Genomic DNA, 115,343 nt, shown 5'->3' with positions numbered 1-115,343 from the left:
TCCTTTGCGAGGAACAATCACTGAATGGGTTGGTAAATCCTTATCAATATTGAGTGAACAAACAGCTAAACGATGGCCATCAGTAGCAACAGTGCGTAATTCTTGACCTTCAGTTTCAAATAGCATGCCATTAAGATAATAGCGCACATCTTGATGTGCCATTGAAAATTGGGTAGCTTCAATTAGGCGTTTTAAGGTAGCTTGAGGCAGTTCAAATTCGACTTCACTTTGCCAATCGTCTAGGTTGGGAAAATCAGCGGCAGGAAGAGTAGAAAGCGAAAAACGGCTGCGGCCAGAACGTACAAGCAGACGGTCTCCTTCAAGTGTGACCTTGATTTCTGCGCCATCGGGTAACCCACGCCAAATATCGAAAAATTTACGGGCGGGTACAGTGATTGAACCACTTTCACCTGGTTGTGTTAGTGTTACCTTTGCGACCATTTCTACTTCTAGATCGGTACCAGTTAATGAAAGTATATTTTCACTCACTTGCAGTAATAAATTACCTAAGATAGGTAATGTAGGCCGCCCACCAAGTGGACCACTGACTTGTTGCAGTGGTTTGAGTAATTGTTCACGTTCAATAGTAAATTTCATAGCATTAGGATGATAATGTTCTGATTAAGTTAGAAAAATCCTCTTTAATGTCGTGACTTTCCTCCCGTAGTTGCTCAATTTTTCTACAAGCATGGAGTACGGTTGTATGATCGCGTCCACCAAAGGCATCCCCAATTTCGGGCAAACTATGGTTTGTCAGCTCTTTTGCTAATGCCATTGCCATTTGCCTCGGACGCGCCACAGAACGGGAACGGCGCTTGGATAACAAGTCAGCAACTTTAATTTTGTAATATTCTGCAACGGTTTTTTGAATATTATCAATAGTGACAAGTTTTTCTTGTAATGCGAGTAGGTCGCGTAATGCTTCGCGAACAAAATCAATGGTAATTGCACGACCGGTAAAATTAGCATTGGCGATAACTCGATTCAGTGCCCCTTCCAGCTCTCGAACGTTTGAACGCAAGCGTTTAGCAATAAAAAAAGCGACTTCATCAGGCAATTGGATCTGATTTTCGTCGGCTTTTTTCATCAAAATAGCAACCCGTGTTTCCAATTCTGGTGGTTCAATCGCAACCGTTAATCCCCAGCCAAAACGAGATTTTAGTCGATCTTCAACCCCATTAATTTCTTTAGGGTAGCGATCTGAAGTCAGAATGATTTGCTGATTACCTTCGAGTAAAGCATTAAAGGTATGGAAAAATTCTTCTTGAGAACGCTCTTTATTAGCAAAAAACTGAATGTCATCAATTAATAATGCATCTACCGAGCGATAATAACGTTTAAAATCTTCAATCGCATTATTTTGTAACGCCTTTACCATATCTTGGACAAAACGCTCAGAATGCATATAAACCACTTTGGCATTCGCTTTGCGCGCCATGATGTTATTACCTACTGCATGAAGCAGGTGAGTTTTACCTAATCCTGTGCCCCCATAAAGAAAAAGTGGATTATAAGCTCCGCCAGGATTATCTGCTACTTGGCTGGCAGCGGCACGAGCAAGTTGGTTTGATTTACCTTCGACAAAGTTATTGAATGTGTGCTTAGGGTTCACATTTGAACGATAGGCGATTTCAGGTTGAACCTGTGTATTGTCCCAACTAGGCCGTATTATTGAATTTATTGGTGTCGAAATGGTTTTATTTGCAGCGGTATGCGTTGAAGCACCGCTTGGTGTTATTTGCGGTTTATTACCCACTTCGAATTTCAGTGCAGGCACATCAGAACCACAAAAATCACTCAATAATTCATTAATATTATTGATGTATTTATCTCTTACCCAATCTAGTACGAAACGGTTAGGAGCATAGAGTGCTAATGTGTTATCACTCAATTCTGCCTGGAGAGGGCGTATCCACATACTGAATTCTGTGGCAGGTAACTCATCCTGCAATCGGGCAAGACATTGCTGCCAAAGTGAAAATGACACGACGGACTCCCCTAAAACAAGACCAATGGAAAATTATTAAATTTAATAGGTAATAAAAACTGTTAATACCTCAGAAAAGATTTACCGAAAATTCGCGCGATAAACGATATCAACTTATACAAGCTATGATCTTAGTACACTATAATAGATCATAACGCAAAATTTGAATAAGATCCTCACTCTTTTACACAGTTTTAGCACTTTTTATCCACAGGATTAAATTTAGGATTAAGATGTATAAAATGAAGTAAGGAAGCAAAAAGAATACTAGCACATATATTAGATATACATAACACCTAGTAACAGATAACTTTAGATCAAACTTGGCAATTAGTCTCTATCTTGAGCCAAATAATTTTTGATCTTTTAATGATCCTTGAGATTTCCATGAGAATCCGTATAATTTTGCACCTTGTGTGTGATATCATCATTTTTCCAGTTTTCTGGCAGTACTTGGTAAGAAAGAAAAGTAGGGTATTAGTTTAAGTTTTATAGTAGCTAATGATGGAGAAAAGCGTCGAATTTGTCTCCTGCATTGCGTAATGCTAGATATTTTATTACAATCCTGCCTCTTTACTATATTGGTGTTGTTACGATTGGATATATCAGTATTGTTTGTTCCACTGGTCACCCACGAATTTACTGAATCAATAATAACTATTTTGTTAAGTTAGGTAGAAACCGCTATGAAACGCACTTTTCAACCGTCCGTACTAAAACGTAATCGTTCTCACGGTTTCCGTGCTCGTATGGCAACTAAAAATGGTCGTCAGGTTTTGGCTCGCCGTCGTGCTAAAGGCCGCGCTCGTCTGACCGTTTCTTCAAAGTAATAACCCTATCGAAGTGGTTATGCTTGCTTTTCCTAGGGAGTTAAGATTATTAACTCCCAGGCACTTTGATTATGTCTTTCAACAGCCACAACGGGCGAGTTCTCCAGAAATAACCATTCTTGGACGCCTCAATGAGCTGGGGTACCCGCGTATTGGTCTTACTATCGCAAAAAAAAATGTTAAACGCGCTCATGAACGCAATCGCATTAAGCGACTAACGAGAGAATATTTTCGTTTACATCAGCATGAGTTGCCTTCGATGGATTTTGTGATATTAGTAAGAAAGGGGGTTGCTGATTTGAATAATCAAGAAATCACCGAAACATTAGGCAAATTATGGCGTCGTCACTGTCGTTTGGCTCGCGGCTCTTAATCTCGATAATAAGAGGTTATCAATTGATAATAAGTCCTTTATTAGGGCCTCGCTGCCGTTTCAACCCTACCTGCTCACAATATGGGATCGAAGTATTATATCGATTTGGATTGATAAAAGGTGGTTGGTTAATGATGAAACGCGTATTAAAATGCCATCCTTTACATAGAGGTGGTGACGATCCCGTTCCACCTAGACAGAATGACCATAATAGAGAACATTAACGATGGATTCGCAACGCAATCTTTTATTCATCGCTTGGCTATTTGTTTCGTTTTTGATTTGGCAGACATGGGAAAGTGATAAAACACAACCTATAAAAACTGACCAAATCGTAAAACAAATGGATATGCCAAGTCATGATGACCAAGCTAATCTGGGTCATGAGCAAGCTAAATTTATCACCGTAAAAACTGATGTGCTTGAATTACGCATCAATACCCGCGGAGGTGATATTGATGGGGCTGATCTATTGCTTTACCCTAAGGAATTACACTCATCTGATCCGTTTCGTTTATTGGAAACCAGTAAAGATTTTATTTATCAAGCACAGAGCGGCTTGATTGGTCAGGATGGTCCCGATAACCCAGGCTACAATAACGGATTGCGTCCTTTATACCTCTCAACTGCAACCAGTTATGCGTTACAAGATGGCCAAGATGAACTGCGTGTTCCTCTTACCTTCACAGGTAAAGATGGTGTGGTTTATCAGAAAGTCTATGTATTAAAACGTGGAAAATATAATATTTCTGTTGAATATAATATTGACAATAAAAGTGCTAAACCATTGTCGTTGGCTTTTTTTGGTCAATTGAAACAGACTGTGGAACTACCAAAAGAGCGTGATACAGGAAGTAATAATTTTGCTTTACATACCTATCGCGGCGCAGCGTATTCTTCCGATGAAACGAACTATAAAAAATATAGCTTCAGCGATATTACTGATAATAACTTAAACGTTAATAGCAAAGGTGGCTGGATCGCAATGTTGCAGCAATATTTTGCGACAGCATGGATCCCTGGCTATCAGAACCAAAACACCTTTTATACAATCGATTTAGATAAAGCCATTGCTATTATTGGCTATAAGAGTTCGCCGATAACAGTAGCGGCTAATAGTAAAGAAAATTACACTTCAACTTTGTGGGTAGGTCCAGAATTACAAGCGGAAATGGCAGCCGTTGCACCACATTTAGATTTAACCGTAGATTATGGTTGGCTATGGTTTATTTCTCAACCGTTATTTAAATTATTGAAATTTATTCATGGATTTATCGGTAATTGGGGCTTTTCCATCATCGTTATTACTTTTATTGTGCGCGGGATTATGTACCCATTAACCAAAGCACAATATACATCAATGGCAAAAATGCGTCTATTGCAGCCTAAACTTGCAGCAATGAAAGAACGGATTGGTGATGATAAGCAACGAATGAGCCAAGAAATGATGGCGCTCTATAAAGCAGAAAAAGTCAACCCGTTGGGTGGTTGTCTGCCTTTATTGATTCAGATGCCTATTTTCCTTGCTTTATATTATATGTTGATGGGTTCTGTCGAGCTACGCCATGCTCCCTTCATTGGTTGGATCCAAGATCTGTCAGCCCAGGATCCATACTATATTTTACCGTTGTTAATGGGCTTAACCATGTATATTATTCAGAAAATGTCGCCAACGACAGTAACTGATCCTATGCAACAGAAGATTATGACCTATATGCCGGTTATTTTTACGGTATTTTTCTTGTGGTTTCCTTCTGGTTTGGTTTTATACTATATCGTTAGTAACCTGGTAACGATTATCCAGCAACAAATTATTTATCGTGGATTAGAAAAGCGTGGCCTACATAGTCGCGATAAAAAATAAGTTTGGCATTTTGTTATTTTCGTCCATAACAAAATAGAAAATGTATTAAGGCGGTCTAATGACCGCCTTAATCATATTTATTGTAATAATTGAGAGTAAGATGAGTACATATACCAATGATACAATTATTGCGCAGGCAACGCCCCCTGGACGTGGTGGTGTTGGTATTTTGCGAATATCAGGGCCAAAAGTTATTGAGATTGCCCGCATTGTTTTAGGTAAATTACCTCAACCACGCTATGCGGATTATCTTCCTTTCTATGATAGCAATGGCAAAGTGTTAGATCAGGGGATTGCACTCTATTTTCCCGCACCCAACTCATTTACTGGTGAAGATGTCCTTGAATTGCAAGGACATGGTGGGCCGGTAATTATTGATTTATTACTTAAGCGGATTTTAGTGATTGATGAAATCCGTATTGCCAATCCAGGCGAATTTTCTGAACGCGCTTTTCTTAATGACAAAATGGATTTAGCTCAGGCGGAAGCGATTGCTGATTTAATTGATGCGAGTACTGAACAGGCTGCTCGTTCAGCAGTAAATTCTTTACAAGGTGTTTTTTCCCAACAGATCTATGAAATGGTGGAAGCGCTTACTAACTTGCGTATTTACGTTGAAGCGGCAATTGATTTTCCCGATGAAGAGATTGATTTTTTATCTGATGGCAAGATAGAAACAAAATTGAATGAAGTAATAGCCCATTTAGATAGTGTGCGCTCACAAGCTTACCAGGGCAGCTTATTACGGGAAGGGATGAAAGTTGTTATTGCTGGACGGCCGAATGCAGGTAAATCTAGCTTATTAAATGCGCTATCTGGCCGTGAAGCGGCAATAGTAACGGATATTGCCGGTACAACTCGCGATGTATTACGTGAACATATTCATATTGATGGTATGCCACTGCATATTATTGATACGGCGGGTTTGCGTGAAGCGACAGATGAAGTTGAGAAGATAGGTGTTGAACGAGCCTGGCAAGAAATAGAGCAAGCTGATCATATCTTATTTATGGTGGATAGCACAACGACACAGGCAACTGAACCGAAGCAGATTTGGCCTGAATTTATGGCGCGATTGCCTAAGTCGTTACCGATTACGGTCATTAGAAATAAAGTAGATATAACTGATGAACCAATAGCGATAACAAAGGTTGGTAATTACTCACTTATTCGTCTTTCAGCTTATCGAAAAGAAGGTATTGATTTATTACGTCAACATTTGAAAGAAAGCATTGGGTTTAATCATCATATTGAAGGAGGATTCTTAGCTAGACGTCGTCATATTCAAGCGCTTAATATCGCAGCGGAGCATCTACAGCAAGGATATCAACAGTTAGTGGTTGCTCACTCAGGCGAGTTATTAGCAGAAGAACTCCGTTTGACTCAACAAGCATTAAGTGAAATTACTGGCGAATTTAGCTCTGATGATTTATTAGGCAGTATTTTTTCCAGTTTCTGTATTGGTAAGTAGTTGCGGTTTTGTTTAGATTTACTGAAATTCATCGTTCAGTATAACTAATTATTATATAGAATTTTTATACCTATTTAGATATAAGAAAATTTATATAACTCCATTATTGTGCTTTTTTCTATTGCTATGGGTCATGCTTATTTTCATATTGAAATTTGCTTATCATCATATTTTAGATGATAAGCAGCATGGCATAATACTGGAATTAAATCTTTTGTTTGATTTGTAACATTACTGGTAGTTAAAGGAGTATTTAGTAATGGCGTTGATGGTATTAATTGTTTTTATTGTCGCTATTATTTTTATATGGAATGTTTATGTAACAAAAAAGAGAAAGCAGTATTTACTAAATAAGTATGGTAATGCGGAAATTGTGGAAAAAATAATGAATCGTTATTTTTGGGTTGGCCAAACCGCTGAGCAATTAAGAGATTCTTTAGGTAAACCGGCAGATATTTCTACTAAAATAATGAAAACAAGATATAGAGAAACATGGAAATATAATCAGACCGGTAAAAATCGATATGGTTTACGGATCACTCTGGATGACCATGTGGTGCAACGCTGGGAGCAGAAATAATCATTGAGTGGCACATAATTGTGCCCATAATATAATCAATTAACTAACTCTCTTCTGGAGTTTTGTAGTCAGTGATTAATAAATTTATTAAATGGGAATAGTGTTTGAATTTTGATAAATAATGTTATCTTTGTTTACATTTTTCTATTTTTCGTTTCACATAAAAAAGATTACAGTAACATAGTTATCAGTTCTATCAATCATTAATCAATCTAACCATAATTTTAACAAATAGGATTAATAGACTATGCTCCCTTCTCTGTCATATTATACTGCTACAAATAGCGCTTATTGTAATACAAATTTACCTTCTTCATCGGCTACTCGAAGGATGACACCAGAAGACTATCTTATTGAAAGTTTGGGTGGGATTGATAGTCCAGAGAACAGAAAGTGGGCGCAAGAATTATTGTCTAAATATGATTTTCCGGCAAATAGTTGCCATAATTCATTAGAATTTGCTATTCATTATGTACAATGTGAACAAATTCCCGATTGGGCAGAGCAATACAAAGTAGCCGCTATTGAAACGAAAGTTATAGATAAAGCGGAAAATGTCCATACCTTATCTTATTTTGCTAACCACCGGATCCATTCAGGCGTTGATGGTGAAGTTTTTCAAGATAAGGATGAAAATTATGTTTTAAAAAAATACCATGAAACCTACAACTACTTAGATGTCAGTGAGCTTGGCGCGATTGAAAAATCTACTGCCTTTTTTTGTCATTACTATGGCGCAGACAGTGCAAAAATTTATTATGATGAAGAAAATTTATTTGTCAGAATGAAGAAAATTGCCGGTATACCTTTAAGTAAGGTAGATTCGTTCCCGACAGATGCAATTGAAAAATTTGAATCTATGTTGGCGACTATCGCAGAAAAAAATATTTTTCATTCAGATTTACAACCAGATAATATTCTATGGAATTGTTATGAAAAAAAATTCAATCCTATTGATTTTGGTGATGATCCTAGAAATTTTTCCAACATATTAGAGCCAGAAGAACTTTTACAAGAATTGAAATATAATGCAGAAAATTGTGTAAAACTTATCGAACAGAAAATAATTACTCCCGATAAGCAGACTAATTTATTTCAGCAGATGATATTCAAAAATTTGGTATAGTCGTCTACTGTTGGCATTTCGCCTCGTCCTAAAAGTCGAGGATTATTACTGTATTTGGAGTAAGTATTTTTTCTTGAGCTGTGGTTGTTATTATTAAAATTAATAACTTTATTCTTTCAATTGTTATTAAGTTATCTAAAATATTATTATCTTATCATAAAATTTTAAAATCATAACTTTATGATTTTTATTATAATATCCATAAAATATTATTGAATATTAAGTGAGTGTTTTTAAAGTTTTTTATTTTTTCATTAATCGTGTTTTATAAAAATAAATAAAGTTTTTAAATTAATTTAATTATTACTACTCAAATAGCCTTTAATTTGCTCTAAGAATGTTATTGCATTTAGTAAATTGCCACTGCATATTTATTTAGCTGTGGCGTAAAGAAAATAATTATTTCATATCGTTATTCAGTACGGAATAAAATGATTTTAAGTAGCCGATTAGCTTTTGGTGCTTTTACTCATTCTATCAATATAAGCCATACCAAAGGCAGATAAAACAAAAGCTAGGTGGATAATGACACTCCACATTATTTTATTATCTGGTACTTTTTCAGCTTCCATAAACAGTCGTAAAAGATGAACTGAAGAAATCGCAACAATTGATGAGGCAACTTTATTTTTAATGGAATTAACGTCCATTTTTCCCATCCAGCTCAATTTTTGATGTTTATCATCAACGGTCATTTTTAAAATAAAGTTTTCATAACCTGAAAACATCACCATAACTAAAAGGCCACCAACCAGTGCAATATCAACAAGTGATAAAACGGTTAATATTAATCCTGATTCAGTGATAGTAAAAAGTTCAGGGATGATATGAATTATCTGCTGAAAAAATTTTAAAGTGAGTAAAATAAATCCAAATGATAGTCCTATATAAACAGGAAATAGTAGCCATCTTGATGCATAAATGATTTTTTCAATCGACTTTTCCATGTTATTTATCCTTCTTTTATTTGAATTTCTAAAATTTAATTGCCAACGGTATGACTTTTGCTTTAAAAAGAAACAAAGCTATGATGCTATTTTAAGCAGTAATTTTGATAATTATCATTAGAACCAGATTGAGATATAATTTTCTTCATTATCCAACCTAAAAGTTTTATCATAAATTCCATTCATAAAACAGATTTAGCAAATAAAGCTAGTTTATCATTAAGTGTAATTGGGAATCTTCTTTTTCTTTCTCCTCTAGATGGAAAAATAATTTATTTTTAATATTTTTTTAACAATATGGAAGCAATTAGAGAAGAAAATTGGTTTCTTCATCATCACATTTTTTTATCAATGAGTGATAATAAAACTAAATTGAATATGGTTAATGATAAATGGTTTTTATTGCAAAAAAATTTCAAAATAGTATAATAACTGATTGGTTTTTATGTTATTCATTATGTTAATCCATTAGATTTTATATTGAGTATCACTAAAAAAGATAGAATACATTAATTTATTTAACAATAAAATCATTCAATTGAAAATATAAGCAAAGATATAAAAGAAAATTTTAAATTTATATAAATATTAGAGACTAGCTTGATTAGATATTTATTTACCTTTTATATTAATATTATAAAAAATTTTCATTAAAATTAAATTAATCCTATTTATTTTCTACTAAATAAGCGAAAAATAATATTTAAAAGCAGTTAAAATGACCATTAGCAGATATTGTATCTTATGATAAGTAGTTTAAATAAAAAGCATATTTATTAAGTTAAGCATAATCTTATCAACTAGTTGAAAGGTAATGTTAATCAATTAATATAAATTTTTTAAATTAATAAATTAAAACAAATAACGAAACCCATTAATATTAAAAAATATACTTTGGTGTAATAATAGCTTACTTACTGACAACTATATTTTCAGCCAATATAACAGCATGCAGCTTAATGAAAAAATAGACTAAACGCCCAATGCAGATACAAGTCACACAACCTATTCTACCGATAACCCGGACTGGTATACTTTACAAAATGGTTTTTTGTGTGGATGGTAAATACAACTATTATATTCATAACAATGGCAAGCAATATACCACGGCAAATACCGTTGGTTATCGACTTGTGAAGCTAGATCTCGGTGTAATGACGCACAAGAAGGATTTGAGGGGGCAAGCTAACCACTATACTAGTCTCTACCTTTCTCTATGAAAATGAACAAACAGGCGTCTATTTTTATCAATAGACTCAAGTTATAAGGAAACAGAGGGTTAATATTGGCCGCTATGATATTGACAGATAATGCTATTGAGTTGTTCATCTAACTAGACTCTGTTTAAGTATGTCATTTATAACAAAGACGAGTAAAAACGGTGCATCCAATACTGGTTCAAATCAGGGATATTGCTTACATGTTAACGATTAATTCGTTAACATGTAGATATATTAGTTAATTGTCCATTTTATTTTGCCTAATTTTCCTGATTCTTCTCGGCTTTTCTCAATAATAACCATCGCCTTATTGCTCTTATCGGTGCAAATGATGATATATCGGTGGACGAAAGATCTGTTTCTTGTATGGGCGCGGACGATGCTTTATTAAGTGTTAAATTGGCCAGAATAGCAATCACTGTACCTATGGTGATGCCGCTATGGAGGAACATTTGCATCATGCTAGGAAAGCCTTCAAATAGATATGGTACCATGATAGGCATTAGGCCTAAACCTAATGTTAATGCTACCACCATTTCATTATTATTATGGCGATAGCTAATACTACTGAGTGTGCGAATTCCCGATACGGCAACCATACCAAACATAATGACGCCCGCGCCGCCTAATATCGGTTTAGGAATTGCCACCACCAGTGCCGCCATTTTGGCAAACATTCCCATTAAAATGAGGAGCAAACCCGATACAGAGACCACGAAGCGGCTACGTACACCAGTAAGGCCAATCAACCCAACATTTTGTGCAAACGCAGCGTAAGGAAAAAGATTAAACAGTCCTCCTACCATAGTTGCAATACCGCAAGCATTGAGACCATTACGTAAAGTGGTAGCGTCGGCCTTTTTGTCAACCATATCACCAATCATCATCATTGATGACATGGTTTCTATCATCACTACCACCATAACCATAGATAACAATGTGACAGGAATAATGTGAAATTCTGGCTTTGCCAGCCACATGATTTGGGGAAAATTAATCCAAGGCGTTGAATTAACGAAATGAAAATCAAGTGGCAGAAAGAAACTCCAGATAACCGTACCGCCTATTAAACCAAGAAGTACGGCAATATTTTTAATCATTCCGGTCATAAAGTGATAGATATGAAGAATAATAATGAGCGTGAGTGCCGCCATAACAAGCGGTAAGATGCCCCCATTATTGCCACTAATAATCCAATTGCCTGCTACAGGCATCAGTGAAAGTCCGATCAGTGTCACAATCGAACCCATAACAACTTTAGGAAAAAAGCGTACAAGATGGCATATCCAGGGGGCACATATCAGCGTGAATAATCCAGCGATGATTACAGCGCCAGAAATACCGCTAATACCATACTGTTTACCAATTAGTATCATTGGAACCAGTGCGGCAAATGTGCATCCTTGCACTAATGGCAAGCGACAACCAATCCATGATCCAAAGCCAAAGGATTGGGCAATGGTTGCTATTCCACAGATAAACAGATCAGTACTAATTAATAGAATAATTTGCTCAACAGGTAAGCCAACAGTATTACCGATAACTAATGGAACGGCGACTGCGCCTGCATACATCACTAAAACATGTTGCAGCCCGTAAAGTATCATTTGCCCAATGGGAAGGACTTCGTTAACTGGGGCTGATTGGTGCTTGGAGATAACAGATCCTTTCATAAAGTTACATCACTCCTGTTGGTGAGTACTTCGTTAACCGGGCTGATCGGTGTTTGGAAAGAACAGTTAATGTGCATGTTAGAACAGTATTTGACATTCAAACTGGTCTAAATTGATCCAATCAGCATTTCAGCAAATATCAATAACTATGCGTAACCCATGCCAATATAAATAAATAGGTAAAAGAGTTGGTGTCATTCGTGAATCAAGTCACGTTTTTTGTCGGCTAGATTGATAAATGGGAAAGTATTGTTAAAAACGCACCGAATAATCATATTTTATACTTGAGGTTAATTCTCATCTTGAGAATATAAAAAAGGGGCTGGTTATGACTATTTGTTTTCAACTCAGTGTTAAAGCCATGATCGATATTACCTGCAACAGCGCTAAAGTTTACTTTTTCCGGCTTTTATTAGTTGAAAAAAGATATTTTCTTGTTTCACTGTGATACGTCATTCTCAAAGTGAGAATACTTTAAGACAAAAAAATGAATAGGGCTAAATATGATAAAGACAACTTTTTGAACTAAATCGCAAAATTTTAAGTTAAGCATAAATTATTAAAAAAATTTGCCCAATTATTGCATCCTTATTGGAACAATATACCTGAGCTTACCAGCTAGGAGAGCGAATGAATAAAATGATTATTGCTGATCCAAGTGAATGCATCGGTTGTCATGTTTGTGAAATTGCCTGTGTGGTTGCTCATAATCATCAATGTTGGCCACAGAGCACAGGTGAGTTTGTCCCGCGTATCAGAGTATTGAACGATGAGAAAAATAGTATTGCGGTAACCTGCCGTCATTGCAATAACGCGCCTTGTATTACCAGTTGCCCGGTGGATGCATTGCGTTTTGTTAGTGCAACCGTTCAGCTTGATCAAAATCGCTGTATCGGTTGTAAAAGTTGCATTATAGCCTGCCCGTTCGGCGCTATTGATATGGTACCGGCAGTGGATTCAAATATCGTACTGGCACAAAAATGTGATATGTGTCAGACAACCAGTGTAGTCCAGCCAGCTTGTGTGACACATTGTCCTACGCAAGCATTACGAATTTTTGATGAGCAAACGTTGTTAACTTTGCGCCAAGAGAGACAACAGAGAACGATAGATAGTGGAGATCATCGTCAGTTCGAAAAACAGCTGCCGCGTAAACAGATATTGAATAAGCCGCTGCGAAAAGGGGCGCAAAAAATTTCTGCTCAACAACGTATTCAGCACTTTGCCGAGATTTATATTGGGCTTGATCAGCAGCAAGCCCATTATGAAAGCACACGTTGCCTCTATTGCGCCCAAAAAGCGCATTGCAACTTAATATGTCCTTTGCATAATCACATACCAGATTTCATTCAGTTAGTCAGTGAAGGAAACATTATGGACGCGGCTGAATTATGTCATCAGTCTAGTTCATTACCAGAAATATGTGGTCGTGTCTGTCCACAAGATCGGTTATGTGAAGGGGCATGTACCCTGAAACATCATGGTGGCTCGGTCTCTATTGGAAATTTAGAGCGCTATATTACTGACACTGCACTGGCACAAGGTTGGCGACCAAATTTATCGCAAGTAAGTCCGCGTTCGGAACGAGTAGCCATAATCGGTGCAGGACCTGCTGGTCTTGGTTGTGCTGATATCCTCGCACGAGCAGGGGTTCAGGCTGATGTGTATGAGCGTCATCCCGAGATCGGTGGATTACTTACTTTTGGCATACCACCGTTTAAACTTGATAAGCAGTTGTTGAGCTCTAGACGCAAGATCTTCAGTGCGATGGGTATTCAGTTTCATCTCAATTGCGAAATTGGTCAGAATATCTCTTTCACTAGATTGACTAATGATTATGATGCTATTTTCCTCGGTACGGGAACGTATGGTTTGATGAAGATTGGGTTGGAAAATGAGCATGCCTCTGGCGTGGTACAAGCACTAGATTTTTTGACTGCCAACACGCGACGGGTGATGGGATTAGAAGATGATCCTCGATATCCTTGGATTGAGATAACCGATAAAAAAGTAGTAGTGGTAGGTGGTGGTGATACTGCAATGGATTGTCTGCGCACGGCAGTACGACGCAATGCTGCTAGTGTAACGTGTGCTTATCGCCGTGATGAAGCTAGCATGCCTGGTTCTAAAAAAGAGGTGACTAATGCACGAGAAGAAGGTGTTGAGTTTTTATTTAACGTTTCACTTCAGTGTATTGTGCTAGATGATACTGGAAAAGTATCAGCGGTGAAACTGACACGTGTTCAATTAGGGGAGCCTGGTAAAGATGGACGACGGAGACCGCAACTAATTGCGGGTTCAGAATTTGAACTGGCGCTCGATGTATTAATCATTGCTTTTGGTTTTCAGCCACATGAGATGCCCTGGTTGCAGGGACACAATATTAATCTTGATGATTGGGGTTTGATCCAAACGGGCGGTCAAGGGCGCTTGTTGACATAAACTAGCAACGACAAAATATTTGCCGGTGGAGATGCTGTGCATGGTGCAGATTTAGTAGTAACCGCAATGGCGGCAGGTCGACAGGCGGCGAGGGATATACTTAATTTTCTCGATCGAAAATCATCTACCAACCAATAAGTTATTAAGGTGACATTGATGAATAATATAGCAGATAAAAGCACGTAATTGCTTGAATGGTTGACTAATTATAAAGGGTTTAACGAATTAAGATATTTTGCCACTTATGAATATTTTAAAATGTTAACTCATTAATTACATTAATAAAGATGATGAATTTAATATTTTTAAATTAGTTTTTTATTATCAGGTTAATAGAAAAGCGAAAAATCAGGCCAAGAATTAGCATAATCTAACCGTAAAATCATAATATTAAATTAACAGTATTCTATTAATAAAATGAGTAAATTAAGATAATTTTGTCCATATACGTAAAGGTGTAAATTGTTTAATTAACTGTTGAGTCATAAAACGTAATCAGCTAAAGTAATATTGTTATTGGAACACGCCAATAACCGAGGTTTTGCAGCCTTGTTCACTAACACACTGGTAAGAAGTTTTACCAGTGCTACTTGTAGCGCCCTTTATGGCGGTTCAGGTAGGGGAGCCGAAAGGCTCGCCGGAGTTAGTGCCGGTCTGCAAACCTTATCTGGATCGCCTCCATAAAGAAAAGGGATAGTAAAAATGCTTGATTTTAGCTATAACTGGCACGGCGCTAATATTGTTGCTGCATTCCAACAAAACATAACTCTATCATCGATTTCCCATAAATTTGGATTAAACTCAAAAATACTAAATAATAGACTTATTCGCATTTTTTCAAGTGATGAAAAGTGTATTATTGCTAGTATAAATCTCCATCAATCTGCAACCTTGCCAAGTTATTATTGCGATAGCACAAAAGCTTTCCAATAGAAGCATTGATATTGAATGTATAACTTAATAAAAAAATTATATTGCTGTGAACGACTATTTCGATTTAATAATCTTAATGTGATTTTTTAATGTGAGAAAGTTTAAATTTAGAATTAAAAAATTAAATATTTTTTGAGAAAAAACTATTTTCTAATTCATTTTATCACCTTATGAAATTACATATGATATTATTTACCTAAGTTATAAAGAGGTTTTGATGAGCAATAATATCAATGATAAATCCATTAATATTATCGATTCAATTATTACGATGGTAGAAAACCTAGATGAACCTTGGGGAATTAAAAGTATAAAATCAGAACATATTTATATGAATAATTCTGCCCGTCTTTTCACAAATACACCAAAAAATTTTTCTATCGAAGGTAAAATGGATGAAGCATTTCCTACTACTTGGAGTGAATTATTTCAGGAGTTTAAAGAACATGATGAATTAACGAAAATTGAGTCTTCTACGACGAGAGTGATTGAAATAGATTACTGGAATGGAAGTCCTACCTTAATACCTTATATCAGTGAAAAAATACCTATTTTAAATAAAGATAAACAATGTATTGGAATTTTATGGAATGCAAAAAAATACTCAATATAAACCCATTGATCTACCATGAAAAAAAAGCTGTCAATATATTAAAAACTTATCAAGAAAGCTGTTTTTTTTCCAAACGAGAACTTGAAATAATATTTTTACTTCAACAAAGACTCGGGAGTAAAGAAATAGCGAAATATTTAAATCTCTCACCTATAACGGTAAATTATAAATTACAGGTTATTTATCAAAAAATGGGTGTTAACTCAGCCAGACAACTTATTGAATACTGTAAAACATATTCTCTTGATAACTTTATACCTGAACGTTTTTTAACTCCAGGTGTTCTTTTTATAACAAAGTGAATTAATTATATGAATTTAATAGATAACTATCCAACAAGTCGTGTTCCGACCAATATACGTTTATCATTTCTGAGTGTTACATTAGTTCATGCTGGTATGCTAACTGCCTTAGATCAATTTATGCTAGGTGCAGTATTAGGTAATTCTATGACTTTAGCTGACGCTTTTTTAGCCATCTTCATTAGTAGTATTATTTTTGGCATTATTACTTTTGCTCTTGGCTTGGCAGGAATGAAAGAAGGATTATCCAGCAGTCTTTTAGCAAGATGGTGTGGATTTGGACGTATTGGTTCAGTTTTGGTCAGCCTTACAATAGCCATTAGCTTGGTAGGTTGGTTTGGGGTACAAAATGCAGTCTTTGCTAAAGGACTTAATTATGCATTAGGCAATAAATTAGGTTTTGAATGGTAAGCAACGTTATCTGGTTTATTTTTGACGATCTTAGTGGCTTTTGGTTTTAAAGCGCTACGATTTACTGCATGGATTGCGGTTCCTTTTTTTGTCATCGTGGTTTTATTTATTTCTGCAGGAATTCTTAAGCATCATAATACAATAGATTTGATTCAGTCTGTTCCTAATGGTGAAACGATAACCTTGTCTTCTGCAATCACATTAATTATGGGAGGATGTATCGTTGCCACTCTTATTACGCCAGATATGAGTCGATATTCAAAAAATAGCCGTCAGGTATTTTGGATGGTTATGGTATCAATTATTCTCGGTGAATTTGTCATTAATGGACTGGCTATATTATTAGCCAGAGCACTAAATACGTCCGATGTCGTAACCATTATGACGCAAACGGCTGGAGGTATTGGTTTATTGGTGGTTATCTTCTCTACTTTGCGGGTAAATGATATTAATCTTTATTCATCCTCATTAAGTATTGCTAATTCAATTTCAGTATTGACGGGCAAAAAAGTTAATTACACTATTATCACTTTATCTATTGGTATCATTGGTACAACTTTTTCTGTTTTGGGTATTTTAGATAAATTTGTTGGTTTTTTGACTATTCTTGGTGTTGTCTTTCCGCCGATAGTTGGTGTTATGCTAACGGATTATTTTATTATCAAGACTCATAGAAATATTCTTAAGGAAACACAACAAGGAGAGAAAATTCCGGCCAATAAAGATACACCTTTAATTGGTTGGAATGCTGTTTTCGCCTGTGTAATAGCCAGTATTCTTGGTATAACAGTGGAAACAGGTATACCAACGATTAATTCTCTACTCGCTGCGAGTATTATTTATGTTTTATTAAGTATCATTAAAAAATAAATAACGATGTAACAACGGAAAAAACTGCATAAATGGCGACCACTCTAATGAGCTGGTCGATCCAAATGATAATAGTAGATTAGTCGTTACTGCTAATCAATTTAGCAAACATCTGTGTTTTTCAGCGGCTTTGATAAATAATAGCGGGTGTAACAGTGAGCAAATTTGTCTAAGTGTCCATATTCCTTATAGCCTAATTTTTTATAAAAATTAACAGCTTGAAAGTCAAAAGTGTCAACATAAGCCATATGACACTTTCTTTTTATTGCTTCATCTTCTGCTTTTTTCATTAAATCTTTTCCAAAGCCCTTTTTTCTGTAGTTTTCCGCTATCCATAGATATTGGATATCTAAGCCACCCCACCAGGTTCTGGCAATCAAGCCACCAACAATATTATCATTATCCATTAAAGTCACTTTTAGCGGATGCATATCTACAGTGGTAAAATTGGAATTATGTTTCCACAGACTATCAATGATGGTATTTTCTTCTGCAATATTTTCTTTATCGTTAAGTATAAGTTTCATCTTAGTATCATCCTTTTTGTTTGTTGCTGAAAATTTTTTTAATTTTTGTGTATATCAATTAGTTATTCATGTTATAAATCTTTTTTATCATATTTTTTTGTTTTTTATAAATAAAGTTGTAGTTTTAATTTTTTATATATTTGAAAGTGTTGTGTTAATTTTTGGTTAATTTTTATCTTTCTATTATCGTGTTATTTTGCTGACATTAAAGTAAAGGTTTTATTCTATTAACAGAAAATTATCTGATAATCAAGGTTAAATATTAACCTTTTTTCTAACTTAGAATTTGTTTAATGTAGTTAACAAAAGAAGATATAACTGATTTGTTTTTGTTATAAAGTTTAGTAATTTTTTATTTAAAAATTTTATAGTTAGTTTAAAGGCTTTTGCCAACACTAGGGTATATTTGTATTTTAAATTTAATAAACAATGGAGTAAGTAAAGATACGGATATTAATTCTAACAATGTAAATTTAAGCTATCAAAAATAAAACCAATAATAATCGTTTTTGACGTTGAATAAATATTAATAATAAAGCTAAGGGATGTATAAATAACATAAAAGGGATTAATTTATCGATTTATATCGATACAAGTAATGAAATACTAATGGGCAAAAGTGGTAAAAGTAATCATTATTAAATGATCGTACAAAGTATGTGATATTTATTAACTAGAATAAATAGTTAAAATACAATAAGTTTAGTCTTGATTTCAATAAGTTAATCGACATCAAAAACGCACTTCTTTCCTTGTTGTGCGTTTTATTTTTTATCAATTAAGGGTAGCTGTGTTGGCTCAGTTAACAACGGCACAGTCGGCCAAGGTTAAAACAGATCCTAGTTGAATACTTATAAGTACTCACTCTTCATTTTGTTCAAAAAGAGATTAAAATGTAGGTTGCTTATTAATTAGTATTATATTTAATTTCTATCTATGTTGAACTTTATTTCGGTACTCATGGTTGAACTTATATGGATAGGCTTAGGTCCGATAGAACGACTCTTTGCAATGGCCGTTAATGCAGCCTTATCAAGGGTATTGAAACCAGAAGAGCGAATGATTTTAGCGTCATATAAGCTACCGTCAGTATTAATATTAAATTGTAATAATACTCGCCCTCGATGGCGCTGTTTTCTGGCTTTACGGGGATATATTTTATTGCGCTCAATTTCTTGTTTGACTAGCGAATAATAGCGTTCACCTTCTTTTCGTTCGCCTACCTTTATTGGAGAAGGTTCATTATTTAGAGCCCCTCCTTGCATGGTGGTATTATTGTTGCCGTCAAAATTCACTGCGGAATTAACCGATGGATTATTGTTCTTATTCTTATTGATTTTCTTCTTGGTTTCTAAGACGGTTTTATTATTAGTTTTTTTGACCGCTGTTATTTTCTTTTTATCATTGATTTTTTCTTGTTTCTTTTTAACGGTTAGTACTGGATTTATTGGTGAATCAGGTAGAATCATTGGTTGCGCTTCACTAGAAGATCTATTTATTTCGGATATTGTTTCTATACTGGCAGATACCAAGGTAATTGTTGTATTAGGAGAAATATTATGGTCGCTTGCTAATGTCGGCGTAGAATTAGCAGAGGTCGATAAGCACAGCCATATTAAAGCAGTATGTAAAATAATAGATAATACAATATAAGCTAACAGTCTTATCATAATTTTTTATCTCAACATTTTAGTTGGTTTAATATGGTTGTGTTATTGTTTATTTAATTAAAACTTACTATTAAAACTGAGTTTAAATGTTCTTCCCGGGGCAGGCATCATAGAACGAGTTAACGGGTCGAGATAATATTCATCAGTTAAATTGGTTCCGGTTAATTCTACTGACATATTGTCATTAATTTTATAATTCACATAGGCATCAATTGTAAAAATTGGATCCCAACGCATTGGATTATTATTCGTACCTAAATAAGAAAGAGGTTTAATAATCATTAAATGTTTTTCATCACGATTTTCTGCTTTACTATGGTAGGTAAATCGACTGCCAATTTTGATTTTTTTATCCCATAAACGAGCACCTAAATTCATATTCAGGGAGTACTTAGGTTGAATTGCAGTACGTAAAAAACCACCCGGAAAACCACCATCAATACATTCTGGAATATTGTGTTGATTATAAGGATCTAAATAATGACTGGTATTAAGATCACAAACTTTATTTTTTATATTATAAACGTAACTAATATCACTAAAAATAAAATCATTATCATAACGCCCCTGTATTTCAATACCGGATAATAACTGTCTATCCATTTGGGTAAAATTATATGCCATATCACGATCGAATACGTTTTCTATCGTGGTGTCAAAATAGATTAATTTAATATCAGCGTGTTTTTCTGTTTTTAATAGATTTGCCAGATTATAGTGAATACCAAATTCTTGTGTTTTAGCGCGTTCCGGTTTGGTTTTTTCACCCATAACAATTCGGCGTTCGTCGGAAAAGCCAACCCCGTCTTCATATAAGCTGGGCATTCGGACTGATTCGGCATAACGAAGATAAACACTTAAATCATCCGTGATCGATATGCCCGCTGAGAGGACCGGGGCAATACCGTGATCTTTGCGTTTTTTCTCTTTTTGCCATAGCGTGTCTTCTGGCCGAGCAACAAGAATTTTATCCCCATCTGTAATCTGTTTAGAATAATAGCGTTTTACCGTTTTTCCTGTTTTAGCATCAATCGTTTCTTCATCTATATTTATTTTACCGGTAAAGAAAGGATTATCCTTTTTATGCAATTTTCCATCGTTAGGGTTGTAAAGTAAGGTAATCGATTTTGGTCGATAATTGGTTCCATTTTTATCGGGTATTTGCACTTGCTTGTTAGTACCTATCTTAATCAGGTATTCATCTTGTTCTGTATACTCTTTTCTTGTTGCCAGCGTTAGCTCGATACGCTGTTTTTTTAATTTATCGATATTGTTTGCTAGCGCTATTTTCTCCTGCTCATTAAGTTGATTTTTATTATCGGCTAAGGCCTCTGTTAATCGAGCTATTTCTGTCATATAAATATGGTGTTTGCTGGCAGCTAGTTTTTTTATTCGTTTCTTCCAGTCATCGGCATAAGCATCATTGTCATAATCTTGTTGATTAACTGATTGAAAAAACGGAACATTATAGCCGGCAAGATAGCCGCTCTTTTGGTAGCCGCTTATTTTTTCAGTTCTTTTTCTATTGACCAGATCATCAATTGACCAATAAGTCACATAATTGGCGCCGGCGGAGAAAGTTAAGAATTCCACCGGTTGCCAGTCGAATTTAAACCCCAGTTGATACTCTTGCCGACGGCCTTCTTTGCCTGGATATTGGAAATAACTAACCTTAACACCAGTATATTCCGTATGGTTAATTAATTTTTCATTCTGAAAGCGGCCGTTCAGGGTAAGATTTAAATTAGGTGTCAGGGTAAATATATTGCTAATGTCCAAACCCCAGCGATTATTTTCATTACTATTATTAGCGCTATTGATTAAGCTACCATCAATAGTGGGATTTTTAATCGCGGTGCCAAACTTATAGAAGGTGAAATTATCCCAATCAGCATCTCTGTCTTTTGGGGCTCTTGGGTAGCCGCCCGTACTATTGGTATTTGCATCAGTATGATTAAACCAAGCACTCAGATAAAAATCGAACCATCGACTATCAAGCGATTGATATTTAAGGTTGGCACTACCGGCTTTTTGGTGCACCTGAGCTAAAGGCCATTGCGGAACCAAATTACGTTCGATATCAACAAAACCCAGTCGAGAGGGCATAATATCGCCAAATTCCAGTCGGGAATCGCGATAAGTAAAATTAACCGTTAAATCATCAGTCAGATGCCAATTATTTTTTAGTAACAGCGATTTCATCATATTGGAAGTGTTAGGCACTTCTTTGCCTGGATGATAAATATTGGCAACAAAAGGCATATAAGGATCGATTATTATTCTAGTGTTGGTAAATTCTTTTTTTTTCTCATTAGTAACCGAATCACAGTAACGATTAGCTCCCCTGGTACCGGCAAAATAGTTGCCTTTATTGCGATAACTTGATGGTTAGGAAATTGAATCGCTTTTAAAGTGAGTAGCAAAAGCCATCCCTTATTGCAAAAAGGAGATGGGGATCGATTTATTGTGTTTAGTGCCAGTTAACATTTCCTCAGAGAGTGTAATTTCTAACCTGATTTCCTTATTTTAGACACATTGATCCTGCGTTTAGCTGCGTAACCATCGCTTTTTCTCCAGGTTATGCAGTCTTTCTGACAACAATTCCGTTGCTTTTTTTACCCATTTGCGCCCCGGTGAAAGCAGCCTGTCGCCACACAGAATACATTTGTACGGATCGGTACGCAGAAATCCTTTCATCAGCACAGAAAAACCTGGGTTCTCCGGTTTTTACGTGCCGTCATCTCAAGTGCCTTATACACTTTCGGCAATAGTTTTCCCCGTTTACGATTCGACAAAACCAGAGTAACGCACCATTTTAAAATGCCTGGCCGGAATATGGCTTATATAGCGTCTAATCATCTCTTCCTGCGGCAGAGTCTGCTGCCGATGCTGGCCAGTTCGGTGGTCATGGTAGTGATGAACAACGGCACCCCCTCGGTAATGCCGCAGTTTTGACGCAGATACCGGTGGGCGTTTAAGGTAGCGACCGAGGTACTTAACACTATGCCATGCCTTTCGTTTTTTAGCAAAGTGCACTTTCCAATAACGTCCGTACTGCGCCCTCAAGTAACGCCGCCAATGTTTTTTTGTCACGGATATGGCCAAGACCGGGAAGAAGGCCAGGGTTAATTAAATCATAACTGTGACGCAGTAGTCGGATAACAGCCCCTCGCCAGATTTCTTCGACATCCTTTTTTTGAAAACAGCTTTCGCCATACACTATGTTTACTATCCAAACCCCCCTCGAGTGACGGAAACATGAACATGCGGATGTTGATTGAGTTGCCGGCCATAAGTATGCAGGCACAGAAAATACCAATTTCGATACCCTGTTTGCGAGCCAACTGCAGCATAGCTCAGTGGCTGCCGAAACAGAGCATTAAGTAGCGGCCAGTTATTGTTAAAAAAGGCCAAAGGAGATGTGGCATGGTGAAAGTAATGTGTTGCCAGTCGCAGTCGGGTAAAATATGAACCTGCTGTGCTAACCACTGCTCGGTGGCTTTAAAACCACATGAACTGCAGGCTTTTGACTTACAGCTTTGGCAGAAAAAAACGGCTGTGAGAACAATCAGACGAAGCGCAACAATAGCGCCGGACACCTATGGCACAAGTGCCGCAGGCAAGCATGCGCTCCACAGATAAACTCGTCCACGAACTAACGCTATCGCCGTATTTTTCGAGGAATTTATTCCAACCGTCATCAATGGTGAAAAGTAGTTTAGCAGGACGAGGGATATACATCTGACTCAATTACCTTATGGGCATCTTGCCAAAGAAACAGAAATTGTCAGATTCGTCAGCCCAGTTATCGGTGTGTTTATCCCAGGGTTCAAAGGAAACAGGGATTATTCCTAGCTCCGTATAGGTGATGGTGTCAACGATCACCGAAAACTGATCCACTTTTTATCTAAATCCGATCAATCAAAATTGATCCACTGTTTTACTCAGTTATTGCTCCTGAGCGCCGCTTATCTTTCAATCGGTAGCTTTCACCGCTTAATTGCAGTACATGCGAATGATGAAGTAAACGATCAAGCATAGCGGCAGTTAATGTTGCGTCATCAGCAAAAGCACTTGGCCATTGCCCAAATGATAGGTTACTCGTCAATATGACACTGCCATGCTCATAACGCTTGGCAATCACATTGAAAACAGGTTTGCTTCTTCTCGCCCAAACGGCAGGTATCCAATCTCATCGATAATCAACAACTTCGGGGCCATCACCGAACGTGATAGATATTGTTTGAGCTTATTTTGTCGTTTGGCGGTTGAGTTACAACATCAGTTCAGCTGCCGTGGTAAAGCGGGTTTTCTTCTTGGCCTGTACTGCTTTTAATCCTAACCCAATAGCTAAATGCGTTTTGCCTACACCGCTTGGGCCAAGCAACACGACATTTTCATTACGTTCAATAAACGTTAATGCGCTTAATTCCTGTATGTGTTGTTTGGGGATCCCCGTTGCAAACTTAAAATCAGACGTATTAAGTTCTTTATGTGCTGGGAATCCTGCCATCCGACTCAAAGATTACGAGTTCGTTCATCTCGTTGTTGTTGCTCACATTTTAACAGGGACAGTAAAACTCTCCGTAGCTTTGTCTTGGGCAATGCATTTTTCGGCAAGTGATGACCAATGAGTCGGAATAGAATTTAATTTCAATGACTCACACAGGTGTTCAATTTGTTCATGCAATAACATGTTCACCTCCCAGTAATGCTTCGTATACGCTGATTGGTGTTGCAAACTGACAGATTCAAGGGGCGGTACGATAGGGATATTAAGCGTATTAGTCTGTGGGATAGATTGGCAAACCCTTGCTGGTAAGGGTAGAAGAGACTTAACTTCCTTAGCTAATCTATCTGCTGGCTTCTCTAACGTTGTTCCATGAATTCGCTGATGGGCAACGCGTTGTAACCATGGACCCACTTTTGCATTAGCTATTTCAATATCCAGTTCAAGATTATGAGCACGAAGGTCGGTGTTTAATGGCACGATAAAGCTGTTTTTTAAATAGTGGTTAAAGCGCTCTACTTTCCCTTTCGTTTTGCCCTGTAGGGCTTGCAAGCCTTCAATTTAAACCCGTAATCTTTCGACATTTGAAGCATTTCGACATGTAATTTATGATCACCTTCTGCATAAGCATCCCGTTCGATGATGAGGATTTTGCGTTATCACACAATACTTCCTGTGGTACACCACCAAAGTAGTCAAGCTTCTCTTAAACCTTGCTGCCACGATTCTGCTCGTTCATTATCAAAGAACTTTACATAACTCGCACGCGAATAGCCTAGCGTTGCAACAAACGCTTTCAGCGATTTTTTACCTCGCCGGATGCTGGTGAAGTCGATTTGCATTTGTTGACCTGGCTGTGTTTCAAAACGGACGACTACTTCGGGAACAATGCTTGGTTTAAATTGACAAACAAATCGGCGTAATTGAGCAATACCACCTTGATAGCCGTTTTCAACTACCTCATCAAATAAGACTGTTGCAGGGATCCAATCAGGTTTAGCCAGTTCAATTCGCTGAAGCAAATAAGGTTTAAAGGGGATAATTTAGTCAGTTGTTGACTTCTTTTAGAATAAGTTGGCATTGTCTGTTGTTGTAAATGATGTTTTACGGTGTTACAGGATATACCCAACTCACTGGCAATTTTTCGAAGGCTTTGTCCTTGTGCAAAGCGAACATGAATATCCACAAATATCTCCTTGGTTAACATAAATTATCCGTACAAAAATGTGCGAATAATACCAAGTGGATCAGTTTTAGATGATCGTTAGTGGATCAGTTTTGCATGATCGGTGACAATGAATTCATCGGCAGGCAGACTTTCAGTTATTCCCCCCTCAGTGTAGTCGTATCCAGCGTCATCGGCTTGGTCTTGGCGTTGTTCAAAACCCCTGATAATCGTGACTAGCGGCGGGTAATACTGCGTGTCGAGAAAAAATTGGGGGCCGAGTCGGACGCAGTGGCGTATGGCTTCTTTTAGGGTGTCATAAAAAAATTCAGGCGGTCTGTCATCATCATTTTCGGGTGGGAGAGAGATCATAAAACGTTTCGGATAAACAGGCGCTGTGGCACGTGAAGTGACGGGCAGCCTGCCTGATTTAACCGGTTTACGCTTTCTGGGAGATTTATTGCGAGCCATCGAGATGAATCCCTGAAAAAAATTAACCTACTGCAGAGTATAAAACAGTACTCAACTCATTAACATCCCCGAAGCAGCACCGCTGCGCCGCTCACGCGTAGCGTGCTACGTTCAGGCGAGCAATAAATCAAATTTTTCTTGGCGTAAGCCAACGGCAACCCGATAAGCATAATCGTCCAAACCGCCTAATTTTCTATCATGGTAATGATGGGGATGGATGTTGATTAAAGGATCATCAAATAAAAAGGCATAAGCTTTCATTCCTTCAGGAAGATTACGATAGTCCTCGCCTAATGGTAAATTTTTGAGTCGCGGTTTGATTGCGTTATTGCTACCCTCTAATTTAACCGCGAAACCAAAGTTTTCATTTGCTGGCAGAATATCATTAATATTAATTGTTTTGATGGTGATACCACCGCCGACCGAACTTTTAATATGACGTGATAGCGAAGGCCCTTTTTCAATTTCAATTGAACTGATTAAATTAGGATCAAGATAGTTTCGGTTATTGGCACCATTGTAGCCGCGGGTTACTGTAATTGATTGCTCAGTACCATCGACGGTTAAGGGGATCCGCCCTTGTCCTTGAATGCCACGAATATTGGGATCGATTGCAGCGCCATTGCGTGCTTCACCGCTATATACACCCGGCGTAGATTGAAACAGATCCGCAGGGGATGAGCCCTTGAAACGTTCTATCATCTCTTTGCCAATATAAATATTGGAAATATTTTTATCATAGATATTGTCATAACCCTGTTCATCTTGTTGTGACATATCAGAAACCTGAATTTTACCTAAATGTTTTTTTTCCGTGTTTGCTTGCTTGTTCGAAGATTGCTGTTCAGCATAGCTAATAGCGGGGATAACCAAAGTAGAAAGTGATATAGCAAATGCTATCGGTTTTTGGTGGCAGTTTAAAAAATACATGATTTCCTTACCTAAAATAATTTTTAAATTAACAATCAAAAATAACGTTCAAAATTGAGTTGTAGATCGTTTTTTTGATAGCGATAAAGCCAGCCGACATTGCTATTATTCTTGCGATGAAAAAAGGTAATAGAGGGTGTGAAGCCAATAATTTTTATGGTTAGTTTTAATTTAATTGCATAGATCCATTCTGTATCACGCCGCATAGCGCCTAATCGGTTATCAAAGTGTTTAAATTGATGTTGATTCCAAAGTGATGAAAAACTGGTTTCTAGATAAGGTAATGACTTAAATTTAACGCCACCGCCAATATCATAGCGGTGATAATCGTTTATTTGCCATTGATGGAAATGTTGAGAAGAACCCAAAGAGAGATACCAATCAATATTGTTAAGAGGATAATTAATGGAAAAAGAAATTTCATGCTTCAGGCCATTATTATGTTGTCCTTGGTAATAGTCTTTCCATTTAAATTGGTGATTTAGGACAAAATCTAATTTAGCGGCTATATCAGGACGATAACGCCACTCAATTTTTCCCCCTATTTCATAAGCATTTGGATCTTCTTCCCCTTGTTCATAACCCAATAAGGGGCCGGCTAATAAATAATGGTATGAGGATTGAAAATGGTAGCCAGCATAAATATTGGCTTTATATCCATTATAGGTATTGTTTTGCCGATAGATTTGACCATTTGCCATTAGGCGAATAAAAACCGCATGAGGCTCTTGCAACATAAATGCCTGTTGGGTCATACCGAATAAAGAAAAGCCTGATGAAGTAATTTTTTTTGGCATTTTACGAGTTAATCGGCAATCGCCAGCACTATTTTTTTGTAAGCACTCTGCTGGGCTACCAGGCGATTTATTCAGATTATCGGTTAGGTGGTAACCTAGTGAAAGTGTGGCAAAGAAAGGATTTTTATTATTAACCACAGTGAGAAGATATTTTATTTTTTTCTTAACCAGGTCAGGTAAATCTTGCTGTGCTATTAATTCATTTAATAATAACTTTGCTTTATGATAAATTCGGTTTTCAATATAAATATAACTTAAATCGAGCTTGGCACGCGTAAAATGAGGATTTATTATTATCGCCTGGGATAAATAGTGCATAGCAGATTGAGGCTCTCGATTTTTATATGATAAACAACCCTGAATAAAATAGATTAAACTCTTATCGTGATAATTACTTATTATTAATTGATTTAAATAATCTTCAACTTGATGCCAATCTTTTTTATTAATAGCAATAAAAATATTATTAATATAATTTTTATTATTTATTTTATTCATTTGTGTATTATTTATTATCAATGAATTAGCGATAGTTAATTTTATATGAAAAAAATAAGAAATAAATAGGATTATAATTAATCGTTTCCTGTTAGTCATTTTTATTTCCATAACAAAAAAGAGCATAGGTTTTCCATGCTCTTTTTAGATTTAAAAAATCAATTATTGTTTAGTGCCGGCAAAAGCAGTATCTAATTGATGATTATCTTTAAATTGAGTAATACCCGCTAAATAGTTGGCATTATTACCAAAGAAGTGGCCTGTGGTGGTTCCTTCAATTGAATCAGCAGAAGCTTTGCCGCTGAAAGAGCCATTCTCATTAATATCTGCATCAATATTCATGGTTAATGCACTATGACTAAATGAACCTTTCAAGCTGTTCTGCGCAAAATCTGCGGTTAATTCACCGGTCATAAAACCATTGTTGGAATAATCGTTGATCGCTTTGATAGCATAGATAGCGGTACCGGCATTTGGCATTTCTGGCGTAATGTCTTTACCTGCATAGTAAGCGGTGTGAGAGGCAGAAGACATATTATTATCTTGCGCCCATTCTCCGAAGAAAACATCAACATCATCGAGTTTGGCAAATGCAAATGAACCCATATTGGGGTGGTGGGAAGAGTTGGTACCACCAAGCTTATAAACGTTATTATCATCTTTGTCAGAGTAGGTCGTTAAACCGGAAAAGCCGATTTTCTTACCTCCATGTAACTCAGAAACACCGATAGCTGGATCACCTTTTTCCGCTTTATGAAAGAGATAAGAGGCTTCTTCCATTTCACCAATAATCAGATAATTACCATGAGAAGTATTCGATTTATTATAACCGGTTGCTGCATAGCTAAAGCCAATATATCCAATTGATAATGTAAGCAAGGTAATAATATTTAATTTCTTCATTTTTAATTCCTTGAAAAAATATTACTTTTTATTTGACAAAAAAATGGCATAGACAAATAAAGCTTTGCCTTAAATAAACCTTAAATTAAAAAACAACTCAAGTAAATGATAATAATTATCATTTACTTGCAAAAAAATAAATATATAACTAAGGAATTTAATAGCGGTATGATTTAATTTTATTTTTTAATATTAGTGGTTATTAAGTATTAAAATTTTAAATTTAAAAATGTGATCTCAATTGAAAAAATAAACCAATAAATAGAAACCAATTATTTTATAAAAGATTTTTTCTATTTATTTAATGATATTTATTGAATATAAATAATATTTTTAAATTTAATTATCCCGTTAAGCGTTCGGGATAACTAAAAATAGTGGCTTTACCCGATCGACAAAAGCCAACTAATGTTAATTGATATTTTTGTGCCATTTCTACCGCAAGTGAAGTGACAGCTGAGATAGCAAATAGAATTTCTACCCCGCAGGTTGCTACCTTTTGTACCATTTCATAACTTGCTCTGCTTGAGATTAATACCGCACCGTTTTGCCATTTTTCACGGCTTTTCATACCGAGAAGTTTATCCAGGGCGACATGACGGCCAATATCTTCGCAGCCTCCAGCTAGCTCACCGGTTGGGGTTATCCAGGCTGCAGCATGCGTGCAACCGGTTAATTGGCCAATTTTTTGGATCGTATTTAATTGCGATAAAGCCTGATCCAGATAATTGAGTGAAAATGATTGGGTGAAAGGCAGAGGATTAATTGGGCGAAACAGTTGGCTAAGTTGTTCTGTACCACAGATACCACAGCCAGTACGGCCAGTTAGATTGCGTCTGTGTGTTTTCAATGCCATAAACTGGCGAGGTGATAGTTCAATATTTAATTCTATGCCGTTTGAACCATAGTTATTTATATTGATATCACGAATTTCGTCAGCAGCTTGGATAATGCCTTCAGACAGTGAAAAACCTAAGGCAAATAACGTTAAGTCTTTTGGGCTTGCCATCATAACAGCATGAGAGATGCCGTTATAGACCATGGCGATAGGGACTTCTTGTGCAACATTATCCAGATTAAAAAGATTAAGATTTCCCTTTTTGCAAATTTTTATTTCAGATGTTCCGATTTTTTTAATATCACCCATCATTTTTGTTGCATAAAAATTACTCATTAGCCGAATTCCTAATAATATAATACATTAAAAGAGATTACATTAATTATTATGAATTGAATTTGATCCGGCGAAAAAAGATCGGTTTTAAAAAAATGATGACCTGTTTTACTGTTTTATTTTATGAAAATCAATGTCAGTAATGTGAATGAGGAGATTTTTAATGCAAGTCAGCAGAAGACAGTTCTTTAAGATCTGTGCTGGCGGTATGGCAGGTACAACGATTGCTGCTTTGGGTTTTGCTCCGGCAACAGCCTTAGCGTCTGCGCGTCAATATAAACTATTACGTGCCAGAGAAACCCGAAATACCTGTACATACTGCTCAGTAGGTTGTGGATTATTAATGTATAGTCTTGGTGATGGTGCTAAAAATGCCAAAGAAAGCATATTTCACATAGAAGGTGATCCAGATCATCCGGTAAGTCGAGGTGCTTTATGCCCGAAAGGCGCCGGTCTAATCGATTTTATTCATAGTGAAAGTCGTTTGCAATTTCCCGAATATAGAGCGCCAGGCTCCGATAAGTGGCAACGGATTAGCTGGCAAGAAGCATTTGATCGAATTGCCAAGTTAATGAAAGCCGATCGGGATGCTAATTTTATTAAAACGGATCCTGCTGGGACAACGGTTAATCGTTGGTTAACAACAGGTATGCTGTGTGCCTCGGCCAGTAGTAATGAAACCGGTTTTATTACCCAGAAATTTTGTCGGGCTCTGGGAATGTTAGCGGTTGATAATCAAGCTCGTGTCTGACATGCGCCAACGGTAGCAAGTCTTGCTCCAACATTTGGTCGCGGTGCCATGACAAACCATTGGGTGGATATCAAAAATGCCGACCTGATTATTGTCATGGGTGGTAATGCGGCGGAAGCTCATCCAGTCGGATTCCGTTGGGCCATCGAAGCAAAAATTCACAATAAAGCCAAATTGGTTGTCATAGATCCGCGTTTTACCCGTACTGCATCAGTGGCGGATTTTTATACTCCTATTCGTTCAGGTACCGATATTACCTTTTTATCGGGAATTATTAACTATCTGATAACTAATAATAAAATAAATAGTGAATACGTACGATCTTATACCAATGCCAATTTAATTGTGCGGGATGATTATCATTTTGAGGAGGGGTTATTTAGTGGTTATGACGCTAAAAATCGCCAGTATGATAAAACTTCCTGGAACTATGAATTAGATAGCAATGGTTTTGCTAAACGAGATGAAACTCTACAAAACCCACATTGCGTTTGGCAGCTGTTGAAGACGCATGTCAGTCGATATACGGCAGAAGTGGTTGCCAATATTTGTGGAACTCCGCAAGAAGATTTTATTAAAGTTTGTGAATATATCGCTGAAACTAGCGAAAAAGATAAAACCGCTTCTTTTCTTTATGCGCTAGGTTGGACACAACATTCTATCGGTGCGCAAAATATTCGTACCATGGCGATGATCCAACTATTGTTAGGTAATATGGGAATGGCAGGTGGTGGGGTTAATGCTTTACGGGGGCATTCAAATATCCAGGGTTTGACCGATCTTGGCTTGCTGTCGCAGAGTTTAACCGGTTATATGACTTTACCATCGGAAAAACATAGCACCTTAGCCAGCTATTTAGCTGCAAATACCCCAAAACAAACTCTTCCTGATCAGGTTAATTATTGGAGTAACTACCCTAAATTTTTTGTTAGTTTAATGAAAACCTTTTATGGCGATAAGGCGCGAAGAGAGAATGATTGGGGCTTTGACTGGTTACCTAAGTGGGATAAAAGTTACGATGTTTTACAATATTTTGACATGATGAATAAGGGGGAAGTTAATGGTTATATTTGTCAGGGATTCAATCCACTGGCCTCTTTCCCCAATAAAAATAAAATCATTAGTGCATTGTCCAAATTAAAATTTTTAGTCACTATTGATCCATTAAATACCGAAACCGCTTGTTTCTGGCAAAATCATGGCGAATTTAACGATGTGCAGTCAGCAGAAATCATGACCGAGGTTTTTCGTTTACCCTGCTGCTGTTTTGCCGAGGAAAATGGCTCGATTGTGAATTCAGCTCGTTGGCTACAGTGGCACTGGAAAGGTGCTGATGCACCAGGAGAAGCCCTTGGCGATGGTGAAATTTTAGCCGGAATTTTTCATCGTTTACGTCAGCTATATCAAGAACAAGGTGGCGCAGTACCTGAGCAGCTATTGAATATGTGCTGGAATTACTATGATCCCTATCGCCCAACCGCGGAAGAAATTGCGCAAGAAAGTAATGGCTATGCGTTGGCAGATTTGACTGATGCTAATGGTAATCTTCTGGTGAAAAAAGGTGAGTTACTTTCAGCTTTTGCGCAATTACGCGATGATGGTACCACCAGTAGTGGTTGTTGGATTTTTGCCGGCAGTTGGACGCCGGCAGGTAATCAAATGGCGCGTCGTGATAATGCTGATCCTTCTGGTTTAGGTAATACGTTGGGTTGGGCATGGGCTTGGCCGGCTAATCGCCGGATCCTTTATAATCGAGCATCGGCAGATCAGGCTGGTAAACCTTGGGATCCTAAACGTCAATTAATCGAATGGGATGGTAGCAAGTGGGCAGGCATTGATATTGCTGATTATAGCAATGCCGCGCCAGAAAGCGGTGTTGGGCCGTTTATTATGCAACCGGAAGGGTTAGGTCGTTTATTTGCCATAGATAAGATGATAGAAGGCCCATTTCCTGAACATTATGAACCTTTTGAAACGCCATTAGGAACCAATCCTTTACATCCGAACGTTATCTCTAATCCTGCAGCACGTATATTTGATGATGATCTTAAGGCATTAGGGAATGCCGAAAAATTCCCTTATGTTGGCACGACTTATCGTTTAACTGAACATTTTCATTTTTGGACTAAACATGCGCATTTGAATGCGGTTATTCAACCCGAGCAATTTGTTGAAATTGGTGAACGATTGGCAGAGAAAAAAGGTATTAAAGCGGGTGATATGGTTAAGGTGAGTTCTAACCGTGGTTATATCAAAGCGAAGGCTGTGGTGACTAAGCGTATCCGTACTTTAAAGGTAGATGGTCGCGAAATTGATACGATTGGTATTCCAATTCATTGGGCTTTTCAAGGATTGACGCGAAAAGGCTTTATTGCCAATACTCTGACGCCATTTGTTGGTGATGCCAATACTCAGACACCTGAGTTTAAAGCGTTCTTGGTTAATGTGGAAAAGGTGTAAGGAGGTAGATGATGGCTTCTCAAGATATTATTCGCCGCTCTGCGACTAATTCGCTGACACCTGCTCCTCAAGTACGCAGTGATAAAGAGGCAGTGGCAAAACTGATTGATGTAACCACCTGTATTGGTTGTAAAGCGTGTCAGGTAGCCTGTTCCGAATGGAATGATATTCGTGATGAAATTGGCCATAACGTTGGTGTTTATGATAATCCGTTAGATCTAACGGCGAAATCATGGACTGTGATGCGTTTTGCTGAAGTTGAAGAGAAAGGGAAATTAGAATGGCTGATCCGTAAAGATGGCTGCATGCATTGCGCAGATCCGGGTTGTTTAAAAGCTTGCCCTTCTGCGGGTGCGATTATTCAGTATGCTAATGGGATTGTTGATTTCGACTCAGAACATTGTATTGGTTGTGGTTATTGCATTGCCGGTTGTCCTTTCAATATCCCCAGATTAAATAAAGAGGATAATCGAGTTTATAAATGCACTCTTTGTGTCGATCGGGTTGAAGTCGGCCAAGAACCCGCTTGTGTAAAAACTTGCCCAACTGGTGCGATTCATTTTGGTAGTAAGTCATCGATGAAACAACTGGCTACTGAACGGGTTGAAGAATTGAAAACCCGTGGTTATCAAAATGCGGCGCTTTATGATCCGCAAGGTGTTGGAGGTACCCATGTCATGTATGTATTACATCATGGTGATAAGCCCGAACTATATCATGGTCTGCCCGCTAATCCGACTATCAGTTCCACCGTCACTTTTTGGAAAAGTATCTGGAAACCGCTAGCTGCCGTCGGGTTTGCCGTTACTTTTGCCTCAGCATTTTTCCATTATCTGACTGTAGGGCCAAATCGAGTTTCTGATGAAGATGAGGCGGACAAACAGCCAAATAGAGATGATGTAACGTCAGCAAAAAGCAAGAAATTGGTGAGTAAAAAAAAAGAGAGGGATAACCGATGATAAAAAAACCGAATGAAAAAATTATCCGCTACTCTGCCAGTGTAAGAATTAATCACTGGCTAATGGTTATCTTTTTTTTATTTACAGCAATTAGCGGCTTAGGTTTTTTCTTTCCCTCGCTAAACTGGTTGATGAATATTTTGGGTACGCCACAACTTGCAAGAGTGCTACATCCATTGTTGGGTGCTGTGATGTTTGTGCTGTTTGTTGGCATGTTTGTTAGATATTTCAAACATAATTTTATTGAAAAACAAGATATTGTCTGGGCTAAAAATATTGGCAAGATTTTGAAAAATGAAGAAGCAGGTGATGTTGGTCAATATAATTTAGGCCAAAAAGGAGTATTTTGGCTGGCAGCTGTTTGCCTGTTTTTACTTTTGGTTAGCGGTATTATTATTTGGCGGCCTTATTTTGCCGATTATTTTCCCATCCCGATTATTCGTTTGGCCTTGCTTCTTCATTCTGTTGCGGCGATTGGTCTAATAATGACAATTATTATTCATGTGTATGCTGCTATATGGGTAAAAGGCTCTATTCGAGCAATGGTTGAAGGATGGGTAACCCGAGCATGGGCAAAAAAACATCATCCCCGTTGGTATCGTGAGATTGTTGAAAGAGAAAAGCCTCGGCAAGAAAAGAGTGGCTAACCGCGTTTCTTTGAGTAGTAATAACAGGGGCAGAATAATTATATTCTGCTTTTTTTATGTTATTTATCCGTTTATAGATCCCTGTTAGCTTTTGGTCTATTCTGAGATTTATTGGGCAATAATGGTAAAATAAATCATTAAGAGAGCGCATTTATGAGCATTAGGATTTTACCTAAAGAAGAGATAGGTAAAAATGAGCTAAGCAAAAATGGCATCAGTCATATCCCGCCGGTATTATTTCCAGATTTAAACAATCTATATCAATCCCGGGCTGAACGTTTTCAATCATTAGCGACGCCAGAAAATCCATTTAGTGAATATCTGCTATTTGCTGCTCATGTTACTCGCGCTCAACAAAATGCACTCTATAAACATCCTTTGATGCTGGATATCATGGCTATTCTGCAACAATCGATGGTCGCCAATAAACCACCATTAGATTGTAAAACCTTTATTCGTACTGACCATTGGCACAAATTATTTGCTTCTTTAATTACTGAATTGGCTCCGGTGGTACCCGAACAAGTAAAGCCTGCATTAGAAAATTTAACCAAAGTTTCTATACATCAACTAGAGTTGATGGCAACAGCATTACTCAATGGTGAATTTAGTCGAGTACCATTAGAACAAGCGCTCTTTATTTGGGCGGCACTTTCATTGTTTTGGGCACAAATGGCCAGTCAAATTCCGGGTAAGGCTACCGCTGAAAATGGTGAACATCGACAATTTTGTCCAGTATGTGGCAGCATTCCAGTTTCTAGTGTTGTGCAAATAGGGACAAATCAGGGGTTACGTTATTTGCATTGTAATTTGTGTGAAACGGAATGGCATGTTGTACGGATAAAATGTAGCAATTGTGAGCAAACAAAAGAATTAGATTATTGGTCCTTAGCCAGTGAATATGCGGCGATTAAGGCTGAGAGCTGTGGTGATTGCGGCAGCTATTTAAAAATTCTTTATCAGGAGCGAGATGCGAAGGTTGACGCCGTTGCTGATGATCTGGCTTCCTTGATTCTGGATGCTAAATTGGAAGAAGAGGGGTTTGCCCGTAGCAGTATTAATTCATTTTTATTTCCTTGTGAATAATTTAAGGTTTTAATAAGTTATGTCCAAAGATGTTACTTCATTATATCGTCAGTTACCTGCCATCGATTATTTACTGAATGAAGCGTCGGTTTTACCCTTGATAGAAGGTTATGGCCGAACTCAAGTAACAAAGATATTACGCAATATGCAGCAGCATGCACGAGAGCAAATAAAACAACAGCAATGCTTACCTGTGTGGCAAAGTGATTGGATTGCTGCCCTTACTTATCAACTTCAACGGCAGCAAAATTCCGGCTTGCGGCCAGTTTTTAATTTAACCGGCACGGTGTTACATACTAACTTAGGTCGTGCGTTAATGGCAGAAGAAGCGATTGAAGCGGTGGCTCGAGTAATGCGTTATCCAGTAACCTTAGAATATACACTTAATGAAGCAGTGCGTGGACATCGAGATCGAATATTGGCTGATTTGCTTTGCGAACTAACAGGTGCGGAAGATGCTTGTATTGTTAATAATAATGCTGCCGCAGTGTTATTAATGTTAGCAACCATCGCACCAGGACGGCAAGTTATTGTGTCGCGAGGAGAATTGGTCGAAATTGGTGGGGCATTTCGCGTGCCAGAGGTAATGAAACAGGCGGGTTGTCAGTTGGTAGAGGTAGGAACAACTAATCGAACTTATCTGCAAGATTACCAGCGTGCAATAAATGAAGAGACGGCTCTGTTAATGAAAGTCCATACCAGTAATTACCGTATTTTAGGTTTTACTGCTGAGGTTGAAGGTCAGCAACTCGCTCAACTTGGTGCTGAATATAACATTGCTACTGCGATTGATTTAGGCAGTGGGGCTCTGATTGATATGACCCAATATGGTTTACCGGCTGAGCCTATGCCGCAACACTATCTGGCACAAGGTGTTGATCTGGTCTCTATTTCCGGTGATAAATTACTTGGTGGCCCACAGGCGGGAATTATTTTTGGGAAAAAATGTTGGATTGACGCCATTCAACAACATCCGTTAAAACGCGCGTTACGCGCGGATAAAATGACACTAGCTGCCCTTGAGGCTACTTTGCGGATCTACCAGCAAGGCGAAAAAGTGACAACCTCGTTACCCACCTTTAACTTTTTGACACGACAACAAGCGGAAATTCGCCAACTGGCGCAGCGACTTATTGAGCCGATAAAACATCATTATGGTGGTAAATTTGCGGTTAAAGATGAAGCCTGTTTTTCCCAGATTGGTAGTGGTTCACTGCCAAATGAACGGCTGGCGAGTTGGGCGATAACATTTACGCCGAAAAATAATAACAATAATCTATTAGTCTCATTGTCTCGTCAATGGCGACAATTAGCTACCCCGGTTATTGGTAGGATTTCCGCTGGCCGCTTATGGCTTGACTTACGCTGCCTTAATGATGAGGCTAAGTTATTACAGGTTTTATTAAAACAATGATTTTTGCTACCGCCGGTCATGTTGACCATGGAAAAACTGCCCTGATCCAAGCCGTGACAGGGATTAATACGCTACATTTACCCGAAGAAAAAAAACGCGGCATGACGATTGATCTTGGGTTTGCCTATTGGCCCCAAGCAGATGGCAGTTCGATCGGTTTTGTTGATGTTCCTGGTCATGAAAAGTTTCTCGCTAATATGTTGGCTGGTATTGGTGGCATATCCCATATATTGCTGATCGTAGCTTGTGATGATGGCATTATGGCGCAAACCAGAGAACACCTGGCTATTTTACGTTTAATAGGTCGCCCACAGGTAATTACTGTATTGACTAAAGCTGATCGTGTCTCCCATGAGCAAATTCAAGCGGTACAATTGGCAATTTCACAATTGTTGGCTGAGCATGGGTGGTTGCAGGCAGCCTATTTTGTTACTTCTACCTTGACTGGGGAAGGCATTCCTTTATTGCGATCATATTTGCAAATGTTACATGGTCAAAATGGCCAGCATGCCAAACTTGGTCATCGATTTCGTTTAGCGATCGATCGTGTATTTAATGTCAAAGGTGCAGGTTTAGTTGTAACCGGCACAGCTTTGTCTGGCCAAGTGTCTATTGGTGATACCCTATGGTTAACAGGAATAGATAAGCAAGTTAAAATTCGGCGCTTGCATGCGCAAAACCAACCGGTATCACAGGCACAAGCCGGTGAGCGGATTGCTTTAAATCTGACCGGTGATATTAGCAAAAAACAGATTTTCCGTGGCGATTGGTTATTGAGTGAACAGCCGGCGTTTGCGGTTAATAAGGTGTTGGTTGAAGTGGAAGCGAATGAATGTTTAAAAAATTGGCAACCATTACATCTCTATCATTCCGCTAGTCATGTGACCGGACGTATCGCTTTATTAAACCAATCATCAGATAAACCTTTACTGGCTGAGTTATCCTTCGATACACCTTTATGGTTGGTGGATAATGATCGATTAATCTTACGCGATATTAGTGCCCAACGTACCCTTGCTGGCGCGCGGGTAATAAAACTTCATTCGCCACGCCGTGGTAAACGTCAAGCCAAATTCCTTTGTTGGTTATCGCAGTTGGCTAATATGAGCGGCGATAAAGAAAATTTGGCATTTCAACTACCAAGTGGTGAATTATCACTTAGTGATTATGGTTGGGCGCGTCAACTAACGAGTTCCGCATTAGAAGCGTTAGTTTCGCAATTTGATGTGCTTATGGTTAACAATATTGTCTTTTCTCAAGTGAATGCACAGCAAGCTAAACAGCATTTGATACAAACATTAGCTGAGTATCATCAAAATCATGCTGATCAGCTAGGCGTAGGCCGGGCCCGCTTAAAACGCATGGCATTACCTGGGTTGAATGATGAGCTGGTGTTTACCCTACTGCGTCAACTGGTTGATGAAAAAAAAGTCATGCAAACCCATGGCAGGCTCCATTTAGCCGAACATAGTTTAGTGTTTGATCAGCAACAGGCGCAATTATGGCAACAGTTAGAGCCCTACTTTGTGGCAGAACAGCCTTGGTGGGTACGGGAATTAGCGGCAAAAATTGAGCAAGATGAAGTTATCGTTCGCCATTTGTTGCGAAAAGCGGCAAAAATGGGTTTAATTACCGCTATTGTGTCTGATCGTTATTATCATAATTTACAAATTCAACAATTTGCCGCCATTATTCGACTTTATAATCACCGGGAAGGCGCCATTACGGTTGCCAATTTTCGCGATGAATTAGCCATAGGGAGAAAGTTAGCGGTGCAGATTTTAGAATTTTTTGATCGAAGCGGTTTTACGCGACGTAAATCTGATGCGCATATTTTAAGAGATAAAGGGTTGTTTGAATAAATTATTTTAAGTTGCTCATATTTGTACTGCCTATAAATTTATTAAAATGTTAAGCAGTTAGCTTAATTTTCTAGCATCGCAATATGTTCACTTTTCCTTTTGTTGATTGAAATTTATTGCTTTATGGAGTCAGCAATGAAAGCGATTGTTTTTACTGATCCTACCCTACCACTCACCGATATACATTCACTTTATGCAACCAAGTTGGCCAAGCCCCAACCACAGCCGCGTGATCTGTTGGTGAAAATTGCGGCGATTGCGGTAAACCCGGTGGATAGCAAAATCCGCCAGCGTGAAAAGCCTAATGTGCCACGTATTTTAGGTTGGGATGCTTGTGGTGTGGTGGAGTCTGTTGGTAGTCAGGTTAGGTTATTTAAACCTGGCGATTGGGTCTATTATGCCGGTTCAATTGATCGGCCAGGATGTTATGCCGAATATGGACTAGTCGATGAACGCATTGTCGGACATAAACCAAAATCGTTAACAGCCGTTCAAGCAGCCGCTTTGCCATTGACCTCAATTACTGCTTGGGAACTGTTATTTGACCGGCTAGCGGTTGCGGAGAATGGTGCTGCCGGTAGGTCTATATTAATTGTTGGTGCTGCTGGTGGTGTTGGTTCGATGCTGATCCAATTAGCGCGTCAGCTGACAAAGTTGCGCGTTTTAGCCACCGCTTCACGGCCGGAAACACAACAATGGGTCAGTCAGTTAGGGGCGCATGCGGTTATTAATCATAAAAAACCGTTTAGCCAACAACTGGCTGCGTTAGGTATTCAACATGTCGACTATGTGGCTTCATTAACTCATAGTGATGATTATTATCAGCAAGTGTTAGAGATTCTTATTCCACAAGGCAAATTAGCCTTAATCGATGATCCTAAAAACTTAGATATTATGCCAATGAAACGTAAAGCCCTCTCATTGCATTGGGAATTTATGTTTACGCGGCCTGTTTTTCAGACCAAAGATATGATCAAACAGCATCAGTTATTGCAACGCGTGGCCGGATTGATCGATCAAGGGATATTAAAAACCACCATCAGTGAAGAAATGGGTAAAATTAGTGCTGAAAATTTACGACTTGCCCATCAGAGAATTGAGAGTGGCAAGGTTTGGGGCAAACTGGTATTGGCTGGTTTTTAATTTGCTGATTACGGTACTGATCTAACTTTAGCGGTGCTGAATTTGCACTTCTTTTTATTATTGACTAATTGTATATGTTGGCGAAGGAAATAAGTGCCGGATGCGCTTTTGTGCTACACAAAAGATAAATATTTTTCATTTCTCTGTAGAAGTTAAAAAAGCTATGAAATATTTAATAACAGGATGTGCCGGTTTTATTGGATTTACTCTATGTCAGCGTTTATTACAAAATGGTCATCAGGTGGTTGGTCTGGATAATCTGAACCACTATTATGATCCTGATTTAAAAAAAGCTCGCCTTGAACGCTTAACCATTTATTCGCAATTTCAATTTTTGCGGCTCGACATTATTGAGCGTGAAAAAGTGATTGAAGTGATTACCTTAGGCAAATTCGATCGCGTAATTCATCTTGCTGCGCAGGCAGGTGTTCGTTACTCATTAAAGGATCCTTTTGCTTATGCGGATAGTAATTTAACCGGTTTTTTGTCAATATTAGAAGGTTGTTACTACGGTCAAATCCCCCATCTTATTTATGCTTCTTCCAGTTCGGTCTATGGCATGAATAATCAATTTCCTTGTTCTACCAATATATCCGTTGATCATCCCATCTCTCTCTATGCCGCCACCAAAAGAGCTAATGAGTTAATGGCGCATGCTTACTCTCATCTGTATAATTTGCCAACCACTGGGTTACGCTTTTTTACTGTTTACGGCCCTTGGGGACGGCCAGATATGGCGTTATTTAAATTCACTAAAGCTATTTTGGAGATGAAGCCGATTGATGTATATAATAATGGCGATCTGAGCCGCGACTTTACTTTTGTGGAAGATATTGTTGCAGGAATATTATCAATTGCTGATATCATTCCGCCAAAAAAGACCGACCGATCTTTAACGGCTAACAGTGATGCGCCTTATCGTATTTATAATATTGGTAATGGACAGCCAATAAAATTATTGGATTTTATTTCCGCCCTCGAGCAGGCATTAGGAAAAAAAGCCATTAAAAATATGCTGCCGATGCAAGCCGGCGATGTCCATACCACTTGGGCCGATACCAAAGATTTATTTTCGTTAACCGGTTATCGGCCACAGATTTCGATTAAAGAAGGGGTAAAAGCGTTTGTTGATTGGTATCGGACTTATTATCGCGTTTAGCCTGGAGCTTAAATATTTGAGAGGTTAGTTTTGAAAATTGCTATTGCAGGAACAGGTTATGTTGGCCTGTCGAATGCGATGTTGTTAGCGCAGCATCATGAAGTGGTGGCGTTAGATATTATTGCTGAAAAAGTGGCGATGCTAAATAACCAGCAATCACCCATAGTGGATAAAGAAATTGAAACGTTCCTGGCAGAAAAAGAACTGAATTTTAGGGCAACGACAGATAAACAACAGGCTTACCAGGGGGCAGATTATGTGATTGTGGCTACCCCGACTGATTATGATGCCAAAACCAATTATTTTAATACCTCTTCCGTTGAAGCGGTGATTGATGATGTAAACCACATTAATCCAGCCGCTACCATAGTGATTAAGTCAACCATTCCGGTGGGTTTTGTCGCCCGTTTGCAGCAAGAGAAAGGCTATAAAAATATCATTTTTTCACCGGAATTTTTACGTGAAGGCAGAGCACTTTATGACAATCTCTATCCTTCTCGTATTGTGGTAGGCGAACGTTCCGAGCATGCCAAGATTTTTGCTGATTTGTTATTAGAAGGGGCGCTGAAAAAGGATGTTGCCGTATTATTTACCGATGCCACCGAGGCGGAAGCGATAAAATTATTTGCTAATACCTATCTGGCGATGCGGGTTGCCTTTTTTAATGAATTAGATACTTACGCTCATAGCCGCGGACTGGATAGTCGCCAAATCATTGAAGGTGTTTCACTGGATCCGCGTATTGGCAGCCATTATAACAATCCTTCTTTTGGTTATGGTGGTTATTGTTTGCCAAAAGACACTAAGCAGTTACTGGCTAACTATGATGATGTACCAAACAATTTGATTAATGCAATCGTCGAATCCAATCGAACGCGTAAAGATTACATTGCCGAGACGATCATTAGTCAAAATCCGCAAAAAGTGGGTGTTTATCGCTTAGTGATGAAAGCCGGTTCGGATAATTTCCGCGCCTCTGCGGTACAGGGGGTGATGAAACGCATTAAAGCGAAAGGAATTGAAGTAGTAGTTTATGAGCCGGTTTTACAACAAAATGAGTTCTTTCACTCCAAAGTGATCACCGATTTAGCCGACTTTAAAGCTCAGTGCGATATTATTTTGGCTAATCGATTAGTGCCTGAACTGGAAGATGTCAAAGATAAAGTCTATACCCGCGATCTATTTGGTCACGATTAATTTTCATCACTATTCAGGCGTCAACAGGTTATTAAATTTGGCGCCTGTCATTATTCTGTTCTAAAAAGCAACATTAACCACCAGTGTATCGGTATAGCTGCCCGGTTGACTCGGGGTAGTTTGGCCGGTTAGCACTTTTGCCACATAATTGTAGGTACGAGTCAGTTGATCAGCACTGACGGTGGTAGAGTTAGCACTCGACCATAATTCACTACCACTCGATCCCCAGCGGGTGGTCGTCGTACCTTGGTAAATATCATAGCTTATCAGGCCACTGCCATGTTTCATATTGCGTACATTGCTAACTGCATTAACGCCATTATTGATACCCACATTATAGAGACTGCCTTTAGTGCAAGTGATGGAGATGGTTTGCGAGACATTAGGAAAACTGTTAACTAATGGGGCGCTACCAAAATCGATGTTAGGGGCAGTAATTGTTGAGCAATCATTGGTTACAATTAAGGTGACGGTCGGCGAAAGGGTAGTGCTGCCAGTTTGTTGATTTAAGCAGACATTACCGACACCTAATAGCCCACAAATATTCCAGTTGATGGTCAGGTTTAGCGTTACATTATAGGTGCCGGCCGATAAGTTTTGGCCGGTGGTGGTTTTAAAATAGATTGGAATAGTAAATACGTTGCCGCCTAATAAGTTAATCAAATCGGTTGATGAGTAATTGATAGTACTGCCAATCGGTGTGGTTGGTGTGCAGTTGGACGCTTTGCACATATTAATCGGTTCGAGATCGGCATTGGCAGTATTTTTCATTGCCGCTTGGGTGCCGCTGCTGCTTGAAGCACTATTTAGTTTGGCTGAGATAGTATCGGTGGTTAGCAGTGAGGCTAATACTATCCCACAAGTGACAACCAAATTAGCTGAAGTTGTTTGCACGGTACTATTGATAACAAAAGAAGTCTGACTACCAAACGAGGCATTCTGCATAGTGGCGTTGCAAGCGGCCCAGACAGGATTATTCAGTAGGCCGGTCAATAACAACAAACTGAAAAGAAATAAACCTTTATTCATGGTAACTCCTGCTGTTGCCAGCTAAAGTGCAAGTGAGTGGGCCATAAGTTTTTAGTTGTTGGTTAGGGTTTGCCGGCAATTGCAAACTAACCTGGCAGTGCTTACCTTCCGGTGTACGGACAGCAAGTAGATTGTTTGGCTCCAAATCTTCCAGATAAACCAATCCATCCCAACCAACATAGGTATCTGCTTTGCCTGCCCGTGTAACCACGCTGGCTAATGGGATGGCTTTGCCATCCTGATCGGTTAGGATCACGCTAGCGGCATGACGAATCTTTATTGGGAAATGCAGCAGATAGCCTCGGCCGCGTTTGACTGACAAACGTTGGCGTGTAGTATCTGCATAGATATCGGGTGGTAAATTTAGTGTATTGATACGAAAACTGGCTGGGTAATAGGCTGGCACGCTTGGGATCAATAGATAACCTGATTTACCGGTATTGCCATAAGGCTGGTGTTCATAATCAACGGTAATATTGGGATAACCATCGGTACTCACTAACACAAAGCCATCATTAATTTTGTTCGCAGCCTGGATAGTACCGTCCATCAGTACCAGTGAGCCAGTTACATTACCCCATTTGGTATAGTTGCTGGATGAACCGTAGATTCCAGCCTGCATTTGGACATGGTTGTTGCGCCATCCTAGCGAGGCTTGTTGATAATCGTCTTGCGAGTCCTGATGAGCGTAGGCCATATTCCAGCTAAATCCGCCGTCGCTTGGCATGGCATGGTTATAGGTGACGCGCTGAATATTTTGTCCAGCGGCATTGCGCTGCGTATCTAGGGTGACGGAATCCAAAAAGTTGAATGGAATTTGTAGTACTAAGGCAAATGACCAGTTATTTTGCGAATAGTCACGACTGGCCGAAGCATAAAGATTGCTATTGCCCCATAAGCCTTTACTCCAGGAGAAATTGAGCAACCGGTTTTTATCACCATTGAAACTGTCAATATCCAGGTAAGCTAGGCCAATGCTACCAAATTGGTCTAGAGATAATGAGGCGGAATATTGTGAACTACGCCGGCTTAAGCTGAAAATTGGTTGATTATCGTTGAGATTATTGGGTTGATCGTAAAGTGCCAAATTGCCAAATTTACGATCCCTTAGGGTATGTTGGGTAGCCAGATTAAAGCGAGACTGGCTATATTGGTAACCCCAATTGATTTGATCACCACGTTGGCCTCGCATCTGGCTGAATGTATAAGCGCCATTAAGCACACCAAAGTTGCCCAATTTGACTAAGCCGCCCAAGCCACCCAGCACCAGTGAAGAGGCGGCTTCAGCATGTGACTCTAAAGTCAGCCAATCAGTCGCGCCATAACGGTAAGAACCACTAGCGGCTAGCGGCCCGTAAGAGAAGTTTTTAATGCCATAGTCGCGGCGTAGTGCACCGGCAGAAAAAGCACCATCAGAGAGACCCGGTTTGAGCAAAGTGCTGGCGACATAAAATGGTAAGGTGGTGGAGACTTGCCGGCCAAGGGCATCGGTGGTAACCAGCACCGCTTCACCCGAACCATTAATATAGGGAATATCGGTGATGGTAAAAGGGCCAGGTTGGAGCTGGTGATTACTGGAACGATAACCATTGATAAATAGATCCACGGCAGTCGGCACCGCTGCTTTACCGGCAAAGGTCGGTAAGGGATAGGTAATAATATCTGGCCGGATAGAGAAGTCACGAGACAGTGACAGACCGCCCATGCGGACACTACTATTCCAGCTTAAAGCATTACTAATCAAATCACCCACCGTCCAGCTTAGCGCATAATTTTCATTGGTGTAGGTGGTGTCGTAACGGGTAAAACCCTGGTTAGTGTTATTGTTATCGCTACCGGCAATATGTTGTTTAAATACCCCGGTGCTGGATAAAGTGCCTGCCATACTAAATAATCGCAGTTCATTCCAGACCGAAAATTGAGTGTGATTATGCTGCGTTCGATTGGCGTAGATATCATAATTAAACAGTGCCCCCTGGCTAGTTAGCCCTGGATAGCGGCGCGGGGCATTGCCAATAGTGAGATCTTGTTGCGGTAACCAGCTATCCGGTACTTGTAATAACAGGCGTTGTTGCGCACTGTCATATTTGACTTGTACCTCGGCCATGGCACTGACATCCAGTTGTGGCTGGGTTAAGCGAGAGGCTGGAAAACCGGCCTTTTGTAGATCAGCGGCCGACAGCCAAAAATGGCCATTGCGTTCATTAACCACCGCAATAATGCCAGTGGCATACTTATTAACCACTAACTCCAATCTATATTGTAAGTTTTGTGGTTTAATCTTGCCGCTCGGTGGTGGCGGCAATTCAGTCCAGCTGTTATTGGCCGCTATCGATACTAGCGGCAAAGATAACGTCATCAGTAAGGTAAATTGGCTGGTCAATTTACCCGGCAAGTGGACAGTTTTCATCTTTACTGGTTCAACCCAGCGCTAGATGCATGCCATAATTGTTTATCAGTATTAATTTGTGCGGTTAATTGTTGTGGGCGATTAACGCCCGCTGGTAATGGCCAGATATAGCTCGAGCCGGCTAACACATAACCAAACAGGCTATCGGCCAACACCATGCGTTTTTTGCCTTGTTGTACGGCAACTTTACTTAAGCGAGCATGGATCGGCCCTTGATTGGTGATTTTCAGCGCCGGCTTACCATTTAAGCGGGTCAACTGCCAACTGAGGTATTTTTGATCCAGTTGAATTGGATCACCGGAATTCCGTATATAGTTAATACCTTCACCATAAACAAACAGTGGAATAGAATATCGCATCTGCATGTTGAGTCCAAACTTTGGTACGGCTAAGTTTTCAGCGGTTAAGATTTCATCGGCCAACAGGCGGTAGGCAACTTCTTTACCGGCCGGCACAGGAGCTTGTTTTATCAGACGGATCAGCTGTTTTTGGCCCGGTTCAATGCGCATAAAAGGCGGACTGGCGACCACCGCTTGCTGATTGCTATAGCGATCTTTGCCATCAACCTGTTGCCAGCCGATTACTCTGATCTGCATGGTCGTTGGCTCAGTGCCCTTATTTTCGATCCAGAATTCAGTGGCATTATCCTTGGCGGTTAATACTGGATCCATCGGCCAAATCATCACATGGTTAGCTGATTGAGCTGAGGGAGTTAAGAATAGTAAGGCCAATAACCATAGGGTGGAAAAACACCAAACAGTAGGTTGCAAAACATTGATCATATAGTATTCCTCCCTGATCACCAGGATAATGTTACCGTTAATAGGTCAGTATAGGTTCCGGATGGGTTATTAGCGCCATTCATTTGCAGCACACCATAGATGGGTATAATAATATTATTGCTATTACTGTAACTGACGGAGACATTCTGATTGAGCCCGATTGGAATAGTGTGAGCACTATCCGCATAAAGTAGGTAAGATAGTAGCGTGCTAAAACCGCTCTGCTTGACATTACGAATTGTCGTGTAGTTATTACCGCCATTAATGCTCATACTGAGCACGGTACCGGGGGTACAGGCTAAAGTTAACGAGGTATTGGGGGTTAAACTGGCATTAAAATTGCCATTCGCATTACTAGGATGGGTGCCAAAATTAAGGGTACCAAATAGTGTGCCACCAGATACCAGACAACCAGGCGTAATGGTGGCAGAGACCTGAAATGATTGGCTGGTAATGGCATAACTCGGCAGCGCGCTAAAAATAGCTAACAATAGAATAAAATAGGCTAAATCATGATCAAACCTTAGCCATAAATGGTTGTTGCCAGACATATTTCATCCTGAAAAAGAATATCAATTAATAAGTTACCGTAAGATTAACAACGTCAGTATAGGTTCCTGCTATGATACCCGCGTTTGTGCCATTACCCTGGATTAGGCCATATAAGGTATAGGTACTGACGCCATTTGTTGGGCCTGATACAGGGGTAATTGTTGCATTATTAGCAAGGGCAGTGCCTGGCTTTGGGGATGGGTTACTATCAAAAACACCATAGTAAACACCATGTGAGTTATTGGCTAAATTAACATAACGCGGTGTGCTACCAATCTGTGTACCATGTGGCGTTGTTGGTGCGGTGTTAGTACTACTGGTCAATGCGACGGTAAAAGTATCATTAGGTGGACACTGTACGGTAAATGTTGTGCCAGCATTATTAGAAAGTTGGGTTATTAATTGACTAAAAGTAGTGGGTTGGGTACCAAAATCCAGAGTTCCCATAGGAACGCCTGTAGTGGCCGTTGATCCGTTAACAACACAGGAGTTAGAGAGTATGAGATTAACATTAACCGTCCCCGTGGTCGTTGCTGCCAGGGCCGAATGAGAGGCTAGCAAACAGCCTATAACCATGATCAAACGTATACCTTTCATTATGGCTCCTTATCTGATAGCGAACATAGCTGTTTAATTTTTTGCTAAGACAATTATTGCTATTAATGGCTGATAGTAACGACTTGTTATGGTAATTAAGCGTTATAACAAAAAAGAATTATTTTATTACTATGATTTTTAATTTGAGTATTAATTAGAAAGTCAAAAATTGCCAATAAAATAAATAATTTTTTTGCGAATTAAATTTTTTGCCAGTAGAGATTATTTTTATCCAGTAAATTGCAGTTATTATTTCACTTTGCGAATAAATAGTAATTAATTAATATATTGTGCATTTTTTCTTAATTTGTGGTTAGTATAAATAAGCTGTTTTTATATTTAATGCATTGAAATAAAAGATATTTTAAATATCTACCTCGTTATGCAGAATAAGTCAGTCAGGTGTTGAATTGCTTATTTTTCGCGGCTAGCCGAAGTAGTTTTATATTTGTGGCAAAAAGAATTAAATTAATGGGATAGTTACAGCAGTAATAGTAAACTAAATATATTCGAACTTTTAATTTTGCTATTTTCTATTATGGCAGCAGCATTTTCATTTTATCGTTATTTAATTGGCGAGAATAATTTTAGCCCCAGCTGTTTTGCTAGGCTGGGGCAAATGCTGTAATCAATGACTATTAGATATTATTTGAACTGATAAATTATTTAACCGATGTGAAGCTATATTGCTTCTTGTTAATTTTATAATCCTTAGCAAACAAACCTTCATATTCATATATAGATTCAGCGTCAGATTCATATCCTGAATCAGTTCGATTCGTGTTTAGGTTGCTAGGCGATTGTTCAAACAAGGGTTTATCAGCCATTATTTCATCAAAATCTGATGCTAAATCATCAGCCTGTGATTCTAAATCACTAAACTCAACTTCTGACTTAGCAAACTCAAATTCTGCATCATCAAACTGTAATTCTGGCTCATCAAACTCAAATGCTGAGTTAGCAGCATTTAATTCTAAATTATAAAACTTTACACCTGCGGCTTTATGATTAAGAAAATAGTTAATAGCTGCTGGATTTAAATCATCATCAATATATTCACCCAGTCCATTTAATGGTAACGCCCATAATTCAGCAAGTGTTTTATCACCAATTTTAATCGCACTAAGTTTTTCATTAACAATCGCGCGCTCTTGTTCGCTTAGGTAAGCACTATCCTGTGTTATCACATCATAAACATCCGCTTTAGTTTGTTGCAATATATCGATAAAGAGAGAATCACTTATGCTAGTATATTGATTGAAAAACATCTCTCGCAGATTATTGTACTCTTTGCTTGCTAATGTATTTTTCAAAAAATTGTTCTCTAATTCGCCAGTGCGGATAGAAAATACCAGTTGCTTATTATTTTTAAATGCGGCAATAAGTTCATTAGGTTTGTTGCTGTTTTTAATGCCAAGATAATTATCTTTACTATAAGCACGGTCGTCTAATTTTTCTCGCAAACTATTTTGTTCTTTTTCACTGCCAGCTAAACATCTAATCGTGAAGTTTAATAGTTGCTGAATATCGTGATTTTCCACAGAGAGGGCTTCTTCTAATTTCATACTAATATTTTTAACATGAAAATTAGCTAATTGATCTCTCTCATCAATACTCCTGGTTTTTTCAAACACTTTATCGCAGTTATATAAGGTAAAGTCGCCAACTTTTAATTGATATCCCCAGTCTTCATTAGCATCTTTTGGCGTAATTTCTAATTTAAATTGATTATGATATTTAGGTAGTGCCATTTTCCTCAGTTCGATAAATTTTTCCAACCGATTTGATTCCGGATTAGAAACAGCGCTATTCTTCACATCTTGGATAGTGTCAAACAGTTGCTCTATTTTTTGACGTTTGACGCCGCCCTTAAACCAATCGATTATCGAGTCAATAAAATCGGATACGTTTTTTATTTTGGTTGCTTCATTTAAGCTATTAGCCCCCAAAATCTGATTAAATTTGTTATCACTAATGGTTAGTGGTGTTGTAGAAGAAAAACTTATTGCCATAATATCCTCAAAAAGTCAGTAAAACCTAAGTGTTGGTTATTTAATACAATCAGCAAAATGTAGGAATAAAACGATCAACCTCTTCTAAATGGTAAATTCTTATCTATTATAAAAATGAATTAAATTTTTATATTTAATTATCGGAGATTGTATTCATTGTTTTGTTAAATTAAGCTAATATATTGAAAGTGTTTTTTAATAAAAATATTTTTTCTATCTTTACTAATTGTTAATATAAAATATATTTATTAGTAAAATAAAAGATAAGTTTTTAACAAATTTTGTTCGCTTTTATTAGTTAGAGAGCTGTCGTTGGTTAAGAATATCATCTATTACTATTAGATTTTAATTTAACTTATTCATTAAATGGGTTTAAGGCCTCATTATAATTTTTATTTTTGGTAACTGAAGGCGTTAATGTATTCACGGTATTGTGTGTTTGTGGGCTATTTTTTTACTCGCTATTAATTTTGTAGCTGGTTCTTTTTTATCTTCAACAACCTGCATTTTATCTGCAATACCATGATTAATATTTTCTAAAAATGTCACTTTCTCTTTTTGGTTAAGATTTTGTGTTAGGGTACTAATTTTGCATGTTGGACAAAGAGATTTTATTATATTTTCAATACATACACTATTAGCCGGTATATTTTCTAATTTAGTTATTAAATTTTCATAAAATTCTTTTATTAATTCATTTTTTTCTTCACGACTATAAATTTTAGTTTTAGATGTTAAATTTAATTTAACATATCTTATATTGGTATCGTAATAAATATTTCTGTCATCACCACTTGCCGGGCTTAATAAGAAAACTTGCTTAGACGGTGAGACAATACCTAATATTAAATGTTTTTTATTTGTAAATTTATTTTTTTTATCAATAAAAACTAAGCTAGTATATCCCTCTTGATAGGTTTCCCTTAGTTTAGCGCCGATACTTTTTTGGTTATATATTATTGGTTCATTAGGGTTATTTATTTTTATGATAACTTCCTTATGTTTTTTATTGTTTATTTTATCATCTGTTTTTTGTTTTATGTGTCTGGCGATAGTTAAGAGAGATTCATCTTTATAAGTATAATCATGTTCATGTTGCAGTATGTCACTAACTAAAAGATTTTTTATTTCCTCAAAGGTCTTATTAACATAAGATTTACTTTCATTATATTTGCCCATATGAAGAATAATCGCTTTATTATATTCGATAATCGTTTCGTATCTGTTTTCGTTATTAGAAAATCTTTGTGTTAATTTTAACCTTTCGCCTTTAGGTAAAGAAATTAATATTACTTTTTCTTCAGATTGCTGGTTTTCAATGCTGTTGAGAGAAGATAGTAAGTTTTTAGTGATGGTAATACATTCTGATCTTACTTTTTCTTTTCTGTGATCTTCAATTAAATTTATTACAATATGACTAATCCCTAATGTTATTATGGATAACAGTAGTTTTCCTTTATCACTAAAATTAACATAATTTTCAGGCGCATTAATAATATTATTAATAAGTTTTATTTCAGTATTTAATTCAGTAGATAAAGCGCGATAAATAATCATAATTGTCACCTACAGTTATATGACTATAGGATATTAACAATATTTATTATCATAGATCAATAAAATATATATAATAATTAAATATACGGACAAATTAACTATTTTTTTGGAATATTTAGAGATATGTTTGAATAAACAAGATAATCGTCAAAATATATCTATAAATATTCGCTATTTTTATAGTATTAAAATTTTATTTTTCATGTTCGGGCGATAAAAATATTTCGATATCGGTAAAAATTTCATCCCACTCTTGCTGATCGATATGCATAAATCCAAAAGCACGCAAAATAAAAGCTCCCTCTGTGGCGAAAAAAACAAGTCGGGCACGTCTCCCCGCTTCTGTTGAAGTATCTAACTTAGCAATTCGCTCACGATACCACTCACGAGTACTATTAAGATATTCCGGTGTTTGCAATAATGCTGCCATTAAACCTGCGCCTTTAGTATTAGAAGTTTGCTCAAAATGGTAGGTTGCTTTCATGTGCGCTATTACGCGATTTTCAGCTGAACTATCCTGCGCAATTTGTTGAAAAAATATTTCATCGTAAGCTTTTTCCCAGCGATCAAACATTGCATCAATCAAGGCCTCTTTATTGCCGAAACAATACTGAACCCCGCCTTTAGAAATTCCCATCGCTTTTGCCACTGCATCGATCGTCAGCGCAGTGACACCCTGTTGATGGACAATATTTTCGGCTACGTCTAATACTTTATTTCTGTCTATACTTCTTTGGCGCCCCATTAAATAAACCTCTTTTAAAATACATGCGTATGGATTAATATTGTATATCTTAGCTTTAACGTTATGCTAGATAAATATATTACATAATTTTTTCTAAATAGAGATTTTTTATGGTTAAAACTCATGATAATCGAAGGTGGATTGCGCTCCTTTTAATTTCAAGTGCTCTTTTTTTAATTGTCATTGATATGACAGTGCTTTATACAGCATTGCCTACTTTAACCCATGAACTCCATGCCAACGCATCTGAGAAATTGTGGATTATCAATGCTTATCCGCTGGTGGTGGCCGGATTATTGCCCGCTGCAGGAATGTTAAGTGATCGCATTGGCCATAAAAAAATGTTGATCACCGGTTTACCTCTTTTTGCACTAGCGTCACTTTGTGCGGCATTTTCGCCTAATCCAGAAAGTTTGATTGCTGCGAGAGTTTTTTTAGCTGTTGGTGCCGCGATGATGATGCCAGCAACATTATCAATTGTTCGCCATATTTTTACTGAGCCTCATGAACGCTCGCTAGCGATTGGTATTTGGTCAGCAGTTGCTGCTGGTGGCGCTGCGGTTGGCCCTTTAGTAGGTGGCTTGTTACTGGAATATTTTTGGTGGGGATCGGTATTTTTAATTAATGTGCCTGTCGTTATGCTGGTACTACCTTTTTCAGTCAGTGTGATCCCAAGTTGTGGTGGAACAAACAAGCGTGTTATTGATTTTTTAGGCTCAGTATTAATCTTAATCGGTTTAGTTGGGCTGATTTATGCATTAAAAGAGTTAAGTAAACCTTCTTTTTCTTTGGTTGAGTTTTCTGTTGCTGCCTTTATTGGTGTCATTTTTATGCTGTTTTTTGTATTGCGCCAGCGCAAACAATCTCAACCGATGCTTGATTTTTCTTTATTTAGTAACCGCTTGTTCTCAGCTGGGGTAATCATTGCTGTTATTACCATGAGTGTAATTGTTGGCATTGAATTAGTTTTAAGTCAACGTTTACAATTAGTACTTGGATTCACGCCTTTACAAGCAGCACTTTGTATCCTTCCCATTCCCATTGGTTCCGTACTTGCATCACCATTAGCCGGTTTACTATTACCCCGTTTTGGCGAGAGATTAACGGCAGTAGTCGGTTTTATGTTAACGCTGGTTGGGGTAATAGGGATGGTGCTGTTTTATCAGAGCCATCTTATTTTGTTGTTGATTAATTTATTCATGATTGGTATTGGCATGGGAATGGTATTTACCACGGCTTCTACCACAATTATGCTCAATGCGCCAGATGAAAAGTCAGGTATGGCCGCTTCTATTGAAGACGTTGCTTATGAATTGGGTAGTGTATTAGGCGTTACAATACTGGGCGGAATGATGACGGCGATTTATAGTAGTAAGCTTTTTGTTCCTAAGCAAATCACCATGGATGATACGCGTGTTTATGACAGTATTGATGAAGCATTAAGTGTGGCATCAACTTTGGATAAAGAACAAGCTCAGGTATTGATACTGGAAGCAAGTAAAGCCTTTGACACTTCTTTTGTTATGGTTCTTATGACGATTGTTTGCATATTGTTAGTTAGCATTGTGGTTTTACAGCGTATGTTGCGCCCTTTAATCAAAAAATTATGATGAGGAGATGACTTTCTGTGCTGTTTTAGATTTTGCAATCAGTTTCAGCGAATGTTTTTATAAAGCCAGTGGTTGGAATTGGTTTGTCTCAGGGAAAGTGAATTGATCCTAATGTTTTATTACTGAAATTATAAGTGGTTAGAGGTAAATTGGAGATGGAGCTAGAGGCAGTGCAGTTTTTTAAAAATTTATCTGATGAAACAAGATTTAGGATCCTAGTACTTCTCCGGGAAATGGGGGAGCTTTGTGTTTATCATCTTTGTATTGCACTTGAGCAACCCCAAACTAAAATATCTCGTCATCTAGCAATGTTAAAAAAGGGTGGATTGCTACAAAATCGTAAAGAAGGAAAATGGGTTTTTTATCGACTTTCTTCCCAGGCTTCTCCATGGGTTATGCAAATTATTGAGTCTGTATGGTCAAATCAATACCAACTAATCGACTCAATGATCAATAAATTGATCCTAGTAGAGTTCCCTGTGTAGTGGTCTAATAAAACTGTAGAGATTTATAGCTTATAATTAAGCAAAATCTTATAGGTATAAATATGACCCGAAAAGTAAAAGTAACCTTTAGCGGAAAGCAAAAACTGGAATATGCAAAACTCATGGTTGAAGGTGGATATAGCAATATCCAAGTTGAAAAAATATCCGGTGCGGGTAAATCTGCCGTATCACGATGGAAGCAACAATATCTTGCCGAGTTAAATGGGAATACGCCTGTAAAATCAAAAGCGTTAACACCCGAGCAACAGCGCATACAAGAATTAGAAGTTCAACTTAAGCGTGCTCAGAGGGATAATGACATATTAAAAAAAGCCGCGGCTTACTTCATCCTCGACAATCAAAACTCAAAATCGTGAAGCAACTGAAAATCATGTACCCCAATTTTACGGTCACTGAGTTATGCCATCTTTTTGAAGTAAGCAGCAGTAGTTTTATTATGAAACGAAAATACCGACAGTTGAAAATGAAAGACTGTGTGGCGAAATCAAACGTATTTTTTATACATCGGGTCAAATTTATGGCAAAAGACGTATTCAAGCCGAGTTAAAGGGTTTAGGGCACCAAATTGGCACTTATAAAATATCGAACATCATGAAATTAAATCAATTAGTTGCAATTAGACCAACGAAAAAGCACTACTATCACTCATCGGGTAACGAACATCGATATGCCCCTAATTTGCTTAAACGACAATTTTCCCCTGAACAGCATAATCACTATTATGTCGGGGATATCACGTATATTAGACATCACTATGGGTGGAGCTATTTAGCCTGTGTGTTGGATTTAGCCACCAAAGAAATTATTGGTTATGCCTTATCAACAAAACCGGATTCGAAATTAGTGAAAGAAGCCTTAGATAACGCAATTGAACGGCAATTACCGGATACGACAAGTTTGATGTTCCATTCAGATCAAGGTTGCCAATATTCATCGGAGGAGTTTAGGGCGCACCTCTTTGAACGGAAAATAACTCAAAGCATGAGTCGGCGAGGTAATTGCCTCGATAATGCCGTGATGGAAAGATTTTTTAGGAGTTTAAAGACAGAAAGACTTAACCGTTTATCGTTTATGAATCATCAATCTGTTGTCTGTGAAGTTGAAAATTATATTCAGTTTTACAATTATTATCGACGCCATTCAACGATTGGTTATTTAACGCCACATCAAAAATATCATGAACTAAAAAATGCCGCTTAGATCTTCTACAGAATTTGTTGACCATTACACTGCCCGGAGTATTAATTTACCGCTCCCAAATATAACGCGATAGCGAGTAATGTGAGCAACCTTTTATTTGTCTATTTATGACTAATCAGAATAACTTAGTATTCTGATTAGTCATTTTTTAAATAATTTTTAATTTTGCTAGACACTGTAAAGTCAGTGATTCACGTTTTGACATGGTTTTATCATCTGAGATTGCGATATTTAGAGCAAAAGTTTTTATTTTGCCATTAGCGTTTTCCACCCATCCGACATACCAGCCAATACGCTCTCCATTGATATTCGCTAAGCCACTTTTAGCGTAAATTTTAATATTGGCTGTCTGTTTAATAAGTAGCATAGCAGCGACTTCATTTTGAATGGTTTTATCAATGGGTAATTGTTTGGTTGCTAACTTATAAATAAATTGTGCCTGTTCTGCCGGACTAATTTTTAATGGCCCATCTAACCAAAATTTGGTGACATCATTACCTATTTTGCTATTACCGTAGTGCAAACGATAAAGTTCTTTTTTCATTATTGCCAGACCAGTACGTCTTGCGATTTCCTGATAGATAGGAACAGCGGATAATTTCATTGCTTCTTGCAAATTCATATCTTTATTCCAGCTACTAAGATATCTGGGCTGACCATCCCATTTAAAAATTTCTTTAACGGTCACTTTTTGATTTTTTAAAGCAATTAAGGCATTAACAATTTTAAATGTTGATGCGGGAACATATTGTATTGTTGCACGTTTTGTGTCGTTGCCATAATTGTTAATTGATTTACCATCATATATGGTTAATACGCCATGTATATGCTGTTGCTGAAAGATTTTTTTTATTTCGCTAACAACATGATTTTCTGCTGTTTTTTTCAGCGGCTTGGTAATGTTTTTATCATCATTAGAAATGATATTTGCCGGAGTAGTAATTGGTAAAAATAGTAGAATAATAACAATCAGCTTTTTATTCATATTTGTATTCTTTAAATAATTTATACGGCAGACATTATCATACTTTTGTCAGGGTTAGGCTGTGTCCCTTAATTGCTTGAGCTATAGTATCCATCTGTTTCTACGATACTTTGAATTATGGCTCGCTACGATCTTTCTGATGAAGCATGGGCAATCATTGAGCCCTTGTTGCCAACCGTTTTGACATCTTCGCGGGTCGGTCGGCCGTGGGCAGAACATCGCAAAATCGTCAACGGCATGTTCTGGATACTGTGTTCAGGCGCCCCATGGCGTGATTTACCTGAACGTTACGGCCCATGGAAAACCGTTTATAACCGTTTCAACAGATGGTCAAAGGATGGAACTATTAACATTATTTTCAATAAGTTGCTTTCATTTCTTGATGCTCATGAACTGGTTGACTGGTCAGCCATTGCGCTGGATGGCAGTAATATTCGTGCTCTCAAATGTGCGGCTGGTGCTCAAAAAAACATCCCGATATTACCGACGATAACAGCTTGGGTCGCTCACGAGGTGGTTATGGCACCAAAATCCACATGGCGACTGACGGAAGCGGCATCCCGCTAAACATCGTACTGAGTGCTGGGCAGGCTCACGAAAGCCTGTTCGCGCTACGACTCCTGGACGGCATTGGCGTGCAACGCCAGAACGGCAGCATGAAGCGTCGTGGTCATACGGTACTGGCTGACAAAGCCTACTCTGGGAATGCGCTACGTAACGAGTTGAAAAGAAAGGGATGAAAACGGTTATTCCCGAAATCAAATGAAAAACTGGCTTCAGATGGACGCTCGCAACTTGATCGTGATGCTTATCGCCATCGCAACGTTGTGGAAAGGTGTTTTGGCCGTTTAAAGGAATATCGCCGGATCGCTACACGTTATGAAAAAACGGCAAGAAACTATCTAGCAATGGTGAAACTGGGCTGCATTCGCTTGTTTTACCGCCGATTACGCAATTAAGGGACACAGCCTAGTACTAAACGTAAGACTCGTTTTTATTTATTGTTAACAACGTTTCTTTTTACTGTTTATTCATTACCACTCAAGTATTAAGTAAAAAACAGAGAAAAAATCATGAGGCTCGCTATCAAACCGATAACATCGAACAACTAAAGAAATACTTGTCAACCACTGGTGATCATGCTGAAAATTAGTCGTAGTTAGGTATTGTTGTTAATGCAGCTAAGGGCCCATTGAATTTTTGATTAACAAAAAATAACAACATGGCGATTGAATCCGCATTATTAAGTATTGTCTCTGCTTTAAGATAGGTACAGCGACTATTAAATACACTAAAAATAGTATTTTCATAGTCAGGCCCATTAACAAGAAAGTCATTTTTTCTATAATTGATCGTTTGCATTCTAGTAAGAACATCGATTTTGCCTGCAAAAGAATCAAAACCGACCGCTCCGATTTTAGAGGGTGGGGGAACGCTTACAATATACCAAAAATCTTTAGTTTTTAGCGAAATATGTGATAATTCGTGAATAAAATTCCATGCGATAGCATTGGAATATTCATGTACAGCTGAATTGGTCATAAAGATACAGAATTCTGGATCGTTCTCATAAATCCAGGCCACTTTTTGATTATCTTTTTTGTTCTCTTTAACACTGATTATCTTATCCGGTGAATAGCGATTAACGAATGCTAAAAATTTTTTGATATGTATTTTGACCAAATTAATAATAGATTTATCGGTATCAGGATCAGGATAATTTATATCTCTAAAATAGCTAACAATTTCTTGTTGAATGGCCTGTTTCTCTAGTGCCGATAGTTCATTGCTAAATAGATTGTTAACAAAGTTAACGCCTTCTTTTACTTTTAAAAATGCTAATTCTAATTTTTGACCAAACATCGGATCTGAAATTTTAATATTATTTAAACCAACCGCCTCTATACTTTCATCGATGAGATCTATTTTTTTTAAGTGTGCTAATAGTTGTTGCGTTTTTTTTTCTTGCTGGCGTGTCTCTTGCTTAATTTGGGGTTCGGCTATTTTAACTAGACTTTCTGATGTTGAACGATCAACTTGTGTAACGCTCTCGATTGGTGTTAGTTTACTGGATGTTCGTTGTAATTTTTTTATGATTACGGGAATTGCTGGTTTTTCTGCAATTAATTTAGCTTTAGCTATGATTATTGTGTTATCTGACAACGCTAAATTGTTTGCCGTGTTAGAAACTGATTGAACATTCTGTAGAAGGGATCCTTTTCTATTAATATCTTTAATGTCGTCTTCTTTTTTATAATAACAATAGACATCCGTGCTAGATGAAGGATTATTTTGTGTACTAGTTACAGTATTATAGGATGATAGCATAAGTTATTTTTTATAAATCAAAATATATTCTATAGTAATATTTATTTTTAAATAAAACCTACCGTTAAGTTAACTAATCTGCTGTAAATTATTTAGTTAATATCGCTAGTTTATCAAAAATTAGCACTATTTTTTAGCTGGTTGTTTAAGTGATTTTTGATTGACAAATTATGATTATATTCTGTTAACCTAAAATGATTGAATTGAAGCCGATAAAAATTGACGGTGTTGAGAGGGGAATAAATTGGAAAAATAAGGCCAGATGTTGACCTTATTACAACCGAAAATAAATATTACTTAACTAATGTAACCGCCTCACAGGTAAGTTGACCAATAGCAGCCCAATCTCTAGCTTTTATTAATTTATTTTCCACCATCCATGAACCTCCACAAGCAACGACTTGTGGCAAAGCAAGATAATGGCGAATATTTTCTGGGCTGATCCCACCGGTTGGCATAATTTCTAATTGCGGGTAGGGAGCGAGTAGTGCTTTGAGCATAGATAAACCACCTGAAGGTTCTGCGGGGAAGAATTTAACAAGATTAATACCAAGTTGCATAGCTTGCTCAATTTGAGTTGGATTATTTATACCAGGAATAATTGGTATGTCTAATTCATGACATCCTTTTACCGTATCTGGGTTTAAACCAGGTGAAACGATAAAATCAGCGCCAACAGCTTCGGCTTGTCTAATTTGCTCTCGATTAATAATAGTGCCTGCACCAATCAAAATTTTGTTCGGCATCGCTTCTTTAAGCAGTTTGATTGCATCTGCTGCTGCTGGCGTACGAAACGTAATTTCTGCTACTGGTAATCCATTTTTTTCTAATGTTTTGCCTAAAGGAACAATATCTTGTGCTCGTTCAATGGTAATAACCGGAATGATCCTCAATTGTCGTAATTTATCTATCAGTGTGAGCATAATCAATTTTCCTTTGGTCTTGAAATTGGTGAGTAATACTTTTTGTTACTGAAGAGGAATGATAGCACTTTTATATTAAATAACGATATTTGCTAGTAACTGAATTATTAGCTTGTTTTTAATACCGATTTGACCATTTTTAATGGAGAGATGAGGTAATTATTTAACAAAATTCGTAGCTGGTAAGAATGAATAATCGTATTATATAAATAGAACGTTAATTTATTTTTTATTAATCTCTCTATTTATATCTTTTAATTATAAGGAATAGCTAAAAAATTACTTTACTGCATTGTTTATTAATAATGCTAATTATTTATTGTTATTTTTTATATAAAATAAAAATGCTAAATATGTTTATAAAAATTCATTGGAAAACTAGTATAACAATCTATTATTCCTTCATATTCTTAATTAATGAATTTTAGTTATATGAATAAATATTTTTATATATTCAATTGAAGAAGAATTAAAAATTATACCTAAGTTTAGTTATTTTTTGTTGAAAAATAGAAAAAACAATCGATATATATCGTTTTTTATTTAGACATGAATAAATCAATGTTTTTTGTTGTTAAATTTGGCATAAAATTTCAATTATTTATTAATTTTATCTGAACGCTTTCTAAAGTTGAGCTGGAATAAAAAATTCACTTAATCAATCAGATAAAATATCTGGCAATCCAGTCTATAAGTAGTAATTAATTCGAGTAATTTTTTCTGTTAAATTATTTTCATTATTATAAATCTAAATTGATTTGCGAATGATTAACTTATTTCTTAAATAGAAAAATACTTTTATCTATTGATTATTAAATAAAATATTTACTTTGATATAAATCACAAAAAATAAAAATATCATTTTACCTTTCTTGTAAGTTAGATAGAGGCATCTAATATCAATTCAGGTTAATGTTATTTCTTATTAACCTTTTCCATTATGCCAATAAAATAAATTCTATTTTATTGGCTTATTCATTTATTTTTTTGGAGTTAATTATGTTTAAGAAAATACTCCCGTTATTGCTATTATCTGCGACTTTATTTTCGTCGCATATATTAGCTGCGACTAATTCAGCAGGTGGAATAATTTCATTTGCTGGTGCTATAAGTGATACTACTTGTAAAATTAATGGAGGTGATAGTGCAAACTTTACTATATTACTAGATCCCATTTCGGTTTCTGATGCCGGAACAGCGGCATATACTGTTGTTGCAAAAAATCAGAAAGCATTTAAGTTAACTTTTTCTGATTGTGCACCTGCTGGCAATTCAGGCGGTAATTTACAATTTCATTTTTCATCACCAAGTAGTATCTCGACGGATGGTCAATATTTGGTGAATGATACTGTTGATGAAAATAATCCTAATGTAGCAAAAAATGTTGGATTTAGTTTATCTGCACCAAATGCTACAACGACCGCTATTGCATTAAATACCCCTTATGATACGAGCATAAAAGGAGATAAAACAGCACCACAAGCTGACGAGTTAACGTTCATCGTTAGTTATTACAAAACGCGAGCGGCACCCGCTAAAGCGGGTCCATTGCATGCAAATTTAATCTATACCATCTCTTATTTGTAAATAACATTAACCAGGCTCTTTTTGAGTCTGGTTTTTAACGGACTATTTATTATGAAAAAATTTTTGTTATTTATTATATTAATTATTTCTTCTAAAAATATATTAGCCAATATTGTATTGCAAGGGACTCGGATCATTTATTATGAAGGGAAGGACAATGTTACAGTGCAATTAACAAATCATGGAAAGCTACCGGCATTAGTACAATCATGGATTGATGATGGCAATATAAATTCTACCCCTGAAAAGAGCCATTCACCGTTTTATGTTTTCCCACCTATTGTAAAAATAGCGGGACTAAAAGGACAACAATTAAAAATAAAAATGATGTCGCATAAATTAGCTAAAGATAGAGAGAGTATTTTTTATTTAAATATTCTTGATATTCCGCCATACCCAGAAAATACCCAAGGTAAAAGCGTTTTACAATTGGCAATTAAATCAAGAGTTAAATTATTTTATCGGCCTAAGAGATTGATTACTCCTCCGGCAGAGGTATATAAAAAAATAAGTTATAAGTTAGAGGATAATAGCATTATAGTAAAAAATGATTCTAAATATTATTTCACGATAGCAAAAATAACGAATATTAATGAGACAAAAAAGAATCTGACAAAATCGAAGATGATCCCTCCGCTATCAAGCTCTAAATTGCCGCTAAAAAATAAGGTTAAGCATAATAAATTAACCGTAACTTATGTTGATGATTTTGGTGTTTATAAAACAAAAAATATTAACCTTAAATAAGAAGATAAATCGTGAAAAAAATATATTATCTTTATAATAGCCTAATTTTATTAGGTATATTGGATTATATGCCGGAATTATTTGCAGAGGAATTTGATACTACTTTGCTAGTGGGAAAATCAGCTCAAGGAGACATATCTCGTTTTTATCGAAATAGTGAAATTCCGCCAGGTAAACAATGGGTCGATATTTATGTTAATGATGATTGGAAAGGACAATTTGAAGTTGATATTGGCGAAAAAAATCAAAATATTACTATTGATGCTAAAGATGCTAATAAATTAGGTTTAAAACTTTCAGCTCAGACAAAACAGATAATTGAGCAAAATACAACTATTTCGTTGGATAATTTGGTTAATGAGATCAACTATTATTTAGATGTTAATCAGTTAGCATTAAATATTTCAGTCCCGCAAATTTCATTAGTTAAATCGGAGATAGGTTATGTTGATCCGATGAATTGGGACTACGGTGTACCGGCAATTATTCTCTCTTATAATACTAATTATTATAATTATCGGGAGAAAAAAAATAACAAACAGCGTAATGAAGCTTTTTTTGCCAATTTAAATAGCGGAATTAATATCGGAGCCTGGCAGTTTCGAGATGAGTCAAGTTATTCTTATTATTCCAGCGGTGATCATAAATGGCAAAATAATACCCGCTACTTACGCCGTTCTTTCAGTGCGATATCTTCTAATTTGATGTTAGGTGATTTCTATTCCCCCTCTACCTTGTTTAGTAGTATTCGTTTTAGAGGCGGGGTATTAACAACAGAAATGAATATGTTACCTAATTCCAGTCAGGAATTTACGCCGGTTGTCAGAGGTGTTGCTCAAACAAATGCGTTAGTAAAAGTATATCAGAATGGTAATCTAATTTATCAAGAAGCGGTTCCGCCAGGCGCGTTCGAATTTAGTGATCTACGTGCAGCTGGAGGAGCGGGCGATCTGTCTGTTGTAGTGCAGGAGGCCGATGGTCGTCAAGACTCTTTTACGGTGCCATTTTCAGCCGTACCAAATATGATGAAAGCGGGTGTATATGCTTACAATATTTTGGCTGGACAATCAAAAATGGCAAATACCTATTTCCAACCGAAATTTGCTCAAGCTGAAGCCTATTATGGTATCAATAATTTAGTCACCGTTTATGCCGGCTTTATTGGTAGCCGTGATTATAATGCTATTTTACTTGGTAGTGGCTGGAATTTTCCGTTTGGTGCTGTTTCATTTGATGCGACCCATGCAGCAGCTTATTTAGATACCGGAACCAAACGAGGCCAAAGTTTTCGCCTGGCTTATAGCAAGTTTTTGTCAACAACTGCTACTAATCTGACTATAGCGGCCTATCGTTATTCAACAGGAGATTATTATAGTTTTATTGATTCCATTTATGCCCATGATAATTATCAAGCATGGCTTAAGTATCAAGCGACGATTAAAAATAATCTTAATGATCAAAATCGAAATAATCCTTCAGATTTAGATTTGGCAACTTTTGATGCTTTGCGCGGTGCTCGTGCCAGAAATACATTTAATTTAAATTTAAATCAGCATTTGGGAAAAGATAATGGGGTTATTTTTCTGGCTGGTACACTGAGAAATTATTGGAATATTGGTGGTACCAGCCGCGAGTATCAAATTGGTTACTCAAATAATTATAAAAATATTACCTATAACTTATCTGTTTCACGGGTAAGGAATACCGATCAAAAAGAAGAAACTCGTTATTACTTGAGTGCCAGTGTTCCTATTAATCTATTTAGTCGCAATGCTTATCTCAATTCTGGTATTTACATGACAAATACCAATTATCAACAAGCCAATATCAGTGTCAGTGGGACAGCGGGTAAATATGATTTAATCGATTATACATTAACCGCTTCAAATCAGACTGGAGGTAATAATTTAATAAGTGGTAGTGTAAATTATCGCAATCCCTATAGTACAGTTGGCGCTTCATATAGTGAGGCTAATAATTATCGACAGACAGGTTTAAATGCCAGAGGAACCATCGTTGCATTTCCTTACCATATTCTTGCTTCTGGTGAAACAGCGAATACATTAACGATAATAGAAGCTCCAATGGCTGAAAATCTAACCGTTAATAATAATCGAGCAGTCCTTACCAATAAACAGGGATTAGCATTAGTAACTAATGCTACACCTTATCGTACAAATGTTTATACCCTCTCTCATACCAATCAGACTTCAGGTGCAGAGATTACTGACAATGTTGCACATGTGATCCCTTATGACGGAGCGGTTAGTCATATCAAATTGGAAACCGATCAGCGAAAAACTTATATGTTAAAGGCGACTTTTGCCGATGGTAGCCATTTACCTTTTGGTACAGAGGTTACTGATAGTCAGGGTGAATTTGTTGGTCATGTTGGGCAGTCAAGTGTGCTTTATATAAAAAGTGATCAATTACCACAATCACTGAATGTCAAATTGAATATTGACGGAAAAACAGAATGCATCATCCAGCAACCCGTTGATACCTTATACCTCAATCGTAATATTTGCCGATAGTTGGGAAAATAATATGAATAAATTAGCAATAAATTTTTTATTATTATCAGCTTGCTCTTTCAGCCAATCGATTTATGCCGACTGTAAACCCAATAGCACGATCACAGTACCGAGTTTATATTATGATTTATCGGCTGATTTTAGTAGTTCATCAACGGTAGTGACGAAAACAGATAAAACCATGTTCTCAGGAACATTTACATGTAGTTCCCCAGGGCTACTTTTTCCTAATGCGATTGGTATTGCTTCGCCATTTAATGGTCGAACAGCAACAATAGGATTTAATGGTGGCAAGCAGTTTGTTCAGGTTACCATGACTGCGATGGGAAAGGATCGCGTAACTAATATACCAAGAGGTACACATCCTGCATCTAATTTAGATACTAATTTTACCTTACAGTTTACTTTGTTGAAGAGTAAGCCGAGCGGTAATTATACCGAAGTGGCTGGTGATACTGCGAAGATCTCACCTTTTATATTGGCATCGGATGCTTCATCGCTCGGTATTCTGGTGTGGTTAGTTAGAATTGTGACGAAATTAATCCAATTCTTATTAACTTGGCAATGGCCTGTTGATGAAAATGATATTTTTCTGCAGCCAATTACCATTAAATATAATCCTATTGCCACTACCTGCGATTTTTCAAATAAAGGCTTAGTCGTTAATCTACCTATGGTTAGCATTAATGATGTCAAAAATATTGACAGACCTGGTTATCAGCCCTTTAGCCTAAATTTTAGTTGTAGTGATCTATTGACTGGTAATAAAACGACGCGAAATATTGCCATGTTTTTGGCCAGTAATAATTTGCATAGCACAGATAAAACAGTATTAATAAATACCACCCAACAAGGTGCTAAAGGCGTCGGATTTCGCCTAGTGCAAGGCAATAAAACTTCATCACCTATTCTTTTTTCCAGTAGTGAAAGTATACAAGGCAATGCAACATCTATTTTTAATATTGCAGCGGGCAGTGCTTTAGCGCCCTCTTTTTCCATTAATATGGGGGCCTATTACTACGCTTATGATCTAAATAATATTTCTGCCGGAAAAATAACTTCAACGGCAATTTTAGTCTTTTCTTATGACTAAATAGAATTAATTATTAGGATCAAAAAGAAAATGAGAAAAAAAATTTATTTAGCTTTCTTACTCTATTTTACTGCTTTTTCAACGAGTAGTAGTGTTTTTCTTAAAGGAACGCGAGTTATTTTTTCTGCTGAAAGAAAAGAGGCTGTTATTCAATTAGTTAATTCCAGTGATAACATATCACTGGTTCAAAGCTGGATTGATGAAGGTAATATTGATTCAACGCCGGAGACAACACAAGCGCCTTTTGTTGTGATACCTCCGGTTGTCAAAATAAAACCTAGAGGGGGGGCGCAACTTCGTATTCAACAGTTAGCAAATCAGCTACCCACTGATCGCGAATCTATTTTTTATCTTAATGTGCTAGATATTGCGCCAAAACCCGACAGCTTAAAAACTGAGAATATTTTACAGTTGGCGCTAAGAACACGAATTAAACTTTTTTTTCGACCTCATAGTATCAATAAAACTTTTCAGAATGCAGCTGAGCATATAAAAATAACTAAGGTTGGAGAATCACTTTCTATTGATAACCCAACCGCCTATTTTTTTACTCTGTCCGCACTTTATAATCGGTTAGATAAAAATAATGCTTTATCTAAAACAATTATGTTGCCGCCTTTTTCACAACATGCAGTCGAAAATAAAAGCCATGTTGTTTTCGATGATGAGATTTTGATCGAATACATTAATGATGAAGGGCAATTTATTAATCAAGTTAAAAAACTTAAATAGTATTAAAGTGCCGTTATTTAATCTGTTAACCTCGTCAACGCTAAATTCGGTTATGACACGGGAGCATATTTTTTGTGTTAGTTTTAATTAATATAATTTTTCTGTTCAATAGCTAGCATTAGATTGTTGTTGCCAGAGGTGAGCTGCCACGAGTGCTCTCCAGGGAGAATATTGTGCTAACCATTTTTCTGTCTCTGTTGCGCTTATTTTCTCACTACTATTTAATAAATACTGAAGATTACGCTGGACAGCGCCATCACCATGTAAAGAACCGTTCAAATAATTGAAGCCGCGAAGCAAGGAATAACTGATTGTCCATGGACCAATTCCTTTTATTTCACTCAATTTTTGTGTCCATAATGACAAATTAGTTTCATCTACAGGAACATTTAATAGATGATGGTTGTTTTTTAACATATTGCATAATGCAATAAGCGTTTTTGCTTTACCGCTAGAAAATCCACATAATCTTAGTTTTTGCTCATCATCAGCATGGATCGCAAAGAGAGAGGGAAAACACCAAATTCCAGACGCGTGTTGTTTACCAAAAGCATGAATGAATCGGCGACGAATAGCAATTGCGGCAGCGACACTAATTTGTTGCCCAATAATTGCCCAAGTAATCGCTTCAAATGCGGTTGCTGCTTGATAAACACGTAAACCTTGTTGGCGAGAAATTAAATTACCAATGACTGGGTGGTTATGGTATTTATCTTCAAAAAGTTCAATGGGTTGATATAACCCGAGCATATTTTTTCCCAGTTTTTCAAGCTGTTCCTCAGTGATAAAGGTATGTGGGTTGTCAATTTTCAGAGAAAACAAAATGCTATTTTTATTTAGCGTAAACGTTAATTCAGCGGGTTGGTCATAATAGGTAATTCCCTTTCTTAATTGGTTATAGGCGATAATTTCTGCCACACTTTGCTTATCTCGTAAGTGATAGGCAAGAAAGTGTTGGTAGTGATAATTATTTGGTAAATGGATAATGATTTTTTTTGCTGGCATTTTTTATGGTTATTTAATTTTAAATTTAGTCATCAGTTCGCGCTTAAATTGATAAAAAAATAGTAACATAAAAGCAAGTAAATTAAAGATGAGAATTTATGCATTAAATTCTGTTGTTAGCAAGTTAAAAACTAAAAAATAGCTGTTGTTTGCCGTAGGATTAGATAATATTAACACTCGTTATTGGGGTTACCTGCTCGATAAAATCAAAATTATATACTAACGTGTTATTAACGATTTTTATTCATTTATTCTTAGTGTTTAATTTTTCATTTATTGTTTATTCTTTTATTTTTGCTTAAGAAGAAAATAGTTCGCTTGTTTTATATTTTAAAATTTATCACTAAGTATAATTGCTGCTTTTATCATTATTAAATATTAACCCTATTGGTATTCAGTTTGTTGGTCATTAATAAATGAGACACAGATTAGCTAAATAAAATTATTTCCATTTGTAATATAATTTTAAATAAAAATAGTGATTAGCTGATTTTTATTTAACACTATAGCAATAAGAATATTATTTAATCTAATGATTGTTAAATATTTTTTAAGTAAAAAGCTAAGTTACCATGGGTTATTTTTTTTTATTAACGGTAAATGTTAATAAATTATTGGGTTACATTGACTTGTTTGATGTTTGTTTTTGTTAACTTTTGATTTTATTATTGTGGTTTGAGGTTTATTCATAAATGGAAACAAATTTATACGTTTTTAAATAATACTTATCTATATCTTTATAAACGATATAAGTAAGCAAAAGGAGTAATTGCAAATGGAACATTATCAAGCAGTCCGCTTTTTTACCCCTCGTTATCCATTTTTTCTCCTCTATGGGCATTAATTTACTCTATGCCAATGGCTATTTAATCGGTAATTATCCAAATAAAATAATCGGGATAAGCCTAATAAAAATTTATTGATTATGGGAGTAAAAATAACAATAGCTGCCTATCAATGTTTTTATTAATTTCAATAATAGCTTGAAATTAATATTTGTTTTTTATTTTATGCAAAAAATAGTAGCAGGATTTTTATTATTATTTAGATAGGGAAATTATTTATGCAATGCTAATCGTTACTATTCAAAAACAAAACGGCTAACTGCATATATATTATTATTTATACAATTGTTGTTACCGATTTTTGTCACTTTTTCATCTGTTGCTAAAGCGGCGCAGGATGATGTTGCTAGCAATCAGATGCTGGAAACAATCAATGGTATTGATGCGTTGATGAATAATAATTCTGCTTTAAAAAATTCGGCTTCAGAGCCAGCTTCATCGCTTCCAGCAACAGCGGCATCAAGCTGGAACATTCATACCTTACCCGATAATAGATCAATGATGTCGGTTGCAACAATAAATAACAATAACAAACCGTCAGTTGATCACCGTCGAGCATTACCAACACTAGGGATAAAAGAGACGTCCCAGGCTAAGCAAGTTGAGTCAGCAGAAAAACAATTTGTGCAAGGTGCAACTCAAATAGCGCAAGGGCTGGCCAATAATAATGCCACAGAAGCAGCCATCAATTATGCGCGTAATCGTGGCGAAGGCCTACTAAATCAAAAAATTAGTGATTGGTTAAATCAATATGGCAAAGCACGCGTACAAATTAGTTCAAATAAAACCGGCGATGCGGATTTACTCTTACCGCTCATTGATAAACCTAACAGCTTATTGTTTAGCCAAATTGGTATTAGAGCTAATGAACAACGGAGTACCACCAACTTAGGATTAGGTTATCGCCAATATCAGCAAAATTGGATGTGGGGCATTAATAGTTTTTACGATTATGACATTAGCGGAGGAAATGCCCGTTTTGGTTTAGGTGGTGAGTTATGGGCCTATTATTTGAAATTGGCGGTAAATGGTTATTTCCGTTTAACGGACTGGCATCAGTCGTTCCTGCATGAGATGCGTGATTATGATGAGCGGCCGGCCAATGGATTTGATCTACGTGCTGAAGGGTACCTACCCAGTTATCCTCATTTAGGTGCTTATGCTAAATATGAACAATACTTTGGTGATGGCGTTAGTCTTAGTCATAATCCAACAGCTAAAGATTTAAAAGATAATCCTTCTGCTGTCACTTTTGGTTTAAGTTATACCCCTTTCCCCTTATTAACATTGAAAACTCAAGTCTCTCAGGGAGATTCCAACGATAGTCTGATTGGTATGGAGTTTGCTTATCGGTTCGGTATCCCACTCGCTGCTCAGTTAAATCCGGATAATGTTGATCTAATGCGTAGTTTAGCGGGCAATCGTTATGATTTTGTTGATCGCAATTACAATATCGTTATGCAGTACCGTAAACAGGAAATATTAGCTATTTCTCTGCCAGACAGTGCGATGGCTGAAGCGGCCCAAACTATAGCAATAAAAGCCACGGTGCAAAAAGCCAAATACGGACTCAATAAAATTTTATGGAGTGCCCCAGAATTATTAGCAAAAGGTGGCAAGATTAACGAGACATCAACCACTACCATTGACCTGGTATTACCAGCATACGATGAAGATAACCAAGGTAGTAAGGCTTATACCTTATCCGCTGTGGGTGTTGATAATGAAGGTAATAAATCTAAAGCTGCCGTAATGGTGATCCATGTTACTCAATCAAAGGATGGTTTTGCTTATTTTACTTTAGAAAATCCGACGCCCATACCAGCAGATGGTAACCAAACTTATTTAGCTAAAGTGCAACTACAAAATGACAAAGGAATACCACTTGCCGACAAACAAGTGACATTTTCTGTTACTGGTTTTAGCAAACGCGGCAGTACGCTGGCAGTAAAAAATAATGGCGGAAATGCCGGGGTTGTGATGCTTAGCGAAGATGGCCAAAGAATGGGTAATCCTTTAACTGAAATTACGGATGCCGAAGGTAAGATCAAGATAAAAATCAAGAGTGACTTGGCCGGTCAGGGAGAATTGATTGCTACCATGGCAAATGGAAAGAAAAAAGCGGTTGCTATCCAATTTATCCCTGATGCCACTACCGCCAAAGTGAGAAATGTTACCCTGATTGATAAGAAAAACAGTAAGGTAGCTAATGGCGTCGATAGTTTTAGCTACGAAGCCTTTGTGGTTGATCAGTTTAATAATCCGTTGCCAAATGTTGATGTTACTTGGTCAACTAATCAGCAAGATAAGGTCACTTTATTAAAGGATAAGAGTAAAACAGATGCCACTGGACGGGCGATTATCACACTGCGTAGTACCTTGATTGCCGTTGATAATGTGGAAGTCAGTGCTAAATATGCTAACACGCTTGAGATGACCGCGGATAGAGTGGTCAGTTTTGTTGCTGATGAACGCACAGCCAAGGTTAGTGATGTCTCATTGAATGGCTGGGCAACAAAAAAAGTTGCTGATGGTAAGAGTTCTTTTACTTTTAGTGCCCAACTGATTGATGGCAATGGTAACCCGATTAAGAAAAGTGGATTAGTTGTTAATTGGAAGCATAATAAAGACTCGCAAAAGGTTTTATTGTCGACTGCAACTAGCCCAACAAATAATAATGGTATTGCCACTGTTGAACTGATTAGTACGACTACCCCCATCGATCAGGTAAGGGTTAGTGCAAACTATGCGGCTACAGCAAGCGTAGAAGCGGATAAAGAGGTCAATTTTATCGCTGAAGAAGGGATAATTTCCGTTGGAACTGTTGAATTAACAGACTCTGTCAATGAAAAAGTAGCAGATGGTAAACAGACCTTTACTTTCAGCGCACAGCTTGTTGATAACAAGGGGCAACCCGTTAATGAAGTCGGTATCGAAGTTGATTGGTTCCGTGATAAAGATGACGTTAAGTTATTACAAGATACCAGCAAAACAAATGAACACGGAATAGCTACTGTTACACTGCAAAGTACAACTAAGGCCGTTGATGAGGTACAGGTTAGTGCTAGCTCGGGTAGCTTAGATGAAATAAATGCCAATAAAAAAGTGAGTTTCATTGCAAATGAAAGCCAAGCGCATATCGGTAGTGTGCTGTTAAATGGTGAAGAAGACTATAAAATCGCTGATGGTAATACTTCCTTTACCTTTACCGCACAACTGATTGATAACAATAATAACGCCATAAAGAAAAGCGGTTTGCCAATTAATTGGACACATAATAAAGGCAATCTAGTTAAGTTAGCTGACCACAGCCTAACCGACGAAAATGGTATCACTACTGTTACCCTATACAGCACAACAAAAGCGGTGGATGCAGTCCAAGTTAGTGCCAGTTATGCCGGTACGGCTAGCCAATCAGCCGATAAAACCGTCAGTTTTATCGCTAATAAAGATTTGGCTAAGTTAGGTGAGGTTAAGCTAGTTGGGCAGGAAACTCGCAAAATTGCCGATGGTAAAGAGAAATTTATTTTTACCGTCCAATTGTTTGATGTAAATGACAATCCAATCAAAAAATCTGACCTGATAGTCTATTGGGCACATGATAAGCCAGGCAAAGCCCAATTAAATCCAACCAGCAAAACAGATAAAGATGGTGTTGCTACGGTTGAATTGCAAAGTACAACCATGGCGATTGATGATATTGAAGTTTCCGCCAAATTTGGCAATGACGATAAAAAAACGGCTAAAGATAAAGTGAGTTTTATTGCGAATATAGCGACCGCTGAAGTTAGAAATGTCAAGTTACAAGGTAAGATAGACCGTAAAGTTGCTCATCCTAGTAATAATTTTGTCTTTACCGCGGCATTGGTTGATGTTAATGGCAACCCGATCAGGAAAGAAAATTTATCGATTAACTGGTCGACTAATCAAGGTAGCAACGTTCGCTTTAAGGATAATATTAATATTAGTAAAACAGATGCTGATGGATTTACTTCTATCACTTTAGAGAGTAATGACGTGGCAGTAGCTAATGTGATTGTTAGTGCCCATTATGCTAGTTCAAGACCACAACCCGCTGATAAACCAGTTAGTTTTATAACCGTCTCTTTTAGCCGTTTAATTGTTAATGGCCATAATTTCCCCACCAGCGCTCAATTCCCAACTACTGGCTTCCTCGGTGCTAAGTTTACTATCGAGACGCAAGGGGCACCGGCATCAGAATTTAAGTGGCAAAGCAATCAAGGTTGGGTTTCAGTTGACAATGGGCTGGTAACGTTTACGGAGAATGGGACAAGTAAAAAAGTCATCATCACAGCAAAACATGAAACGGGTGGTGATCCGATTGAATATACCTTTAATCTAAATAATTGGTTTATTTTCTCTGACGAGAAAAAATGGGATGAAGCACAACGCTGGTGTGCAAATAATGCTGGGGCTATGCCAACGGTTGCACAACTTAGTCAAGGCAAAGGAAAGCGTGCAGTAGGTTCACTATGGAGTGAATGGGGTAAATTCAGTCATTACGATATAGAAGATGGCTACTATTGGACTTCGACTGAGGGAATAGCCGGTCGCTTTAAAGTCGTCAAATTAGATGATGGTTTTTCTAATAAAGATAGCTATACCCATGACACAGAAGCAGTAGTTTGTACTAAGAATCTGTAATGGATGCATCCACCTCATAATGCGAGGTGGCTGTTTTAGCAAGATAACTTCTTTTGCTTATTGGTAGTAGGATTTATATATTATTAGGGAAGAGATCCATGCAACAACGTAATGCTGATTGTGATTTTACCAAAACGAAACGGATAATCGCCTATATTTTACTCTTTATACAATTGTTTTTGCCTATTTTCGTTGCTTCCTCTTCAATCGCAAAAGCGGCGCAAAATAGCGAACAAAATAACCCGATGATGGACACCATCAATGGCTTAAATAATTTGCTGCAACATCCTGCAGAGAATGATATGCCGGTTCTTGATAAAGAGCCGGCAAAGTCGGATAAAAATAATGCCACGATAACATCATCGATGCCAACTTCATCATCGGATTCAGTATTATCCATGTTAGAGGCGCATTTCTCTTCCCAACAACCGGCAACCCCCATTCAACAGCCTAAAAATGCTGAGCAGGATGCTATTTTTAATACCTTACCAACTCTGGGCATTAACGATAGTGAGCCTAATCGGCAGACAGCTGTTTCCAGCGATCAGCAACTGGCGCAAAATATTTCTCAATTAGCCCAGACGCTGTCAACGGATGATGCCATCAAGGCTTATATGGGGTATGCCCGCAGTATAGGTGAAAATCTGGTAAATCAAAAAATCCATGATTGGTTGAGTCAGTTTGGTAATGCCCGGGTACAAATTAATACCAATAAAACCGGTGATGTGGATTTATTGGTACCGGTACTTGATAAACCGAACAGTTTGTTATTTAGTCAGATTGGTATTAGAGCAAATGAACATCGCAACACCACCAACTTAGGTGTCGGTTATCGTCAATATCAAGATGCCTGGATGTGGGGTATCAATAGTTTTTATGATTATGATATTACTGGTAGCAATTCTCGTTTTGGGGTTGGCGGTGAATTATGGGCCGATTATCTTAAACTGGCTGTTAATGGTTATTTTCGTTTAACTGACTGGCATCAATCACGTCTTCATGAGATGCGGGATTATGATGAGCGTCCAGCCAATGGATTCGATCTGCGGGCGGAAGGATTTTTACCCAATTATCCGCATTTAGGCGCTTATGCTAAATATGAAAAATATTATGGTGATGGTATTAGCCTTAATAATGGTCTCTCAAGTAGTGATTTGATAGATAATCCTTCTGCCACCACCTTTGGTTTGAGTTATACCCCATTCCCATTATTGACCTTTAAAAGCCAAATTTCACGGGGCGATACTAAGGAAAGTAGTATTGGTATGGAATTGGCATATCGGTTTGGTGTCTTGCTGGCGGAACAGCTTGATCCCGACAATGTTGACTTAATGCGTAGTTTAGCTGGTAACCGCTACGATTTTGTCGATCGTAATTACAATATTGTTATGCAATACCGTAAGCAGGAACTGTTATCCATTTCTTTGCCAGAAAGTATTGATGGCGAAGCAGCGCAGACCATGCCGATCACGGTTACGGTTAATAAAGCCAAATATGGTTTAAAACAAGTTAGCTGGTCAGCGCCAGAATTAATTGCTCAAGGTGGTAATATTCAAGTTATGTCACCGACCTCAATTAATTTAACCTTACCGGCTTATATTTTGCAAAAACAGGCAAAAGCCGTCCAATCTTATCGTATCTCAGCCGTAGCTATTGATAATGAAGGTAATCAATCTAATACTGCTGTTATGTTGATCAATGTCACGCCATCACAAGATACCATTCGAGCAATGACATTAACGCCAAATAATACCCAGGTAGCGAATAATAGCGATGCTTATGTTGCCACGGCATTAGTACAGAATAAAAAACATCAAGCACTCCCCGGTAGAGCCATTACTTATACGATTGATGGATTCAAATCTAGTGGGGTAACACTGTTTGATATGGCAGGCAGGCAAGGTAATAGCCTGACGGTGATAACTGATAGCGAAGGTAAGGCTAATGTTAACATTAAAAGTAAAATCGTTGGCAGTGGAACATTAACGGCGGTAATGAAAAATGGTAATAGAAATACTATCCCTGTTAGTTTTGCACCTGATATCGCTACAGCCAAAGTTGAAAGTGTCACATTAATTGGCAATGAAACAAATAAAGCGGCTGATGGCATAAGTCGATTTACTTTTGAGGCATTAGTGACCGATCAATTCAATAATCCGGTACCCAATGTTAATTGGTCACATGATAAAGGTAACACCGCTATCCTATCGGCAGAGCAGAGCCAAACGGATGAAAATGGTCGCACGATAATTACTTTGACCAGTAAGGTTGTAGTGGATAATGTTAGGGTTAGTGCCAATTATAATAACCCTGCTAACAAAGTTGCGGCCAATAAAGCCGTAAATTTTATTTACATTTTGGCTACCGCCAAGGTCGGTAGTGTAAGTTTAGAAGGTAGTGAAACACAAAAAATCGCCGATAATAATAGCTTTTTTACTTTTACCGCCCAATTAGTTGATGGTAACGATAATCCAATTAAGCAAAAAGGTTTAGAGGTTAATTGGTCACATAATAAAGATAATCAAGTTAAATTAGCGGCAAAAAGTCAAACTGATGAAAATGGCCGGGCTTCTGTTGTTTTGTATAGCACGACAGCAGCGATAAAAGGCGTCGTCGTTAGTGCAAGATTTGCTTCAACTAAAAGAGTTGATGCTGATCGTGAAGTCGCTTTTATTGCTGATGAAAATTCAATCAGAGTAAAGAGTGTGACACTTAATGATAAAATCGGCAGTAAATTAGCCAATGGCTACAACAAATTCACATTTACTGCCTTGGTATTAGATGGTAATGACAATCCGGTTGGACAACGGAAGGTGAACTGGGCCCATAATAAGAACGACGAAGTAAAATTGTCGGCAACAACCAGTGAAACCGATGAAAATGGTCGTGCGTTTATCACATTACAAAGTACCACCACAGCGGCGAATAATATCAAGCTATGGCACTTCTGCGCCAGTAAATGCGCAGGAAGTTGAGTTTTATGCTGATACCAATACCGCTCAGGTGGGGAATGTCACATTAGTTGATAGCGTAGTTAGCAAAGTCGCTGATGGCAATAATCGCTTTACCTTTGAGGCACAATTAGTCGATAAATATGGCCATCCTATCAATAAAGCGGGTCTGAAAGTGGAATGGTCACACAATAAAGAGCAACAAATCAGCTTATCCGCTCAATCAACCCCAACCAATGATAGAGGCATTGCGACGGTTACCTTGCATAGTAGTAAGATTGCGGTCGATGATATTATTGTTTATGCAAAATACAGGGTACCCCCACAGAAATCAGCGGATAAGAGAGTAAGTTTTATTGGCGATGTTAAGACGGCTAGAGTGGGCAAGATCACATTAAATGATGCTGACAATAAGAAGATTGCCGATGGTAAGAGCGGCTTTGAATTTAGCACCCAGTTAGTTGACCATAATGGTAATCCGGTTAAGCAAGCAGAATTAGTCATCAAATGGCGACAAAATAGTGGGGCTAGTGTCAACTTACCAGCAACCAGTAAAACGGATAAAGATGGCCGTGCTACGGTTATTCTACAAAGTAGCCAAAAAGCCGTGGATAACGTGGTGATCTATGCGCAATATGAATCGAGTGGTGAGGAAAAATCTGACGCAGTGAATTTTATTGCTGATATTAACACCGCCAAGATAAAAGAGGTCACATTGGATGGTACGGAAACTAATAAAGTCGCCGATGGCTTAAACAGTTTTACCTTTAAGGCACAACTCGTTGATCGATATGATAATCCTATTAAGGTAGCGGAACTCGATATCAGCTGGTTGCTGGATGATGATAAAGCTGAAGATGCTCATTTATCGGCACCATCAAGTCAAACAGATAAAAACGGGTTTGCGACTATAAAACTGATAAGTACCACTAAAACTAAAGCGGTGGATAATATTGTTGTCAGCGCTCAGTATGGTACTGCGCCTAAAATAAATGCAAACAAGGCCGTTAACTTTATTGCCGATAGAACTACGGCTAGAGTAGGTAGTGTGATATTAGTCGATAATATTATTCGTAAAGTAGCCGATGGTAATAACCATTTTACCTTTAAAGCGCAGTTGGTTGATAAAAATGAAAATCCAGTTAAAGTGCCAAATTTAAAGGTTAATTGGCAACAAGACAAGAATGGTAATGATGTCATCTTACCCCCACATAGTGTCACTAATAGTGATGGGCAAGCGACCATAGAGCTAAGAAGTACCAACACGGCAGTCAATAATATTACTGTCAGTGCACGGTATGATACGAGTGACAAAAAAGATGCCAATAAGCTAGTTAATTTTATCCAGGTTTCTTTTAAACAGCTTAGAATTAATGGATTATCTTTTAGCACGGATGCAGGAATTCCAACTATAGGCTTCCGGGGTGCGAAGTTTGACATCATTACTAATGGTGCGCCTGCCTCTGAATTTAATTGGCAGAGTAGTGCAAGCTGGGTTTCCGTTGAAAATGGAAAAATAACTTTTAGTGGTGATATTGGCGATAATCCAAAAACAGTCACTATCTCGGCAACTCATAGCACTGGTGGTGAGCCAGTTAGATATGAATTTACCCTCAAAAAATGGCATTTATATAGTCAACAAGAGATGGGGTGGAATGATGCCCAAAAATGGTGTTCTAGTAGGGGATTGACACTTCCAACGGTTACACAATTAAGTGCTGGACAGTTTAAACGAGGTATTGATTCACTCTGGAGTGAATGGGGTGATGTGCGTTTATATAATTGGAATTATCATATGTATTGGACATCTGAAACATTAGGTAACAATGTTAAAACTGTTGGTATGGTAAGTGGTTTTATAAACAATAGTGGTGATGGTAAAAACAATAAATTCTTTTTTACCTGTGTTCGCGATCTTTAATAAATCTAAATTAAAGATATTTGAATAAATTTAAGTGATAGGTTAATGATGGTTTATGTGCTGACTGTATAGGTACATAAACCTCTTAACTTTTGAGCAATTGTCGTGTTAGTTTACTAACCCAGATGAATTTATAAGTTAGTAGGTTTTGTGATAAGTAGATAGATAATCGCTTATTTATTAAATAATAATTATCGATGACTTCCCCGATCCTTCTGATGACCAGCAAGAACCGGGTTTGAATTATGTCAGGTAAAAATTAACCGGCTTTTTTCGCTGCTGCTGCAGCGTTGACAATGGCAGCAAAAGCATCGGCTTTCAGTGATGCTCCGCCGACTAATGCACCATCAATATCAGGTTGACTGAAAAGCTCGGCAGCATTGTTGGCATTCACTGAACCGCCATACTGAATAATGACTTGTTCGGCAATGGCGCGATCTTGCTTAGCAATATGGTCACGAATAAATTTATGTACTGCTTGCGCCTGGGCTGGAGTCGCTGATTTGCCAGTACCAATCGCCCAAATCGGTTCATAAGCAATAACACTATTTTCAAATGCGCCAGCACCTAAGCTATTCAATACCGCATCGATTTGACGAGCGCAGACTTGTTCAGTTTTGCCAGTGCTGTTTTCTTCTTCAGATTCACCAATGCATAGCACCGGTATTAATCCTTGCGATTTTAGTACAGCAAATTTCCGTGCGATATACTGATCGCTTTCTTGATGATAAGTTCTACGTTCAGAGTGACCGATAATAATATATTTTGCACCAATATCTTTTAGCATTTCAGCTGAAGTATCACCGGTAAAAGCACCGGACAAATTGACATCAACATCTTGTGCGCCAAGTGCTATTTTGCTTCCAGCTAAAGCTTGTTGTGCTTGCGCCAGGTAAAGCGCTGGTGGTGCAATTGCGACATCACAGCCAGTAACACTATTTAATTCATTACGCAAATTTTCAATCAGTTCTTTAACCATTTTGGTACTGCCATTGAGTTTCCAGTTACCCATGACTAATGGATGTCGCATGTTTTCCTCCAACTAAAAAATATTTATTAATAAATGAGATAAAGACAATCAATCATTATTCAGTTTTTGCCAACGGATAGTATAAAGATGCTATGACTAAATCACTTTGTTTTTCGTCATTCATATGTGATGTTATCATCATTTAGTGAAAGCTTAACCGGCTCAATAGCGAAAGTTATCATATTCTCTTTGCTCTTTACTAAAATATAACGGATAGCGCCTACTATAGTTTCATCACTCTGCACTTGATTATGTTGCTCTAACATACGATCTAATACAGCAGTTAATTGAGATAGGTTGTTAATCGAAGTAGTCTTTTCGAAGTGATTAATAATTGCCATAGTATAACGTTCGAATAATTGTCGATTAATTTTATAGCTGCTTGCATCTTCCGGTGGCAGCAAGGTTAGCTGTAAACTTTTAATTTTTTCACTTCCCTGTTCAAGCACAGCGGAGGCGTAAATTTTGCTGTTAATTCGACTGGCTGCGCGAATATAAGGTAAGCTAATATCCTTGCTTTTAATCACTTTAAATTCATGTATCGGATAGCTGGGATTATCCTGGTTATATTTTTGACGAAATATGGGAATAGTTTCATTGAATAGGGGAGCATCTGGTGATAAATAAGCAACCGAAACCTCTGTTTCAGGCATAACAGGTAATTTTTTTGCCAGCACGGAGGATAGTGGCAATGATGCAATAAATACTAATGCTAGTGTTGACTCAAATTTGCGCTCGTAGGTTTTCATCATTGTTACTCTGCAGTATTAATTTAATCATAAAGGGATTACTTAGGATAAATAAATGACATTACAACAATGGGCATTTTCATTCAAAGGGCGGATTGGCCGAAAACCATTTTGGTTTGGTATCGTTATTTGGTTTTTATTAATGCTGATGACATTTAGTATGCAAACCTATTTTTTATTTTCTCCTTATATTTTACTGTTATTAGTCATATTGTTGCTCTATCCATTAGCGGCAATTTTTACCAAACGTCTACATGATCGTGGTAAATCTGGTAGTTGGTTGTTGTTATTATTGTTGGCTTTTTTGTTATTTTCTATTGATGTTAGTTTATTAACGCCTTTTTGGCAGTGGGGTATTGGACGATTTCTACCTTTACTTATTGTTACCATACTATTTTTAGATTGTGGTAGTTTTAAAGGCTTCGATAAAGCAAATCGTTATGGTAAAAAAACTGAGCAGGTTGACTATCTCAACTGATTAATATTTACTCACTCTCTGCTTACCAATATTGTTCACTGGTAATTTGTCCTGCTTTACGGCGTAAGTGTTTATCCATCCCTCTTTGTGTTTTTAGTAGTTGTTGGGTATCTTTAACCATTTGTGGATTACCACAAAGCATAACATGGCTAGTTAAGGGATCAATTTTTGCCTTTACTGCCTGTTCTAGCTGTCCACTTTCAATTAGCGCTGGAATACGACCGGTGAGTGAGCCGGTGTTGTTTTCGCGACTGACAATGGTTTGGATCTTCAATTTTCCTGGATATTTTTTCGCAATTGTTTGCATTAATGGTAAATAACTCAGATCTTCAGCGTAGCGTACTGCATGGACAAGGATAATTTGCTTAAAGCGCGCTAAATTCTCGCCAAATTGTAAAATAGATAAATAAGGTCCAATTGCGGTACCAGTCGATAGCATCCAAAGCGTTTCACAATCAGGCAGTTCTTCTAATACAAAAAAACCTGCCGCCTCTTCAGTGATATAGATAGGATCACCAGGTTTTAGTGCTGCGAGGTGTGGACTGAGTTTTCCTTCTGGTACGGTCACGAGATAGAATTCTAATTGATTATCAAAGGGGGTATTAACATAGGAATAGGCACGTTGGATACGTTGGCCATTGATTTCTAGGGCAAGTTTAGCAAATTGTCCAGCAATAAATGGTTTAATTGGTGCTTCGAGGATTAAACTAAATAATGAGTCTGTCCATTTATGATTTTTAATAATTTTTCCTGTTACCCAATTTGCCATACTACTGGCCTCCTAATGTGTCAAATAAAGCGTTAATGTTTGGTCATAGTATGTCAAATTTAGGCAAAACCATTATCGATAATGTGTTTTAACTATTTAGTTAAATTATGACTCTTTCATTATGATATAAAATTGTACAGTTATCTTTACGAAATAAGTTAATTGGATTTGGCAAGATGAGTAAAATAATTTAATCGCTTACTCGAATTTTTTTTTAAATTTGTTAGATTAATTGATATTAACGTATAAATTTGCTGGGACAGTTTTTCTGTATTCCTGTGATATTGTAACCTTTTTTAATCGATTGATTATTATATAAAATGAGAAAATTAGAACACTTCAATTTGCTATTGATGCTTATTGCTTTAATTGCCGTCGGACAGATGACGCAGACAATTTATGTCCCTGTTATTGCAGAAATTGCTACCTATTTTGCAGAACCTGATGGTGCGGTACAAAGTGTAATGGGCGCTTATCTGTTATTTTATGGTTTTTCACAACTATTTTATGGGCCTATATCCGATCACATTGGTCGTCGCCCTGTTATTTTAGTTGGCTTAATTATTTATTTGATCGCCACCATAATAGCGATTTTCGCGCCTTCATTGCAGATCTTAATTATCGCAAGTGCGCTGCAAGGCTTAGGTGTTGGCGTTGCTGGCGTAATGGCAAGAACCATGCCGCGTGATCTCTATACCGGAACAGCCTTGCGTTATGCGAATAGCCTATTGAATATGGGAATATTAGTGAGTCCTTTATTGGCACCGATGATTGGCGGGGTGATCGCCTATTTTTTAGGCTGGCATGCAACTTATATTTTCTTGTTTTTGTTAGGTGGTTTTGTCTTGATCAGTATGTGGAAATGGTTGCCTGAAACGTGCCCACCCGCTTCTGAAAAAAGAAATATGCTTTCTGCCTATTATTTGTTGTTATCAAATCCTATCTTTGATGCTTACTTGCTAATATTGATTGGTGGATTGGCTGGTGTTGTGGTATTTGAATCAAGTAGCGGCATATTATTGGGAGGCGTACTAGGTTTAAATAGTATTACCGTCAGTATTCTATTTATTTTGCCTATTCCTGCGGCATTTTTAGGTGCTTGGTATGCAGGACGTGAAGGAAGGACTTTTTATCAGTTAATGTGGCAAGCAGTATTATGCTGTGTTTCTGCGGCTATTATCATGTGGTTACCGGGTTGGTTTGGATTTATGAATGTGTGGTCATTACTGATCCCTGCCGGACTTTTTTTCTTTGGCGCAGGTATGTTATTTCCATTAGCAACCACTGGAGCAATGGAGCCTTTTCCTTATTTAGCAGGTGCAGCCGGTGCACTGGTTGGTGGTTTGCAAAATGTGGGTTCTGGCGTGGCGGCTTGGTTATCGGCACATTTACCCCAAACTGGACAATTCAGTTTGGGGATGTTGATGTTTGCTATGTCTATCCTTATTTTATTATGTTGGTTGCCTCTAGCATATAAAATGGATAAAAAATAAATACCCATTCAATAAATATATTTTGATAATAAAATTAATGGGATATGGCTTCTGTTACACAATGACAATATGATTTTGGTTGGTGAGGAACGTGCTCTCCAAGCAATGTAGCGCTAATTATTCGTTCTTTACTGTGGGAAAAGCGCTGATCTGCCAGTAATTCAGCTAATATGGATCGATCTTTTTCTACTGTATCAATTGATTTTGCTGCTTTGTTTTCTCGGTTATAAGAGGCTTTTTGTTTAATTGAGGGGGTGACTGTCATCTGTTCCTGGTAATGGGTAATATCTGCCAGCTCTATTGCACTATTTTCGCCGTTATAAAGAATATGTTCTTCAATATCTAAAATGGAATTATTGAGATTGAATAATTGGATTGGCGTAAAAGTACCGGCTGGTTTGGTTTCAGTGGGTGTGTGATCCGCTGTTACCTGTAATGGCTGAGGTAGCCAAGCGCTAGGGTATCTTTCTGTTGGATTAATCGGCATGGCAATCAGATTTTCTTTTGCTATTGGTTGATATTTTTTTTGTCCTGCTGGGCGCCAGGTTAATTCTATGGTGTCCCAATATTGATCACCAACAGTGTGACTATTAGTGCTCCAGAATAGCCAAATGCCAAATGGGATAATATTTGCCTGCTTGTAGGTAGATGGTTTGCTCATCACGGTAGTCGAGGGTATGCAACTGACGGTTGTCTTGGATATAAACTCGTCCGATATCATCCGCTTTAAATTTTAACTGATAATGATTGCTTTCCGTCGGTGCCAAAAAGCCAGAAAAAATCCACAAGCTGGGTTTCAATTGTTCGCCATTTAACACGTTAGACTTAAAGTCGGCATCAAATTGGCCAAATTTTCTTTTGCCCAACCAATAGTTGGGTGAGTTGGCTTGCCATTGTTTGGCATAAATAGGGGCATTATTTAACCACTTTTTTTTCTTTAATAGTTTATCAAATTGGGATTGTGTCAGACTTTTGTGACCTAAATCTAACTGACTGAGATCATAAATACTTAAATTTAAACCACCCGATTGCGATCGATCGAGAACCTGATAGTGGCGTTTAAAAATTTGAGTCAATCCTGTTGGGTAAGTGATGGTTGCAGTAATAATTGTTGCACCATGGCCGATTAATTGGCCGTTATGGTTAATAACGTCAGGATCAGAGGAATGCCAGTTAATAGTCCCTTGTTGAAAAGATCCAGGCAAGACTAATGATTCGGTTGCAATGGTTTTTGTATGCTGGTGATGGGTATTAAAAAGGTGTGAATAGGCAACCTCTGCCTGGGGAAGGGTGAGGGAAAAAATTTGCTTTTTGCCTACTTCTCCTTCTAACCATTCGGCTTTTAATGCGCTAGTCGGATGATATTTTGTCAGTATAGCTTTGCCATTGTCATCAATGAATGAATCCCCTTCTGTGATTGACCAGTTAATTACTCTACCTTGCCAGTATTTGGGTAAATGTATTGGGTGTGAAATGCTAAATTCACTACGATGGTCAAATAGTGTGTTGGCAAGCGCATCAGGGTTAGTATAACGATAAACACAACGATTACTTAATTGTCCTGAGGGTGCTTCAAGGATCTCGAAACGTACCAATTCACCTTTGTTGGCAATATGCAAGCTTAGCGATTGTACCGAGGTTGTTGGTATTTGCAGTAATTCGGTCAATAATCCTTGCTCTGTGGCGTAAGTTACTTTCAATGCATAGGGGTAATCTTTTTGTAATGAGTTACCGTCTTTAAAGTCAACCTTAAAATCCATGAATTTAACGTCTAAGAATTTCAAAAATTTTTTAACAAAAAATTAACCTATTTATTCTGTAATTTTAGGTTAACTCCGCTTCCTCGTCCGTTCGCTTGCTCTCAGACTCCGGTGAGCGGATAGAGTTAGCTTAGAGGATGGTTTGTCGATTAAAGCCAAAACTGAGTTTGCGTTATCATCTGTAAATCGATTTTAAGACACCTAGGAAGCCCGTAGCGCTATTTTCTCTATGTAAGACATGAAAACGTACCAACTAAAATTTAAAATGCCTTAAAATCGATTTTATGAAGCGAAAATTTGGCGGGCGTAGTTTTGGTCATAAGCTAGACCCGTCTTTAATACTCCATAGCACAAGTGAACTAATTTCCTCATTGCCGCACCTAGAGCGGACATTTTTGACTTACCTCTTGCTAATAGACGATCATACAATGACTTGATATGTGGGTTATGGCGTATTGCTGTTATGGCTGAGAAGTATAATTTTGCGCGAATTTGGGACGATCCTGTTTTGGATAAGTGAGCCCGACCGTTAACAGATGTGCCAGAACGCCGTTCTACAGGGACTAATCCCAGATAGGAGGCAACCTGTTCTGCACTAGTAAAGTCATGGCTCCTTAACACCATAAGCATGTTGGCACCTACCTGATTACCAATTGACTTGATTGATGTCAGCAATTCCATGTCTTGCTTTAATTTTGGATGATTATCAATATGATTAGAAATTTCAGATTCAATAGCCAGCAACTCTTTTTCTAATATTTTTATGCACTTAACAAGTGACTGTCTAACAATCTTTGGTGTAGACGTTGTTAACGTCTTTTCCTGACGGTTTTGTTCACGCAATAAATCAGCTAAAAGTGCCTCTCGACGGTTGATCAATGATTTCAATGCTCGAATTTCTGGCAATGGAGCTATCCATGCTGAAGGCTTTTAACTCCCATAACACGCTAAAACGAAGGCATCGACTCTATCTGTTTTAGTTAAAATACCCATGCCTTTTGCAAATTCTCTTATACGATAAGGGTTTACGATGGAAATATGAATACCCATATCATAAAGTTCAATGCAGAGTTGTTCGTGATAAGTCCCTGTGGACTCAAGAGTAATCCTTACATCTTCGAGTAAACATTTTTGTTTTTTCAGCCACTCAATCAATGTCCTAGCTGAATGCTGATCATTTTTTATGACTTTAGTTTTTTGTTTTCCCTCAATAACTTTAGCTAACAGGCAGATATCTAACTTTTTTTTACTGACATCTATTCCGACTTGATACATGAGAATACTCCTTTCACATAATAAACCATCATGCCTATTCTGCTTGTACATACAGAGTCAATGCTCTTGGTAACCGTTCAATTTAAATGCTGGCATGAAAGGGGAAACAGAGGGCTTTAACTCAGAAACAAGGTTGTCCCATTAGCGATTTTACAAGCTCACTCTGTTTCATGCGATAGTAGCTAACTATCACAAAAAACAAGATACAAGCGATTTTCTCCAGTGACAAGATTGTGGTAGGGCTGAGGCAGGTTGCCCAGGGTTGTAAAAACCATTAACTGATTTTGTGGGTGCGGTGCGGTATTTGGTTTCAGTGTTTGACCATCCTGCTGTACCAGATGACCGGTGATCCAATAGACCGGTTGATTATGCTGATAAGCAACGGCTTCTTCCTTTACCTTATAGCGTTTATGATTATCCTGTGTCACAGTGACCCATTGCTGAAGATTGTCGTCCCATAGCTGGTAGTAACCATCCCCAGCAAATCCACCATCTTCACTATCTTCACCACTGATCTGATTGGGATACCATTGATATTGCTGTTTGACAAATTGAAAATTTTTTAAAATATTATAATCAGAAAAGACGGCAAACACCTGCTCTGCTGGTCGTAGACCGTTACCTCCATGCATGGGATCGGTATTAGGATAGTGATTATTGTTTTTATCGATAGAAAAGTTTGGCAAATATTGTTGCGTGACTTGATTGTAACCCCAACTTGCTTGGTAACCTGTTTTGTAGGGGTAGTTAGGATCGTTTATGCTATGAGAGCGGCCAATAGCATGGCCGATTTCATGAATGAAAACACCAGCGCTCGCACTACCACCACCTTGTTGACCACCGCCTAACCCACCATAGGGATCGGGGAAGAAAGCAACATAGCTTATTTCATTATCCCCAACATTAGCTCGTCGTAAACGGTTAGCCAAATTATAACTGGCTGCAATCGAGCCTTTAAATCCACCATTACCAGCATGGGGATCACTGCCTGGTTCGTTTTTATTGCCGGTATAAACGGCATAAAATTCATCCCTAAAAGAGGCAAATTGGTCAAAAGGGACACTAGGATAGGAATAAAGGGTTAATTGCTTGATGGGTAGTTGGGCGACGATATCATTTCCCCATTGATCAATCTGGTCATTAATAGCCCAGTCATTGTCAGTATGGTGGGCTATGCGCATGATACGCAGCGGTAAATTTACATCTGCCCCAACTTTAGGTTGAAATGCAAACGTTTCTTGTTGGTAATGAGGTAAAGCAAGGGGTTGGCCATTAGCTGTCAGAGTAATCGAAATTCCTGGTTTTATCCATTCTTCTTTTAGTGGTGCAACATAGCTGTCTTGATCATTATGACCCTTTAAGGCAACAAGATTATCCTGACTGGGTAAATCAAGTGAGCTGGGTAGCTTTTTATTACCGGTTAATCGAACACGGCCTAACTCGTGACCATCGGCACCATGAACGATAACAGTAAAATTTGGTGCCGGTGCGCCAGACGCACTACTAGCATTAAGTTTAATTAATGCCCAGCGATTTTGGACCAGTTGTAAATAAGGATCTTGAGGACGAAGAACATGGGTTTGAGCAATAAAAACATCATGTAGTTTAAAATCAGCAGGGATAGGCTGGTGATTAGCGATAGGTTCCTGATAATCAGGTGTTTTGAGTGTGAAGGTTTTTACGGTTGGAAAAAAAGGAATGGGGGCCTGATCGTGTTGCAGAATGACAGCAATAGGATGGCTAGTAATACCTTCTTTACCCACGGCCTGAAGGTGAAATTGATCATATCCCGGAAAACTCTCATCGCCAGTTGGCTGATATTCCCATTGTCCTGTTGTGCTCTCTATTTGTGCTGTGCCGAAATGAGGCGCTGCCAGTAATTGCCATGACCACTCTTCATTTACCATTGATGGTGGCAGTTGACCACGGATAATGCCAAGTTTAGCCTGGGTAGAATGGCGATTAGGTGTGACAATATCTGCCATTTTTATTAATTGATCATAGCTACGATGAGTTTGTAACACAAAATCGGTTATCTGGCGGCCTTGACGATCACTTATTGCCAGATATTGACCGTTACTGTCCCATTGGATCTGGATGTCATCACTCGCCATAAGTTTGTTGAGTTTGTTTTTTAATATTTCTGCCAACTGTTGATTATCAAATTCAGCCGGGAGTTCTAAGTTAATATCGGTATAGAAGAGAGAGTCGTTTTCCTCTGTTCCATTTATAGTAAAAGAAAAATGGGTTATTCGATGGCGTTGTGCGGCATCATAAAAAAGGCGATAATCTGCGTGGCCAAAAGGTAGTAGCTTTTCCGATAATATAATTGGCGTGATAGCGGCGGTTTTACCTAATACTAACGTTTCAATGGTTCGTTGCTGCGGATCGCTAATGATCAACTGGCGATGTTGGTAAGTCACTTGCACACCCATGTCTTCAGGTAAATGACGATTGATATGCTCCTCCATAGCAGCAGCAAGTGTGGTACCTGAAGTAATATTTTCTAATGGCATATAGGCAAGATCTAATACCAGTTTACCTGAATTATCTCGCATACGGATAGAAAATACCTTAGCTTGTCTGGCCACTTGATCGGTAAAATTAAGCATTTGATAAGCAAAAATCATTTTTTGTTGGTCAAAATGCCATTTCTGGTTAGTAAAATTAGTTGATGTGATTAAAGGCTTTTTTACTGGTAAGGACGAAAATTCCTCTGTTTTACGACTCTTAATTTCAGCTTGCTGCTCGCCCAGTTCGGTTGGAGTAAATTCTTTATGCCATAAGGGTGCTTCTGTTTCATTATAAACGGTTATTTCAATCGGAATAGATTGATTAATTTCGTTTGTAACTGGCAGATCTAATTGCCAGTTGCCTTGTTTATCATATTTGGCATGATAATATTGATTGCCATATTTTATCTGGATAAAAACTAAATTAGTTTGGGTGTTTATAGGTAGTGATCCAGTGGTGAATATTTCACTTTCTAAAGTACTGGAAGTCATATTTTTACTTTGATTGGGATTGTTATTAAATTTTTCAAATGAAGTTTGGCAAAGTGAAATATTACCCGACAAATTTATATATTGATTTTTTTTTGTAATAATAAGTTTTTTATATTTACATGTAATTGATTATGGTTTTTTGAAGTGATAAAAGGATTGTTATTCATAATTTATTTTATTGTGTTATTTAATTAATAATCAATCTAATACATCGAAAAATTAATATTCGATGAGATATTTGCAGGTTAAATTATAATTGAAAGGCAAATAAATTTATTTTTTCATGATAAACACCCTATATAAATAAAATAATGACAACTTGTTATTTTTTATATTATAGGCATAAAAATGACAATTAAAATAAATTGTTTTTTTTAATCTTAGTCAGGAATTATAGAGTTTATTTTTTATTAATTACTTGCATAAATTAATAATATTTTTATATAAAATAGCAGTAATCATTTACTGCTATTTTATTATTTATCGTTCTTAAATGGGATTATGTGTGTTCTTCCCAGTCCTTAGCACGAGAAACGGCTTTTTTCCAACCGTTATATTTATAGTTACGTTCAGTGGTTTCAATGCCAGGGGTGAACGTTTTTTCAATCCGCATCTTTTCTTTAACTTCATCCAAATCTTGCCAAAAACCGACGGCCAGTCCAGCAAGTAAAGCGGCACCTAATGCAGTACTTTCACGAATAATCGGACGCTCAACGTAAGCACCTAGGATGTCAGACTGGAACTGCATCAAGAAATTATTGGCGACAGCACCACCATCAACGCGTAATGAACTCAAGCGCGTGTCAGCATCTTTCTGCATTGCTTCAAGGACATCACGAGTTTGGTAGGCAATAGATTCTAATGTTGGCACGAATAATATGGTTACGATTGGCACCGCGAGTTAAGCCAAAAATCGCACCACGGGCGTAAGGATCCCAATAAGGTGCACCTAAACCAGTTAGCGCAGGAACAACATAGACACCGTTATTATTTTTGACTTTATTAGCAAAATATTCAGAGTCGTTAGCGTTATCAATCAATTTCAATTCATCACGCAACCACTGTATTGAGGCACCAGCCATGAATACCGCACCTTCTAGTGCATAGTTGACTTCACCATGTGGCCCACAAGCAATGGTAGTCAGTAAGCCATGATCGGAAATTTTGGCTTTTTTGCCGGTATTCATTAATAGGAAGCAGCCCGTACCATAAGTGTTTTTCGCCATGCCCGGTTGGACACAAAGTTGGCCATAGAGTGCAGCTTGTTGATCACCAGCCATTCCAGCTATTGGTATACGAGTTCCTCCTTTACCACCAATATTGGTTTGCCCATAAACTTCTGATGATGGACGTACTGTTGGTAGTATCGCGCGTGGAATATTAAAAGCATCGAGGATTTTTTGATCCCATTCCAGCTCATGAATGTTAAATAACATAGTGCGAGATGCATTAGTATAATCAGTAATATGGACACGCCCCTGCGTCATTTTCCATACTAACCAAGTATCGATAGTGCCAAAGAGTAACTCACCATTTTTTGCTCGTTCATAGGCTCCGTCAACATTCTCCAAGATCCATTTAAGTTTGGTACCGGAGAAATAGGGATCAACGACCAGATCCGTATTTTTACGAATATATTTCTCCAGTTCTGGGTTATCCCGCTTTAGTTCGGTACAGAAATCAGCTGTACGACGGCATTGCCAAACAATGGCATTATAAATGGGTTTGCCGGTTTCTTTCTCCCAAACAATGGTGGTTTCTCGTTGATTAGTTATGCCAATACCGGCAATTTCATCACTGCGGATATCAGAAATTGCTAATGCTTCAGCTAAAGTAGCACTTTGCGTTGCCCATATTTTTATTGGATCATGTTCTACCCAACCTGGTTTTGGATAAATTTGAGGAAATTCACGCTGAGAAATATTAATAATATTAGCATCATGATCAAAGATAATGGTGCGTGAACTCGTAGTACCTTGATCAAGTGCAATAACATATTTTTTTTGTTGGTGTTTCAGTTGTCATAATAATTGTCCAATTTACTTCATAATATATTTTTGATTATTTTTGCGTTTATTTTTTGTTTTGATTTGTCATAGCAGGTAAATGGTAGCCAATCAGTTTGCGATAAGCAAAAGCGCCGATAATAGCGCCAACAAAAGGTGCTGTTAAAGGAATCACAAAATAAGGGAAGCTGCGTCCACCGGTTAAGGCAATATCACCCCAACCAGCGAGATAAGCCACTAATTTGGGACCAAAATCACGAGCAGGATTTAATGCAAAGCCGGTTAGTGGACCAAATGAACCACCAATAACCGCAATCAGGATACCAATAAGTAGCGGTGCTAATGGGCCACGAGGTATGCCATTGTTATCATCAGTTAAACTTAATATCATACAAACCAAAATAATAGCAATAACAACTTCAACTACAAATGCTTGTAGGACGCTAATTTGAGCTGCTGGGTAAGTAGAAAAAATGCCCGCGGTGAATAAGCTTTCTTGTGAACCCCGTACTATTTGGTGTACTTTTTCATAATCTAGAAATAGTTCGAAGTACAACCCATAAACGAGAGCGGCCGCGATAAAGCCTCCCAACATTTGTGCAATAATATAAGGTAGTACTTTTTTTCTATCAAAATGGGCAAATAACCAAAAAGTAATGGTAATAGCCGGATTTAAGTGCGCTCCTGAAATACCTGCTGTAAGGTAAACGGCCAGAGCCACGCCAAACCCCCAAATAATACTAATTTCCCATAAACCTAGTTGTGCGCCTGCAATACGCGTAGCAGCAACACAACCCAAACCAAAGAATACAAGTAATGCGGTACCTAAAAATTCAGAGATACATTGACCTGTAAGCGTAGGTGAAGTAATTTTACTCATATGTTTATCCTGCAAAAAGTATGAATACTAAGCAATAAAATTTGTTTTCTTTTATTATTTCCTGAGAAAGCTCTGAATGAATTTATCGTTAAATGAACGTAAACGGAAATAAAGAGATCAAATATTGTTGGATCACGTCAAAAAAATGAGCGAAATCGCTCTGATAAAGTGATCGAACTGACATTCTACTTGATGTATTTTTTTGCAATTGGTTGGATAAATAGAAATAATTAAGGTTAGATCGGCATTTATCGAGAGCTTTCAACTAGACAGGCGTAAGAAGGCTACTTACAATCGTAGCATTGCTAAAAAAGGGGACGAAAGAATGTCATTTGAAGTTTTTGAAAAATTAGAAGCTAAAGTTCAACAAGCGCTAGAAACCATTGAGCTTTTACAGATGGAAGTTAATGAACTTAAAGAGAAAAATAATAATTTGTATCAAGAAGTCGCGAGTGCTAAAGAACAACATGGAACATTAGCTCATGAAAATGAGAATTTAAAACAAGAACAGCATGCCTGGCAAGAGCGTTTACGCGGTCTATTAGGTCGAATGGAAGATGTTCAGTAGTCGTCCAACATTTTATTGCATTAGAAAAAAATAGCAATAAGGGCAAAATTTGTTGCCCTTATTGTTACTTAATCGATAGATATTGAATAATACAACGATGTTTACTCTCAACTAAAAAAGGTATTAGTCTTCAATATCTTGATCGTTATTTGGCTCATCGTCTAGAAGTAATGGATGCTCGGAGAGGATAATACCGGTATTATCTGCATACAAATAATCTTCTGTAAAGAATGTAACGCCACCAAAATTGACGCGAACATCACTTTCTCCGGTGCCGTCACTGGTACAACCTACAGGGATGGCAGCAATGGCTTGAATACCAATATCTAATTCTGCTAATTCATCAACCTGACGTACTGCGCCGTAAATGACTATACCTTCCCATTGTTTTTTCATAGCAAATTTTGCAAATTCAGCATCAATTAACGCCTTACGTACAGAGCCTCCCCCATCAACTAACAGGATTCGACCCTCCCCCGGTTCTTCGAGTAAATCGTAGATGAGGCCATTGTCTTCAAAACATTTGACTGTCACGATTTGACCACTAAATGAAGTACGCCCGCCAAAGTTAGAGAATAAAGGTTCTACCACATTGACTTCTTCTTGGTAGATATCACACAGCTCGGAAGTATCATATTTCATAGGATTTCGGTCTATTTAAGTACACTGGAAGTTCAGTATATCTCTATCTAGTTGTTTTTTGCAAAAACATAGCTCATAAAAACACTGAGAAAAATCAAAATGACAATAATTAATTTAAAATAAGTCCAATAGAAAATAGAATATTAGTTAGTAACGCCGCTTTTACCATATTTTCTAATAAAGGTTTCATACCCTCAGCGGTGGTATCATGAATAATTTTCTTTATATGATTTAATAACATCGGTATAGCGAGCAAGAATAACCAACCCGTCCAGTGATGAAGATATAGCAAGCTAAAGAGTATTAGACAGAAAATTGCAATTAAGATAAGTGCCGCATGATACTGTCGGGCACCTTTGGCGCCTAATCTAACAGCTAAAGTATTTTTACCAGCTTTAATATCATTGTCTATATCTCGCATATTGTTAACATTGAGTACTGCTACTGACAGTAATCCACAAGCGGTTGCTGGTAATAATGTCATCAAATTAAAATAGTTAGTATGTAGATAATAAGTTCCAATCACACTCAACCAACCAAAAAAGATCAGTACTGAAATGTCGCCCAGTCCCAGATATCCATAGGGTTTTTTACCCACTGTATAGGTGATGGCGGCTGTTATAGCGATAACGCCAAGTATCAGAAAGCCAATAATATCCTTTGGCGTTCTACCAGCGACTATGATCAGGGTTAAGCCAAAGAGACAACAAATAAAGATAGTGATTTTTAGGGCAACTTTCATTTCTGCTAGGCTAATAATGCCTTTTTGTATACCTCGTAATGGCCCTAATCTTTGCTCGGTATCACTGCCTTTAACAGCATCACCATAATCATTCGCCAAATTGGATAGAATTTGTAGTGCAGCAGCAGTGAGTAAAGCTAATAATGCAATTGAGAGTGTAAAAGCACCAGACCAATAAGCTAATGCAGAACCCGTTATAATCGGTGCAATACCCAAGGGAAGCGTTTTCGGACGTAAGCTTTCCAGCCACGCCTGCATTTGTATAGGGTTTCTTGATGTGATTAAATTCATGTAATTAATCCACAAGTTTGATGTTATAAAAATAATGGGAGGCTTAGCCCCCCATCCAAGATTATCATCAGCAAAGTTAACGATACCCGATTATAAAATAAATCGACTCAGATCTTCATCAGCAACTAGCTCATCCAGATGCTTAGCGACGTAATCAGCGTCAATTTTAATGTTTTGACCATTGCGCTCACTGGCATCGAAAGAGATATCTTCCATCAATCGCTCAAGAACGGTATGTAATCGACGAGCACCAATATTTTCTGTTTTTTCATTGACTTGCCATGCTGCTTGAGCAATTTTACCGATACCTTCGGGTGTAAATTCAATGTTTAAACCCTCGGTTGCCATCAATGCTTTATATTGTATAGTTAAAGACGCATTCGGTTCCGTTAAAATACGGTTAAAGTCTTCTGCCGTCAACGCTTGTAGTTCAACTCTGATAGGTAATCGGCCTTGTAGCTCCGGGATCAAATCAGATGGACTTGCAACCTGAAATGCGCCAGAAGCGATAAATAAAATGTGGTCAGTCTTTACCATACCATGCTTAGTAGAAACAGTGCAGCCTTCAACTAAAGGTAACAAATCGCGTTGTACCCCTTCTCGAGAGACATCTGGGCCAGAAGTTTCTCCACGTTTGCAAATTTTGTCAATTTCGTCGATAAAAACAATGCCGTGTTGTTCAACCGCGTCAATTGCTTGCTGTTTTAGTTCTTCTGGATTAACCAATTTTGCAGCTTCTTCTTCTATTAAAGTTTTGAAGGCTTCTTTGATTTTCATCTTACGGGGTTTATGTTTTTGCCCTGCCAGATTTTGAAACATAGATTGCAACTGACTGGTCATTTCTTCCATGCCAGGAGGGGCCATAATTTCAACACCTACTGGTGTAGTAGCAACTTCAATTTCAATTTCTTTATCGTCTAGCTCCCCTTCTCTTAGTTTTTTGCGGAAAGATTGACGTGCGGTAGAGGGTTCTACATGGGGATCGGGTTGTCCCCAATTATTTTTAGCTGGTGGCAATAAAACATCAAGAATACGTTCTTCGGCCAGTTCTTCTGCACGGTAACGATTTTTTTCGATAGATTGCAGGCGTACCATTTTTACAGCAGCGTCAGTCAAATCACGAATAATAGAATCAACCTCTTTACCTACATAACCAACTTCAGTAAATTTTGTTGCTTCGACTTTAATAAAGGGAGCGTTAGCCAGTTTTGCTAAACGGCGAGCAATTTCTGTTTTCCCTACCCCGGTTGGACCAATCATCAAAATATTTTTCGGCGTTACTTCTTGGCGCAATGCTTCATCTAGTTGCATACGACGCCAACGATTACGTAGCGCAATAGCGACAGAACGTTTTGCTTTGTCTTGACCAATAATATGATTGTCCAATTCATTGACAATTTCACGAGGCGTCATTTCAGACATGTTTAAATCCTTAAGATTTTGAAGAGAGTTCTTCAAAGTTAAAATTATGGTTGGTATAAATACAGATATCACTCGCTATATTTAACGCTTTTTCTGTAATATCACGTGCGCTCATTTCTGTATTTTCTAACAGCGCACGCGCAGCAGCTTGTGCATAGGCACCACCAGAACCAATGGCGATCAAGTCATTTTCTGGTTGAATAACATCTCCATTACCTGTAATGATCAATGAGCTGTTTTCATCTGCAACAGCTAAAAGTGCTTCAAGTTTTCTCAGCATACGATCAGTACGCCAATCTTTAGCCAGTTCAACAGCGGCTTTGGTTAGATGTCCTTGGTGAAGTTCTAATTTTCGTTCAAAAAGTTCAAACAGTGTAAATGCATCAGCAGTACCGCCCGCAAAGCCGGCGATAACTTTATCATTATAAAGGCGGCGCACTTTACGGACGTTGCCTTTCATGACGGTATTACCCATCGTCGCCTGTCCATCACCACCAATTACAACTTGGCCATTACGGCGAACACTTACGATTGTAGTCATGAGTCAGCCCTTGGTTATTTTATTAGGGGAGTATGTAAACATACTTTTTAATTTTTTTATTACATAAAAAGTCTGTATTTACGCTATTAGGAATGTAAATGGGGGATAATAATCATTTTTCAACCCTTACTTGTACGAAGTATACAACCGGATACGCCGACAGATTTAGCTCGGTCACGTATTTTTTCTGCTGTTTCTTTGTTGTAAGGCCCAAGTACGACACGGTGCCAGCCATCAGTCGAACTAATTCTACTTTCTAAACCTGAGAATGCCAGATTGGCTTTAATCGATTCTGCTTGCTCCAGGTTTTTAAATGAACCACATTGTACCACTATTTTTTGTTGGCTATCCGTTGGTTGTTGGGGCTGCGGTATGGGTTTTAAGCTCGCAGGTGATTCTATAGGCGGGCCATTAATGATGACTCGTGAGCAGGGAACATTATCATTATTAGGCACTTCGGATAGATTAGTGACAGGATTGCGTCTATCCGCATCAATTTGCTGCAGAAGTTGACGTTGCTCATTGGTTAACTCAGTTGTGTTATTGATATTTGATTTGTTTGATTGGTTAAAGTTTGGTAGATCAGTGCCCCGCTTTTCCAGCTCTTTTATGTAACGCCAACGTTCTTCTGGCTTAGGTGGTAGACTGCTGACTGGCTGATTGGTGTTAGGTGAGATTGTTCTGTTAAGCACAGGAACGCGTTTATTTTGCGTAATGAAATATAAGCCGCCAATAAAGATAACGACGATGGCAATCGCTACAGCAAGGGTTGTTTTCGGCAATCCTTGATTTGATTTTTTCTTGCCTGAATGTTTATTTTTACGGGACGTTGTGCGTCCTCGTCTTACGTAATCTTTTTGTGCCACTTTTCAATTCGCTAATTAATAAAAAAGTTACATTAATTCGTTATAGGTTACTTAACCTAATCACTTTTGACTAGTCTTTCGGTGGACAAACACTATCACGGATAATTAAATGGCAGTCTAGCAATTTTGCATTTTTATCTATTTCATGGCCTTGAATTTTCGCTAAAAGTAGTAACATTGCTTGGCGACCAATTTCAAAGCGAGGTTGCTCGATTGTGGTGAGAGCGGGTTCGCTATATTGTGCAAAGTTTAGATTGCCAAATCCAATAATAGATAAATCTCTTGGTAATGTTAGCCCCATACGTTTGGCCTGCCATATTGCACCGATAGCCATAATATCATTATGGCAAAAAATTGCGCTAGGTGGCTTAGGTAATGTAAAAAGTTTTTTTATGCCTTCGGCTCCACCTTGGTAACTAAAATCACTGTTAATAATATATTCCTGTTGTACCTTATTACCTGCTCGCTGTATCGCTTGCATGTAACCCTGCAAACGATATTGGCAAGACAGAAAGGTTTCTGGGCCTGTTATGCAAGCAATATATTTATGACCCAGTTTTTGTAAATAGTTAATTGCGTTAAAAGAGTAAGTTAGATTATCAATATTTATAGTAGCAAGTTTGAATTCAGGTACAAATTCATTTGCAACAACTATTGGGGGAAAATCTTTCGGTTTTCTATTAGTGAGAGAAAACGGAATATCAGAATTGAGTAACACGATGCCATCAATTCGTTGGCTAATAAATATATCAATAAGTGTGTATTGTTGTTTTTGATAATGTTTACAATCACCAATGAGTACCATATATCCTTGTTCAGCAGCCACTTGCTCAATGCCACTAATAATATCAGGACAAATAGGATTGGTAATATCGGGTATAGCGACAAAAATGGTTTTAGGTTTGCTTGATTTTATATTTTTTGTCAGGTAATAGGCATCATAACCTGTTTTCGATGCAGCTTGTTCAACTTTCTGGCGCGTCTTGACAGAAACTTGATCGGGCTTAGTGAGGGCTCGTGAAACTGTTGCAGTAGACACGCCAGCTGCGTTAGCAACATCCTTCATCGTTGCGTTGTAGTAAATTATCTTTTGTTCCATAGCCCCACCTCGCATCCTTAATCGTTAATCACGTCGATCTAATTTTTGCGTTTACTTATTTTAAGCATGTTAACCGCCAAATTTTTAAATAAATTTGTCTGAATCGTTTAATTAGATTTATTTATAGAATAGCTTCGCATAAAGCTAATTTTATTTAATTCAATAGGTGTAGATGAGTAATTACAACGACTAATTTTCGGTCGGATCAACATCAATATTCCATTTTACTTTTCGACTTTCAGGGTAGGCCATAATTTCAGGTAATATATGCGAAAGGAATTGTTGTAAATAGGCGCGCGAAGGATGTTGGAGTAGTAATTGCCAACGGAAACGGCCTGCCCGCTTGGCATGGATCGCAGGTATAGGACCCATTAACCAAAGTTGTGAGTCGCGCATGTTATGTTGTTCTATATATTGGCGGAGCTTGTTTAAAAAATTAGGTGCAGACTGATTATGGTGATCTTCTGAACGGATCATGATATGACTACTATGCGGTGGCAAAAAAACATCACGTCGTTCCACTAGTGTTTCTGCCGCGAACGCGTTATATCCCTTTTCTAATAATGTCGATAATAATGGATGTTCAGGATGGTAGGTTTGTAGGATCACTTCGCCATGCTTACCGGCTCGGCCAGCCCGTCCAGATACTTGGATATAAAGTTGAGCAAATCTTTCCGCTGCCCGATAATCACTGGAAAAAAGTGCACCATCGACATTTAATAGGGCAACCAGAGTAACATCAGGGAAATGGTGTCCCTTAGCCAGCATTTGGGTGCCTATCAAAATCCGAGCACCACCTGTATAGACAGTGGCTAGCTGTTTTTCTAATGATCCTTTACGCCGAGTGGTATCTCGATCAATGCGGGTAACCGGTATATCAGGAAAAAGCTGATAAATTGCCTCTTCTAACTGTTCAGTTCCTAAACCGACAGGCAGCAGATGCGTTGAGCCACAGTGTGAGCATTGTATTGGGATTGGTAGTTGACTATCACAGTGATGGCAACGTAGCTGACATTGATGATGGTGTAGTGTGTAATAATGATCACAACGTGAACACTCAGCAATCCAGCCACAATCATGGCAAATTAAGGTTGGGGAGTAGCCGCGACGATTTAAAAATAGCATCACCTGATTATTTGCTGCCAGATGATCTTCCATACGCTGAATTAGTGGTTTTGACATACCATATTTTAATGGCTGGCCTTTTAAATCGAGTAAATGTTGACTTGCCGGTTTAGCGTTTCCTGCGCGTTGGGTTAGATCTAGGCGGTGATATTTTCCTTGCTCAATATTATAGAGACTTTCTAACGAAGGTGTTGCTGTCCCCATAATAATTGGAATGTTCTCTTTTTTGGCACGCAAAACAGCCAGATCACGGGCATGATAACGCCATCCGTCTTGTTGCTTGTAAGAGTTATCGTGCTCTTCATCAATAATGATCAAGCCCAGATTGGCAAAAGCAGTGAATAATGCGGAGCGCGTACCAATCACAATCGCACTATGTCCTTTTTGTGCACGCAACCAGACTGCCAATCGCTCACTATCATTTAATGCGGAATGTAGCACATCTACGGGAGCATTAAATCGCTCACTAAATCGTTGAATAGTCTGGGGAGTAAGACTAATTTCGGGAACCAGGACTAATGCCTGTTTACCTTGGGCTAAAATATTTTCAATGACACTGAGATAGACTTCTGTTTTACCAGAACCCGTGATCCCCACTAATAACCAAGGCGCAAATGTTGGTTGAGAACTTATTGCCCCTACCGCTGTTGATTGTTCTAGATTGAGTTTTGGTTTTTCACCACAAATGTGAAAATCAGCATGCCAACTTTCCATTTTTGGTTGGATGGCTAATAGTTGAATTAAGTTTCTTTTTTTTAGTGCTTGTAGCGCATTCTCACTCAATTCATATTCTACTATTTGGTGCCGATATAGGGGCTGCTGCTGTAGTAATGCGAGTGCCTGTTGTTGTTTTGGTGCTCGTTTAAGTTGGTTTAGGGCAAAAATTTTACCTTGCTGCGTGATTTGCCATTGCCATAGTGGAGAAAATGTTGCTGCTTTACCTTGCCGTAGTAAAACCGGTAGTGCATGAAATAATACTTCACCAATTGGGTGATGATAATACTGAGAGGCCCAAAGGAGTAATGACCATAAACTGTCCGAAAAGAGTGATTCTTGATCTAAAACTTGTTCAATGGTTTTTAATTGTTCACAACTGAGTTTACTATTTTGACTATGCGATAATACAATACCTAAGATAGTACGCTTACCAAAAGGTACCAATACCCGACTACCTTTGATGGGTAAAGGGAGATTGGATTGATAATCAAAAGTGCGCATCAGCGGAACAGGAAGCGCCACTTGAACAATAGCCATTATTAAGTGTTCCTAATCATTGTCATAGATATTATTTATAAGACATAAAAGATAGAGTATCACATTATTTGAATAGATTTCATTGCGCTATAAGCGGATTTTCTGTATGATCCGCCACCTTTATTAGTAATTTTGATGATTACTAAGCACTATTCTTAATCGATTTGACGTATGGTGTCTAGCGTTAGGGTTAGATAGCGATGCGGCCTAACTAGAGGTTTTCTATGAAAAAAGATATTCATCCTAAATATGAAGAAGTTACTGCGACTTGTTCTTGCGGTAATGTAATGAAAATTAAATCAACTGTTAATCATAATCTGAATTTGGATGTTTGTGGTAAATGTCATCCATTCTATACAGGTAAACAGCGAGATGTGGCTGCCGGCGGCCGTGTTGATCGCTTCAAGCAGCGATTCAATATTCCAGGCATGAAAAAATAATAATGGCTCAATGATACAAGCCAAAATCATGTTGATAATATAGGAGTAACACTTCGCTAAATATCGGAGTGTTACTGTTATATAAAACCAAAATTATTCAATTAAACCAAGACAATTTTTACATAAAGCTTTAATTATTTGATCTTTAAAAATAAGGCAAATAATTAATATTCCCATGTGTCTGGATCAATACCTCTTTGGCGCATAACCACTTTTGCAGCTTCTGGAATTTCATCATCACGCTCTTTGCGTAAATCATCGTCATCGGGTAACGGTTGCCCAGTGAACGCGTGTAAAAATGCTTCACATAGCAATTCACTATTTGTCGCATGGCGTAAATTATTAATTTGTCTACGAGTGCGTTCGTCTGTCAAGATTTTAAGTACTTTTAATGGGATAGAGACTGTGATCTTTTTTACTTGCTCACTTTTTTTACCATGTTCAGCATAAGGGCTAACATAATCACCATTCCACTCAGCCATGGGATACCTTAAGTTAAGTCAATCAATAGAAGAATTTATTTAGTTGCTGTATAAATATAGCCTTAGTTGGCAAAAATTTGTTTAATAAGTTTCTAATATTCTATCGTTTATTGCCGTTTTTAATATTGATAATTATCCCACTACTTGATTTAAACGTAAAGTGTTTTGGATTTCCAGATGTATTAACATCTTCATGTCTATTTAGTTATATTTGATTATCTTTTCAATTCTTTCAGTGAACCGATATTATGTTAGCTAAACCAACAATATTAACCATATGTCATTGGTTAAGTGCTATATTAGCAGCGCATTATTTGATGTAAGCTAGCAACTACCAATAAAAATTTATTAAGTTTTTCAGTAGCTATTGAAGATTTAGGTAACGCGTTTCAGCAAGTAGCGAAGAGGTAACTTTTTATCATGAATGCAGTGACAGCGAGAGCAGTAAAATATCACCATCGTCAATTACATAAATTTGGTGGTAGTAGTTTAGCTGATGTGAAATGTTATCAGCGAGTCGCTAATATTATGGCAAATTATAGCCAGCCCGGCGATTTAATGGTGGTATCTGCGGCCGGAACAACAACTAATCAGTTAATTGATTGGTTGAAATTAAGCCAAACTGATCGTGCTTTAGCCAATCAGATACAGCAGTCGATACGCCGTTATCAACAGGATCTTATTATTGGGCTATTACCAGGCACAAAAGGCCAGATATTAAAGTTAGCTTTTTTAGCTGAACTTGATCGCTTAAGCACCTTAGTCGATAAACCAATTCATGATGATATTTATGCAGAAATTGTTGGTCATGGAGAAATTTGGTCTGCGCGTTTAATGTCCGCAGTATTGGAAGAATTTGGTTTGCCAAGTCAGTGGTTAGATGCACGACTTTTTTTGCGTGCAGAATTTGCTGCTCAACCCCAGGTAGATGAAACCCTATCACGCCCATTATTACAACAGCTTTTGCAACAACATTCCAATAAACGGTTGGTGGTGACTGGCTTTATTGCTCAGAATAAACAAGGTAAAACGGTATTATTAGGCCGTAATGGTAGTGATTATTCAGCAACCCAGATAGGGGCGTTGGCGCAGGTTAATAAAGTAACTATTTGGAGTGATGTTGCCGGGGTATATAGTGCTGATCCGCGCAAAGTCAAAGATGCTTGTTTGCTGCCATTATTACGCCTTGATGAAGCCAGCGAATTAGCGCGTTTAGCGGCACCGGTGCTTCATACTCGCACGTTACAGCCAATTTCTGTCACTAATATTGATTTACAACTTAGATGTAGCTATCAGCCTGAACAGGGTTCGACAAAAATAGAGCGTGTTTTGGCATCAGGTACAGGTGTTAAAATTGTTACCAGCCATGATGATGTTTGTCTGGTTGAATTAAATCTGGCAAATCAGCAAAATTTTAGTCAAACCTATAAAGAGATCGATTTATTGCTAAAACGGAGACAGTTGCGACCATTAGCGATTGGCTTACATCCAGATCGAAAACTGATCCAGTTATGTTATACCTCAGAAGTCGCCACTAGTGCTTTGTCAGTATTGAAGGAGATGGCGGTAGTAGAAGATTTATCGTTACGTGATCAATTTTCTTTGGTTGCCCTTGTCGGGGCGGGTGTGGGGAAAAATCCGCTGCATAGTCATCGTTTCTATCAACAATTAAAGGATCAACCCGTTGAATTTCTTTGGCACTCTGAAGAAGAAATAAGTCTAGTAGCTGTTTTGCGTACAACTCAAACATCACATTTAGTGCAGGGATTACACCAGAGCTTATTTCGGGCGGAAAAACGTATTGGCTTGATTTTGTTTGGTAAAGGTAATATTGGTTCTCGCTGGCTGGAATTGTTTGCTAGCGAGCAAAAAACGATTTCCGCTCGTAGTGATTTTGAATTTATTCTCGCCGGTGTAGTTGATAGCTGCCGTAGCCTATTAAATTATGAGGGCATCGATCCAAGTAGTGTATTAGCTTTTTTTGATCGTGATGCCACAATACATCAAGATGACGCGCTTTTACTCTGGATGCGAGATCATCCGTTTGATGATCTGGTTGTACTGGATATAACAACCAGTGACCGATTAGCAAAAAGCTATCTTAATTTTGCTAGTTATGGTTTTCATCTAATCAGTGCCAATAGGGTAGCTGGCGCTCTGGCGAGTGACGACTACCGTCAGATCCGTGATGCTTTTGCAAAAACAGGTCGATACTGGTTGTATAATGCGACAGTCGGGGCGGGATTACCAATAAATTATATTGTTCGTGATTTAAAAGAGAGTGGTGATAAAATCCTTTCTATTAGTGGTATTTTTTCTGCTACCTTATCTTGGTTATTTTTACAATTTGATGGCACGGTACCGTTTAATCAATTGGTTGAACAAGCTTGGCAACAAGGTTTAACTGAGCCAGATCCACGAATTGATCTCTCTGGACAAGATGTAATGCGTCAATTAATCATTTTGGCACGTGAAGCGGGCTATGAAATTGAACCTGAACAGGTGCGGATCGAGTCATTAGTTACAACCGAAGCGGCAACCGGTGATCTGGATGAATTTTTTGCAAATAGTATGGTTATTAATGAACAAATGGCACAACGTCTCCAGGCTGCTCAGGAAATGGGTATGGTCTTGCGCTATGTTGCACGCTTTGATGCCACAAAGAAACGCGCCAAAGTGGGTGTTGAAGCTGTTTTGCCTGATCATCCCTTGGCAGCGTTATTACCCGGTGATAATGTTTTTGCCCTTAAAAGTCGTTGGTATCGTGATAATCCATTAGTGATTAGAGGGCCAGGCGCTGGACGTGATGTGACGGCAGGTGCAATCCAGTCTGATCTGAATCGTTTATCACAATTGCTTTAATCACCATAATCACGGCGTAGCCATCGTGCTTCCGTATGCACAGATAACCAACAAAAGCAGAGGCGTTATTACTCTGCTTAGTTTGGAAGGTGCACTGGACAGTTAACTATATTGGCCAGTCATCCATCTAATCACCTACAGGAATTGCTCCCTAGCTTGAACTGAAATACGCTTTATTGTAGCAATAAGTCAATCATAAAATTTTATAAAGATGCCATACTTTTTGATATAGGTTTAGGTTTGATGATAAACCAAATATCCGTTATATCATAAGGGAATGTTATTATTTCGCGATTCTATTATTAGCGTGAAAATGGTAATTATCTACTGATAAAACTGTTTCAACTTATATAATGCATGAATAAATGTTTGGGCAGTGAAAGTTAGGAGTCTTAATGGATCAACAATATTCAGCGATGCGCAGTAATGTGAGTATGTTAGGTAAGTTATTGGGTGATACAATTAAAAATGCTTTGGGTGAGGATATTTTAGATAAAGTAGAATCTATCCGTAAATTATCAAAATCTTCCCGAGCAGGAAATAAAGCACAGCGTCAAGCTTTATTGAAAACATTACAGAATCTCTCTAATGATGAACTGCTGCCTGTCACCAGGGCATTTAATCAATTTCTTAATCTAGCCAATGTCGCAGAGCAATACTATAGTATCTCTCCTCATGGTGAAGCATCCAGTAATCCTGAGGTATTAGCCAATCTTTTTGCGCGCTTAAAAGAAAAACGATTTACTAATAAGGTGATAACAAAAGCGATCGATGAATTATCGATTGAATTAGTATTAACCGCCCATCCAACAGAAATTGCGCGCCGCACTTTAATTCACAAATTGATTGAAGTGAATAGCTGTCTAGCACAGTTAGATCATGATGATTTAGTGGATTATGAACGTAATAATATTATGCGACGTTTACGTCAATTAATTGCACAGTGTTGGCATACTGATGAAATCCGTAAAAATCGCCCAACGCCGATTGATGAGGCTAAATGGGGATTTACGGTGGTTGAAAACTCATTATGGGAAGGCGTTCATGGTTAGGAATCTCAATCAATACAGTAAGGCATTAATGGAGGTGTTTTGAACTCAATATTTCTATTAAATTCTGACAGTTTTCTCGTTGATTAACCATGAGAACAGTAATTCGGTTAAATTATCATCTAAAAGCCTAATAATAGGCACACTGCTCCTAGGTTGCGGTTTGTAACCATCGTTTTTTGACCATTTTATCCCGCCTTTCTGACAGTAAAGTGACGGCGTGTATTCCTTTTTCCGCACTCATAAACCGCAATCGGTTTCCACATAAAATACATTGGTACGGGTCAGTATTTAAAAAACCTTTGATAAGGGCTCCAAACCCAGGTTTTTCAGGCACATTAGGAGATATCATGTCTAACGCCTCATACACCTTCGGTAATAAGCACCCGCGTTTGCGATTGGCTAAAAAACCGTAATAACGGATCATCTTAAAATGTCGCGCAGGGATATGACTGACATAACGCCGTATCATTTCTTCTTGGGATAAGGTCTGTCGTCTGTATTGTTGGCTGTGGTGGTCATAGTAATGATGAACCACGGTGCCGCCGCTGTAGTGTTTCAATTGAGAAGCGGAGATAGGGGGACGTTTAAGATAACGGCCCAGATATTTCACATTATGCCAGGCCCCGCGTGTCTTTTTGGCAAAATGTACTTTCCAATAACGTTGAAACTGGGCATTGAGGTAACGACACCAGGTCTGATAATTGCGAATGTGCCCGAAGCCAGGCAATTTATTGGGTTGTAACTGAAAATAGTTATCCCTAAGGGAGTCGAATGACCGCACTGCGCCAGACCTTTTCAACGTCTTTCTTTTTAAAGAAAATCGGTTTCCAGGTGTCATATTGAGTGAGTCCCCCACGCGTGACGGATAAATGAATATGCGGATGTTGATTGAGTTGGCGACCGTAAGTATGCAGCGCACAAAAAATGCCAATTTCGAGGCCTTGGCGCTTGGCGTGTTTGAGCATGGCGCGGGTTGCACAGCGAAAGAGTTGGTTGAGCAAGTACCAGTTATTGTTAAAAAAAGGCCAAAGTAGGTGAGGCATAGTGAGGGTAATATGTTGCCATTCGCAATCCGGCAAAATATGGCGCTGCTGGGCAATCCACTGTTCGGTGCCTTTGAGGCCACACGCACTGCAGGCTTTGGATTTACAGGTTTGACAAAAGAAGCGTGAATGAGAGCATTCAGGTGAAGAACAGCAATAACGGCGAACGCCCATAGCGCAGGTGCTGCAGGCGAGCATCTTTTCGACAGAGAGTAGTTGCCATTCATCTACGTGATTATTTTCGATGAAAAGGTTCCATCCGTCATCGTATTGAAATAGCAGTTTTGCAGGTCTGGGGATGTACATAGAGCAGAGTATAAAAGACGAGAAGGGAATTGCCTAGAAATAGAGCGCCTTTGCCGCGATGCTCACGCCAAAGGCGTGCTTATGTTCCTGCTTTTTTACGTGAACTTAATGAACAGCTTGAAACAAGTTTGGCGATTAATTTGCCTGTTGACACGAATTTGATCCGCTTTACTTCCTGGATGGGAGGAGATCGTGATGGCAATCCCTTTGTTACCGCCGCTGTCACGCGAGAAGTGCTTTTATTGAGTCGCTGGAAAGCAGCTGAACTTTTTTTAGCTGACATTCAAATCTTAGTCTCTGAATTATCGATGTCAGAAGCAACGCCTGAGCTGCGACAATTAGCTGGTGGTGATGATATTGATGAGCCTTATCGTCAGATTGCTAAAGGTTTACGTAGCCGTTTACGTAGTACACTCGATTATCTGGACAGTTGTATTAAAGGTGAAAAGGTCTTACCACCTGAAGACTATCTTTATGATAATCAACAGCTTTGGCAACCACTTTATACTTGTTATCAATCTCTTATTGCCTGCGGTATGCCAATTATAGCCAATGGACAATTACTGGATACCTTACGCCGCATTCGTTGTTTTGGTTTGCAATTAGTACGGATTGATATCCGGCAGGAGAGTAGCCGCCACACTAATGCATTAGCAGAGTTGCTCAATTACCTCGAGTTAGGCGACTATAAAAATTGGTCAGAGGAAGAAAAACAGACTTTTCTATTAGCTGAACTCAATTCTAAACGGCCACTTTGCCCAAAAAATTGGCAGCCTAGTGCAGAAACGCAAGAAGTATTAGCTACTTGTCAGGTAATTGCCGATTCACCGACAGATGCTATTGCCGCTTATGTTATCTCTATGGCAAAAGTGCCATCTGATGTATTAGCGGTAAAATTGTTGCTTAAAGAAAGCGGATGTTCATTAAAACTGCCAGTGGTACCACTATTTGAAACCCTAGATGATTTAAATAATGCTGAAAGCGTAATGCAAAAATTGCTTACCATTCCTTGGTATCGTCAGATTATTGACAATAAACAAATGGTAATGATCGGTTACTCGGATTCAGCCAAAGATGCCGGTGTGATGGCGGCTTCGTGGGCTCAGTATTGCGCTCAAGAAGCGCTGATTAAACTTTGTGACAAAGAAAAAGTTAAATTAACCTTATTCCATGGTCGTGGTGGTACTGTGGGACGCGGCGGAGCACCCGCACATTCAGCATTGTTGTCTCAGCCACCTGGTAGTTTAAAAGGCGGATTAAGAGCCACCGAGCAAGGAGAAATGATCCGCTTCAAGTATGGCTTACCGCAAGTGACGATGAGTAGTTTATTTATTTATACTAGCGCAATACTGGAAGCGAATTTATTGCCACCACCACAACCAAAACCCGAATGGCGTGCGGTTATGGAAATATTATCTGATATCTCATGTAATATGTATCGCGATTATGTCTGCCAAAAACCGGATTTTGTTCCCTATTTTCGCGCTGCCACACCAGAGCTCGAATTAGCTAAGTTACCACTAGGGTCTAGGCCGACAAAACGTCGTCAGGACGGTGGCGTATAGACACTGCGGGCTATTCCCTGGATTTTTGCCTGGTCGCAAAATCGCTTAATGTTACCTGCTTGGTTAGGCGCAGGGGCAGCATTGCAGCATGTGATTGATAGTGGTATGAAATCAGTGCTTGATGATATGTGGCATGACTGGCCTTTCTTTAAGACTCGTATTGCGATGTTAGAGATGGTTTTTGCTAAAGCTGATTTATGGTTAGCTGAATATTATGATCAGCGGCTGGTTGAAAAACGGCTTTGGCCATTAGGTAAAGAGTTACGTCAACAGTTGGCGCAAGATATTAACAGTGTACTTGCTATCTCGAAAGATAAAACATTAATGGCGGATCTACCGTGGATTGCAGAATCCGTTGCCTTAAGAAATGTTTATACCGATCCTTTAAATGTCTTACAGGCCGAATTATTGCATCGCTCTCGACAACAGCAAAAACCGGATCCCTACATTGAACAAGCGCTAATGGTGACGATTGCCGGCATTGCTGCAGGCATGCGTAATACCGGCTAACTTTTGTTCAAAACAGCCAATTAGCTGCTTTTGCAGCTATTTTTTGCTATGGCGAGTTTGCTAGCATTATTTAGTATGAAATACTGATTATGATCATCGAAATAATCATACTTATTAATGAAGGGAGTTCATGGTTAGGAATCTCAATCAATACAGTAAGGCATTAATGGAGGTGTTTTGAACTTAATATTTCTATTAAATTCTGACAGTTTTCTCGTTGATTAACCATGAGAACAGTAATTCGGTTAAATTATCATCTAAAAGCCTAATAATAGGCACACTGCTCCTAGGCTGCGGTTTGTAACCATCGTTTTTTGACCATTTTATCCCGCCTTTCTGACAGTAAAGTGACGGCGTGTATTCCTTTTTCCGCACTCATAAACCGCAATCGGTTTCCACATAAAATACATTGGTACGGGTCAGTATTTAAAAAACCTTTGATAAGGGCCCCAAACCCAGGTTTTTCAGGCACATTAGGAGATATCATGTCTAACGCCTCATACACCTTCGGTAATAAGCACCCGCGTTTGCGATTGGCTAAAAAACCGTAATAACGGATCATCTTAAAATGTCGCGCAGGGATATGACTGACATAACGCCGTATCATTTCTTCTTGGGATAAGGTCTGTCGTCTGTATTGTTGGCTGTGGTGGTCATAGTAATGATGAACCACGGTGCCGCCGCTGTAGTGTTTCAATTGAGAAGCGGAGATAGGGGGACGTTTAAGATAACGGCCCAGATATTTCACATTATGCCAGGCCCCGCGTGTCTTTTTGGCAAAATGTACTTTCCAATAACGTTGAAACTGGGCATTGAGGTAACGACACCAGGTCTGATAATTGCGAATGTGCCCGAAGCCAGGCAATTTATTGGGTTGTAACTGAAAATAGTTATCCCTAAGGAGTCGAATGACCGCACTGCGCCAGACCTTTTCAACGTCTTTCTTTTTAAAGAAAATCGGTTTCCAGGTGTCATATTGAGTGAGTCCCCCACGCGTGACGGATAAATGAATATGCGGATGTTGATTGAGTTGGCGACCGTAAGTATGCAGCGCACAAAAAATGCCAATTTCGAGGCCTTGGCGCTTGGCGTGTTTGAGCATGGCGCGGGTTGCACAGCGAAAGAGTTGGTTGAGCAAGTACCAGTTATTGTTAAAAAAAGGCCAAAGTAGGTGAGGCATAGTGAGGGTAATATGTTGCCATTCGCAATCCGGCAAAATATGGCGCTGCTGGGCAATCCACTGTTCGGTGCCTTTGAGGCCACACGCACTGCAGGCTTTGGATTTACAGGTTTGACAAAAGAAGCGTGAATGAGAGCATTCAGGTGAAGAACAGCAATAACGGCGAACGCCCATAGCGCAGGTGCTGCAGGCGAGCATCTTTTCGACAGAGAGTAGTTGCCATTCATCTACGTGATTATTTTCGATGAAAAGGTTCCATCCGTCATCGTATTGAAATAGCAGTTTTGCAGGTCTGGGGATGTACATAGAGCAGAGTATAAAAGACGAGAAGGGAATTGCCTAGAAATAGAGCGCCTTTGCCGCGATGCTCACGCCAAAGGCGTGCTTATGTTCATTATGCCAAATAGTATTAGCGGTTATCAGAGGGTAAATGATCATAATCCATTTATAGAGCGGATGGCTACGACAGGTAGCCGATTAAAACAACTGAAATGTAATGTTATCAATGTGGTTAAAGATATTCGTAATACTATCACTCCATCAAGTTTACAGCTTTCAGCATCGGCAAGATATGATAAGAATTTTGCTCTTCTATGCAATATTATAAAGAGTAATATTGATATTAAAAACAAAATTGCGACCAATTTTAGTGACCAGAAAAAAATCCTCGATTTAGGTAAGAATTGTTGTTTAAAGTCAGAAAGAACAGCGGTTCTTTTCAATACCTTACTTGCCGAAATAAAAAATAATTCAGCTGAGTTAACTGTCTTAAAAAAGAATAATTTTGAATTATCTGAATATAGTGCGAAAAATTTTGCCAAAGCAATGCATACATTATCTTATCTTTATCAACGATTAAGCCCAGAGAATAGTAATATTTTAAAAGAAAAAATAGTCACTAGCATTTTTTCCCAAAATGATGAAAATTTTAATCTATTAGCTGAGGCTATGGTAAAAGTAGTAGAACCTAAGTTTATACTATATCTAAATCAGTTAAATCAATCTCAATCTGATCCTCTATTGAAAGATATCTTTATACAAAAAAACCTTGAAAATTTTTCTTTATGCAAAGAAAAATTGGACCAAAGTGCAGATATTAACAATTGTATTAAACCCTTTATCGAATTCTATCTTTTAGCTAATGATGATGGTAAAAAGAAAATTATTGCTGATGTGAAAAAGTTAATATTGCAGCAAGATGAAGAGTTTAGTCAAATAGCAGAAAATTATTTCAGCAATTATCCATGTGACTCGATTAATCGTAATGTTATTGATATTTTTAAAAATGCCTGGTGCCATGAAAATTATGATAACTTTTCTAATATGAAAATAGCAAATATCTTAACAAGCTAACAATCTGATTTTATTGATAGTTTAGAAAATTTTTAAGTGAAAGATTTTATTTATCTTAACCAACTTTAGCAAAAAACAGCCAAATTAGCTGCGTTAGCAGCTATTTTTGCTATGAGCAATTTGCTTATCTCATTGAGTATGAAAAAATCATTATGATCATGGAAATAAGCATACTTACAAGTGAAAGGATTTTGCATGCCAAATATTGGAAATTATCATCAGAGGATTATTAGCGGTGATGTCTTTATAGGAAAAACAGAGAGTGCCAACGAAAAGTTTGCTGTCAGAAAGAGCTACGATATTATCAAGAAAATGAATGATATTCGTAATACCCTTTTATTCCCTTTTGCAACAGCGAAACGATCTGAAATTTATAATAAAAATTTTGATAATCTTTGCCATTTTATTAAAGCCAGATTAGATATTGAAAATAAAATTTCTATCAATCTTTCTGAAATAGAAAAAAGTATTGATTTAAATAAACCGCGAGATTTTAACTTGGAATCGCCAGCAAGAATGATTGAAACTTTACTTTACGAAATAGAGGGTAAAGCTAATTATTTGATTGAGTTAAGAAATAATGGTTTCTTGTTGCTTAATAATAATGAAATCAATTTTGCTAAAGCAATGCACACGTTTTCCTATCTTTATCATCAGTTAGACCAAGATAAGCAAGCTATTTTGCAAAAACAAATTGCTGACAAAGTTTTTTTAGGTATGAATTTTAACGTACGTCAATCTGATTTATTAGTTATGGTGTTAACAAATATGGTCACACCCGAATCGATATTATATTCAAATAGTTTGTCTAAGGCGGCAGATAATTTTATTCAATTAAAAAAAGATTCTTTTTATTATTCTCTGCTTCATTTTCCACTTCATTCTTTTATTAGACAAGAAAAAAACATCATTATTGAACATTGTATTGAGCCATTAGCTGAATTTTATTTTCAAGTGGATAATAAAAAGAAAATTATTGAGGATGTTATTGATATAGTAATAAATAGAGAAAATAAATTTTTAACCACCCACCAGCAGCAAGATATTTATTGTACAATAGAAAGTTATTTTAATAGTTATCAAGCTTACTTCAGTAGCCTTGAACATAATAATTCTCTTAATATATTTAACAATGACTGGTGTCAAAAAAGTTACTCTAAACATCTTCTCAAAGAGGAAAATTTATTGTCATTAACGGTTGCAAGCAGAGTAATTTATAATGTAAGAAATGCATTTGCCAACTAACAGAGGGATAATTTTATTCAATTGTTTAAAATGCTTTTCAAGCAATAATCTGCCCATTTAGGCGAATTATTTAACTTGATACAGTTCACATTTATTTCACTCCGCCAATATTATGTGTAAAATAACAGCATATGTGTAGATGCCTACCGGCAAGCCACTGCTTGGCCAGAGTCATTTAATCCTTTCCAGTTAGATAATATGGTAACAATTTGTGTCTATTGAAAATTTAAGAAATATCGCCATCATCGCCCACGTCGATCATGGAAAAACGACACTGGTCGATAAATTATTACAACAATCCGGAACCTTTGGTGAACGTAATAACCTCGATGAGCGTGTGATGGATTCCAATGACTTGGAAAAAGAGCGTGGCATCACGATTTTGGCAAAAAATACCGCCATTAAATGGCATGATTATCGAATTAATATTGTTGATACCCCGGGCCATGCTGATTTTGGTGGTGAAGTTGAACGGGTTATGTCAATGGTTGATAGTGTGTTGCTATTGGTTGATGCGATGGATGGCCCGATGCCACAAACCCGCTTCGTTACGCAAAAAGCTTTTGCCCACGGTTTAAAACCGATTGTGGTGGTCAATAAAATCGATCGTCCGGGTGCTAGGCCTGATTGGGTAGTTGATCAAGTTTTTGATCTGTTTGTCAACTTAGGAGCGACTGATGAGCAGCTTGATTTTCCGATCATTTACGCCTCAGCCTTAAATGGTATTGCTGGAACCGATTATAATGAAATGGCGGCAGATATGACGCCACTGTATGAAGCAATAGTAAAATATGTTGCTCCGCCGCAGGTAGATCTGGCAGGTGCTTTCCAAATGCAAATATCCCAACTTGATTACAATAATTATCTGGGGGTTATTGGTATTGGTCGCATTAAACGTGGCGCGGTGAAACCAAATCAAACCATTGCTATTATCAATAGTGATGGTAAAACACGTAGTGCTAAAGTGGGTAAGGTATTAACGCATTTAGGATTAGAGCGTATCGATTCTGAAATTGCGCAAGCCGGTGATATTATTGCCTTAACAGGTCTGGGTGAATTAAATATATCAGATACCTTATGTGATCCAAATAATATTGAAGCATTACCAGCACTGGCCGTTGATGAGCCAACGGTAAGTATGTATTTTTGTGTTAATACCTCACCTTTTTGTGGCCGTGAAGGAAAATATGTAACTTCCCGTCAAATTTTAGATCGGCTGAAAAAAGAGTTAGTGCATAACGTTGCATTACGGGTAGAAGAAACTGAAGACCCCGACGCTTTCCGTGTTTCCGGTCGTGGTGAGCTGCACCTTTCAGTATTAATTGAAAACATGCGCCGTGAAGGTTTTGAATTAGCCGTTTCTCGACCCAAAGTTATTTTCCGTCAATTTGAAGGTCGTAAACAAGAACCTTTTGAACAAGTTACCCTTGATATTGAAGAGCGGCACCAAGGCGATGTTATGATGGCATTAGGTGAACGTAAAGGTGAACTGCGCGATATGTTGCCTGATGGTAAAGGACGGGTACGGCTTGATTATATTATTCCAAGTCGTGGACTCATTGGTTTTCGAACCGAGTTTATGACCATGACATCAGGGACAGGTTTGCTGTATGCAACCTTTAGTCACTATGATGATGTACGCCCTGGTGAAATCGGTCGCCGACAAAATGGTGTCATGATCTCAAATGGTCAAGGTAAATCAGTAGCTTATGCGCTTTATAGTTTACAAGATCGGGGTAAGTTATTCCTTGGTCATGGTGCTGAAGTCTATGAAGGACAAATTATTGGTATCCATTCCCGCTCTAATGATTTGACTGTTAACTGTTTAACCGGTAAAAAATTAACCAATGTGCGTGCTTCAGGGACCGATGAAGCAACAACTTTATCACCGCCGGTCAAGAAAACATTAGAACAGGCGTTAGAATTTATTGATGATGATGAATTAGTGGAAGTTACGCCACAATCAATTCGTTTAAGAAAACGCTATTTGACAGAAAATGATCGCCGTCGTGCCCACCGCAATAAAGAAGTCTAAATTAAGATTATTGGCTTTTTGATGCAAACAAAGGTGTTATATAACACCTTTGTTTGATTCTTATTGGTTATATAAAATGACCGTAAAGAATGTGGCTTATTGTTTATGTTTCAATTGATTCTATAGCGTGTTATTAGCAATTTTGTGGAATTAAATCAATTATTATAATTAATTTCATTAGCAGTGGGTGTGCTTAATCTGATCCTAATGCGTTGTCAATCAGATAGATCTTGGTAGGAATTTTCTTGCCATTTTTCAGATTGAGTTGCTTTGTTTTTTTCAATGTACTCAGCTATTTCCTTTTCAGAACGTTGAATACACTTATTTACCCACTTCGGATCGTCCCTATTTTTTTCTAAACATTTATCTGATCCTTGCTGTGTCTTTAAAAGAAAAACATGAGTATCCCAGTTAGTTAAAAAATGTTGGTGTTTCTGACTACCATTTTTTGCCGCTATTTCTATATAGTGTTTAGCTTTATTGAGATCTTGTTGGACACCACGTTTCCCATAAAAGTAAATAACAAAGAGTGAGTCAATAGCGGCAAAGATTTTATTTCCGCCAATACGATAAGCTTTATCATAATAATCTATTGCTTTTAAAATATCTTTTTTGACGCCGTATCCATTTTTATAGTTGGTAGCAGAATAATATAAAGCGACTACATTATTAGAATTAGTAGATTAATCCTTTTTTCTTGTCTAGCGGTGCATGGTAATTGAGACTTTTTATTTTTTGCTTAAATAACTGTACTTTGTATAGTGAATGGCTTCTATTTTTACAATGGTGATTTTCCCTCACGAACAGAGCCGATATCTTTATTTAATCATGTTCTTTCTACTTTATTCGCGGTTAAATCTGGAGCGATGGCAAATGTTATTAAGTAAAACCCGCTACTTAGTTAGCTACTTTAATAATTAATAAATTTTTTAATGGATAATTTTTATATAATTTTGATTTTATATCTAATTAATAATAAAAATTTCATTTAAAT

85 protein-coding genes and 11 pseudogenes (1 of these 96 only partly in view) are annotated in these 115,343 nt (G+C 37.8%); 44 read left to right on the top strand and 52 right to left on the bottom strand.

Features of this window, described 5'->3' with window-relative positions; all coding sequences use genetic code 11:
- Together dnaN and dnaA are read right to left on the bottom strand one after the other, a co-directional pair.
- A protein-coding gene (gene dnaN / locus ArsFIN_RS00700; protein ID WP_026822412.1) for a DNA polymerase III subunit beta crosses the window boundary here: on the bottom strand, positions 1-597 show its 5' portion. Its footprint begins 504 nt before the window's first position; the window shows 597 of its 1,101 coding nt (coding positions 1-597); it begins with the start codon at positions 595-597; its stop codon lies off the left edge, out of view.
- Between the two features lie 4 nt (positions 598-601).
- On the bottom strand, positions 602-1,987 hold the full coding sequence (gene dnaA / locus ArsFIN_RS00695; RefSeq protein WP_026822411.1) for a chromosomal replication initiator protein DnaA: 1,386 nt from the start codon (positions 1,985-1,987) through the stop codon (positions 602-604).
- Between the two features lie 686 nt (positions 1,988-2,673).
- Between dnaA and rpmH the strand changes: the two genes are divergently transcribed.
- The 7 genes from rpmH to ArsFIN_RS00660 all read left to right on the top strand — a co-directional run bounded on the left by rpmH (position 2,674) and on the right by ArsFIN_RS00660 (position 8,231).
- Positions 2,674-2,817, top strand: coding sequence for a 50S ribosomal protein L34 (gene rpmH, locus ArsFIN_RS00690; protein WP_004906236.1), 144 nt, complete (start codon positions 2,674-2,676; stop codon positions 2,815-2,817).
- A gap of 13 nt (positions 2,818-2,830) precedes the next feature.
- On the top strand, positions 2,831-3,190 hold the full coding sequence (rnpA, locus tag ArsFIN_RS00685; RefSeq protein WP_026822410.1) for a ribonuclease P protein component: 360 nt from the start codon (positions 2,831-2,833) through the stop codon (positions 3,188-3,190).
- The gene (yidD, locus tag ArsFIN_RS00680; protein ID WP_071846856.1) at positions 3,154-3,414 is read left to right on the top strand and encodes a membrane protein insertion efficiency factor YidD; all 261 of its coding nucleotides are present in this window, start codon (positions 3,154-3,156) and stop codon (positions 3,412-3,414) included. Before rnpA ends, yidD begins: the two co-directional genes overlap by 37 nt.
- Before the next feature lie 2 nt (positions 3,415-3,416).
- Complete coding sequence (yidC, locus tag ArsFIN_RS00675; RefSeq protein ID WP_026822409.1) at positions 3,417-5,054, top strand: membrane protein insertase YidC; 1,638 nt, start codon at positions 3,417-3,419, stop codon at positions 5,052-5,054.
- A 100-nt stretch (positions 5,055-5,154) separates the two neighbouring features.
- Complete coding sequence (mnmE, locus tag ArsFIN_RS00670) at positions 5,155-6,525, top strand: tRNA uridine-5-carboxymethylaminomethyl(34) synthesis GTPase MnmE (protein ID WP_026822408.1); 1,371 nt, start codon at positions 5,155-5,157, stop codon at positions 6,523-6,525.
- A gap of 259 nt (positions 6,526-6,784) precedes the next feature.
- Positions 6,785-7,105 (top strand): hypothetical protein, encoded by a 321-nt coding sequence (locus tag ArsFIN_RS00665; protein WP_026822407.1) that lies wholly within the window; start codon positions 6,785-6,787, stop codon positions 7,103-7,105.
- Between the two features lie 331 nt (positions 7,106-7,436).
- A complete protein-coding gene (locus ArsFIN_RS00660) occupies positions 7,437-8,231 on the top strand; it encodes an OspG family effector kinase (protein ID WP_026822406.1) in 795 nt (264 codons plus the stop codon).
- Positions 8,232-8,680: 449 nt separating this feature from the next.
- On the opposite strand, the gene ArsFIN_RS00655 is transcribed toward ArsFIN_RS00660, so the two are convergent.
- A complete protein-coding gene (locus tag ArsFIN_RS00655) occupies positions 8,681-9,178 on the bottom strand; it encodes a TIGR00645 family protein (protein WP_026822405.1) in 498 nt (165 codons plus the stop codon).
- Positions 9,179-10,161: 983 nt separating this feature from the next.
- Between ArsFIN_RS00655 and ArsFIN_RS00650 the strand changes: the two genes are divergently transcribed.
- A complete protein-coding gene (locus ArsFIN_RS00650) occupies positions 10,162-10,398 on the top strand; it encodes a hypothetical protein (RefSeq protein WP_026822404.1) in 237 nt (78 codons plus the stop codon).
- 260 nt (positions 10,399-10,658) lie between these two features.
- Here ArsFIN_RS00650 and ArsFIN_RS00645 read toward each other — a convergent pair whose 3' ends face one another.
- Positions 10,659-12,071 carry a nucleobase:cation symporter-2 family protein gene (locus tag ArsFIN_RS00645; RefSeq protein ID WP_026822403.1) on the bottom strand — a complete coding sequence of 471 codons (1,413 nt, stop codon included), beginning with the start codon at positions 12,069-12,071 and terminating at the stop codon, positions 10,659-10,661.
- Between the two features lie 630 nt (positions 12,072-12,701).
- Between ArsFIN_RS00645 and ArsFIN_RS00640 the strand changes: the two are divergent.
- The 5 genes and pseudogenes from ArsFIN_RS00640 to ArsFIN_RS00620 all read left to right on the top strand — a co-directional run bounded on the left by ArsFIN_RS00640 (position 12,702) and on the right by ArsFIN_RS00620 (position 17,642).
- Positions 12,702-14,651: pseudogene (locus ArsFIN_RS00640) on the top strand (FAD-dependent oxidoreductase).
- A gap of 564 nt (positions 14,652-15,215) precedes the next feature.
- A complete protein-coding gene (locus ArsFIN_RS00635) occupies positions 15,216-15,446 on the top strand; it encodes a helix-turn-helix domain-containing protein (RefSeq protein WP_034249432.1) in 231 nt (76 codons plus the stop codon).
- A gap of 217 nt (positions 15,447-15,663) precedes the next feature.
- The gene (locus ArsFIN_RS00630; RefSeq protein ID WP_051296978.1) at positions 15,664-16,059 is read left to right on the top strand and encodes a hypothetical protein; all 396 of its coding nucleotides are present in this window, start codon (positions 15,664-15,666) and stop codon (positions 16,057-16,059) included.
- Complete coding sequence (locus tag ArsFIN_RS00625; RefSeq protein ID WP_051296977.1) at positions 16,032-16,361, top strand: helix-turn-helix transcriptional regulator; 330 nt, start codon at positions 16,032-16,034, stop codon at positions 16,359-16,361. Before ArsFIN_RS00630 ends, ArsFIN_RS00625 begins: the two co-directional genes overlap by 28 nt.
- 9 nt (positions 16,362-16,370) lie before the next feature.
- Positions 16,371-17,642, top strand: a pseudogene (locus ArsFIN_RS00620) (cytosine permease).
- 101 nt (positions 17,643-17,743) lie between these two features.
- Here the strand turns inward: ArsFIN_RS00620 and ArsFIN_RS00615 are convergent.
- The 15 genes and pseudogenes from ArsFIN_RS00615 to fdhD form a co-directional block, all read right to left on the bottom strand.
- Entirely contained in the window at positions 17,744-18,169 is a 426-nt protein-coding gene (locus tag ArsFIN_RS00615; protein ID WP_026822402.1) for a GNAT family N-acetyltransferase, read from the bottom strand.
- A gap of 923 nt (positions 18,170-19,092) precedes the next feature.
- Entirely contained in the window at positions 19,093-19,839 is a 747-nt protein-coding gene (locus ArsFIN_RS00610) for an energy transducer TonB (protein WP_026822401.1), read from the bottom strand.
- A 57-nt stretch (positions 19,840-19,896) separates the two neighbouring features.
- A complete protein-coding gene (locus ArsFIN_RS00605; RefSeq protein WP_051296976.1) occupies positions 19,897-22,101 on the bottom strand; it encodes a TonB-dependent receptor domain-containing protein in 2,205 nt (734 codons plus the stop codon).
- 285 nt (positions 22,102-22,386) lie between these two features.
- Positions 22,387-22,536, bottom strand: a complete 150-nt coding sequence (locus ArsFIN_RS27065) for a hypothetical protein (protein WP_246067303.1) — start codon at positions 22,534-22,536, stop codon at positions 22,387-22,389.
- Positions 22,537-22,620: 84 nt separating this feature from the next.
- Positions 22,621-23,253 (bottom strand): annotated as a pseudogene (locus ArsFIN_RS27060) (IS91 family transposase).
- Positions 23,196-23,438, bottom strand: a complete 243-nt coding sequence (locus ArsFIN_RS28085; protein ID WP_276489404.1) for a transposase zinc-binding domain-containing protein — start codon at positions 23,436-23,438, stop codon at positions 23,196-23,198. The pseudogene ArsFIN_RS27060 and the gene ArsFIN_RS28085 overlap by 58 nt, the downstream one beginning before the upstream one ends.
- Positions 23,371-23,580, bottom strand: coding sequence for a transposase zinc-binding domain-containing protein (locus tag ArsFIN_RS28080; protein WP_276489403.1), 210 nt, complete (start codon positions 23,578-23,580; stop codon positions 23,371-23,373). The genes ArsFIN_RS28085 and ArsFIN_RS28080 overlap by 68 nt, the downstream gene beginning before the upstream one ends.
- 9 nt (positions 23,581-23,589) lie before the next feature.
- Positions 23,590-23,724 (bottom strand): hypothetical protein, encoded by a 135-nt coding sequence (locus ArsFIN_RS28075; protein WP_276489402.1) that lies wholly within the window; start codon positions 23,722-23,724, stop codon positions 23,590-23,592.
- A gap of 55 nt (positions 23,725-23,779) precedes the next feature.
- Positions 23,780-24,535, bottom strand: a pseudogene (gene istB, locus ArsFIN_RS00595) (IS21-like element helper ATPase IstB).
- Positions 24,522-25,556: pseudogene (istA, locus tag ArsFIN_RS00590) on the bottom strand (IS21 family transposase). The pseudogenes istB and istA overlap by 14 nt, the downstream one beginning before the upstream one ends.
- Positions 25,557-25,613: 57 nt before the next feature.
- Entirely contained in the window at positions 25,614-25,985 is a 372-nt protein-coding gene (locus ArsFIN_RS00585; RefSeq protein ID WP_135677404.1) for a hypothetical protein, read from the bottom strand.
- A 111-nt stretch (positions 25,986-26,096) separates the two neighbouring features.
- Complete coding sequence (locus tag ArsFIN_RS00580) at positions 26,097-26,915, bottom strand: TonB-dependent receptor plug domain-containing protein (RefSeq protein ID WP_026823065.1); 819 nt, start codon at positions 26,913-26,915, stop codon at positions 26,097-26,099.
- 35 nt (positions 26,916-26,950) lie between these two features.
- Positions 26,951-28,210: a porin family protein gene (locus ArsFIN_RS00575; RefSeq protein ID WP_162143420.1), complete on the bottom strand. Its 1,260-nt coding sequence runs from the start codon at positions 28,208-28,210 to the stop codon at positions 26,951-26,953.
- A gap of 162 nt (positions 28,211-28,372) precedes the next feature.
- Positions 28,373-29,113, bottom strand: a complete 741-nt coding sequence (locus ArsFIN_RS00570; RefSeq protein ID WP_026823067.1) for a Slam-dependent surface lipoprotein — start codon at positions 29,111-29,113, stop codon at positions 28,373-28,375.
- 343 nt (positions 29,114-29,456) lie between these two features.
- The gene (gene fdhD, locus ArsFIN_RS00565; RefSeq protein ID WP_026823068.1) at positions 29,457-30,287 is read right to left on the bottom strand and encodes a formate dehydrogenase accessory sulfurtransferase FdhD; all 831 of its coding nucleotides are present in this window, start codon (positions 30,285-30,287) and stop codon (positions 29,457-29,459) included.
- A 163-nt stretch (positions 30,288-30,450) separates the two neighbouring features.
- Here fdhD and fdnG point away from each other — a divergent pair, with 163 nt between their 5' ends.
- From fdnG to ArsFIN_RS00520, 9 genes are all read left to right on the top strand, one after another.
- On the top strand, positions 30,451-33,498 hold the full coding sequence (fdnG, locus tag ArsFIN_RS00560; protein WP_135677403.1) for a formate dehydrogenase-N subunit alpha: 3,048 nt from the start codon (positions 30,451-30,453) through the stop codon (positions 33,496-33,498).
- Positions 33,499-33,509: 11 nt separating this feature from the next.
- Positions 33,510-34,457, top strand: coding sequence for a formate dehydrogenase subunit beta (gene fdxH / locus ArsFIN_RS00555; protein ID WP_026823071.1), 948 nt, complete (start codon positions 33,510-33,512; stop codon positions 34,455-34,457).
- Complete coding sequence (gene fdoI, locus ArsFIN_RS00550) at positions 34,454-35,104, top strand: formate dehydrogenase cytochrome b556 subunit (protein WP_026823072.1); 651 nt, start codon at positions 34,454-34,456, stop codon at positions 35,102-35,104. Before fdxH ends, fdoI begins: the two co-directional genes overlap by 4 nt.
- Positions 35,105-35,257: 153 nt before the next feature.
- Positions 35,258-36,190 (top strand): formate dehydrogenase accessory protein FdhE, encoded by a 933-nt coding sequence (fdhE, locus tag ArsFIN_RS00545; RefSeq protein ID WP_026823073.1) that lies wholly within the window; start codon positions 35,258-35,260, stop codon positions 36,188-36,190.
- A 19-nt stretch (positions 36,191-36,209) separates the two neighbouring features.
- Positions 36,210-37,604: an L-seryl-tRNA(Sec) selenium transferase gene (gene selA, locus ArsFIN_RS00540; protein ID WP_026823074.1), complete on the top strand. Its 1,395-nt coding sequence runs from the start codon at positions 36,210-36,212 to the stop codon at positions 37,602-37,604.
- On the top strand, positions 37,601-39,466 hold the full coding sequence (gene selB, locus ArsFIN_RS00535; RefSeq protein WP_026823075.1) for a selenocysteine-specific translation elongation factor: 1,866 nt from the start codon (positions 37,601-37,603) through the stop codon (positions 39,464-39,466). Before selA ends, selB begins: the two co-directional genes overlap by 4 nt.
- 135 nt (positions 39,467-39,601) lie before the next feature.
- The gene (locus tag ArsFIN_RS00530; RefSeq protein ID WP_026823076.1) at positions 39,602-40,609 is read left to right on the top strand and encodes a zinc-binding alcohol dehydrogenase family protein; all 1,008 of its coding nucleotides are present in this window, start codon (positions 39,602-39,604) and stop codon (positions 40,607-40,609) included.
- 163 nt (positions 40,610-40,772) lie between these two features.
- The gene (locus ArsFIN_RS00525; protein ID WP_026823077.1) at positions 40,773-41,768 is read left to right on the top strand and encodes an NAD-dependent epimerase; all 996 of its coding nucleotides are present in this window, start codon (positions 40,773-40,775) and stop codon (positions 41,766-41,768) included.
- A gap of 30 nt (positions 41,769-41,798) precedes the next feature.
- Positions 41,799-42,965 (top strand): nucleotide sugar dehydrogenase, encoded by a 1,167-nt coding sequence (locus tag ArsFIN_RS00520; RefSeq protein ID WP_026823078.1) that lies wholly within the window; start codon positions 41,799-41,801, stop codon positions 42,963-42,965.
- A 60-nt stretch (positions 42,966-43,025) separates the two neighbouring features.
- Here the strand turns inward: ArsFIN_RS00520 and ArsFIN_RS00515 are convergent, their stop codons facing one another.
- From ArsFIN_RS00515 to ArsFIN_RS00480, 8 genes are all read right to left on the bottom strand, one after another.
- Complete coding sequence (locus tag ArsFIN_RS00515; protein WP_026823079.1) at positions 43,026-43,994, bottom strand: Csu type fimbrial protein; 969 nt, start codon at positions 43,992-43,994, stop codon at positions 43,026-43,028.
- On the bottom strand, positions 43,987-46,404 hold the full coding sequence (locus tag ArsFIN_RS00510) for a fimbria/pilus outer membrane usher protein (RefSeq protein ID WP_246067302.1): 2,418 nt from the start codon (positions 46,402-46,404) through the stop codon (positions 43,987-43,989). Before ArsFIN_RS00510 ends, ArsFIN_RS00515 begins: the two co-directional genes overlap by 8 nt.
- A 2-nt stretch (positions 46,405-46,406) precedes the next feature.
- Complete coding sequence (locus ArsFIN_RS00505) at positions 46,407-47,087, bottom strand: fimbrial biogenesis chaperone (protein WP_246067300.1); 681 nt, start codon at positions 47,085-47,087, stop codon at positions 46,407-46,409.
- A 116-nt stretch (positions 47,088-47,203) separates the two neighbouring features.
- The gene (locus ArsFIN_RS00500) at positions 47,204-47,737 is read right to left on the bottom strand and encodes a Csu type fimbrial protein (protein WP_051297042.1); all 534 of its coding nucleotides are present in this window, start codon (positions 47,735-47,737) and stop codon (positions 47,204-47,206) included.
- Between the two features lie 25 nt (positions 47,738-47,762).
- A complete protein-coding gene (locus ArsFIN_RS00495) occupies positions 47,763-48,335 on the bottom strand; it encodes a spore coat protein U domain-containing protein (protein ID WP_026823082.1) in 573 nt (190 codons plus the stop codon).
- Positions 48,336-48,997: 662 nt separating this feature from the next.
- Complete coding sequence (locus ArsFIN_RS00490; protein ID WP_026823083.1) at positions 48,998-50,347, bottom strand: hypothetical protein; 1,350 nt, start codon at positions 50,345-50,347, stop codon at positions 48,998-49,000.
- A gap of 423 nt (positions 50,348-50,770) precedes the next feature.
- Positions 50,771-51,904 (bottom strand): hypothetical protein, encoded by a 1,134-nt coding sequence (locus tag ArsFIN_RS00485; protein ID WP_026823084.1) that lies wholly within the window; start codon positions 51,902-51,904, stop codon positions 50,771-50,773.
- Between the two features lie 193 nt (positions 51,905-52,097).
- On the bottom strand, positions 52,098-52,649 hold the full coding sequence (locus tag ArsFIN_RS00480; RefSeq protein WP_026823085.1) for a TetR/AcrR family transcriptional regulator: 552 nt from the start codon (positions 52,647-52,649) through the stop codon (positions 52,098-52,100).
- A gap of 110 nt (positions 52,650-52,759) precedes the next feature.
- On the opposite strand from ArsFIN_RS00480, the gene ArsFIN_RS00475 reads away from it, so the two are divergent.
- The 3 genes and pseudogenes from ArsFIN_RS00475 (at position 52,760) to ArsFIN_RS00465 (ending at position 55,965) form a co-directional block, all read left to right on the top strand.
- Positions 52,760-54,259 carry an MFS transporter gene (locus tag ArsFIN_RS00475; RefSeq protein ID WP_026823086.1) on the top strand — a complete coding sequence of 500 codons (1,500 nt, stop codon included), beginning with the start codon at positions 52,760-52,762 and terminating at the stop codon, positions 54,257-54,259.
- A 155-nt stretch (positions 54,260-54,414) separates the two neighbouring features.
- Positions 54,415-54,744, top strand: a complete 330-nt coding sequence (locus ArsFIN_RS00470; RefSeq protein WP_026823087.1) for a metalloregulator ArsR/SmtB family transcription factor — start codon at positions 54,415-54,417, stop codon at positions 54,742-54,744.
- Between the two features lie 62 nt (positions 54,745-54,806).
- Positions 54,807-55,965, top strand: a pseudogene (locus ArsFIN_RS00465) (IS3 family transposase).
- A gap of 148 nt (positions 55,966-56,113) precedes the next feature.
- Here ArsFIN_RS00465 and blaOXA read toward each other — a convergent pair.
- Complete coding sequence (blaOXA, locus tag ArsFIN_RS00460) at positions 56,114-56,950, bottom strand: class D beta-lactamase (RefSeq protein ID WP_026824192.1); 837 nt, start codon at positions 56,948-56,950, stop codon at positions 56,114-56,116.
- A gap of 117 nt (positions 56,951-57,067) precedes the next feature.
- Between blaOXA and ArsFIN_RS00455 the strand changes: the two are divergent.
- A pseudogene (locus ArsFIN_RS00455) lies at positions 57,068-57,909 on the top strand (IS5 family transposase).
- A gap of 190 nt (positions 57,910-58,099) precedes the next feature.
- On the opposite strand, the gene ArsFIN_RS00450 reads toward ArsFIN_RS00455, so the two are convergent.
- Together ArsFIN_RS00450 and ArsFIN_RS00445 are read right to left on the bottom strand one after the other, a co-directional pair.
- The gene (locus ArsFIN_RS00450) at positions 58,100-59,113 is read right to left on the bottom strand and encodes a hypothetical protein (protein WP_135677402.1); all 1,014 of its coding nucleotides are present in this window, start codon (positions 59,111-59,113) and stop codon (positions 58,100-58,102) included.
- A gap of 458 nt (positions 59,114-59,571) precedes the next feature.
- A complete protein-coding gene (locus ArsFIN_RS00445) occupies positions 59,572-60,201 on the bottom strand; it encodes a bifunctional 4-hydroxy-2-oxoglutarate aldolase/2-dehydro-3-deoxy-phosphogluconate aldolase (protein WP_026823121.1) in 630 nt (209 codons plus the stop codon).
- Between the two features lie 999 nt (positions 60,202-61,200).
- On the opposite strand from ArsFIN_RS00445, the gene ArsFIN_RS00440 reads away from it, so the two are divergent.
- The 5 genes from ArsFIN_RS00440 (at position 61,201) to ArsFIN_RS00420 (ending at position 66,894) form a co-directional block, all read left to right on the top strand.
- Positions 61,201-61,788, top strand: a complete 588-nt coding sequence (locus ArsFIN_RS00440; RefSeq protein ID WP_026823120.1) for a fimbrial protein — start codon at positions 61,201-61,203, stop codon at positions 61,786-61,788.
- Between the two features lie 51 nt (positions 61,789-61,839).
- Positions 61,840-62,535 carry a fimbrial biogenesis chaperone gene (locus ArsFIN_RS00435; RefSeq protein ID WP_026823119.1) on the top strand — a complete coding sequence of 232 codons (696 nt, stop codon included), beginning with the start codon at positions 61,840-61,842 and terminating at the stop codon, positions 62,533-62,535.
- Between the two features lie 68 nt (positions 62,536-62,603).
- On the top strand, positions 62,604-65,069 hold the full coding sequence (locus ArsFIN_RS00430; protein ID WP_246067299.1) for a fimbria/pilus outer membrane usher protein: 2,466 nt from the start codon (positions 62,604-62,606) through the stop codon (positions 65,067-65,069).
- Positions 65,070-65,082: 13 nt separating this feature from the next.
- The gene (locus ArsFIN_RS00425; protein WP_026823117.1) at positions 65,083-66,162 is read left to right on the top strand and encodes a fimbrial protein; all 1,080 of its coding nucleotides are present in this window, start codon (positions 65,083-65,085) and stop codon (positions 66,160-66,162) included.
- Positions 66,163-66,192: 30 nt separating this feature from the next.
- The gene (locus ArsFIN_RS00420; RefSeq protein WP_026823116.1) at positions 66,193-66,894 is read left to right on the top strand and encodes a fimbrial biogenesis chaperone; all 702 of its coding nucleotides are present in this window, start codon (positions 66,193-66,195) and stop codon (positions 66,892-66,894) included.
- Between the two features lie 105 nt (positions 66,895-66,999).
- Here ArsFIN_RS00420 and ArsFIN_RS00415 read toward each other — a convergent pair whose 3' ends face one another.
- Positions 67,000-67,899: a DNA-3-methyladenine glycosylase family protein gene (locus tag ArsFIN_RS00415; RefSeq protein ID WP_026823115.1), complete on the bottom strand. Its 900-nt coding sequence runs from the start codon at positions 67,897-67,899 to the stop codon at positions 67,000-67,002.
- 1,133 nt (positions 67,900-69,032) lie between these two features.
- On the opposite strand from ArsFIN_RS00415, the gene ArsFIN_RS00410 reads away from it, so the two are divergent.
- The 3 genes from ArsFIN_RS00410 (at position 69,033) to ArsFIN_RS00400 (ending at position 78,281) form a co-directional block, all read left to right on the top strand.
- Positions 69,033-73,409: an inverse autotransporter beta domain-containing protein gene (locus ArsFIN_RS00410; protein ID WP_026823114.1), complete on the top strand. Its 4,377-nt coding sequence runs from the start codon at positions 69,033-69,035 to the stop codon at positions 73,407-73,409.
- Between the two features lie 98 nt (positions 73,410-73,507).
- Positions 73,508-76,384: an inverse autotransporter beta domain-containing protein gene (locus ArsFIN_RS00405; protein ID WP_026823113.1), complete on the top strand. Its 2,877-nt coding sequence runs from the start codon at positions 73,508-73,510 to the stop codon at positions 76,382-76,384.
- On the top strand, positions 76,284-78,281 hold the full coding sequence (locus tag ArsFIN_RS00400) for an Ig-like domain-containing protein (RefSeq protein ID WP_135677401.1): 1,998 nt from the start codon (positions 76,284-76,286) through the stop codon (positions 78,279-78,281). Before ArsFIN_RS00405 ends, ArsFIN_RS00400 begins: the two co-directional genes overlap by 101 nt.
- 259 nt (positions 78,282-78,540) lie before the next feature.
- On the opposite strand, the gene tpiA is transcribed toward ArsFIN_RS00400, so the two are convergent.
- Both tpiA and ArsFIN_RS00390 read right to left on the bottom strand, forming a co-directional pair.
- Positions 78,541-79,311: a triose-phosphate isomerase gene (gene tpiA, locus ArsFIN_RS00395; RefSeq protein ID WP_026823111.1), complete on the bottom strand. Its 771-nt coding sequence runs from the start codon at positions 79,309-79,311 to the stop codon at positions 78,541-78,543.
- 116 nt (positions 79,312-79,427) lie between these two features.
- The gene (locus ArsFIN_RS00390) at positions 79,428-80,060 is read right to left on the bottom strand and encodes a DUF1454 family protein (RefSeq protein ID WP_026823110.1); all 633 of its coding nucleotides are present in this window, start codon (positions 80,058-80,060) and stop codon (positions 79,428-79,430) included.
- A gap of 55 nt (positions 80,061-80,115) precedes the next feature.
- Between ArsFIN_RS00390 and ArsFIN_RS00385 the strand changes: the two genes are divergently transcribed.
- The gene (locus ArsFIN_RS00385; protein ID WP_026823109.1) at positions 80,116-80,538 is read left to right on the top strand and encodes a DUF805 domain-containing protein; all 423 of its coding nucleotides are present in this window, start codon (positions 80,116-80,118) and stop codon (positions 80,536-80,538) included.
- A 22-nt stretch (positions 80,539-80,560) separates the two neighbouring features.
- Here the strand turns inward: ArsFIN_RS00385 and fpr are convergent, their stop codons facing one another.
- Positions 80,561-81,307 carry a ferredoxin--NADP(+) reductase gene (fpr, locus tag ArsFIN_RS00380; RefSeq protein ID WP_026823108.1) on the bottom strand — a complete coding sequence of 249 codons (747 nt, stop codon included), beginning with the start codon at positions 81,305-81,307 and terminating at the stop codon, positions 80,561-80,563.
- 320 nt (positions 81,308-81,627) lie between these two features.
- Between fpr and emrD the strand changes: the two genes are divergently transcribed.
- Positions 81,628-82,800 (top strand): multidrug efflux MFS transporter EmrD, encoded by a 1,173-nt coding sequence (gene emrD, locus ArsFIN_RS00375; protein ID WP_026823107.1) that lies wholly within the window; start codon positions 81,628-81,630, stop codon positions 82,798-82,800.
- Between the two features lie 34 nt (positions 82,801-82,834).
- On the opposite strand, the gene ArsFIN_RS00370 is transcribed toward emrD, so the two are convergent.
- From ArsFIN_RS00370 to ArsFIN_RS00345, 6 genes and pseudogenes are all read right to left on the bottom strand, one after another.
- Complete coding sequence (locus ArsFIN_RS00370) at positions 82,835-83,461, bottom strand: hypothetical protein (protein ID WP_026823106.1); 627 nt, start codon at positions 83,459-83,461, stop codon at positions 82,835-82,837.
- Positions 83,391-84,560: a PA14 domain-containing protein gene (locus ArsFIN_RS00365; RefSeq protein ID WP_026823105.1), complete on the bottom strand. Its 1,170-nt coding sequence runs from the start codon at positions 84,558-84,560 to the stop codon at positions 83,391-83,393. The genes ArsFIN_RS00370 and ArsFIN_RS00365 overlap by 71 nt, the downstream gene beginning before the upstream one ends.
- Positions 84,561-84,842: 282 nt before the next feature.
- Positions 84,843-85,835: pseudogene (locus tag ArsFIN_RS00360) on the bottom strand (IS110 family RNA-guided transposase).
- Positions 85,836-86,017: 182 nt separating this feature from the next.
- Positions 86,018-88,840 (bottom strand): M66 family metalloprotease, encoded by a 2,823-nt coding sequence (locus ArsFIN_RS00355; protein ID WP_026823336.1) that lies wholly within the window; start codon positions 88,838-88,840, stop codon positions 86,018-86,020.
- Positions 88,841-89,339: 499 nt separating this feature from the next.
- A pseudogene (gene glpK / locus ArsFIN_RS00350) lies at positions 89,340-90,858 on the bottom strand (glycerol kinase GlpK).
- Positions 90,859-90,913: 55 nt separating this feature from the next.
- Positions 90,914-91,726, bottom strand: a complete 813-nt coding sequence (locus ArsFIN_RS00345) for an MIP/aquaporin family protein (protein ID WP_026823335.1) — start codon at positions 91,724-91,726, stop codon at positions 90,914-90,916.
- A 325-nt stretch (positions 91,727-92,051) separates the two neighbouring features.
- On the opposite strand from ArsFIN_RS00345, the gene zapB reads away from it, so the two are divergent.
- Positions 92,052-92,294, top strand: coding sequence for a cell division protein ZapB (gene zapB, locus ArsFIN_RS00340; RefSeq protein ID WP_026823334.1), 243 nt, complete (start codon positions 92,052-92,054; stop codon positions 92,292-92,294).
- A 123-nt stretch (positions 92,295-92,417) separates the two neighbouring features.
- Here zapB and rraA read toward each other — a convergent pair whose 3' ends face one another.
- The 7 genes from rraA to priA form a co-directional block, all read right to left on the bottom strand.
- Positions 92,418-92,936, bottom strand: coding sequence for a ribonuclease E activity regulator RraA (gene rraA, locus ArsFIN_RS00335; protein WP_026823333.1), 519 nt, complete (start codon positions 92,934-92,936; stop codon positions 92,418-92,420).
- A gap of 109 nt (positions 92,937-93,045) precedes the next feature.
- The gene (locus ArsFIN_RS00330) at positions 93,046-93,969 is read right to left on the bottom strand and encodes a 1,4-dihydroxy-2-naphthoate polyprenyltransferase (protein WP_034249875.1); all 924 of its coding nucleotides are present in this window, start codon (positions 93,967-93,969) and stop codon (positions 93,046-93,048) included.
- Between the two features lie 90 nt (positions 93,970-94,059).
- A complete protein-coding gene (gene hslU / locus ArsFIN_RS00325; protein ID WP_026823331.1) occupies positions 94,060-95,391 on the bottom strand; it encodes an HslU--HslV peptidase ATPase subunit in 1,332 nt (443 codons plus the stop codon).
- Between the two features lie 10 nt (positions 95,392-95,401).
- Entirely contained in the window at positions 95,402-95,932 is a 531-nt protein-coding gene (hslV, locus tag ArsFIN_RS00320) for an ATP-dependent protease subunit HslV (protein WP_026823330.1), read from the bottom strand.
- Positions 95,933-96,051: 119 nt separating this feature from the next.
- Entirely contained in the window at positions 96,052-96,798 is a 747-nt protein-coding gene (locus ArsFIN_RS00315) for an SPOR domain-containing protein (RefSeq protein WP_026823329.1), read from the bottom strand.
- Positions 96,799-96,868: 70 nt separating this feature from the next.
- Positions 96,869-97,897: a DNA-binding transcriptional regulator CytR gene (gene cytR, locus ArsFIN_RS00310; RefSeq protein ID WP_026823328.1), complete on the bottom strand. Its 1,029-nt coding sequence runs from the start codon at positions 97,895-97,897 to the stop codon at positions 96,869-96,871.
- Positions 97,898-98,086: 189 nt separating this feature from the next.
- Complete coding sequence (gene priA, locus ArsFIN_RS00305; RefSeq protein WP_026823327.1) at positions 98,087-100,276, bottom strand: primosomal protein N'; 2,190 nt, start codon at positions 100,274-100,276, stop codon at positions 98,087-98,089.
- A 224-nt stretch (positions 100,277-100,500) separates the two neighbouring features.
- Between priA and rpmE the strand changes: the two genes are divergently transcribed.
- Positions 100,501-100,716, top strand: a complete 216-nt coding sequence (gene rpmE, locus ArsFIN_RS00300; protein ID WP_026823326.1) for a 50S ribosomal protein L31 — start codon at positions 100,501-100,503, stop codon at positions 100,714-100,716.
- Between the two features lie 164 nt (positions 100,717-100,880).
- Here the strand turns inward: rpmE and metJ are convergent, their stop codons facing one another.
- Positions 100,881-101,198 carry a met regulon transcriptional regulator MetJ gene (metJ, locus tag ArsFIN_RS00295; RefSeq protein WP_026823325.1) on the bottom strand — a complete coding sequence of 106 codons (318 nt, stop codon included), beginning with the start codon at positions 101,196-101,198 and terminating at the stop codon, positions 100,881-100,883.
- 420 nt (positions 101,199-101,618) lie between these two features.
- On the opposite strand from metJ, the gene ArsFIN_RS00290 reads away from it, so the two are divergent.
- Both ArsFIN_RS00290 and ArsFIN_RS00285 read left to right on the top strand, forming a co-directional pair.
- A complete protein-coding gene (locus ArsFIN_RS00290; protein WP_026823324.1) occupies positions 101,619-104,060 on the top strand; it encodes a bifunctional aspartate kinase/homoserine dehydrogenase II in 2,442 nt (813 codons plus the stop codon).
- Positions 104,061-104,455: 395 nt separating this feature from the next.
- A pseudogene (locus ArsFIN_RS00285) lies at positions 104,456-105,103 on the top strand (phosphoenolpyruvate carboxylase); the annotation flags it as partial.
- Between the two features lie 157 nt (positions 105,104-105,260).
- Here the strand turns inward: ArsFIN_RS00285 and ArsFIN_RS28070 are convergent.
- Entirely contained in the window at positions 105,261-105,893 is a 633-nt protein-coding gene (locus ArsFIN_RS28070; RefSeq protein ID WP_276489398.1) for an IS91 family transposase, read from the bottom strand.
- Positions 105,871-106,461 carry an IS91 family transposase gene (locus ArsFIN_RS28065; protein WP_276489397.1) on the bottom strand — a complete coding sequence of 197 codons (591 nt, stop codon included), beginning with the start codon at positions 106,459-106,461 and terminating at the stop codon, positions 105,871-105,873. Before ArsFIN_RS28065 ends, ArsFIN_RS28070 begins: the two co-directional genes overlap by 23 nt.
- Before the next feature lie 83 nt (positions 106,462-106,544).
- Here ArsFIN_RS28065 and ppc point away from each other — a divergent pair.
- Positions 106,545-108,536, top strand: a pseudogene (gene ppc, locus ArsFIN_RS00275) (phosphoenolpyruvate carboxylase); the annotation flags it as partial.
- 286 nt (positions 108,537-108,822) lie between these two features.
- On the opposite strand, the gene ArsFIN_RS00270 reads toward ppc, so the two are convergent.
- Positions 108,823-110,022, bottom strand: coding sequence for an IS91 family transposase (locus ArsFIN_RS00270; protein ID WP_135677400.1), 1,200 nt, complete (start codon positions 110,020-110,022; stop codon positions 108,823-108,825).
- A 90-nt stretch (positions 110,023-110,112) separates the two neighbouring features.
- Here ArsFIN_RS00270 and ArsFIN_RS00265 point away from each other — a divergent pair, with 90 nt between their 5' ends.
- The 3 genes from ArsFIN_RS00265 to typA all read left to right on the top strand — a co-directional run bounded on the left by ArsFIN_RS00265 (position 110,113) and on the right by typA (position 114,349).
- Positions 110,113-111,069 carry a hypothetical protein gene (locus ArsFIN_RS00265; RefSeq protein WP_167876644.1) on the top strand — a complete coding sequence of 319 codons (957 nt, stop codon included), beginning with the start codon at positions 110,113-110,115 and terminating at the stop codon, positions 111,067-111,069.
- A 195-nt stretch (positions 111,070-111,264) separates the two neighbouring features.
- Positions 111,265-112,314 carry a hypothetical protein gene (locus ArsFIN_RS00260; RefSeq protein WP_026823651.1) on the top strand — a complete coding sequence of 350 codons (1,050 nt, stop codon included), beginning with the start codon at positions 111,265-111,267 and terminating at the stop codon, positions 112,312-112,314.
- 211 nt (positions 112,315-112,525) lie between these two features.
- Positions 112,526-114,349 (top strand): ribosome-dependent GTPase TypA, encoded by a 1,824-nt coding sequence (gene typA / locus ArsFIN_RS00255; protein ID WP_026823650.1) that lies wholly within the window; start codon positions 112,526-112,528, stop codon positions 114,347-114,349.
- Positions 114,350-114,564: 215 nt separating this feature from the next.
- Here the strand turns inward: typA and ArsFIN_RS28670 are convergent, their stop codons facing one another.
- Positions 114,565-114,942: a hypothetical protein gene (locus tag ArsFIN_RS28670; protein WP_407062044.1), complete on the bottom strand. Its 378-nt coding sequence runs from the start codon at positions 114,940-114,942 to the stop codon at positions 114,565-114,567.
- Between the last annotated feature and the right edge of the window lie 401 nt (positions 114,943-115,343).

The sequence above is a fragment of the Arsenophonus nasoniae genome (genome assembly GCF_004768525.1).
Lineage (GTDB): Bacteria > Pseudomonadota > Gammaproteobacteria > Enterobacterales > Enterobacteriaceae > Arsenophonus > Arsenophonus nasoniae.
This window is presented reverse-complemented; position numbering and strand designations above follow the sequence as displayed.

Bases quoted from the DNA above. Each gene is read 5' to 3' on its own strand.
- ArsFIN_RS00470 (WP_026823087.1), top strand. From the start codon at position 54,415: ATGGAGCTAGAGGCAGTGCAGTTTTTTAAAAATTTATCTGATGAAACA.
- ArsFIN_RS00635 (WP_034249432.1), top strand. From the start codon at position 15,216: ATGCTTGATTTTAGCTATAACTGGCACGGCGCTAATATTGTTGCTGCA.
- ArsFIN_RS00485 (WP_026823084.1), bottom strand. From the start codon at position 51,904: ATGATTATTTATCGCGCTTTATCTACTGAATTAAATACTGAAATAAAA.
- fdhD (WP_026823068.1), bottom strand. From the start codon at position 30,287: ATGAGTAATTTTTATGCAACAAAAATGATGGGTGATATTAAAAAAATC.
- ArsFIN_RS00630 (WP_051296978.1), top strand. From the start codon at position 15,664: ATGAGCAATAATATCAATGATAAATCCATTAATATTATCGATTCAATT.
- ArsFIN_RS00355 (WP_026823336.1), bottom strand. From the start codon at position 88,840: ATGACTTCCAGTACTTTAGAAAGTGAAATATTCACCACTGGATCACTA.
- blaOXA (WP_026824192.1), bottom strand. From the start codon at position 56,950: ATGAATAAAAAGCTGATTGTTATTATTCTACTATTTTTACCAATTACT.
- ArsFIN_RS00260 (WP_026823651.1), top strand. From the start codon at position 111,265: ATGCCAAATATTGGAAATTATCATCAGAGGATTATTAGCGGTGATGTC.
- ArsFIN_RS00525 (WP_026823077.1), top strand. From the start codon at position 40,773: ATGAAATATTTAATAACAGGATGTGCCGGTTTTATTGGATTTACTCTA.
- fdoI (WP_026823072.1), top strand. From the start codon at position 34,454: ATGATAAAAAAACCGAATGAAAAAATTATCCGCTACTCTGCCAGTGTA.
- ArsFIN_RS00385 (WP_026823109.1), top strand. From the start codon at position 80,116: ATGACATTACAACAATGGGCATTTTCATTCAAAGGGCGGATTGGCCGA.
- ArsFIN_RS00440 (WP_026823120.1), top strand. From the start codon at position 61,201: ATGTTTAAGAAAATACTCCCGTTATTGCTATTATCTGCGACTTTATTT.
- ArsFIN_RS00505 (WP_246067300.1), bottom strand. From the start codon at position 47,087: ATGATTTGGCCGATGGATCCAGTATTAACCGCCAAGGATAATGCCACT.
- ArsFIN_RS00570 (WP_026823067.1), bottom strand. From the start codon at position 29,113: ATGAAGAAATTAAATATTATTACCTTGCTTACATTATCAATTGGATAT.
- ArsFIN_RS00510 (WP_246067302.1), bottom strand. From the start codon at position 46,404: ATGAAAACTGTCCACTTGCCGGGTAAATTGACCAGCCAATTTACCTTA.
- fpr (WP_026823108.1), bottom strand. From the start codon at position 81,307: ATGGCAAATTGGGTAACAGGAAAAATTATTAAAAATCATAAATGGACA.
- ArsFIN_RS00490 (WP_026823083.1), bottom strand. From the start codon at position 50,347: ATGGCAATAAGTTTTTCTTCTACAACACCACTAACCATTAGTGATAAC.
- ArsFIN_RS00430 (WP_246067299.1), top strand. From the start codon at position 62,604: ATGCCGGAATTATTTGCAGAGGAATTTGATACTACTTTGCTAGTGGGA.
- ArsFIN_RS00655 (WP_026822405.1), bottom strand. From the start codon at position 9,178: ATGGAAAAGTCGATTGAAAAAATCATTTATGCATCAAGATGGCTACTA.
- ArsFIN_RS00400 (WP_135677401.1), top strand. From the start codon at position 76,284: ATGAAAATGGTCGTGCGTTTATCACATTACAAAGTACCACCACAGCGG.
- ArsFIN_RS00345 (WP_026823335.1), bottom strand. From the start codon at position 91,726: ATGAGTAAAATTACTTCACCTACGCTTACAGGTCAATGTATCTCTGAA.
- ArsFIN_RS00265 (WP_167876644.1), top strand. From the start codon at position 110,113: ATGCCAAATAGTATTAGCGGTTATCAGAGGGTAAATGATCATAATCCA.
- ArsFIN_RS00390 (WP_026823110.1), bottom strand. From the start codon at position 80,060: ATGAAAACCTACGAGCGCAAATTTGAGTCAACACTAGCATTAGTATTT.
- selA (WP_026823074.1), top strand. From the start codon at position 36,210: ATGTCCAAAGATGTTACTTCATTATATCGTCAGTTACCTGCCATCGAT.
- mnmE (WP_026822408.1), top strand. From the start codon at position 5,155: ATGAGTACATATACCAATGATACAATTATTGCGCAGGCAACGCCCCCT.
- ArsFIN_RS00370 (WP_026823106.1), bottom strand. From the start codon at position 83,461: ATGAGCAAACCATCTACCTACAAGCAGGCAAATATTATCCCATTTGGC.
- ArsFIN_RS00330 (WP_034249875.1), bottom strand. From the start codon at position 93,969: ATGAATTTAATCACATCAAGAAACCCTATACAAATGCAGGCGTGGCTG.
- ArsFIN_RS00420 (WP_026823116.1), top strand. From the start codon at position 66,193: ATGAGAAAAAAAATTTATTTAGCTTTCTTACTCTATTTTACTGCTTTT.
- ArsFIN_RS00435 (WP_026823119.1), top strand. From the start codon at position 61,840: ATGAAAAAATTTTTGTTATTTATTATATTAATTATTTCTTCTAAAAAT.
- ArsFIN_RS00665 (WP_026822407.1), top strand. From the start codon at position 6,785: ATGGCGTTGATGGTATTAATTGTTTTTATTGTCGCTATTATTTTTATA.
- ArsFIN_RS00290 (WP_026823324.1), top strand. From the start codon at position 101,619: ATGAATGCAGTGACAGCGAGAGCAGTAAAATATCACCATCGTCAATTA.
- ArsFIN_RS00425 (WP_026823117.1), top strand. From the start codon at position 65,083: ATGAATAAATTAGCAATAAATTTTTTATTATTATCAGCTTGCTCTTTC.
- ArsFIN_RS00580 (WP_026823065.1), bottom strand. From the start codon at position 26,915: ATGTATTTTTTAAACTGCCACCAAAAACCGATAGCATTTGCTATATCA.
- ArsFIN_RS00650 (WP_026822404.1), top strand. From the start codon at position 10,162: ATGCAGATACAAGTCACACAACCTATTCTACCGATAACCCGGACTGGT.
- ArsFIN_RS00495 (WP_026823082.1), bottom strand. From the start codon at position 48,335: ATGAAAGGTATACGTTTGATCATGGTTATAGGCTGTTTGCTAGCCTCT.
- selB (WP_026823075.1), top strand. From the start codon at position 37,601: ATGATTTTTGCTACCGCCGGTCATGTTGACCATGGAAAAACTGCCCTG.
- rraA (WP_026823333.1), bottom strand. From the start codon at position 92,936: ATGAAATATGATACTTCCGAGCTGTGTGATATCTACCAAGAAGAAGTC.
- yidD (WP_071846856.1), top strand. From the start codon at position 3,154: ATGGCGTCGTCACTGTCGTTTGGCTCGCGGCTCTTAATCTCGATAATA.
- ArsFIN_RS00365 (WP_026823105.1), bottom strand. From the start codon at position 84,560: ATGGATTTTAAGGTTGACTTTAAAGACGGTAACTCATTACAAAAAGAT.
- metJ (WP_026823325.1), bottom strand. From the start codon at position 101,198: ATGGCTGAGTGGAATGGTGATTATGTTAGCCCTTATGCTGAACATGGT.
- ArsFIN_RS00625 (WP_051296977.1), top strand. From the start codon at position 16,032: ATGGAATGCAAAAAAATACTCAATATAAACCCATTGATCTACCATGAA.
- fdxH (WP_026823071.1), top strand. From the start codon at position 33,510: ATGGCTTCTCAAGATATTATTCGCCGCTCTGCGACTAATTCGCTGACA.
- ArsFIN_RS00270 (WP_135677400.1), bottom strand. From the start codon at position 110,022: ATGTACATCCCCAGACCTGCAAAACTGCTATTTCAATACGATGACGGA.
- ArsFIN_RS00610 (WP_026822401.1), bottom strand. From the start codon at position 19,839: ATGATAAGACTGTTAGCTTATATTGTATTATCTATTATTTTACATACT.
- ArsFIN_RS00645 (WP_026822403.1), bottom strand. From the start codon at position 12,071: ATGAAAGGATCTGTTATCTCCAAGCACCAATCAGCCCCAGTTAACGAA.
- fdhE (WP_026823073.1), top strand. From the start codon at position 35,258: ATGAGCATTAGGATTTTACCTAAAGAAGAGATAGGTAAAAATGAGCTA.
- hslU (WP_026823331.1), bottom strand. From the start codon at position 95,391: ATGTCTGAAATGACGCCTCGTGAAATTGTCAATGAATTGGACAATCAT.
- rpmE (WP_026823326.1), top strand. From the start codon at position 100,501: ATGAAAAAAGATATTCATCCTAAATATGAAGAAGTTACTGCGACTTGT.
- ArsFIN_RS00415 (WP_026823115.1), bottom strand. From the start codon at position 67,899: ATGCCAGCAAAAAAAATCATTATCCATTTACCAAATAATTATCACTAC.
- rpmH (WP_004906236.1), top strand. From the start codon at position 2,674: ATGAAACGCACTTTTCAACCGTCCGTACTAAAACGTAATCGTTCTCAC.
- emrD (WP_026823107.1), top strand. From the start codon at position 81,628: ATGAGAAAATTAGAACACTTCAATTTGCTATTGATGCTTATTGCTTTA.
- hslV (WP_026823330.1), bottom strand. From the start codon at position 95,932: ATGACTACAATCGTAAGTGTTCGCCGTAATGGCCAAGTTGTAATTGGT.
- tpiA (WP_026823111.1), bottom strand. From the start codon at position 79,311: ATGCGACATCCATTAGTCATGGGTAACTGGAAACTCAATGGCAGTACC.
- ArsFIN_RS28065 (WP_276489397.1), bottom strand. From the start codon at position 106,461: ATGTACATCCCCAGACCTGCAAAACTGCTATTTCAATACGATGACGGA.
- ArsFIN_RS00530 (WP_026823076.1), top strand. From the start codon at position 39,602: ATGAAAGCGATTGTTTTTACTGATCCTACCCTACCACTCACCGATATA.
- ArsFIN_RS00480 (WP_026823085.1), bottom strand. From the start codon at position 52,649: ATGGGGCGCCAAAGAAGTATAGACAGAAATAAAGTATTAGACGTAGCC.
- ArsFIN_RS27065 (WP_246067303.1), bottom strand. From the start codon at position 22,536: ATGAAAGGATTTCTGCGTACCGATCCGTACAAATGTATTCTGTGTGGC.
- ArsFIN_RS00500 (WP_051297042.1), bottom strand. From the start codon at position 47,737: ATGTCTGGCAACAACCATTTATGGCTAAGGTTTGATCATGATTTAGCC.
- ArsFIN_RS00405 (WP_026823113.1), top strand. From the start codon at position 73,508: ATGCAACAACGTAATGCTGATTGTGATTTTACCAAAACGAAACGGATA.
- ArsFIN_RS28080 (WP_276489403.1), bottom strand. From the start codon at position 23,580: ATGTATATCCCTCGTCCTGCTAAACTACTTTTCACCATTGATGACGGT.
- ArsFIN_RS00615 (WP_026822402.1), bottom strand. From the start codon at position 18,169: ATGAAACTTATACTTAACGATAAAGAAAATATTGCAGAAGAAAATACC.
- ArsFIN_RS00475 (WP_026823086.1), top strand. From the start codon at position 52,760: ATGGTTAAAACTCATGATAATCGAAGGTGGATTGCGCTCCTTTTAATT.
- zapB (WP_026823334.1), top strand. From the start codon at position 92,052: ATGTCATTTGAAGTTTTTGAAAAATTAGAAGCTAAAGTTCAACAAGCG.
- cytR (WP_026823328.1), bottom strand. From the start codon at position 97,897: ATGGAACAAAAGATAATTTACTACAACGCAACGATGAAGGATGTTGCT.
- ArsFIN_RS00605 (WP_051296976.1), bottom strand. From the start codon at position 22,101: ATGCCTTTTGTTGCCAATATTTATCATCCAGGCAAAGAAGTGCCTAAC.
- ArsFIN_RS00585 (WP_135677404.1), bottom strand. From the start codon at position 25,985: ATGGCTCGCAATAAATCTCCCAGAAAGCGTAAACCGGTTAAATCAGGC.
- priA (WP_026823327.1), bottom strand. From the start codon at position 100,276: ATGGCTATTGTTCAAGTGGCGCTTCCTGTTCCGCTGATGCGCACTTTT.
- ArsFIN_RS00575 (WP_162143420.1), bottom strand. From the start codon at position 28,210: ATGAATAAAATAAATAATAAAAATTATATTAATAATATTTTTATTGCT.
- yidC (WP_026822409.1), top strand. From the start codon at position 3,417: ATGGATTCGCAACGCAATCTTTTATTCATCGCTTGGCTATTTGTTTCG.
- ArsFIN_RS00515 (WP_026823079.1), bottom strand. From the start codon at position 43,994: ATGAATAAAGGTTTATTTCTTTTCAGTTTGTTGTTATTGACCGGCCTA.
- ArsFIN_RS00445 (WP_026823121.1), bottom strand. From the start codon at position 60,201: ATGCTCACACTGATAGATAAATTACGACAATTGAGGATCATTCCGGTT.
- ArsFIN_RS00660 (WP_026822406.1), top strand. From the start codon at position 7,437: ATGACACCAGAAGACTATCTTATTGAAAGTTTGGGTGGGATTGATAGT.